The organism is Nitrosospira sp. TNL300 (genome assembly GCF_055385915.1).
Genome location: NZ_AP041005.1, coordinates 2,646,023 through 2,761,365, shown reverse-complemented (window position 1 = coordinate 2,761,365; position 115,343 = coordinate 2,646,023). Strand labels below are relative to the sequence as shown.

At 54.0% G+C, this 115,343-nt stretch carries 106 protein-coding genes and 3 tRNA genes (2 of these 109 running past the window's edge); 62 read left to right on the top strand and 47 right to left on the bottom strand.

Annotated elements, in window-relative coordinates; all coding sequences use genetic code 11:
* Window positions 1–555, top strand: the 3' portion of a protein-coding gene (locus ACZ5BW_RS12635) for a DedA family protein (RefSeq protein ID WP_464540475.1). 105 nt of this gene lie to the left of the window's left edge; 555 of the gene's 660 nt are visible here — the last part of the coding sequence; its start codon lies off the left edge, out of view; it ends in the stop codon at window positions 553–555.
* Between the two features lie 140 nt (window positions 556–695).
* On the opposite strand, the gene hemH is transcribed toward ACZ5BW_RS12635, so the two are convergent.
* Both hemH and hrcA read right to left on the bottom strand, forming a co-directional pair.
* Window positions 696–1,820 (bottom strand): ferrochelatase, encoded by a 1,125-nt coding sequence (gene hemH, locus ACZ5BW_RS12630; RefSeq protein WP_464540473.1) that lies wholly within the window; start codon window positions 1,818–1,820, stop codon window positions 696–698.
* Window positions 1,821–1,843: 23 nt separating this feature from the next.
* Window positions 1,844–2,863, bottom strand: coding sequence for a heat-inducible transcriptional repressor HrcA (gene hrcA / locus ACZ5BW_RS12625; RefSeq protein WP_074975923.1), 1,020 nt, complete (start codon window positions 2,861–2,863; stop codon window positions 1,844–1,846).
* A gap of 271 nt (window positions 2,864–3,134) precedes the next feature.
* Here hrcA and ACZ5BW_RS12620 point away from each other — a divergent pair, with 271 nt between their 5' ends.
* Together ACZ5BW_RS12620 and recN are read left to right on the top strand one after the other, a co-directional pair.
* A complete protein-coding gene (locus ACZ5BW_RS12620; protein WP_464540471.1) occupies window positions 3,135–4,019 on the top strand; it encodes an NAD kinase in 885 nt (294 codons plus the stop codon).
* Window positions 4,020–4,035: 16 nt separating this feature from the next.
* Complete coding sequence (gene recN / locus ACZ5BW_RS12615; protein ID WP_464540469.1) at window positions 4,036–5,754, top strand: DNA repair protein RecN; 1,719 nt, start codon at window positions 4,036–4,038, stop codon at window positions 5,752–5,754.
* 119 nt (window positions 5,755–5,873) lie between these two features.
* On the opposite strand, the gene ACZ5BW_RS12610 is transcribed toward recN, so the two are convergent.
* Together ACZ5BW_RS12610 and folE are read right to left on the bottom strand one after the other, a co-directional pair.
* Complete coding sequence (locus ACZ5BW_RS12610; RefSeq protein WP_464540467.1) at window positions 5,874–6,767, bottom strand: hypothetical protein; 894 nt, start codon at window positions 6,765–6,767, stop codon at window positions 5,874–5,876.
* A 196-nt stretch (window positions 6,768–6,963) separates the two neighbouring features.
* Window positions 6,964–7,539 (bottom strand): GTP cyclohydrolase I FolE, encoded by a 576-nt coding sequence (gene folE / locus ACZ5BW_RS12605; RefSeq protein ID WP_464540465.1) that lies wholly within the window; start codon window positions 7,537–7,539, stop codon window positions 6,964–6,966.
* A gap of 260 nt (window positions 7,540–7,799) precedes the next feature.
* Between folE and xth the strand changes: the two genes are divergently transcribed.
* The 3 genes from xth (at window position 7,800) to ACZ5BW_RS12590 (ending at window position 9,739) form a co-directional block, all read left to right on the top strand.
* A complete protein-coding gene (gene xth / locus ACZ5BW_RS12600) occupies window positions 7,800–8,633 on the top strand; it encodes an exodeoxyribonuclease III (RefSeq protein ID WP_464540463.1) in 834 nt (277 codons plus the stop codon).
* Window positions 8,634–8,799: 166 nt separating this feature from the next.
* On the top strand, window positions 8,800–9,192 hold the full coding sequence (locus tag ACZ5BW_RS12595) for a helix-turn-helix domain-containing protein (protein WP_464540461.1): 393 nt from the start codon (window positions 8,800–8,802) through the stop codon (window positions 9,190–9,192).
* Window positions 9,173–9,739 (top strand): IS630 family transposase, encoded by a 567-nt coding sequence (locus ACZ5BW_RS12590; RefSeq protein ID WP_464540459.1) that lies wholly within the window; start codon window positions 9,173–9,175, stop codon window positions 9,737–9,739. Before ACZ5BW_RS12595 ends, ACZ5BW_RS12590 begins: the two co-directional genes overlap by 20 nt.
* Before the next feature lie 12 nt (window positions 9,740–9,751).
* Here ACZ5BW_RS12590 and ACZ5BW_RS12585 read toward each other — a convergent pair whose 3' ends face one another.
* From ACZ5BW_RS12585 to pmbA, 4 genes are all read right to left on the bottom strand, one after another.
* Window positions 9,752–10,486, bottom strand: coding sequence for an autoinducer binding domain-containing protein (locus ACZ5BW_RS12585; protein ID WP_464540457.1), 735 nt, complete (start codon window positions 10,484–10,486; stop codon window positions 9,752–9,754).
* A gap of 455 nt (window positions 10,487–10,941) precedes the next feature.
* Complete coding sequence (locus tag ACZ5BW_RS12580) at window positions 10,942–11,988, bottom strand: phosphoglycerate mutase (protein WP_464540455.1); 1,047 nt, start codon at window positions 11,986–11,988, stop codon at window positions 10,942–10,944.
* 77 nt (window positions 11,989–12,065) lie between these two features.
* Entirely contained in the window at window positions 12,066–12,299 is a 234-nt protein-coding gene (locus ACZ5BW_RS12575) for a hypothetical protein (RefSeq protein WP_464574165.1), read from the bottom strand.
* 52 nt (window positions 12,300–12,351) lie between these two features.
* Window positions 12,352–13,695 (bottom strand): metalloprotease PmbA, encoded by a 1,344-nt coding sequence (gene pmbA, locus ACZ5BW_RS12570; protein WP_464540453.1) that lies wholly within the window; start codon window positions 13,693–13,695, stop codon window positions 12,352–12,354.
* A 177-nt stretch (window positions 13,696–13,872) separates the two neighbouring features.
* Here pmbA and yjgA point away from each other — a divergent pair, with 177 nt between their 5' ends.
* Window positions 13,873–14,418, top strand: a complete 546-nt coding sequence (gene yjgA / locus ACZ5BW_RS12565; protein ID WP_464540451.1) for a ribosome biogenesis factor YjgA — start codon at window positions 13,873–13,875, stop codon at window positions 14,416–14,418.
* Between the two features lie 46 nt (window positions 14,419–14,464).
* Here yjgA and ACZ5BW_RS12560 read toward each other — a convergent pair whose 3' ends face one another.
* Window positions 14,465–15,574, bottom strand: coding sequence for a transglutaminase-like domain-containing protein (locus ACZ5BW_RS12560; RefSeq protein ID WP_464540449.1), 1,110 nt, complete (start codon window positions 15,572–15,574; stop codon window positions 14,465–14,467).
* A 98-nt stretch (window positions 15,575–15,672) separates the two neighbouring features.
* Between ACZ5BW_RS12560 and ACZ5BW_RS12555 the strand changes: the two genes are divergently transcribed.
* The 3 genes from ACZ5BW_RS12555 to ACZ5BW_RS12545 all read left to right on the top strand — a co-directional run bounded on the left by ACZ5BW_RS12555 (window position 15,673) and on the right by ACZ5BW_RS12545 (window position 18,593).
* Complete coding sequence (locus ACZ5BW_RS12555) at window positions 15,673–16,359, top strand: alpha/beta hydrolase (protein ID WP_464540447.1); 687 nt, start codon at window positions 15,673–15,675, stop codon at window positions 16,357–16,359.
* Window positions 16,360–16,565: 206 nt separating this feature from the next.
* Window positions 16,566–17,030: a response regulator gene (locus ACZ5BW_RS12550; protein WP_464540445.1), complete on the top strand. Its 465-nt coding sequence runs from the start codon at window positions 16,566–16,568 to the stop codon at window positions 17,028–17,030.
* A 27-nt stretch (window positions 17,031–17,057) separates the two neighbouring features.
* Entirely contained in the window at window positions 17,058–18,593 is a 1,536-nt protein-coding gene (locus ACZ5BW_RS12545; protein WP_464540443.1) for a sensor histidine kinase, read from the top strand.
* 29 nt (window positions 18,594–18,622) lie between these two features.
* Here ACZ5BW_RS12545 and arfB read toward each other — a convergent pair whose 3' ends face one another.
* The 21 genes from arfB to ACZ5BW_RS12440 all read right to left on the bottom strand — a co-directional run bounded on the left by arfB (window position 18,623) and on the right by ACZ5BW_RS12440 (window position 37,442).
* Window positions 18,623–19,054: an alternative ribosome rescue aminoacyl-tRNA hydrolase ArfB gene (gene arfB / locus ACZ5BW_RS12540; protein ID WP_464540441.1), complete on the bottom strand. Its 432-nt coding sequence runs from the start codon at window positions 19,052–19,054 to the stop codon at window positions 18,623–18,625.
* Window positions 19,054–19,947, bottom strand: a complete 894-nt coding sequence (locus ACZ5BW_RS12535) for an NAD-dependent epimerase/dehydratase family protein (RefSeq protein WP_464540440.1) — start codon at window positions 19,945–19,947, stop codon at window positions 19,054–19,056. Before ACZ5BW_RS12535 ends, arfB begins: the two co-directional genes overlap by 1 nt.
* A gap of 88 nt (window positions 19,948–20,035) precedes the next feature.
* Entirely contained in the window at window positions 20,036–20,944 is a 909-nt protein-coding gene (locus tag ACZ5BW_RS12530; protein ID WP_464540438.1) for a glycosyltransferase, read from the bottom strand.
* Entirely contained in the window at window positions 20,905–21,066 is a 162-nt protein-coding gene (locus ACZ5BW_RS12525; RefSeq protein WP_464543711.1) for a hypothetical protein, read from the bottom strand. The genes ACZ5BW_RS12530 and ACZ5BW_RS12525 overlap by 40 nt, the downstream gene beginning before the upstream one ends.
* Window positions 21,067–21,289: 223 nt before the next feature.
* Window positions 21,290–21,634, bottom strand: a complete 345-nt coding sequence (locus tag ACZ5BW_RS12520; RefSeq protein WP_464540436.1) for a type II toxin-antitoxin system RelE/ParE family toxin — start codon at window positions 21,632–21,634, stop codon at window positions 21,290–21,292.
* On the bottom strand, window positions 21,631–21,876 hold the full coding sequence (locus ACZ5BW_RS12515; RefSeq protein ID WP_464540434.1) for a type II toxin-antitoxin system Phd/YefM family antitoxin: 246 nt from the start codon (window positions 21,874–21,876) through the stop codon (window positions 21,631–21,633). The genes ACZ5BW_RS12520 and ACZ5BW_RS12515 overlap by 4 nt, the downstream gene beginning before the upstream one ends.
* 144 nt (window positions 21,877–22,020) lie before the next feature.
* Window positions 22,021–22,428 carry a PIN domain-containing protein gene (locus ACZ5BW_RS12510; RefSeq protein WP_464540431.1) on the bottom strand — a complete coding sequence of 136 codons (408 nt, stop codon included), beginning with the start codon at window positions 22,426–22,428 and terminating at the stop codon, window positions 22,021–22,023.
* The gene (locus ACZ5BW_RS12505; protein WP_464540429.1) at window positions 22,425–22,700 is read right to left on the bottom strand and encodes a type II toxin-antitoxin system Phd/YefM family antitoxin; all 276 of its coding nucleotides are present in this window, start codon (window positions 22,698–22,700) and stop codon (window positions 22,425–22,427) included. The genes ACZ5BW_RS12510 and ACZ5BW_RS12505 overlap by 4 nt, the downstream gene beginning before the upstream one ends.
* Window positions 22,701–22,831: 131 nt before the next feature.
* The gene (locus ACZ5BW_RS12500) at window positions 22,832–24,037 is read right to left on the bottom strand and encodes a hypothetical protein (protein ID WP_464540426.1); all 1,206 of its coding nucleotides are present in this window, start codon (window positions 24,035–24,037) and stop codon (window positions 22,832–22,834) included.
* A 319-nt stretch (window positions 24,038–24,356) separates the two neighbouring features.
* Window positions 24,357–24,689, bottom strand: coding sequence for a hypothetical protein (locus tag ACZ5BW_RS12495; protein WP_464574164.1), 333 nt, complete (start codon window positions 24,687–24,689; stop codon window positions 24,357–24,359).
* Between the two features lie 26 nt (window positions 24,690–24,715).
* Entirely contained in the window at window positions 24,716–25,360 is a 645-nt protein-coding gene (locus ACZ5BW_RS12490; RefSeq protein ID WP_464574163.1) for a glycosyltransferase family 2 protein, read from the bottom strand.
* Window positions 25,353–26,090 (bottom strand): hypothetical protein, encoded by a 738-nt coding sequence (locus tag ACZ5BW_RS12485; RefSeq protein ID WP_464574162.1) that lies wholly within the window; start codon window positions 26,088–26,090, stop codon window positions 25,353–25,355. Before ACZ5BW_RS12485 ends, ACZ5BW_RS12490 begins: the two co-directional genes overlap by 8 nt.
* A complete protein-coding gene (locus ACZ5BW_RS12480) occupies window positions 26,087–26,740 on the bottom strand; it encodes a hypothetical protein (RefSeq protein WP_464574161.1) in 654 nt (217 codons plus the stop codon). Before ACZ5BW_RS12480 ends, ACZ5BW_RS12485 begins: the two co-directional genes overlap by 4 nt.
* Window positions 26,741–27,015: 275 nt before the next feature.
* A complete protein-coding gene (locus ACZ5BW_RS12475; RefSeq protein ID WP_464540420.1) occupies window positions 27,016–27,792 on the bottom strand; it encodes a class I SAM-dependent methyltransferase in 777 nt (258 codons plus the stop codon).
* 49 nt (window positions 27,793–27,841) lie between these two features.
* Entirely contained in the window at window positions 27,842–30,136 is a 2,295-nt protein-coding gene (locus tag ACZ5BW_RS12470; protein WP_464540418.1) for a glycosyltransferase, read from the bottom strand.
* Between the two features lie 548 nt (window positions 30,137–30,684).
* Window positions 30,685–32,712, bottom strand: coding sequence for a glycoside hydrolase family 99-like domain-containing protein (locus tag ACZ5BW_RS12465; RefSeq protein ID WP_464540416.1), 2,028 nt, complete (start codon window positions 32,710–32,712; stop codon window positions 30,685–30,687).
* Window positions 32,713–33,053: 341 nt separating this feature from the next.
* Entirely contained in the window at window positions 33,054–34,151 is a 1,098-nt protein-coding gene (locus ACZ5BW_RS12460; RefSeq protein WP_464540414.1) for a TylF/MycF/NovP-related O-methyltransferase, read from the bottom strand.
* Window positions 34,152–34,225: 74 nt separating this feature from the next.
* The gene (locus tag ACZ5BW_RS12455) at window positions 34,226–35,020 is read right to left on the bottom strand and encodes a sulfotransferase family 2 domain-containing protein (RefSeq protein ID WP_464540412.1); all 795 of its coding nucleotides are present in this window, start codon (window positions 35,018–35,020) and stop codon (window positions 34,226–34,228) included.
* Window positions 35,017–36,516 carry an ABC transporter ATP-binding protein gene (locus ACZ5BW_RS12450; protein ID WP_464540410.1) on the bottom strand — a complete coding sequence of 500 codons (1,500 nt, stop codon included), beginning with the start codon at window positions 36,514–36,516 and terminating at the stop codon, window positions 35,017–35,019. The genes ACZ5BW_RS12455 and ACZ5BW_RS12450 overlap by 4 nt, the downstream gene beginning before the upstream one ends.
* On the bottom strand, window positions 36,506–37,327 hold the full coding sequence (locus ACZ5BW_RS12445; protein ID WP_464540408.1) for an ABC transporter permease: 822 nt from the start codon (window positions 37,325–37,327) through the stop codon (window positions 36,506–36,508). Before ACZ5BW_RS12445 ends, ACZ5BW_RS12450 begins: the two co-directional genes overlap by 11 nt.
* Window positions 37,328–37,358: 31 nt before the next feature.
* The gene (locus tag ACZ5BW_RS12440) at window positions 37,359–37,442 is read right to left on the bottom strand and encodes a hypothetical protein (protein ID WP_464543710.1); all 84 of its coding nucleotides are present in this window, start codon (window positions 37,440–37,442) and stop codon (window positions 37,359–37,361) included.
* 201 nt (window positions 37,443–37,643) lie between these two features.
* Between ACZ5BW_RS12440 and hemP the strand changes: the two genes are divergently transcribed.
* From hemP to ACZ5BW_RS12385, 11 genes are all read left to right on the top strand, one after another.
* Window positions 37,644–37,829, top strand: a complete 186-nt coding sequence (gene hemP, locus ACZ5BW_RS12435; RefSeq protein WP_081363630.1) for a hemin uptake protein HemP — start codon at window positions 37,644–37,646, stop codon at window positions 37,827–37,829.
* A gap of 49 nt (window positions 37,830–37,878) precedes the next feature.
* Window positions 37,879–38,076 (top strand): (2Fe-2S)-binding protein, encoded by a 198-nt coding sequence (locus tag ACZ5BW_RS12430; protein WP_464540405.1) that lies wholly within the window; start codon window positions 37,879–37,881, stop codon window positions 38,074–38,076.
* Window positions 38,077–38,116: 40 nt separating this feature from the next.
* On the top strand, window positions 38,117–38,581 hold the full coding sequence (gene bfr / locus ACZ5BW_RS12425; RefSeq protein ID WP_464540403.1) for a bacterioferritin: 465 nt from the start codon (window positions 38,117–38,119) through the stop codon (window positions 38,579–38,581).
* 141 nt (window positions 38,582–38,722) lie between these two features.
* A complete protein-coding gene (locus ACZ5BW_RS12420; RefSeq protein WP_464540400.1) occupies window positions 38,723–39,634 on the top strand; it encodes a DUF2325 domain-containing protein in 912 nt (303 codons plus the stop codon).
* A 197-nt stretch (window positions 39,635–39,831) separates the two neighbouring features.
* Complete coding sequence (locus ACZ5BW_RS12415) at window positions 39,832–40,830, top strand: multicopper oxidase domain-containing protein (RefSeq protein WP_464540398.1); 999 nt, start codon at window positions 39,832–39,834, stop codon at window positions 40,828–40,830.
* 70 nt (window positions 40,831–40,900) lie between these two features.
* Window positions 40,901–41,563: a DUF4198 domain-containing protein gene (locus tag ACZ5BW_RS12410; protein ID WP_464540396.1), complete on the top strand. Its 663-nt coding sequence runs from the start codon at window positions 40,901–40,903 to the stop codon at window positions 41,561–41,563.
* A 65-nt stretch (window positions 41,564–41,628) separates the two neighbouring features.
* Window positions 41,629–42,348, top strand: a complete 720-nt coding sequence (locus tag ACZ5BW_RS12405) for a PepSY-associated TM helix domain-containing protein (RefSeq protein ID WP_464540394.1) — start codon at window positions 41,629–41,631, stop codon at window positions 42,346–42,348.
* A 286-nt stretch (window positions 42,349–42,634) separates the two neighbouring features.
* Entirely contained in the window at window positions 42,635–44,770 is a 2,136-nt protein-coding gene (locus ACZ5BW_RS12400) for a TonB-dependent receptor (RefSeq protein ID WP_464540391.1), read from the top strand.
* A 488-nt stretch (window positions 44,771–45,258) separates the two neighbouring features.
* The gene (locus ACZ5BW_RS12395; RefSeq protein WP_464540388.1) at window positions 45,259–45,900 is read left to right on the top strand and encodes an acyl-homoserine-lactone synthase; all 642 of its coding nucleotides are present in this window, start codon (window positions 45,259–45,261) and stop codon (window positions 45,898–45,900) included.
* On the top strand, window positions 45,897–46,346 hold the full coding sequence (locus ACZ5BW_RS12390; RefSeq protein ID WP_464540385.1) for a hypothetical protein: 450 nt from the start codon (window positions 45,897–45,899) through the stop codon (window positions 46,344–46,346). Before ACZ5BW_RS12395 ends, ACZ5BW_RS12390 begins: the two co-directional genes overlap by 4 nt.
* Before the next feature lie 223 nt (window positions 46,347–46,569).
* Entirely contained in the window at window positions 46,570–46,770 is a 201-nt protein-coding gene (locus tag ACZ5BW_RS12385; RefSeq protein WP_464540382.1) for a hypothetical protein, read from the top strand.
* A gap of 42 nt (window positions 46,771–46,812) precedes the next feature.
* Here ACZ5BW_RS12385 and ACZ5BW_RS12380 read toward each other — a convergent pair whose 3' ends face one another.
* From ACZ5BW_RS12380 to ACZ5BW_RS12365, 4 genes are all read right to left on the bottom strand, one after another.
* On the bottom strand, window positions 46,813–47,274 hold the full coding sequence (locus tag ACZ5BW_RS12380; RefSeq protein ID WP_464540380.1) for a ferritin-like domain-containing protein: 462 nt from the start codon (window positions 47,272–47,274) through the stop codon (window positions 46,813–46,815).
* A 55-nt stretch (window positions 47,275–47,329) separates the two neighbouring features.
* Complete coding sequence (locus ACZ5BW_RS12375; RefSeq protein ID WP_464540378.1) at window positions 47,330–47,932, bottom strand: peroxiredoxin; 603 nt, start codon at window positions 47,930–47,932, stop codon at window positions 47,330–47,332.
* A gap of 307 nt (window positions 47,933–48,239) precedes the next feature.
* Window positions 48,240–49,013 (bottom strand): Crp/Fnr family transcriptional regulator, encoded by a 774-nt coding sequence (locus ACZ5BW_RS12370; RefSeq protein ID WP_464540374.1) that lies wholly within the window; start codon window positions 49,011–49,013, stop codon window positions 48,240–48,242.
* Window positions 49,014–49,217: 204 nt separating this feature from the next.
* A complete protein-coding gene (locus tag ACZ5BW_RS12365; protein WP_464540372.1) occupies window positions 49,218–51,983 on the bottom strand; it encodes an EAL domain-containing protein in 2,766 nt (921 codons plus the stop codon).
* Window positions 51,984–52,483: 500 nt separating this feature from the next.
* Between ACZ5BW_RS12365 and ACZ5BW_RS12360 the strand changes: the two genes are divergently transcribed.
* Window positions 52,484–52,897: a response regulator gene (locus ACZ5BW_RS12360; protein ID WP_464540370.1), complete on the top strand. Its 414-nt coding sequence runs from the start codon at window positions 52,484–52,486 to the stop codon at window positions 52,895–52,897.
* Between the two features lie 163 nt (window positions 52,898–53,060).
* Here ACZ5BW_RS12360 and ACZ5BW_RS12355 read toward each other — a convergent pair whose 3' ends face one another.
* Window positions 53,061–54,629: an NAD(P)H-hydrate dehydratase gene (locus ACZ5BW_RS12355; protein ID WP_464540368.1), complete on the bottom strand. Its 1,569-nt coding sequence runs from the start codon at window positions 54,627–54,629 to the stop codon at window positions 53,061–53,063.
* Between the two features lie 91 nt (window positions 54,630–54,720).
* On the opposite strand from ACZ5BW_RS12355, the gene purL reads away from it, so the two are divergent.
* From purL to ACZ5BW_RS12340, 3 genes are all read left to right on the top strand, one after another.
* On the top strand, window positions 54,721–58,794 hold the full coding sequence (purL, locus tag ACZ5BW_RS12350; RefSeq protein WP_464540366.1) for a phosphoribosylformylglycinamidine synthase: 4,074 nt from the start codon (window positions 54,721–54,723) through the stop codon (window positions 58,792–58,794).
* Window positions 58,795–58,915: 121 nt separating this feature from the next.
* Window positions 58,916–60,214, top strand: a complete 1,299-nt coding sequence (locus ACZ5BW_RS12345) for a ChaN family lipoprotein (RefSeq protein WP_464540364.1) — start codon at window positions 58,916–58,918, stop codon at window positions 60,212–60,214.
* 47 nt (window positions 60,215–60,261) lie between these two features.
* On the top strand, window positions 60,262–62,376 hold the full coding sequence (locus ACZ5BW_RS12340; protein WP_464574159.1) for a M1 family metallopeptidase: 2,115 nt from the start codon (window positions 60,262–60,264) through the stop codon (window positions 62,374–62,376).
* Window positions 62,377–62,416: 40 nt separating this feature from the next.
* On the opposite strand, the gene ACZ5BW_RS12335 is transcribed toward ACZ5BW_RS12340, so the two are convergent.
* Together ACZ5BW_RS12335 and ACZ5BW_RS12330 are read right to left on the bottom strand one after the other, a co-directional pair.
* A complete protein-coding gene (locus ACZ5BW_RS12335) occupies window positions 62,417–62,743 on the bottom strand; it encodes a type II toxin-antitoxin system PemK/MazF family toxin (protein ID WP_464540360.1) in 327 nt (108 codons plus the stop codon).
* On the bottom strand, window positions 62,730–62,948 hold the full coding sequence (locus tag ACZ5BW_RS12330; protein ID WP_464540358.1) for a hypothetical protein: 219 nt from the start codon (window positions 62,946–62,948) through the stop codon (window positions 62,730–62,732). The genes ACZ5BW_RS12335 and ACZ5BW_RS12330 overlap by 14 nt, the downstream gene beginning before the upstream one ends.
* Before the next feature lie 204 nt (window positions 62,949–63,152).
* Here ACZ5BW_RS12330 and ndk point away from each other — a divergent pair, with 204 nt between their 5' ends.
* From ndk to der, 8 genes are all read left to right on the top strand, one after another.
* A complete protein-coding gene (gene ndk, locus ACZ5BW_RS12325; protein WP_464540356.1) occupies window positions 63,153–63,578 on the top strand; it encodes a nucleoside-diphosphate kinase in 426 nt (141 codons plus the stop codon).
* An 18-nt stretch (window positions 63,579–63,596) separates the two neighbouring features.
* Entirely contained in the window at window positions 63,597–64,694 is a 1,098-nt protein-coding gene (gene rlmN, locus ACZ5BW_RS12320) for a dual-specificity RNA methyltransferase RlmN (protein WP_464540354.1), read from the top strand.
* Window positions 64,695–64,802: 108 nt separating this feature from the next.
* The gene (locus tag ACZ5BW_RS12315) at window positions 64,803–65,960 is read left to right on the top strand and encodes a helix-turn-helix domain-containing protein (RefSeq protein ID WP_464540352.1); all 1,158 of its coding nucleotides are present in this window, start codon (window positions 64,803–64,805) and stop codon (window positions 65,958–65,960) included.
* Window positions 65,961–65,991: 31 nt separating this feature from the next.
* The gene (gene ispG, locus ACZ5BW_RS12310) at window positions 65,992–67,242 is read left to right on the top strand and encodes a flavodoxin-dependent (E)-4-hydroxy-3-methylbut-2-enyl-diphosphate synthase (RefSeq protein ID WP_464540350.1); all 1,251 of its coding nucleotides are present in this window, start codon (window positions 65,992–65,994) and stop codon (window positions 67,240–67,242) included.
* A complete protein-coding gene (hisS, locus tag ACZ5BW_RS12305) occupies window positions 67,232–68,491 on the top strand; it encodes a histidine--tRNA ligase (protein WP_464540348.1) in 1,260 nt (419 codons plus the stop codon). Before ispG ends, hisS begins: the two co-directional genes overlap by 11 nt.
* 33 nt (window positions 68,492–68,524) lie before the next feature.
* Window positions 68,525–69,163 (top strand): tetratricopeptide repeat protein, encoded by a 639-nt coding sequence (locus ACZ5BW_RS12300; RefSeq protein ID WP_464540346.1) that lies wholly within the window; start codon window positions 68,525–68,527, stop codon window positions 69,161–69,163.
* Between the two features lie 162 nt (window positions 69,164–69,325).
* Window positions 69,326–70,678 (top strand): outer membrane protein assembly factor BamB, encoded by a 1,353-nt coding sequence (gene bamB / locus ACZ5BW_RS12295; RefSeq protein WP_464540344.1) that lies wholly within the window; start codon window positions 69,326–69,328, stop codon window positions 70,676–70,678.
* Window positions 70,679–70,816: 138 nt separating this feature from the next.
* Window positions 70,817–72,217 carry a ribosome biogenesis GTPase Der gene (gene der / locus ACZ5BW_RS12290; protein ID WP_464540342.1) on the top strand — a complete coding sequence of 467 codons (1,401 nt, stop codon included), beginning with the start codon at window positions 70,817–70,819 and terminating at the stop codon, window positions 72,215–72,217.
* An 18-nt stretch (window positions 72,218–72,235) separates the two neighbouring features.
* Here der and apaG read toward each other — a convergent pair whose 3' ends face one another.
* Window positions 72,236–72,619: a Co2+/Mg2+ efflux protein ApaG gene (apaG, locus tag ACZ5BW_RS12285; RefSeq protein WP_074975439.1), complete on the bottom strand. Its 384-nt coding sequence runs from the start codon at window positions 72,617–72,619 to the stop codon at window positions 72,236–72,238.
* A 186-nt stretch (window positions 72,620–72,805) separates the two neighbouring features.
* Here apaG and rpe point away from each other — a divergent pair, with 186 nt between their 5' ends.
* The 4 genes from rpe (at window position 72,806) to ACZ5BW_RS12265 (ending at window position 76,321) form a co-directional block, all read left to right on the top strand.
* Window positions 72,806–73,489, top strand: coding sequence for a ribulose-phosphate 3-epimerase (gene rpe, locus ACZ5BW_RS12280; protein ID WP_464543709.1), 684 nt, complete (start codon window positions 72,806–72,808; stop codon window positions 73,487–73,489).
* A gap of 113 nt (window positions 73,490–73,602) precedes the next feature.
* Window positions 73,603–74,331: a phosphoglycolate phosphatase gene (locus ACZ5BW_RS12275; protein WP_464574157.1), complete on the top strand. Its 729-nt coding sequence runs from the start codon at window positions 73,603–73,605 to the stop codon at window positions 74,329–74,331.
* A gap of 141 nt (window positions 74,332–74,472) precedes the next feature.
* A complete protein-coding gene (gene trpE / locus ACZ5BW_RS12270; RefSeq protein ID WP_464540340.1) occupies window positions 74,473–75,954 on the top strand; it encodes an anthranilate synthase component I in 1,482 nt (493 codons plus the stop codon).
* 136 nt (window positions 75,955–76,090) lie between these two features.
* A complete protein-coding gene (locus ACZ5BW_RS12265) occupies window positions 76,091–76,321 on the top strand; it encodes a DUF433 domain-containing protein (RefSeq protein WP_464540338.1) in 231 nt (76 codons plus the stop codon).
* A gap of 23 nt (window positions 76,322–76,344) precedes the next feature.
* Here ACZ5BW_RS12265 and ACZ5BW_RS12260 read toward each other — a convergent pair whose 3' ends face one another.
* The 5 genes from ACZ5BW_RS12260 to ACZ5BW_RS12240 form a co-directional block, all read right to left on the bottom strand.
* Window positions 76,345–76,659: a helix-turn-helix domain-containing protein gene (locus tag ACZ5BW_RS12260; protein ID WP_464574155.1), complete on the bottom strand. Its 315-nt coding sequence runs from the start codon at window positions 76,657–76,659 to the stop codon at window positions 76,345–76,347.
* Window positions 76,660–76,782: 123 nt separating this feature from the next.
* Window positions 76,783–78,429: a D-alanyl-D-alanine carboxypeptidase/D-alanyl-D-alanine endopeptidase gene (gene dacB, locus ACZ5BW_RS12255; RefSeq protein ID WP_464540334.1), complete on the bottom strand. Its 1,647-nt coding sequence runs from the start codon at window positions 78,427–78,429 to the stop codon at window positions 76,783–76,785.
* Between the two features lie 48 nt (window positions 78,430–78,477).
* The gene (locus ACZ5BW_RS12250; protein WP_464540332.1) at window positions 78,478–78,735 is read right to left on the bottom strand and encodes a hypothetical protein; all 258 of its coding nucleotides are present in this window, start codon (window positions 78,733–78,735) and stop codon (window positions 78,478–78,480) included.
* 3 nt (window positions 78,736–78,738) lie between these two features.
* A complete protein-coding gene (gene bioA, locus ACZ5BW_RS12245; protein WP_464540330.1) occupies window positions 78,739–80,058 on the bottom strand; it encodes an adenosylmethionine--8-amino-7-oxononanoate transaminase in 1,320 nt (439 codons plus the stop codon).
* A gap of 487 nt (window positions 80,059–80,545) precedes the next feature.
* Complete coding sequence (locus ACZ5BW_RS12240) at window positions 80,546–80,953, bottom strand: hypothetical protein (protein WP_464540328.1); 408 nt, start codon at window positions 80,951–80,953, stop codon at window positions 80,546–80,548.
* Between the two features lie 308 nt (window positions 80,954–81,261).
* Here ACZ5BW_RS12240 and groES point away from each other — a divergent pair, with 308 nt between their 5' ends.
* The 13 genes from groES (at window position 81,262) to ACZ5BW_RS12175 (ending at window position 93,922) form a co-directional block, all read left to right on the top strand.
* Complete coding sequence (gene groES, locus ACZ5BW_RS12235; RefSeq protein WP_074746846.1) at window positions 81,262–81,552, top strand: co-chaperone GroES; 291 nt, start codon at window positions 81,262–81,264, stop codon at window positions 81,550–81,552.
* Window positions 81,553–81,604: 52 nt separating this feature from the next.
* Window positions 81,605–83,263 carry a chaperonin GroEL gene (gene groL, locus ACZ5BW_RS12230; protein ID WP_464540326.1) on the top strand — a complete coding sequence of 553 codons (1,659 nt, stop codon included), beginning with the start codon at window positions 81,605–81,607 and terminating at the stop codon, window positions 83,261–83,263.
* A gap of 274 nt (window positions 83,264–83,537) precedes the next feature.
* A complete protein-coding gene (hpnD, locus tag ACZ5BW_RS12225; RefSeq protein WP_464540324.1) occupies window positions 83,538–84,380 on the top strand; it encodes a presqualene diphosphate synthase HpnD in 843 nt (280 codons plus the stop codon).
* Window positions 84,381–84,512: 132 nt separating this feature from the next.
* Window positions 84,513–85,259, top strand: coding sequence for a YciK family oxidoreductase (locus ACZ5BW_RS12220; protein ID WP_464540322.1), 747 nt, complete (start codon window positions 84,513–84,515; stop codon window positions 85,257–85,259).
* 116 nt (window positions 85,260–85,375) lie between these two features.
* Window positions 85,376–85,460: transfer RNA gene (locus ACZ5BW_RS12215), tRNA-Leu, on the top strand.
* Window positions 85,461–85,556: 96 nt separating this feature from the next.
* Window positions 85,557–86,864: a trigger factor gene (gene tig / locus ACZ5BW_RS12210; RefSeq protein WP_464540320.1), complete on the top strand. Its 1,308-nt coding sequence runs from the start codon at window positions 85,557–85,559 to the stop codon at window positions 86,862–86,864.
* A gap of 2 nt (window positions 86,865–86,866) precedes the next feature.
* A complete protein-coding gene (gene clpP / locus ACZ5BW_RS12205) occupies window positions 86,867–87,508 on the top strand; it encodes an ATP-dependent Clp endopeptidase proteolytic subunit ClpP (protein WP_464540318.1) in 642 nt (213 codons plus the stop codon).
* 66 nt (window positions 87,509–87,574) lie between these two features.
* A complete protein-coding gene (clpX, locus tag ACZ5BW_RS12200) occupies window positions 87,575–88,852 on the top strand; it encodes an ATP-dependent Clp protease ATP-binding subunit ClpX (RefSeq protein ID WP_464540316.1) in 1,278 nt (425 codons plus the stop codon).
* A 92-nt stretch (window positions 88,853–88,944) separates the two neighbouring features.
* Window positions 88,945–91,356 carry an endopeptidase La gene (gene lon, locus ACZ5BW_RS12195; protein WP_464540314.1) on the top strand — a complete coding sequence of 804 codons (2,412 nt, stop codon included), beginning with the start codon at window positions 88,945–88,947 and terminating at the stop codon, window positions 91,354–91,356.
* Between the two features lie 169 nt (window positions 91,357–91,525).
* Complete coding sequence (locus ACZ5BW_RS12190) at window positions 91,526–91,798, top strand: HU family DNA-binding protein (RefSeq protein ID WP_464540312.1); 273 nt, start codon at window positions 91,526–91,528, stop codon at window positions 91,796–91,798.
* A 14-nt stretch (window positions 91,799–91,812) separates the two neighbouring features.
* A tRNA-Val gene (locus ACZ5BW_RS12185) sits at window positions 91,813–91,888 on the top strand.
* Window positions 91,889–91,902: 14 nt separating this feature from the next.
* Window positions 91,903–91,979, top strand: a tRNA-Asp gene (locus tag ACZ5BW_RS12180).
* Window positions 91,980–92,038: 59 nt separating this feature from the next.
* A complete protein-coding gene (locus ACZ5BW_RS12175; protein WP_464540310.1) occupies window positions 92,039–93,922 on the top strand; it encodes a SurA N-terminal domain-containing protein in 1,884 nt (627 codons plus the stop codon).
* A 13-nt stretch (window positions 93,923–93,935) separates the two neighbouring features.
* On the opposite strand, the gene ACZ5BW_RS12170 is transcribed toward ACZ5BW_RS12175, so the two are convergent.
* Window positions 93,936–94,718 (bottom strand): enoyl-ACP reductase FabI, encoded by a 783-nt coding sequence (locus ACZ5BW_RS12170; protein WP_464540308.1) that lies wholly within the window; start codon window positions 94,716–94,718, stop codon window positions 93,936–93,938.
* Window positions 94,719–95,001: 283 nt separating this feature from the next.
* Here ACZ5BW_RS12170 and ACZ5BW_RS12165 point away from each other — a divergent pair, with 283 nt between their 5' ends.
* The 5 genes from ACZ5BW_RS12165 to ACZ5BW_RS12145 are packed head-to-tail and all read left to right on the top strand — an operon-like array spanning window position 95,002 to window position 103,500.
* Window positions 95,002–97,269 carry an ABC transporter substrate-binding protein gene (locus tag ACZ5BW_RS12165; protein ID WP_464543706.1) on the top strand — a complete coding sequence of 756 codons (2,268 nt, stop codon included), beginning with the start codon at window positions 95,002–95,004 and terminating at the stop codon, window positions 97,267–97,269.
* 10 nt (window positions 97,270–97,279) lie between these two features.
* On the top strand, window positions 97,280–98,257 hold the full coding sequence (locus ACZ5BW_RS12160; protein ID WP_464543705.1) for an ABC transporter permease: 978 nt from the start codon (window positions 97,280–97,282) through the stop codon (window positions 98,255–98,257).
* A 21-nt stretch (window positions 98,258–98,278) separates the two neighbouring features.
* A complete protein-coding gene (locus tag ACZ5BW_RS12155; protein ID WP_464540305.1) occupies window positions 98,279–99,739 on the top strand; it encodes an ABC transporter permease in 1,461 nt (486 codons plus the stop codon).
* Window positions 99,740–99,775: 36 nt separating this feature from the next.
* Entirely contained in the window at window positions 99,776–101,875 is a 2,100-nt protein-coding gene (locus tag ACZ5BW_RS12150; RefSeq protein WP_464540303.1) for an ABC transporter ATP-binding protein, read from the top strand.
* A 17-nt stretch (window positions 101,876–101,892) separates the two neighbouring features.
* A complete protein-coding gene (locus ACZ5BW_RS12145) occupies window positions 101,893–103,500 on the top strand; it encodes a peptide chain release factor 3 (protein ID WP_464540301.1) in 1,608 nt (535 codons plus the stop codon).
* A 17-nt stretch (window positions 103,501–103,517) separates the two neighbouring features.
* Here the strand turns inward: ACZ5BW_RS12145 and ACZ5BW_RS12140 are convergent, their stop codons facing one another.
* The 3 genes from ACZ5BW_RS12140 to ACZ5BW_RS12130 form a co-directional block, all read right to left on the bottom strand.
* Window positions 103,518–104,405, bottom strand: coding sequence for a fructosamine kinase family protein (locus ACZ5BW_RS12140; protein WP_464540298.1), 888 nt, complete (start codon window positions 104,403–104,405; stop codon window positions 103,518–103,520).
* 9 nt (window positions 104,406–104,414) lie between these two features.
* Window positions 104,415–105,851, bottom strand: a complete 1,437-nt coding sequence (gene argH / locus ACZ5BW_RS12135; RefSeq protein ID WP_464540296.1) for an argininosuccinate lyase — start codon at window positions 105,849–105,851, stop codon at window positions 104,415–104,417.
* Window positions 105,852–106,010: 159 nt separating this feature from the next.
* Window positions 106,011–108,215 carry a primosomal protein N' gene (locus tag ACZ5BW_RS12130; RefSeq protein ID WP_464540294.1) on the bottom strand — a complete coding sequence of 735 codons (2,205 nt, stop codon included), beginning with the start codon at window positions 108,213–108,215 and terminating at the stop codon, window positions 106,011–106,013.
* A gap of 647 nt (window positions 108,216–108,862) precedes the next feature.
* Here ACZ5BW_RS12130 and ACZ5BW_RS12125 point away from each other — a divergent pair.
* From ACZ5BW_RS12125 to ACZ5BW_RS12095, 7 genes are all read left to right on the top strand, one after another.
* Window positions 108,863–109,693, top strand: coding sequence for a methane monooxygenase/ammonia monooxygenase subunit C (locus ACZ5BW_RS12125; RefSeq protein WP_464540292.1), 831 nt, complete (start codon window positions 108,863–108,865; stop codon window positions 109,691–109,693).
* Between the two features lie 299 nt (window positions 109,694–109,992).
* The gene (locus ACZ5BW_RS12120; RefSeq protein ID WP_464540290.1) at window positions 109,993–110,817 is read left to right on the top strand and encodes a methane monooxygenase/ammonia monooxygenase subunit A; all 825 of its coding nucleotides are present in this window, start codon (window positions 109,993–109,995) and stop codon (window positions 110,815–110,817) included.
* A complete protein-coding gene (locus ACZ5BW_RS12115) occupies window positions 110,817–112,067 on the top strand; it encodes a methane monooxygenase/ammonia monooxygenase subunit B (protein ID WP_464540288.1) in 1,251 nt (416 codons plus the stop codon). Before ACZ5BW_RS12120 ends, ACZ5BW_RS12115 begins: the two co-directional genes overlap by 1 nt.
* Window positions 112,068–112,251: 184 nt before the next feature.
* The gene (locus tag ACZ5BW_RS12110) at window positions 112,252–112,842 is read left to right on the top strand and encodes a hypothetical protein (protein WP_464543704.1); all 591 of its coding nucleotides are present in this window, start codon (window positions 112,252–112,254) and stop codon (window positions 112,840–112,842) included.
* Window positions 112,843–113,005: 163 nt separating this feature from the next.
* The gene (locus ACZ5BW_RS12105) at window positions 113,006–113,596 is read left to right on the top strand and encodes a hypothetical protein (protein ID WP_464540286.1); all 591 of its coding nucleotides are present in this window, start codon (window positions 113,006–113,008) and stop codon (window positions 113,594–113,596) included.
* 397 nt (window positions 113,597–113,993) lie between these two features.
* Window positions 113,994–114,440 carry a copper resistance CopC family protein gene (locus ACZ5BW_RS12100; protein WP_464540284.1) on the top strand — a complete coding sequence of 149 codons (447 nt, stop codon included), beginning with the start codon at window positions 113,994–113,996 and terminating at the stop codon, window positions 114,438–114,440.
* Window positions 114,437–115,343, top strand: partial view of a CopD family protein gene (locus ACZ5BW_RS12095; protein ID WP_464540282.1) — the start only. The gene runs 1,202 nt beyond the window's last position; 907 of the gene's 2,109 nt are visible here — the first part of the coding sequence; the start codon lies at window positions 114,437–114,439; the stop codon falls past the right edge of the window. Before ACZ5BW_RS12100 ends, ACZ5BW_RS12095 begins: the two co-directional genes overlap by 4 nt.

Below are 115,343 nucleotides of genomic sequence, written 5' to 3'. Positions count from 1 at the left end.
ATAATTTTTTGTGAAACAGGCCTGGTGGTGACTCCGTTCCTGCCAGGGGACTCGCTGCTGTTTGTCGCGGGCGCCATCGCAGCTACAGGCGCGATGGAGGTAACCGGGCTGGCGGCGCTGCTCATGCTGGCGGCATTCTGCGGAGATAATACGAATTATTGGATCGGGCGCTATTTCGGCCCGAGAATATTCAAGCGGACTGACTCGCGCTTGTTGAATCGCGCCCATCTGGAAAAAACCGAGGCCTTTTATGCCAGGCATGGTGGAAAGACCATAATCTTTGCACGTTTTCTGCCTATCATCCGTACCTTTGCGCCGTTTGTCGCAGGTATCGGACGAATGGTTTATCCTCGTTTCATGGCTTACAGCGCCTTCGGCAGCGTTTTCTGGATCAGTTTTTTCGTGTTCGGGGGTTTCTTCTTCGGCAATGTGCCGATAGTAAAGAATAATCTGACTTTCTTCATTTTCGGCATCATTATCATTTCGGTTCTTCCCGGGTTGATCCAGTTCATGAGAGGCTGGCTCGGAAATCGCGCCACAGCCCGCGCCCGCTAGAGCGACTATGAACCTCGTCATTCCGGGCCTGACTCGAATCCAGCAAACCGGAATACAGCCAAACCAATAATGGGCGTACTTTGAACGTCACTGGATACCGGCTTCCGCCGGTATGACGTTTGTACTGTTTGCCCACGGAATTAATAGCCGACGCTTTTGTCAGTCGCGGATGTCTCTCCTTGCGATAAAGCGATAGCCTCTTCATCCCTGCCGGAGTCTTTCTTATTCGCAAAGCCAGAGTCCGTCCATCCCTGTAGATTGGCAAGGGTAATGTCGCCCAGCGCGTGTATCCAGTCATCGCGTTCATTCAGGCAGGGAATGTAGTGGAACTGATGACCTCCGGCCTGGATAAAAATGGTCTTCCCCTCCATGGCGATTTCTTCGAGCGTTTCAAGACAGTCGGAGACGAAACCGGGGCAGACGACATCGATACGCCGTATCCCTTGCCTGCCTAGCTGCTCCAGGGTGTCAGCCGTGTAGGGCCTCAGCCATTCCGCCCTGCCAAAGCGGGACTGAAAGCAGATCTGATACTGGCTTGCATCCAGTTCCAGCGCTTCTGCCAGTAAGAGGCCCGTTTTCCGACATTCATCCTGGTAAGGGTCCCCTTTGTCTACGGACGAGCGGGGTATCCCATGAAAGCTCATTACGAGCTTATCCGGCCTGCCTGCTTTTGCCCAGTGGTCGCTCACGTTGTTTGCGAGCGCAGCGATATATCCTGGATGATCGTGGTAGTGTTTCACCATGCGCACAGCAGGGATATTACGCAGCTTTGCCAGTTGCGTGAATACCTCGTCGAATGCTGAAGCAGTGCTGCTGGCAGCGTATTGGGGATAGAGCGGCAGTACGAGCAGCTGGTCACAACCCTGTTTCCGGAAGCGTTCCAGCATTTCCACTACCGACGGGCTGCCTATGCTCATTGCATATTGCACGACAGGCGCGGCGGCAGGGTGGAGGCGCTTTGCCAGAAAGTCCTGGAGCAGCCGGGTCTGGCGGGCAGTGTGAACCTTGAGTGGCGACCCCTCCGGCATCCACACCTGCGCATACTTTTCCGCCGATTTTTTCGGTCTGGTATTGAGTATGATGCCGTTGAGGATGGGCCACCACAGCCACTGCGGCAATTCTATAACGCGCGGATTACTGAGGAACTGCTTGAGATAAGGGCGTAGCGCTTCTGGAGTGGGCGCCTCCGGCGTGCCGAGATTGATCAGCAGGACTCCGGTCTGGCTAGGCGCGCCCTGATGGGAAGCAGGCTCGGGGGAAATCAAGGCGGGATGATTCCGGAGATTCCCTAATGCAGGGACAATGCGCTCGACAGCAGTCTTGCCGTCATATCCACGACAGGAATGACACGTTCGTAAGCCATCCGGGTGGGGCCGATGACGGCAACCGTACCGACCATTTTTCCATCCACCCTGTAAGGCGCTGTAACAACGCTGAATTCATCCATGGTGACGACCCCGCACTCTTCTCCGATAAAGATTTGCACACCTTCCGCCTTGCGGCTGAATTCCAGCAATTGCAGCAACGCCGTCTTGCGTTCGAACAGATCGAACAGCTTTTTCAGGCTTGCCATATTGCTGGATAAATCCTGGACGTCCAGAAGCTTGCGTTCACCAGCCACTATTACGGCCTCGCTGTTTTCCCTGATTGCCGCGTCGCCTGCATCGATGGCGGCGGTCATCAGCGAGGTCATGTCCTGGCGCAATTGCTTCAGCTCACTTTGCAGACGGGTGCGGATCTCGTCGATGGCGCAACCGGCATAATTGCGGTTGATGAAATTCGCCGCCTCCGTCAGTTCAGACTGGCTGTAATTCCTGTCGGTGAAAAGCACGCGATTTTGAACGTCTCCTTCCGGAGTGACAATAATGAGCAAAACACGTTTTTCCGACAGCGACATAAATTCTATATAACGGAATATGGCGCTGTTACGCTTGGGGCTGACTACCACCCCGGCAAAGCGGGTGAGTTCGGCCAGCAATTGCGAGGCGGAGCTGATCAACCGCGAGGGATTGTCCGGATGGAGCTGATCCTCCAATTGATGAATCTGGATGACGTCCAGAGGTTTGACCACCAGCAGCGTATCCACAAAAAAACGGTAGCCCTGATGAGTAGGTATACGGCCGGCAGAGGCGTGCGGGCTGGCAACCAGGCCCATTTCCTCGAGATCCGCCATTACGTTTCGAATCGTGGCCGCGCTGAGATCCAGCCCGGAAAATTTTGAGAGCGAGCGCGATCCCACCGGCTGGCCTTCGCTTATATAGCGTTCCACCAAGGTCTTAAGCAAAATCTGTGCGCGTTTATTCAGCATTCGGATATTCTACACCAGGATTTCATTTTCGGCCTTTCTGTTCCTGCGAAAAGGAATCGTACCTCATCTTTTGATCTTCAATCGGGTGAAAAGATTCCATAAGGATTTTCGGCGTGAGCCGGGCAGAGTCAGACGGGAAGGGCAAGCCTCCCATGGGGAACCCTTTGTCACCTTCCTGCCGATATGGTTTAATCTCGACAGGAGAAGAGCCATTTCGCGGCTCGCAGGTAGCAGAAGTAGCTAAGGGTATTAAAGGTATTTATTCAATAGAATGAGTTCTTCCTTCCAGACAGTAGCGCTGATAGGCAAGCACAAGAATCCGGGCGTCGTAACACCGCTGTCGAGTTTGGCGCGCTATCTGCAAAGCCGGAACCTGACTGTGCTGCTCGATAACCTTACTGCCGCAAGCATGGGTGAGGACAGCTATCCGGCTGTCGCCATGGAAGAGATCGGCAGGCGTGCCGACCTCGCAATCGTCCTGGGCGGAGACGGTACCATGCTCAATATCGCGCGGAAGCTTGCGCCCTTCAATGTGCCGCTGGTCGGCATCAATCAGGGGCGCCTCGGCTTTCTTACGGATCTGTCCATTGATACCATGCAGCAGGTGCTTGGCGCCATACTCGAAGGTCAATATATTACGGAGCAGCGCATGCTGCTCTATGCGGAGGTGGCGCGCAGCAATGTCACCACCTTTGGCGGGCTGGCGCTGAACGACGTGGCTGTCAACCGGGGAATTGGCGGCAATATGATCGAATTTGAAGTGCGCATCAACGACGAATATGTTTGTTTGCTGCGTTCCGACGGCCTGATTGTTGCCACGCCAACCGGTTCGACGGCGTATGCATTGTCAGCGGGAGGCCCTATACTTCATCCGAGCCTCGATCTGGTTGCACTGGTGCCGGTCAGTCCGCATACTCTGAGCAATCGTCCGATCGTTGTCGGACCGGATGCGGTGGTGGAAATCCTGATGCAGCGTACAGCGGTTGCACGTGTTCATTTTGACAGTCATTCCCATTTCGACCTGGAGGAAAACGACAAGGTGATGGTTCGGCGCTCGCCCCATAGGGTAACGTTGCTGCATCCCTCCGACCACAGCTACTACCGCATGTTGCGGGAGAAACTGGGTTGGAGCGGCCTCCCCAGAAACCCGACCTGAACGCTGTGGAGTTTCTATGTTGAAGTTTCTTGCCATTCGCGATTTTGTCATCGTTGATCGGATAGACCTGGAATTTGCTCCCGGTTTTACCGTCCTTACCGGGGAAACCGGCGCTGGCAAATCCATTCTGATTGATGCACTCTCACTCGTGCTGGGGGAGCGGAGTGATGCGAGTGCGGTTCGTAACGGCTGCGAGCGGGCGGAAATCAGCGCGGAATTCGAGGTGGAGGACCTGCCCGACGTGATTGCCTGGCTGCATGAAAACGGATTCGAAAACCAGGAAGAAGAGGGTGTCTGCCTGTTGCGCAGATTGGTGGATGCAGGTGGCCGCTCGCGCAGTTTCATTAATGGAAATTCCGCTACTTTACAGCAATTGCGGGCGATTGGAGAAAGTCTGGTGGACATTCAGGGGCAGCACGTTCATCAGTCCATGTTGCGCAGTGAAGTGCAGCGCGAACTGCTCGATTCTTATGCCGGGAGCAAGCCGCTGGCCAGGCAAGTGGCGGAAGCTTACCGCCGGTGGCAGGCAGCGCGGCAGCAGCGCGAGGCATGGGAGCAGAATGCAGCAGCTTTCGCCCGTGAACGGGAAGAACTGGAGTGGCAGGTAAGCGAGCTTTCTACCTTGAATTTCTCGAATGATGAATGGGAAAGCCTGCAGGCCGAACACAGCCGCTTGTCCAATGCCGCCAGCCTGCTGGAGACGGCTCAGGCAGGGCTCGAAGCACTGTCGGAGGGTGAGTTCGCAGTCCTCTCGCAGATCAACTCGGTAATTTCACGGTTACATCAGATGGTGGACTACGATCAGAGCCTGAAAGCGGTTCTCGATTTACTTGAACCGGGTCAGATCCAGTTGCAGGAAGCCGTGTATGAGCTTGGCCGCTACCAGCAGCGGCTGGAACTGGATCCGCAGCGCTTGTCGCAAGTCGAGGAACGGTTGGCGGAGATTCATGCCGCAGCGAGGAAGTATCGAGTGGCGCCGGAAGAGCTGCCTGAACTGTTGAAAGGCTTTACCGAACGGCTGCAAGCATTGGGGAACAAGGGAGATGTGGAATCCCTGGCAAGGGAGGAAGCCGCTGCGGGCAGTGAATATAGTGAACTTGCAAAAAAATTGACTATTGAGAGGTCAACCGCCGCCAGTACCTTAAGTCAACAGGTTACCGCCGCAATGCAAACGCTGGCAATGGCTGGCGGTGAATTTTCGTTGGCGTTGCTGCCTCTTGAGCAGGGAACGGCACACGGCATGGAACAGATCGAGTTTCAGGTTGCGGCCCACAAGACTCTGCCATTGCGTCCGCTCGCAAAGGTCGCGTCGGGAGGCGAACTATCGCGCATCGGTCTGGCAATCAGCGTGATTACTGCCAAGCTCGGTACGGTTCCCACCTTGATCTTTGACGAGGTAGACGTGGGGATCGGCGGGCGGGTGGCAGAAATCGTGGGTACCCTGCTGAAAAGGCTGGGCAGGGAGCGGCAGGTGTTGTGCATTACTCATCTGGCGCAAGTCGCATCGGCCGGAGATCATCAATGGCGGGTGAGCAAATCAGCTGATTCTGCGAGTGGAGGAAAAGTGACAAGCCGTATCGTTGCGCTTGACAGGCAGGAGCGGGTCGAGGAAATTGCGCGCATGCTCGGCGGGACGAAAATTACAGATACGACTCGTAGTCATGCTGCGGAGATGCTGCTTTCCGCCGGGGAAGCAGACGGCACTGATCAATCACCGATGCATCCAACCATATAACAGAACGTCATTTTTTCAATTTGTCTCGTGCCTGAATAATGTGAGGGTTTGCGGTAGCGAGGTGTGCGAGGCGAATGGTGCTGGGGCAGGATACCGGCCTCAGCTTGCCACTACTGTTTTCAGGCTTTGCAGTATGAGGGAACCCAACTGCGCTGAATTATATGTGCAGGCAATTGATTAAAATCAAAGGTAATACCGTCCTTGATCATCCGGTTAACATTGAGCAACTGCCTGATTTCAGGAATATCATTAAAAAACAGCCTATAAAACGGCTCAAGCAATCCTTTCGATATTTTCATACCTATCGGCCCGATAAAATTTCTGCGCTGCCCTACATGGGCTACCTCATCAATGGTAATTTCATCCAACAGCTCTTTTAGCCGCTGACAGACTTCGGGTTCCTCAGCCAATACCTCGTCGAACAGTCGGTATAAATGGCAATAAAAAGTTACCCCCATCAATTCAGTCACAAAAGCGGGAGGGGCCATCAAAAGTTCCGGAAATTTTGGAAACTGCTCGTAAATCTTTTCCTTGATCGGATTCAAAGGTACCCATTCCACCTTATCGAGACCGCAGGTACGCAACATTTCGTCAAAAAGCCGTATGTGGCAGAACTCTTCCGCTAAATGCACCCGGCTGATCTTATTTTCCACCGTGTATGAAGATGCCATGGCGGGAACGGCATTCCAGGCCGCCTTTATTCCTACCCATTCGTGTCTTGCGAATTTGTAGATGCATGTCAACATTAGCGTCGTGCGATCCAGGGAAGAAGGATCATCCTGCATCTCGACATAATTACGATAAAAGGCTTCAGGATTGGGAAGCGGCCGGCGCAAGTGGACCGGATGATCCTGAAAATGCTTGAGTCTGGCGCGCTTTTTTTCCAGGTCTTTGTCATCCTCGAAAAATTGCCCGCCATGTTGCTGGGTAAATTCCCAATAGCTATCAAAGTTTTCCCGTCTTTGCTGCTTCGTTGCGGGAGAAAAAATGGAGAGGTATTTTGCTGATGCCATAGGCTTCGGGGCTCCGGTTAGTGGCGTGAGGATCATGCAGGCTTGCTTATAACAAAATAAAATGAATGGAATGTGACTGGCGCCGGAATGCCCGATAAGGCAATGGAGCGGGTGCTCCCTTGGAGTCCCAGTATGTCATGGGCATCTGGGAAGCGGAGTTTTTTTGCGGGAAAAATTGTTTCAGCGGTTCCTTAGATTACTCGTGCGACTCGGCCAATGCCATAAACTCGGCACGCTGCGCCGCATTCGTTTTCAGATCGCCCAGCATGGCCGACGTTACCGTTTCTTCCCCGGCAACGGCAATCCCCCTCGATTCCATGCACATGTGGCGGCAGCGGAGAATGACGCCGACCGCCTTCGGTTGCAGGTGCTCCAGCAGGGATTGTGCAACCTGCTGAGTCAGGCGTTCCTGGACCTGCAGGCGAGCGGCAAAACAATTGACCAGTCGGGTCAATTTGGACAATCCGACGATATGGCCGCTCGGTAGATACCCGATGGTTGCATGGCCAAAAAAGGGGGCTAGGTGGTGTTCGCAGTGCGAGTAAACGGGTATCTGTCTCACCACGATCAATTCGTCGTAGCTTTCACCGCCATCCGCGAACGTCTTGAGGATCGCCGCCGGATCCTGCTTGTACCCGCGCGTCCAGTGAGCCCACGCGCGTGCCACGCGCCCCGGCGTCTCGCGCAGACCCTGCCGGCTGGGGTCTTCGCCGAGGGAGCGCAACAGCCGCTGCCAATCGCCGATCCCGAATTCTGAATCACTTGAGTCCATGTTCACCCTGCCTTTATCTATCGAGAGGGGATATGTATAAGCCAGATATCGGTCCCATATCACTGTCAGCAAATCCAGTTGAGTGCCCTGCAAGTGCCGGAAGATCCAGTCACGGGGTCTGGATTCACGTCAGAAATCGATACCGAAACGTTGAACCCGCGTTGCAACACGTTTTCATGATAGCACAAGGCGAATTGATAACTGTTCAGTATTTTGAATAATGGATATACTTCAGCCCAAGCAGCGTCAGACCAAAGAACATGAAGATAGCCACCTGGAACGTAAATTCTCTTAAAGTTCGCCTTCCGCAGGTTCTGGAATGGCTGGCATTGAATCAGCCGGACGTGCTGTGCCTCCAGGAGACCAAGCTGCAGGATGAGCACTTCCCCGTAAACGAGATTGCGGCTGCGGGCTATCAGACGATCTATTCCGGCCAGAAAACATACAATGGCGTCGCGCTGCTCAGCAGGCAGCCTGTGAGCGAAGTCATTACCGGCATGCCCGGCTTTGAGGATCCGCAAAAGCGTCTTCTCGGTGGCGTTCACGACGACGTTTGCATCGTTTGCATTTATGTTCCCAATGGGGAGCACGTTACGTCCGAGAAGTATCAATACAAGTTGAGATGGCTTGCAGCGCTGCGGGAATGGCTGCGCGAGATGTTGAGCAGGCACCGGAAGCTGGTGGTACTGGGGGATTTCAATATCGCTCCGGAAGACTGCGATGTACACGACAGCAAGTTATGGGAAGGAAAAGTCCTGTTCAGCGAACTGGAGCGCGCGGCCTTCCGGGAAGTGCTGGATCTCGGCTTTATTGACAGCTTCCGCCTGTTCGATCAGCCTGAGAAATCATTTACCTGGTGGGATTATCGAATGATGGCTTTCCGCCGCAACATGGGTTTGCGGATAGATCACATTCTGCTGAGCCGCGAGCTTGTGAGCATGTGCACGGCTTGTGTCATAGATAAGGCTACGCGCAGGCTGGAGCGGCCCTCCGATCATGCGCCCGTGATAGTGGAGCTTGGCGGGATCGCGCAGGAAAAGGAAAGAAGGGCGGGATCAGAAGCTCTCATCCGCGTCTCGGCAAACGAGGCATGAGAAGCGCCAGCTACAGCTTTTCGCGGATCATCTTCGATGAGAAGGGGAAGGCTGACTGGTCAGGCGGCGTCAGGCAGCGTGAGGCAGCAACGCGCACTAGAGCATTTTTGATTTAAGTAGTTACATGTATTAAACTACCTCAGGTCAATCATGAGAGAGGTGGGATATGCGTGCGTATTCGCAGGATTTGAGGGATCGGGTGCTGCGCGCCCTGGAGCGGGCAGAGCGTCCGAGCGATATCTCCCGGCGTTTCGAAGTGAGTCGGATGTGGGTGTATGAGGTGCGACGGCGATGGGAAGAGCAGGGCTGTCGAAGCAGCCTGCCGATGGGTGGTCACCGCCGGTCGTGCATCGCCCATCTGGAAGGCACGATCCGTGGCTGGATCGAGAATGAGCCGGATTTGACGCTGGCCGAACTGTGTGAACGCCTGCAAGGCGAAGGGATCATGATCAAGTCGCCGGCGCTGTGGCACCAGTTGGACAGGTGGGGACTGAGCTTTAAAAAAAACTCTGCACGCCAGCGAGCAGCATCGCGAGGACGTGCAGCAGGCACGCCGTGACTGGCAGGACCAGCAGCCAAAGTGGGATATGGGAAGGCTGGTGTTTCTGGATGAGACGTGGATCACGACCAGTATGACCCGGTTGCGTGGTCGTGCCCCGCGCGGCACACGTTGTCTGGCTTATGCGCCTTGTGGCCATTGGAAGACGACCACTTTCATCGCTGGCCTGCGCCACGATGCGGTGAGCGCCCCGATGGTGGTCGATGGTCCGATCGATGGAGCGCTTTTCCTGGCATGGGTTCGTGACTTTCTTTGTCCCACCTTGCGTCCGGGCGACATCGTCATTGCCGACAACCTGTCCTGCCATAAGGTGTCCGGTGTCGAACAGGCTTTGACGGCTGTGGGAGCATCCCTGTGCTACCTGCCGCCTTATTCCCCTGACCTCAATCCGATCGAGAAACTCTTCGCCAAACTCAAAGCCATGCTGCGCAAAGCATCAAAGCGCACCGTCGATGCGCTCTGGAAGGAATTGGGCAAACTCCTCGATACCACCTCACCTCAGGAGTGTCAGAACTACTTCGAGGCCTGCGGATACGTCAACATGTAAAGCGAAAATGCTCTAGCGAATTGTACGGGGCTCGATCAGACCCATGGAAAGCGCACGCGATATGGCTTGCTGGCGATTGACAACGCCCAGTTTCTGGACGGCATTCTGCAGGTGAAAAGTTACTGTCCGTTCCGAAATCTTGACGATGTTGGCGATTTCCCATCCGGTTTTACCCTCGGCGGCCCATAGTAGACATTCCTGTTCCCTTTCCGTCAGGTTGGTCTTCTTCACGGGTAGCGGACCTTTACTGAGGACAATGCGCTGCACCGCCTCATGCAGATAGCAGGTTAACAGTTGTGCTTTACCCATTGTGGCGAGAATGTCATTCTGCGCCTCACGCGACTCCCTGGAGGTAGCCAGGCTCAACATGGCGGCTTCGCCGCGTCCGCCATGAACCGAAAAACTCGCTCCGCTGACCAGCCCGCAATCCTTGGCCTCGTTTCTTACACGCGTCTCTATGCGCCCCTTGAAAATCTCTTTCTTCCATACGATCGGAATAGACGTTCTGGCGCAATGCGAAACCGTAGGATCGAAATTGGCATAACCTTCTTTGTCATAATGTTTACGCCACTCCTCCGGATAACAACTGAGGATGAAGCGATAAGGACGGGTAAGAGAAGTGTTCACCTGAACACCATACAGAAAATGCTCGAATCCCATTGCGCGGGCAATGGTTGTGGTAGCGCTGTGCAATTCGTCCACCGAATCGCAATTCATCAATGATTCGAATAAGGTCAAGTTATCCATGATTTCCCTCTCATGATACTTCGCGTTACAGGCTGAGATATTGCATGTGAAGCCTTTACCAAACGTTCCCGCTCATCCTGCCCACGGCATTCCCGCTATCGGGTCTGCCAACGCTTCCATCCACGGTTATCTCTGCTCTTTCCCGTCTAATGGCAAATGGAATCGGGTCGGAGAAAATGCTTCCCTATAGCGTAAATCATCTTAACGTATCCTGATTTGACAATAATAATAGTATAGGGCGACTCTCGTTTCCGAATTATGACAATTATCTATGCTGAACGCTTGCCTTATTGACCTTCGCCGTCAGGGCGAGGACTCTTTCAGGAACTTTCAGGAATATTGTGGCAGAAAATCGGTATTTTATTTGCGGGCAGGTTAAGACATTATGCGCGATATCGGCTTTTTCGAAAGGAGGAAAAGAGGGCAAAAAGAGGCACATTTCGGCGTATTCCCTGTCACTTTCCATAAACCAGGAGGGGCCTGGGCCTGCGCCAGAATTTCCGCGAATCGCTGCGCGTCGCCGTGAAACTTTTGTCGCTGCTCTCACCAGGCGCCGTTAGCCTTATCTCATCGAATTGTCCGCGCTTGAACATCCTCCATAGCGGATCAAACCACCGTCGCTCCATTTCTTTGATGCTTTCGCGCCAGCCGTACGCGTCCCGATATTGAGCTCTTCCCTGCAATTCATCCAGCACCACCAGATGCCTGCCTGTCCTGACAGAGGTCTCCCACACCGTTGCGTCAACAGGAAGCGGGGCGTGATCGATATTACACGCTGAGGCCAGCGAAACTGCAAGAACCTCGTTGCTCCAGACATGCGTATACGGCGAAACTAGCGATTCAGGCAGCGTCCCCCCTCCCCAGAACCAGACGCTGTTGATCGCAAGCTCTCCACGCGCCTCGCGAGTCTGATTCAGAGGGTGCTCGTGCAGCAACATCTGAACTTCATTGATCAGGCTGCGCCAGAAGGTATTGTTCGCGCCGAAGGGCAGCTTGTTCCGGATATCCCGATTTACAGCTTCACTGAGTAAATGGGTATGCGGCAAGGTCGGTTCCAGCAGGCGAAGATACCAGCGGTCCGGTCTTAGCGGGAAGAGGTTTATCCCCTGATTTACGGCGAAATGGCGATTCAGCAGCCCAGTGAACTGCTTGGCTTCTTCCAGTGAAATGTGAAAAACATGGCTGTCGGCCAACAGGATATGGTCGCGCTCAAGGCGTAAATGCACCGGATCGGCACGGATCCAGTGATTTTTTTCCGTTTTTATCGCTTCTCCGTCCTCTCCGCTATCGGCTTGCAGGGTAATGGGTGCAACCGGCCAATCCTGCTGTTTTGCGACGCCGAAAGCGCGGCAAAGCCACGCCTCTATCCCCTCCGATTTATCTTCCGTGACGGAACATTTTGCCAGCAGGCTCTCCAGACCGGGCAGGGGTAGATCGCGGTAGATTTCAGGAAACGCTGGGTCCGGCCAGAAGAGCGCCGGTACCAGCAAATGCAGATTCATTATTCAGGCAATTCAGGGCAACTTAGGCGGATAATTTGACATCCTCGCCCACCTGAAGGAAGGCGATTCCTACGGCGCTAAACAAGAGTGAATTCCTGCATAGCCGCTTCGGTGGGTTCCTGGGCTGAGTGCCTTACTGCGCTGCTCATATCTCCACAGGCGTTACTTCCCGCCTGCCCGGCGGTAGGTCTTGCGACGCCCCCATTGTATGACGACTTCGCCGTCTGCGCTATCTTTCCCCGACAAAGTTCGACGGCTTCGCCTGAAGGTTGCTTCGCAACCGGATCACCTGGACGAGGTTTGCCGCGCATTCCGATCAAGAAGGAAAGGCCAAATCAGGAACCGCACGTTCAACCTGAACGCCTAGCCGCCAGCAATCATCATGCGATCTATGAGCAATGAACCGCATTGCTTGGAACCGCGCACGATTACATCGTTCCCTACTGCGGAGATGCCAGGCAGCATGTCTTTCAGATTTCCTGCAATCGTTATTTCCTCAACCGGATAGCGGATTTCTCCGTCTTCCACCCAGTATCCCGCTGCCCCTCTGGAGTAATCACCGGTAACGTTGTTTACACCGTGGCCGAGTAACTCGGTCACGAGCACGCCTTTACCCATTTTCCTGAGCAGTTCGGCAAAAGTCACTCCGGCACCATTGTCCAGGACCAGGTTATGATTGCCACCCGCATTTCCGGTTGTGACAAGCCCCAGTTTGCGGGCGGAGTAGCTGCCGAGAAAGTAGCCTTGTACCATCCCATTTTCCACTATGCTACGGTCACGGGTCGCTACCCCTTCATTATCGAAAGGTCCGCTGCCCAGACCTTTTTTCAGATGCGGCCGTTCGCGTATCTGGATGTCCGGCGCAAATACCTGCCTGCCGATACTGTCGAGGAGAAATGAGGACTTGCGGTAAAGACTGCCCCCGCTCACTGCTCCGACGAAATGCCCGATCAGGCTGGGTGCAATCGGAGCCTCGAACAGGACGGGAACTTCGCAGGTAGCGATTTTCTTCGCGCCCAGGCGCCCGACACTACGTGTTCCGGCTTTCTTCCCGACCGCATCGGCATGCTCCAGGTCGGAAGCATCACGCGCCACGCTGTACCAATAGTCGCGCTGCATGCTGTCATCGTGGCTCGCAATCATCGCACAGCTGATACTGTGGCGGGAAGAAGGATAGCCGCCCATGAATCCCAGGCTGTTTGCGTAGACAAACTGCGATTCGCCCAGCGAGATACTGGCTCCTTCGGAATTGGTAATGCGCTTATCGACTGCAAATGCGGCCGCTTCGCAGGTTTGCGCCAGTTCTATTGCCTGCTCGACCGGCAAGTCCCAGGGGAAATACAATTCGAGATTGGGAAATTCGCGCGCCAGCAAGTCGGGATCGGCCAGGCCCGCACAATCGTCGGCGGCTGTATGTCGGGCAATCGAGAGCGCCGCCGTGACCGTATCGCTTATCGCCTGCGGCGAAAAATCCGAGGTGCTGGCATGACCGCGCTTCTGCCCGACGTAAACTGTTACTGACAGTCCCTTGTCGCGGTTGTACTCTATCGTTTCCACCTGCCGCCGCCGCACTGTGACATTCTGACCAAAACCATCCGAAACATCGGTTTCGCAGGCGCTGGCGCCCCCTTTGCGCGCATGGTTCAGGACATCCTGCGCGATTTGCTGAAGCACTGAAAACGAATAGGAAAAACGTTGTGAAGGCATGGCGTTATCATTCATAGGCGGCGACTTCAGGGAATTCAGGGAGTTCAGGGGTTATAGGGATTATATTGAGTAGCTATCCTGTACTGCAACTTGTCCAGGAGCCGGGAGGGCAGCCCATGAGGAGTCGGATGATGTGTCAGTGGCGTATGATAGCAGTTTATTAATTTGGGAAGCGCCTTGGAAGAGAATCTGGCAGATAATTCAGAACGGGAAGCGCGGCCGAGCAAGACCAAACGCAAGAAGGAAATGCACGCGCTCCAGGATATAGGCGAATCGCTCGTTCAACTCGATTCAAGGCGTCTGATCGAACTCGGTCTGTCGGACACCTTGATGGAGGCTGTACTGGAGGCGAAGCGCATACGCAAGCATGGCGCCCTCCGCCGGCAGATGCAGCTTATCGGCAAACTGATGCGCGATGTCGATGCAGAATCCATTCGGAAGAAGCTCGATCTATGGGGAAATTTAAGCGCCGAAAGTACGGCACGCCTGCATCAGTTGGAACGCTGGCGCGAGCGCCTGATGGCGGACGAGCAGATGCAGGCCCTCAATGAACTGGGGCAGAGATACCCCACCGCGGATTTGCAGCAGTTGCGCGCACTCGCGCGCAACGCTGTGAAGGAGAAGCTCGCAAACAAAGCCCCTAAAAGCTTTCGCGCATTATTCCAGGAATTGCAGAAGATCATTCCTGCTACAAACGAAAGACGTAGTGAAGGAATCGACTGATCGCAGATGCAACTTTCCGGGGACGGCGTGACAGATATTTTCGGAACTAGAATTTGATCCCCGTACCCACCAGGCGGGATGAGCTTATCTTGTAAGCAAATTCCGCCGGTTCAAGGCTATCCCGCTCGTGCCCCGCTACTTCGGCCTGAGGGTACATGAAAAATGGCAGTTCACCCAGGACGCTGTCTCGCGCCAGCCTGATATCCCGGCTGTGGTTGAATGCCACCCAGTTCATTTCCCATGAGCCGAAGAGTTTTTCGCGTAATTCGACCACTCGCGGGTGTTCAATGGGGAGCCCTTCATCCAGCGCAAGTTGACGCACATCCGCGGGATCCACAGGCACCCAGCCAAGACCGGCCAGATAAAATTCAGGACGGCAGTGCTGGGCTGTGGTGATATCTTCTGCCTGGCCAAGCGTTTTGTGCGCCACCGATTCGTCGATGCGGATGCCATAGTTATCTCTTGCGGGGATGCCCACCGCGCGCGCCAGTCCTACAAACAACGCGTTCAGATCGGCGCACTTGCCGCCAAGATGACCGCTTTCCAGCATGGCTTTGATGTTACCCCGGCCGCAGCCGCGTGTGGCCGGGTCGCGATAGGAATTTTCGACTACCCAATCATATATCGCGCGCGCTTTCTGCAACTGCGATTGGGCTTTGGCCTCCTTGGTAATGGATAGCGCAGTTTTGCGGACGATGCCGTCCAGTGGAATAAATCTGGTGGACTGCAGATAACGCTTCACGTCCGCGGGAAACGCGCTCGATTTACCTTCCCTATAGCGCTCCAGGTTGACAGCGCGGTCCGATGTTTTGATCACGCTGCTCACCGTTACACTGCGGGGACCGCCACGGTTCCATTCAGCGTAAAACATGGGCGAGGTTGTTCCAGGAACGTTCTCGAATCTGGCCGTGCTTGCGGTCCCGCTCCAGACACTTCCCTGGGAAAATTGGTGGGGAGAATCCTCCGTATCCGGCAGCGGTAGCCACAGACGTGCTTTTTTTCCATCCTCCGGAAGATCAATTTTATAAGTTACACGATAAGTGTAGCGTCGCGGCGGAATAACCGGTTGACCAGCCTGCTGGCCGAATACTGATGGCGCGACGGGAAATAATGCGGCACTCACCCCCGCCAGTTTGATAAAATCCCTGCGTTTCATAATCCTCTCCCTGCCATGGCCTTGCATATCAGAATCGAAAAGTACGAATCTAATCCCGTGTCCCACCCAAGTCAACGGGTCGATCTTCATTTTCTCCCATGATTTCCGGTTCCGCTGATCTGCTTCCTTCCATCGAGCTGGAAACAGCTGCTCATCCTGTTCGTACGATCATCTGGATGCATGGCCTGGGGGCCGATGGCAGCGATTTTGCACCCATTGTGGATGAGCTTGCGCTGCCTTCCATCCCAGCTGTCCGTTTCGTGTTTCCCCATGCACCCATGAGACCCGTCAGCATCAACCGGGGAATGGTCATGCGCGCATGGTATGACTATGATATTGCCGATGGAAGCGCGGGGCTTCAGGAGAATATGGCAAGCCTGAGGGAGTCACAGGGGGCCGTCGAAGCCTTGGTGAGCCACGAAATGCAGCGGGGGATCAAGCCGGAGAATATCGTTCTGGCGGGTTTCTCTCAGGGAGGCGTCCTTGCGCTGTTCGCCGGTTTACGCTATCCGGAAAAACTGGCGGGAATCATGGCGCTTTCATGTTATCTGCCAGTATCGCAGATCCTTGCGGAAGAGGCGCACCATGCCAATTTCGCCGTGCCAATCTTCATGGCGCACGGTGTGGTCGACAATGTCATTCCGATAACCCTGGCTGCTGCATCGCGCGAGCAATTGCTTGGATCGGGTTATCCGGTGGAATGGCGCGAGTACGGAATGGCGCACACTGTCTGCAGGGAAGAGATACAGGATATCCGTAACTGGCTGCAACGCGTGCTGGCCTGAGCAGGATTACTTTCCGTAATCCATCCAGGTACAGCAAGTGCAATTGAATGCGGCGTCTCCCGCTTGATCCTCTTGATCTTCGACGGCCAGGTTACCCTCTTCACAAAATTTCAACACGTACCTGAAACATTCTTCACACAGGCTTACTCTATACTGAGTAGCGTAGGGTATCTGCAAGTATTTTAATTGTGACTGGAGGAAGTGCCATGCATGCGTCTATCCAACAACAGGACGCCGACAAACTCCCGGGCCAGGTACCGGGATCGGCATCAGATCAAGGAAGCACAGTGGCGCAACGGATCGCGCATATCGATGATGATCCGGATATTCGGGATACTGTCAGGCGTATTCTGGAAGCAAACGAATATGCAGTCGAAAGCTATCAGACCATGAATGATTTCATGGTGTCGCTATGGAATTCAACCAATCCCCCCGATCTGGCAATTCTCGACGTGATGGTTGAAACAATGGATATAGGTCTGGAAGCCTATGTGGAAATACACAAACGTTTCCCCGAGCTTCACCTGATATTCATGACTTCGCTCGGCGAGGAAATTCGCCCTTATTTCACTGGCCTCTCTGATGAATGGATTCTGATCATGGAAAAACCGGTCGAGCCGATCAGTTTTTTATCGATCATTCATAGCCGGCTGGAGAATAACGAATCCTGAAGCAGAATTTTCCCGGAGACTTTAACCATGGCGGTTGTCAAGTTTTCCTGGAATCCGTCCGACAAAAATCGCTTCGCGCTTCCCGGAGTGGGGACAAACGGCGCCAAGCTCAGCGATGAAGTATTAATCAATAATGCCCGATGGTTTATTATCTTCCGGTGGGGCGTTATCGGGGTTCTTCTGCTTTTTCAAGTGCTCGCGCTCATTGCCTCGGACGAGCTTACGAAAATCGGCATTACCCACCAGCAAGGGTGGCCGCTTGCGGTAACGTTGGTATTATTCATTGCAAACGTCATTTATATTCAAACTCTGGATTTTCAGCGGCACACAAAATATAACTCGCCCGCTATAAATATCTGGGCCCAGATCATTGTCGATCTTCTGTGCCTGTCGGTGGTCGTGCATTTTATCGGCAGCATCGCGACTCCGGCTCCCTTCTTTTACGTGCTGCATATAGCGCTGGCGTGCATCTTTTTCTCGACCCTGGAAAGCCTGGTGGTGACCGTTCTGGTATGCGTCATGTATGCCACCATTTTGCTGGATGAACATCCGCTTATTTTTATGGCGTCGCAAGCGCTGACAACCGATCCTGGCATATCCGTTCTGAGTCCGCTCAAGATCAATATTTTCCTGTGGATGTTTACGGTCGATGTGCTCTTTATCATTGTCTGGTATGTCGTCTCAAGGCTGGCGATTGTAGTGCGCATTCATGAGCACAATCTTGTCGATGCCTACGAAGAAATCAGGCGTGCGCAAGTGGAGAAAGACCGTTATGCGGTGCTGATGACACATCAGCTCAAGGCCCCGCTCGATGCTATCCGCAGCAAGATAAACCTTGTAAAGGGAGAATATTGCGGCGAGGTATCGCCCGAAATAAGAGAAGTGATATCGAAGATCGATCATCGCGCTTCCGGCATGGCCGCCCTCATTCTGGATGTTCTCAAGCTGGAACGGTTGAAAGCCGCCGCGCGTGACAACAATGCAAGAGAGCAGATCAGCATTGAAACAGTGATCCGTAAATGCATCGATAAATTAGGGCCGATCGCCAGTTCCCGCCATATCGACGTAAAGGTATCGCTCCAGGACTTCGCCGTTGAAGGTATTCCCAATCAGCTTGAAATACTGCTTGAGAATGTCATTTCAAACGCTATCGCTTATTCATATGACAACACAACGGTAGAAATTGTAGCTGCCGTTGAAGGCGCAGGTTCATACGGTATCGTAACCGTTACCGATCATGGGATAGGAATCGGCGAAAAAGACCTGCCGCATATTTTCGATGAATATTTTTACACTCCGCGCGCGGCACTGCATAACAGGACTTCGAGCGGAATAGGCTTATCGATCGTCAAGACTGTGGCTGAAAACAACAAACTACAGATCAGGATTTCCAGCGAACAGAATGCCGGGACAGCTTTTTCGGTTATTTTTCCCACGATAATATCGGTAGCTATTCCCGAAACGGAGGTGCATCCGGGAGTACCAGGTTCGCATCTTGTAAACTCACAAAGCCCTCCACTTGACTCCGGCAAAGGCGGAAACGAACTCGCCTCCACGCATTGAAACGTGCCGAGAAGAAGCTTCGGATACCATCACGACATCGGCTCCGACACCCATTTCTTTCTCATGATCTTGATCTGGCCTTTGTGTGTCTTGCTATCCAGCCGCTTTTTCTGGGAGCTCGGTGTCGGTCTGGTCGGCTTGCGTTTTCGCGGCAACTCGGCGATGCTGTCGACAAGTTCGTGCAGCCGTCTTAAGGCTTCCTCGCGGTTTTTCTCCTGGCTGCGATACTGCTGGGCCTTGATAATGATCACGCCTTCACGGGTGATGCGCTGGTCGCTCAGCTTCAGCAAGCGCTCCTTATGAATATCGGATAGCGATGAAGCGGTAATGTCGAAGCGCAGGTGAACGGCGCTCGATACCTTGTTTACATTCTGCCCGCCTGCGCCTTGCGCGCGAATTGCTTTTATTTCGATCTCGTGATCGGGAATATCTATTTTTCCTATTTTTCCGAGAGCTGCCATCACTTTTCCTGCCCGCTGCCCCATTCAGGCGAGAACGCTCTTGGCACGAAACCGAAATCGCCGGCCGCTTCCGTATGGTCAAAACAGAGGTCGACATTCATTCGTGTTGCCATTTCGGTTGTGATCTCTTGCTTGCCGGGGAGCAGCATGGCTGAACGTATCGCCACCCGATAGAGCCACAAGGGGGCGATCAGGAAATGTGCAGGCTTGCCGAGTGAACTGAAAATTTTCTCCACCATCTGGCGATAGCTTAAAGTCTCGCCACCGCTCAGGTTGTAGGCCTTATTGAAGGTCAGAGGGTGGAAGAGCGCGGTCACGCACGCCTGCGCGAGATCGGCGGCATGGATCGGTTGCCGCAGCCCGGTGGCTTGTCCGATCAATGGAAAAAAGCCGTAACGCCGGATAAAGCCTGCAATTCTCGTAATATTCTTGTCGCGAACACAATCATAAACCAGTGTTGGACGAAATATTGTCCAATCCATTCTGGACGCGCTGCAAAAGCGGCGCACAGCCTCTTCCGCTTCCGCCAGCCGGGTTGCCACCTTTCTTTCTGCCGGGTTGGCGGAGTGCGCTTTACTGAACACGCTGGTGGAACCGAAGCCGATCACGCGTTTCAGTTGAAGCGTGTTCAGTACCGGCAGCAGCGGTGGAAGGAGCCAGAGCGGGGCGAGATGAATGAGAATTTGCGCGTTTACATCAGGTATCTGTTCTATCTGGCTCATGTCTGCCTGATGCCAGATCAATTTTCCATTGGAAGGCACTGCTTCCGCCGATCGACGACTGATCGCATGAACCTCATAGCCGGCGCCCAGCAGACTCGGCAGCAGAAATTCTCCGATAATACTGGTAGCGCCTGTGACCATGATTTTATGGTTGGAGCCCGGATCAGCCATTTGATTTGTTAGCGCGGGAAGCAATGCACGGGATTCTGCAAGATCGGAACCGGAGATCAGAAAAGGTCCCGGAAACAGGCTGCTGGTTTCACCTCGATTGCGTCCGTCTCCCCATATGCTGCACGCAATGAACTGTGGCTATCGTCCCGAAACGCAACCATATTCCCGCTGCTACCAGCCACATCAGAGCGCCAGGGTATTCCTGCCGGAAGAACTTGCGATAGAAGCGCATCATTCCCCTGTGCTTGTGCCATTCCACGAATATCGGTCGGGATCTGCTGCATGTTCCCTTATGGTGCACTACCGGCGCATCAGGCACGAAAAGTATTTTCCAGCCTTTTTTCCGGAAACGCATGCACCAGTCAAGGTCCTCGCAGTGAAGAAAATAACCCTCATCCCATGGGCCAACATCCCGGATTGCCTCCTGCCGCACCAGCATGAGTGCGCCGGAAATAGCTTCCACTTCTAGCGGTCCCGCCGGTAAAGGCTGCTTATGCAGGTGAAAATCAAAAAACAGCCGGGGCCAGTAACGCTCGAAGCGATACAAACCAAAAGCGCGCACGAGGGAACGCCACGGTGTCGGCACTGCACGGCGTCCTCCTGCCTGCTCGGTCCCATCCTGATTGGTTAAAAGCCCACCCGCCATGCCGGCCTGGGGGGTCATTTCCAATACATAGAGCAGGCGTGGCAACGAATTTTTACTCAGGATGCAATCAGGATTGAGAAACAGAACATGAGGCTCGCAAGCAGCTTTGGCCGCGATGTTGCAAGCCGCGGCAAAACCGAGATTGGCTGCGTTGCGGATGATCCTGAGTTTAGGTTTGTTTAGAAAGCGTTCCGCGCAGAGCTCCAGACTTCGATCCGAGGAGGCGTTGTCCACTACCAGCACTTCAGTCACCTGTGGCAGTGCCGATTCAACACAGTCCACCAGGATTTGGCCGGCATTGTAGTTAACGATTACAACCGAGACGCAAAGGGGATTCGAATTATCATCCATCTCGCCTGGCAGCTCTTCCGCGTAAAATCCCTTTTCCTTTTAAGACCTTTAATAAGCCACCGCCCATCTTCAACAAAAACTCGTACCCGCTGGTCGATATGTAAATGTGCTTCACGCGCCACTGCCGCTGGCAGGCGCACGCCGAGGCTATTGCCCCACTGCTTAATATCGAGAATCGCTTCGGCCAATTGGTACTGCTAAGATAGATGGTACTGCTAAGATAGATGTATAAATATAAGCTTATACATCGGTAAAATTTTCGTCAAACTGTTCCACTGTCGATGCTCAGCGGCCTTGCTGCACGAGCATGATATTAATACCAGATTTGAATTAAGTGCTTCATTTTCAGTCATCTTCGAGTTCATAATCCGCAACATTTGGGGAAAGAAGATTTACACCACTTAAATTCAGTTCAATGTCCATGTTCTGGTGCGGAATACCAATAATCTCGATTGCGCTTCCAGCCACGCGATAAAATATTATGTGGCTGCCTTCATTGAAACTGCGGTAGCCTTCCTTTACTTCATCTCTTGCTCGTCCCAGCATTGGATTGTCTGCAAGCCATCGCATCCGTTCCCGAAGCTGCAATGTGTATTTGTCCGTCTGCGCTTTCCCCCATTGCCGGGTTGTGTATTTACGTATGTTAGCAATATCCATTTTTGCTTCTGGTGAGAGGATGTAACGTTTCATGCTTCATTTAACAGTTCAGCAAAAAATCCTTCGCCGTCCACTCCTTCTCCCCTGTCTAGTTGTCCCTCACCTATGACCAATTTCGCCCGTAACCTTTCGAGTTTCATCTGCTGGTATTCCTGCACTGACATAACCACGGCAACCGCCCGCCCGTGTTTTTCAATGGTAAGCGCTTCCCGTTGCACGGTATCTAGCATTTTCCCAAAGTTATTTTTTGCGTCTTTAGCAGCAATGGCTTTCATCGCAAAGTCCTTCTAAAAAAGCTATTATAGTCATAATAGCCATAATAGACACTATAACGCAAACTAAAAATACTGGCCCTACAAACAATAAAATTAAGTAAGGACTTGCTGCTGGCAGCGCACCTGTCCACCAGTGTCTTTGAATCAAGCTTCAAATGGGTTAATCACATCCACACCCGCCGGGACAAAATGTTGAACATTCCTGGTAGCAACCTTCAGACCATGAGTCAGCGCTGTCGCAGCAATCAACAAATCAGCACTATCATTTCCCAACCGGGCTGAAAGGTTCCCCCAGCGCCGGGCTATAGCCGATGTAACCGGTAATATGCGGTCGCCGTAGAGGCGCAATAAATCTTCAATCCACCGCATGAGTAATGCGGCGAATGTGGGATCGCTGATTCGTTTCCTTTCGATGCCGCGTTCGATTTCGCCAATACTTACGACACTTAGAAACAAGTCACTGTCCCGATAACCTGTGAGCCAGCGGATAACCTGAGGAGATGTGTCATGTTTGCGGAGTTCTGAAAGAACAACCGTATCCAGGAGAATCATGAGAAATCGACGTCACGCAGCGCCGGAGAAGCACGGTCGCTATCGGCTTCGTCTTCTTCCTTCTGCCGGGGTATCGCCAGCAGGTGAGCGACAAAGCCGGGCGCTGCCACATGCGCGCTGCGTTGCAAAGATTCGAACGCCTCCTCGGAGAGAACAACTACTGCCGGCTTGCCGCTACGGGTAATGTGCTGCGGCTCGCCTCGCAAAGCCGCATCCACTAACTGGCTAAATTGAGTTTTTGCATCCTGAAGCCGCCATTGGTTTGAACGCATTGATTCCTCGGATTGACCAGATTATCTGGTCAGATTGTGGCGGGCTAAAGGGCAATAGTCAAGGACAGTGCGGATTGATGACGGGTCGTATTCGCTCCAGGTCTGTTTTCGGCAATGCTGGATTTGCCCATCTACAACTCCTGGTCCCGGTGTTGATGCGTGGTATTGGCGTCATATGGAGAGGTTCTGGCACTCGTGCGTGAGTTTGAGACGCCGGCAATTTTCTTGTAGGTGAGAATCTTTTCCTTTAATAACTGATTACTGGCTTTGATGAGATCAGTGTAGTGGGTATTTTCAACGCCCCAGATGGTAGAGTGCTCGGACTCCTTGTGTCCGACCAGAAACGGGTCGACCGTCAGTATGTTGAGTGCCCCTTGCCTTTTAAGGTAGCGATCTATCGTGTTCGTTGTCACGTCGTGGTTATTTTCATCCCATTGAGCAATCGTATCGTAGACGCGTTCACTGTAAACATTGAAAACCATGCTCATCAATTTATTGATGACTGCGAACTGCTGATCCCGGAATTTGTATAAGCCGAGCACGTTAACATCCTTATCCAGATCGGCTATCAAGCCTGCGAATATATCCCAGGTAATGTCAGAATCATTCAGACATTCTTGGATGTTTCGCCACCGCATCTCGAAATCGGATGGAAACTCGACATCGTCTTCACAGATTGTTATCTGTCGCAGACCTTGCTGGCGCGCGAGCATGATGAGGTACTTGTAGCTCATCGCACAGCCGATCCAGCTTTGCGTATGGCGCAAACCCGGGAAAGCGGAAAAACCGAATCTGTTATCCCTGGTGAATCCCTCGGCCCGCTCGACATATTCGGGCAGGCTAAGACAGACGATGTCGCTTGGCAGTTCGGCTTTGTGGCCTGCCAGATGCCAAAATTCCTCGAATGAAATATCGTCCGTTGCCAACAGGAGCCGGTAGAAGAAGTAATCAGTGTTGTCCGGGCAGCTATCCAGGGGAAGATAGAAAATCCGGCGTGGATCGAGGCCCTTGCGCGTGAGCAAGGCAATGTTCGCGGTAGAGCAGTCGAGAACAGCAGACGCGTTTTGCAGGACTTGCAGATAGGCTTCAGTAAACAGGTCGGCGCTGCTTGAATCCTCCACCTGAACGGCAATATAAAAAGTGGGAAGATGCACAAACGCTGGAGCGTTGATGACAAAATGGGTGCGCTCCTCATACCTCTCTATGGATGGTCCTTGGGCGATCCTCGAAGCAATTCCAGCGCGGGATAATGCATTTGCGATGCGATTTGCTGCGCTGAGGTGGCAAGACGTAGCCAAAATGATGACGGGGTCATCGCAGTTGGATCGTAACCGCATTAGCGACTTGATTCCAACCTGTGGTGCAAGTATACGCCGAGCTCCACCTCGTCTGAGGCTCTTGTTAAAGCGCGATAAGGCGTTTAACAAGCCCCATTTTCGTACAAATGAGAAATATCCTTTGAGAACTTCGGGATGCTGTCGGAAGTATTCTGCCGTCGCAGCGATACGAGTGCAGCTATCCGCTAATTTTCGAATTTTCCTGCCTAGTACGCGCAAAATTTTGCTTACTCTGTGGATACAGTGGCACTAAAAGTATTTTCAGAAATTGTAAAGGAATGTCTCGTACGGCTTCCTGCGCGTCTCGATGCCTCCCGCGCTATTCATCACGCAAGCTTCTCTTTTTCACAATTCCTTTCAGCTTGCACACCTTGAAAGCTGCCCAATATGCGCGATAGGTGAGATAGCGGGTTTCATCATCGAAATCGAAGCCCGAAGCCAGTTTCAGGTTGGCAATCGAATCGAGATGACGGGCTGATTTGACGATAGCATCATAGTGCCCATTTATCATCCTCCAGTTTTTATCCAGATCGACAATTTCTGCCCATCGCTGAATTTCCGGTTCAGGATGAAGCCTGCTCATGACGTAATTGGAGGACCCCTGGCGTTCCAGCCGATGGCAGAAGGCGTCGAAGTCCATCTTCCTGACCATTATGGAGACAGCATTCCTGTTATAGATTACCGCAACCCATGCTTCGAGAGCCGATAGCCTAGTTCGATATCCTCTGCGCCAAAGCGGAAAACGGGATTGAATACGCCATGCTCCAGCAAGAAGGAGCGCTTGCAGGAGGAACGCCCACCCCAGAAATAAGAGTAATCGAGAATATCTCCATCCTTTAGGGAGGGGTAGGAGAATAAAAAACAACCTACTTCGGTGACGAAATACATGAGCGGATTCTGGCTGATCTCCGGGTCAAGAGCGGTGTAGCCCAGTACTGCGTAATGTTGAGCCGGAAATTTCAGGTGCGTTTTGACATGCTCTTCCAGGAGAGTCTCGGCGGCAATGTCGTCGTCATCCAGGAAAAACACTAGATCACCCTGGCTGGCAAAAAGGCCGTGATTCTTTGCACTGGCCAATCCGGCATTGCGCTGATAGAGGTAGCGCAGGGGGAGCTTTCCTGCAAAAGCTGCCGCAATAGCTTCGGTATTGTCCGCTGATCCATCGTTTATTATCACGACTTCGAATTTATCGGCTGGCAGAGTTTGTTCGCACAGGCTCTCCAGCACCTGAGTCAATAGCGGTGCGCGGTTGTAGGTACAGATTACTACGCTCAGTAACGGTACTGCCGCATTATGTTCTGTGGAAAGGGAGCGGTCAGGCATAGGATTCGAGTATGAAGAACGCATCTTTTTTGGGGAGATGCGGTCTCATTGAGAGATAATCGTTCATGGTCTTTGCAGCCGATGCATGATCGTAATACGCCACCGGTTTGCGCAAGCTGTGGGCAACCGGCACGGCATCGACGATTCCCATTTTAAGACCGTGTTTCTCAGCCAAAACCGGCCATACAAAATCATTCCCCCAGCCCATGGGACTTGCCTCATCAAAAGGCAGAATGTAGTCAAAGGCGCTGCGATGTAAGGAGAATAAAGGCCCGATCTCGACAAAACGAGTCCAACGGGCATCGATTCCATCGAGTTGCTCCACAAATGGATGATCGATATAGCTGTCATGAGTTCTTGCGGGTTGCGCAATCGCGAAATTATAGTGCGACACCCGCGCAAGATAGGAATCGAGGAAACCCGGCGGTAGAACGATGTCGTCATCACTGATAATGATGTATTCGAAATCGTACAGATTGACTGTCTTCAATAGCCGATTCAGCAACAGGAATTTGGGTGCAGGCATCTCGAGTCTTTGTACGGTGAGAGATGCCATATCCGGTTTTGGCAGGTTTTTTCCCAATGAGACCCATTGCTGCTCGACTGTCCAGTCCTTGCTGTCAGCAAATTCCCGGCTGATGTCAACAGCAAAATTTTCCTTGTCGGCAAGATATATTCCGGCTATGAGTACCCGTAACATCTGCGGGGGCATCTCTCCCGAACTGTTCATATTGCACTTCCAGAAGCGGTGGAATTGTGCTCTCCATCTCCCGGAAAAACTGGAAGTTTGGCTTCGTTGTTTCCAACACTCCAATCAAGGAGCGACGTGCCGGGTGCTGAAAAGATATTGGCCCATTGCTTCCTGGTTCTGTCATCAGAGTGAAGAGTTGGGAAACCTGGCACCAAGGCGATTTTTGTTTCAGGTTGCACCACAAAAAGATTATCTTTTTCCTTATTATCGGCTGCTACGAGTACGAGATCTGCGCAGGCGGTGTTGAAAAGTTCGAATCGATGAAGTTCGGTGCTGGCATCGGGAAAAACGGGATCGGGACGAATAGTGGGTTGCGGGTTGGCTATCCAATAGATGACCCTTGAATAGGGAGCGTATGCCCGCACGTAAGGTAAGTGCTGGAACGCTGTCACCGTCCCATATAACAGCACATGATGATATTTCCCCCCTTCAGCCCTCAGATGGAGAGGGACCGCATCGAGTCCGTGGAGAAGGTGAATACCTTGTTTTTCAAGTGCTTCCTCGCGAAGCAGCTCACTTGAATCCGGAATAAAGGTGATATGGAACCCCATCTCTCGCAGCAGATGAAGGATCGCCGGCATGGGATGAGCGTCGTTATCCTCATCGGTCGAAAGCACTGACGAACCCACTACCAATATCCAACGCTGCGCCGAATCATACTGGTACGTGCTCGCGACTACAGAAGGCAGGGCATCAGGATTACGGTCAAACTGGGAAACATTCTTGGTAGAGACCTTCCATGCACCGGGCCGGCCCAGATATATGTCCTTGAGCCGATGCTTGAAATACCAAGGTAGCGGTAGATTCCTGTATATTTGGCGCAACAGCCTGTTGAACCAGATGGAATAGATGAGCCTGACAGATTTCCAATCATTCATTAATAATCATTCTGAATAGAAGGAAATCATGCCTTAAATTTCTTGCTCTCGAAAACGAGTCCATTATTACCGAATATCCCGTAGCGGATGTCGTAGAGTTTATGCATTGTAGTGCGGAATCCGAACTGAGCTAATTTCAGCAGCATTTCCAAGGAAAAAATATTGTATACGAGTATGTCGTTAGGATTTAACGGATCCAGGTGATAAATGGGTTCCATATGATGAATAACTTCACCATCAATTATTTCTGCTCTTTTCTCATCCAAATAGTCGGTTTGATAAAAAGGGACGGTAAAAATGTGGACTCCTCCAGGCTTTAATATCCTGTAAATCTCTTTAAATGCCTTATAAGGATCTGGAATATGCTCGAAAACGTCACTTGTCATTACGACATCAAAAGTATTTTCCTCAAAGTGAGAATGCGTGAGGTCTACGTTTAGTACCCCATCGACAATATCTCCAGACTTATATTTCCTGCCAAAATACTCACATGAGACATAGTTGACATTGTGCTTAAGGCACTCATGCAATCCGCCCGACGCCTCGGTATTCAAAATCTGCTTGTCGGATGTTATTTTGCCGAAATCTCCGAAGTTAAGAACCTTTCGCAGTACAAAACCTAACTGCCTCTTTCTATTACTTGCTTTACATAATATGCAGTAACCCAATTCCCTATGATTGTTCCGAAATTTACCAAAATAGCTCGGGTGACCACAAACTGAACATATTCCAACGAAACCATATCTGGAAGTGAAGCTCTCTAAACGGTTAAAGTTTCTATCGGCAATTGGGTAAATTCTCATTCTCGTCTGTTTAATGCTTACGGTTTTTCACGTCTTCCCAATAACCAGATTAAGTACTGATTTCTAATAGCGGATCCCGTTTTTCAACTTCTGCCGTATTTCCTTCAGAGCCAGAAGTTCCATCGAACACCTCAAGGTAAACCTTTTCATAGTGTCTTAACATAATTGCCGGGTCGAACTTTCGTGCTGCTTCTGGAACACACTGGAGGTGACTAAGGTAGAAATCGGTTTTCTCCGCATAGGCGGCAATCGTTTCAGCAACGGCGGCAACCGGGATATTCTGATCTTCAAGATTAAATACTGACCCAGCGACTCCCTTCCCGGTGGCCAGCATGTTTTTAATTTCTCCAACATTACTCGCCAGCATGGGACGGTTGGAGTGGAGGCATTCGATCAGTACGAGGGGAAAACTTTCCCCGGTAAAGCGTGAGGGAAGAAAACCGAGATCAGATGTTGCAAAATAATCCCGCGTATTTGGACGAAACCCCAGGAAGTGAATGAAGCTGTCTTTGACAATTGGCCTTAGTCGATCATATTCCGGTCCTGCACCGATCAGGAGTAAATGAATGTCCTTTTCACTGATTTTCCTCGCTAATTTCACAGCTTCGATACCCTCTTGCCAACCCTTCTCCGGAATTGCTCTACTCACCACACAAATCAAAAAGGCCTCTTCCGGAACGCCAAGCTCTGATCGAGGTACAGGCATTATCGGGCTAATGTCCACGGCATTATCGATGCGGACAAAAGCGTCTGTATCAAAGCCATGGGAAATGAATGGCGCAAGGTTTTTATTCGAAAGGTAGACAAATTTACTGACCCTCTTTTTCAAGAGAGGTAAAACTTGTGCCAAATCGGCTGGAGGGACAGTCTCATACATGCCGTGCGTAGTGACAATCAGCTTGGCATTGGAATCAGGTTTCAGGAAATGGCAGATATTCGCATCTACCCAGCCGTGATGCGAGTGGATAATTTCGATACCCATATCCTCAAATACTGTTCCAAACTTCTCGAGACTGTCCACTTCCAAAAGGGGGATATCTTTGCGCAACATTCCGCGCATACCTGCTTCAGTCGGAGCCCTTCCGCAGTTAAGAAAGGTTACTCCATACCCTGTTGCTTTCAGCATATTGGCTAGCTTGATGGGGAAGGCCTCTCCACCTCCTGCTGTCAGTGCAAATGAGGCCATAAGCACATTTGGCTTCCGCGATGCAGCCACACGTTGGATGCGCTCAAAGCTATAGCAGTTTCCAAACGAGACTTCTGAATAATCCGTACGAAAGGTACGCCACTGGGACTGCAAAACCTGCTGTTGGCGTTCAAACACATCTTTATCCACGCGGTACAAACTTAGAAGCTCTTTTGCGACCAGCTCATGCTCATGATAATAGATGTTACTGCTATACGTATTTCGTGAGGTGTTGTTTTCATGGAGGCGGTAGTAATTTGTAGCTTTCGGTGTGTAGGCAACCAGACCCCCTCGTACAAGATGCAAATAAAATATCCAGTCCCCGCATATCCTCATCTGCTTCCAAATGTTGTCGTCCAGCAATTCAAGTTTTCCTGGATGGCGAAAAACGGCGCTGCTGGCGTTCGGCACAATATTCTTTATCGCCCACGCCTTGTTGACCAAATGGTGGGCTGACATTACAAAGGGCTTATGCCATAAGTTAGCGTCGACTTCTGTTAAATACTCCTCCAGGCTCCATACCTGTTTGGCAGATGTCCTTTCCACGAATACGCTTCGGCAATATGCAAGCATCACTGCCTGGTTCACAAAGCATTTGATGAGCTCTTCCAGAAAATTTTCAGAACAGTAATCGTCGCTCTCGGCTACCCATACAAGGTCGCCTGTCGCCATCTCAAATCCTCGCTGCCACTGCTTAAACGCACTACCAGAATTTTTCTCATTGAAGGTGTACTTTGTTATTTGCGGATAACGCGATCGATATTCTTCGAGAATCTCTGGGCTTTCATCGGTGGAAGCATCATCCAACAGAATGACTTCGATATTTGAATATTTTTGCTGATAAATGGAACTCAGCCGTTGCCGAAGGAAGTCAGCATGGTTATAGCTCGGTACAATGACAGATACTTTGGGTTGGAAATCTGCAGCCGGCTCATGATTGTTTTGATAAAGTTCCTTCGAATCGGAACTGAATAAATCGGAACTGAATAAAAGAGACTGTAAAAGTTTCCTTTTTAAAAATGGGGCCAGTTTAACGAAGATCAGTTCGTGCAGCTTCGGCGATATGGGATATACAATTTTGATTGATATGCCCCGAGCGAAAAGGTAGATATTACGGATTTGCTGGCGAATCGAATAATGGAATATATAGTTTTTCACTAATCTTTGTGCTGCATATCTATATTGAAGATGTCGCATATCTATATTGAAGAGGGGTAATGTCGTATATGTATAAAGCTCAACGTACCATTTAAGTTGGCATCAGTCAGGGAAAAGCTTGCTAAAGCCGAAGTGGATTTGATGAGTTCACACCGCGAAAATGGTTTGCTATCTGAATTATCAAAAAACTGAAGCGATGCTCCATGACAGCAAACGGAAAAAGAGTAGGCAGAATTGGATATTACTCTTCAGCAACTACTCAGTATCTATAGGAACTGTTCCAGTGGACTGATGATTATATTTTGGGGTATAAGGTCAAAAAAATAACCTGATAGCTTATCTGGTAGCCAACAAAGTCCAATTGAGCACTCCTTCCGTTTTTCAATGATGGAAGCCGCATCACATAGCAATGAATGAAAAGAGCTACCTCTTCGATTAGCCAGATCCCTAACTAACCATTTTTACCGAGGCTACACCTTGCGCTTTTCCGAGCCAAGATACCATCGTCAAATTAACAATGGTTGCATACCTCATGATGGAAGGAGAAATTATATTCGTACACCTAAAGTACGTGCGGTTCTGACGAAGGGGAGCAATAGAAAGCGAAGCCATCGCCTTTGATTCACAGCAATCTTCAAACCCCTTACTTTTAGCGGTATATAGTATTTGACTGTAGATGATATCGCTTCCCAGAAGGTTAAATGGGCGTCAATCGTAATGCTTGTTATCCTGCTGTGATGGGGGACACTGAAGTGGGGGAATGTGGAAAATCTGCGTACGCCTGTTTTTGCATTTAAAGTCGCTTGGAGAAATTGATGTCCGAACCAGCGATCCGGTTCCAGGTGGCATCCTTCAGCCCACTCATTCCAGGCGTTGATAAACACAAGCTCATCGGCGTTGCCCGTCTGCTTCACCTGGTCAATAGTGGACGCAAGCCAATGTTCGTAATTTTCTGGGGTACCATTCAACACTATTAGTGCGCGTTCCTTTATTCGTACCGTGTTATCCCATGATGGAAATACCGTCTTGAAAACACGAGCATTGTCATACACTCTATCAAGATGAGATTGAGCGATTGACGCAAACTGTATGAGGCTGCCTATAAACTTTCCATGAAATTCCACTTGATCATTAATATTAGCTATTTTGAGATTGTGTGGTGGGAACTCGACGCCACTATCAAACGCGAACTGAGCGTAGTCCTCGTTGCCGTGAGTTAACGCTGCACATATATGTATCTCACCTAAACCTATGGAACGGCAGTACTCTCGCCAGACCGCGGCTGTTTTGACCGGATCAGGTAACTGTTGAGGTCGATATACAATGAAGTATGGTTTTCCGTCCACGCGGATATAGCGTTTATCCTGAAAAAACGGTACTAGTGATTTGATGAAATTCAAGTCGTCATCGGGTAGGTACTGCTGGGCAATCAGAATTTCCTGATCAGCTCCATCCCAGCGGCGGGTCCAGTTTTCGTTTGCCCAGCACAGGCAAAATGGCATATCGCTTTCAGGATCAGCCAGCATATCATCCAACGGCAGGCTTAGAATCCTTTTACCCGAGAACCAGTAGTAGTGGTAGCAGAATCCATCTATACCATATTGTCTGGCAACCTTGATCTGTTCGCGTCGCGTTTGGCGGAGGCGCAGATCATAAAACCCAAAGTCTGTAGGCAAATGTGGCTGGAGATGACCTTCAAACAGAGGCTCAGCCTTTGTCACATTAGTCCATTCCGTGAAGCCTTTACCCCACCAGAGATCGTTTTCAGGTGTGGGATGAAATTGTGGAAGATAAAAGGCAATCAAGCGTGGGCTTATGTGATTTTCTGACGGCGGCGTTGTGGATTGGGTTTCAGGTGCCATGAGTGAAATCTCCCTAGCCGGATGATCTAACGGCACTGCTTTAACAACGACCTGATATACCCGGGAGTGGGGAGTATTCATAATCAAATCTCGCATCGGAGAGGAAATTCCAGACCAGCTTGAAGCGAGTTCGGTTTCATCTGGGAATTTGATGACGTAGCGAGCATCGATAATTTTCAGATCTGCCTGTGCAAACAATTTTTCAATGTTCTTAAAGCCAAAAAAACGAATATGAGTACGATCCAGCAAACCCCAGTCGCGATATTCGAAGTCACTATTAATCAGGCATGAAACCATGGCTGCATGCCCAGCATGGGGTAGTGAAACTACAAGATACCCATTTTGGTTGATAAAAGAAGCCATTCGTTTTAGGGTAACCCAGGGGTCATATAAGTGCTCCAACACGTCGGCAGCGACTACAACATCGAATGGTTCTACGCCATCAAGCAAGCACGGCCAATCAGCAGAGTTCAGATCGGCCTGAATAACCGATTCGCAGTAAGGCCTTACTTTTTTGATTGCTTCTGAATCAAGTTCAAGGCCTGTCACCCTGCATTGTGTCTGCTCGGTTAGAATTTTTGTAATAGAGCCAGGCCCGCAACCAATTTCCAGTACACGTTTTGATTGGCCAACAAGATGCATCACATGAACTGCTGCGGTTTGTTCCGTTAGATCTACCTCATACTCGTAAATATGCCTGTTTTCAGGGTTCATACTTGTGCTATAAAATTTGAACTGTTAGGATAAAAACTTGATATTTAACGAATGTGCATGACATGGATTGACAATAAGGGTGAATTCCTTCGGCTATCCTTGCAGATACACGCATCAGCGCGAAGTTCCTCTAATGTCTCGTACCAATGCAGACAAAGTTGTAGGCAGCTGAAAATTCTGTAGACCTTCGTCTATAAACAGAAATGGGGATAAATAGGTTTCTTGATTCTAGATTAACGTGCTTAATCTGACCGATGATCGACAACGTGTTGTTCGCTCACCTCGAGTAAATGCTAAATCCCACCCTCTCGAACGGGCTGAATTGCATCCCTATCAAACGATTATCGCCTTACAATGGGTTTGGTTGGGCCTAATGTATCGATAATATTCTTAGCCACCCGTATTGGTTTCGTTATCCGCCAACTAGTAGAGGACAGAAGTGTGGCTATCTCCTCATTGATTTCAGCAATATGCTCATCACGTTTTGCCACCGACTGGTTAAGCTGCTTAATCTGCTTCTCTCTTTCCGAGATGGTTTGCTCGTACCTTACCAAAACCCGCTCAAGCTGTTTAATTATGCTTTGGCTTAATTCTGCCACTGCCTTATTTAGGCGGGCAATTTGAAGATCAGTGGATAGTACCGGTTGATTTAACGGATTAAATTTTGGGTATTCATTGCTGATCATGGATGGTTTTCGCCAATAGACACCCACTCCGTCAATTTCTACAATCTCCGGACACAGTTCGTTGTCACTACAATAATCCTCTACTGCTTTCCTACACGCTGGCACAACATGATAGTCATCGACAATTACATATCCGTGAGGCGACAGCTTCGGATACAGATTGGTAAGCGCGTCCATCGTTGACTCGTACATATCGCCATCCAGCCGGATCAATGCCAGTTGCCCAATGGGTGCATAAGGCAAGGTATCTTTGAACCAGCCTTTGAGGAATTTTACCTGCTCGTCCAGTAAACCATAAGCTCGAAAATTCTCCTGGACTTGCTCGATGGGTACCACGAGTTCCTCGTATTTATGAAAGCTGGAACCGGTGTCCGCCGGGTACCGTGATTCGTTGGCAGGAGGAAGGCCTTCAAAGGAATCGGCAACCCAGACATATCGATCCGAGATGTTATGCGCCCAAAGAACCGCCCGCATCAGGATACATGCGCCGCCTCGCCATACACCTGTTTCTATGAGGTCGCCCGGAACGTTGTCGGTAATCACGGACTCCGTCAGTGCTCGCAAGTTGGCCAGCCGTTTTATACCAATCATCGTTTGTGCATGCGAGGGCCAGTCCAAACCATGCTCGCGCAACTGCGGGTTAAATGTGTTTGATCCGAATGGTGCTCGCGACTCGTCTCGATAAATATTGCCAGTCAACGAAGATTGCATCAATTCGAGATATATACGCCGTATGCGTTGCAACTCGTCCACGGCTTGCCTCGAGCTGTCTGATTGCTCGTACGGAAGCACGTCGTTTATTGGCTGAGGGATACCAGACCGGTTAGTCATGACCCTATCGCCTTGATTTCTGAATTTCGTTGGGACCACACACTCCGGTAAAGAATCTGATCAAGATAGGTCAGTTGCTCCAGTAATTTTAATGTTGATTGCGACAAGTCTTTCGATGTAGGACGTGTTGGCGTGGCATTTGAAATAATTTTTTCCTCAGGCAGAGCGATTCCCAGATCCGTAAGTATCCTGTCGCGATCTTGCTCAAAGGTTTCTGTCAAACCGATATAAGAAAAATTTTCAAGATGCTTGATTGCCAGATCAAGAAGCTCTGTGGACTCGAATGACGATAGGTCGCGATTTTCGAGATTGCCAAAACCGCAAGCAAGCTGCCAAACCTGGTTATTCCATATAAAAAATTTGATTTCTGGTTGCTCCAGGCCCATTTTTAGGAATTCATCCAGTGAAAATTGCTGACACAACCGGTATGTTTCAAATTCATTCGGATCCCGATTTTTGCAGAAATAATAAAAAGATAGAACTCTATCGATCGGGTCGCGCAAGAATGTGAACGTGTATCTTCCATGCATAAACAGTTTGGCAAAATCATAACCAAAATGACCGGATAGAAAGGGTATGCTGCGAAAATCACTGATAACCTGTTCATTGATCCAGAAGTCTTTTTTGAACGGAGAATGATAAACTCCTTTCAAATAGTCACCGTGGCTAATGATGTTTTCTTGTTGATAATGTAACTTGGCTATGTCAACCATTGAGGTACCCGCCGTTTTCTGGATATGAATGAAAATAGCGGGTTTTTTACCGGGCATTTCTAATTCCTGAATACTCATAAATCAATCTTTGCGTGTTTGTTACACAGTTCGATGGAATCAAAGATTAATCCAATTAATCCATTTACACTGCTGGAGGCGTGCGATTCCAGGCTGAAGGCGTCATGAAGCCATTGTAGCTGAACAACATCCGGCGGGATGCCGTCGGCAATTGCCACGTCTACCGTATACGATCCACGGGGCAATATCGGTATACGAAATGTGAATGCCGCCTCTACCGTTTCGTCGGGTTTGGCTTTAACCGGATTTAAACAGTGATCCAGATAAGTATTTTGTCCAAACAAAACTTGGCCGAGCTTATCCTTGACATTCATTCCAATAACAATATTGCGGCAATTTACCAGTACCTCTGCTTCAATTACAAAGCGAACCTGTTCTCCACCAACTATCCATGAAAGCTGCTGCCCCTCCAGGTCAGTCAATTTTGTGCTAGTAATTTTTGCGCCGCCATTGCCGAAACCTCGAGTATCGGGCGAGAAATCGAAGATCTGGATATCATTTCGTAAATTCGAATGATTAATGAATTGCATTCGCATATCACGTTTTGACTTAAGCTCCTCAATCAGAATTTCTTTATTTCCAGATTTCACTGAGCTTCGTTCATTCTTCTGCATTGTTGAAGTCCACGAGGTAGCTTCATAACGTTTGGCAAGATATTTTTCACAAACGATCTTTGCAGAGCCGATTGCTTGAACCTCGCCACGGTCTAACCAAACTGCATCATCACATAGATTTACAACAGCCCCTGAATCATGTGTCACAAAGATAAGGGTGCCGTTAACTCTAAAATCATGCAGAAATCGCATGCATTTTTGATTGAAAAAAACATCGCCCACCGCCAGAGCCTCATCAATTACAAGAACATTCGCATTTACATTGGCGATGATGGCGAATGCGAGACGCACATACATCCCAGATGAATATTGCTTAACCGGCTGGTCGATAAATTCACCAATGTCTGCAAACGCCAAGATGTCATCGTACTTTGCGTCAATCTCCGCTTGAGAAAGCCCGAGAATTGATGCATTCATATATACGTTTTCTCGCCCCGTAAATTCCGGGTTGAAACCGGAGCCCAGTTCCAGCAAGGCAGCTATGCGACCATTGGTTTCTATCAGTCCATTCGTGGGTGACAGTGTGCCGCAAATGATCTGAAGCAACGTAGATTTGCCGGAGCCGTTGCGGCCAATGATGCCTACCGCCTGGCCCTTTTTTATTTCAAAGGAAACATCCTTCAGTGCCCAGAATTCCCGAAAATAGTGTTTAGGTGTTTTGCCCAGCAGCCGTTGCAGGCGAGGAGCGATAAATTGCTTGAGTCGATCCCGAGGCGCGTCGTAAATCTGGTAGCACTTCGAAATGTTTTGAACACGAACAGCAAAGTTGCCGGAATCCGACATTGCACTTTCACTTTTATCACTTCCTGCCTGATTTCCACTTCCTGTTTCGGATAAGGGAAGGTTGGCAGCATTTGCGATATTTTCCGTGTCAGAGAACATCGGCAAATCCCTTGCGGGTTTTCTGAAACCAGGCGAATCCTGCCCACGCTATCAGCAAGGAAGCAACCATCATGACGCTCCAATGCCCGAAGTCTGGCAGTTGTCCGAAGACGAGCACCTTTCTTCCTTCCTCGATGATGAACGCAAGCGGGTTAAGCTGTAATAAACCCTGGTATTCTTCAGGCAGGATGCTTAAGGGATAAAACACGGGGGAAAGAAACAGTAATACCGTGGTAAACATTCCCGTAAGCTGCCCGATATCGCGCACAAACACACCGAAAGCTGCCAGAAACCAGGCAAAGCCCATGGAAATAAAAATGAGCGGAAGCAGGACCAAGGGGAAAAGGATCACGGTCCAGGGCAGTTGATGGCTGATGAGGAGCTGTGCAAGCAACAGCACGCCAACGCTGATGACCGTATGAAACAGCGCAGAGCCGAATGCTACCCAAGGGAGTATTTCCAGCGGGAAAATGACTTTTTTCACGTAATTGACATTCGACAGGATCAATGCGGGTGCGCGGTTGACGCACTCAGCGAACAGGCCATGCACAATCATGCCGACAAAAAGAATAATGGCGAAATCCGTTTTGCTTTCTTCTCCACCCACTCCCCAGCGCGCCTTGAATACCACTGAAAATACGAACGTATAAATCACGAGCATGAGCAGGGGATTGAAGAAGGACCATGCCATGCCCATGATAGAGCCGCGGTAGCGGCCGATGACTTCACGTTTGGTAAGCGCGGTAATCAAGTCTCTGTTGCGCCAGAGACTTGCGGCCATTTCATGTGGAAGAACGGAAAATTTTTGCATTTAGCGCACGGGATAGCTTTGCGCGGGTGTTCTACAGATGACGGGAAGCATCCATGCAAGCATGCAGGATGCGAATAATGGTGGTGTTGTAGGGTGTGATGCGAAAATAAATCATATGCCGACCGATATTATACCGGCGATAACCTGGCCGGATATGAGTATCTGACTTCTACACTTGGCGTTAATGCAAATCGCTTGCGATCCTTCTATCGATCTATTGAAAAATATCAAGAAAATTTTTTATTCACTTCTTGCATTTCACCCAAAGTTGCCTATAATACGAATCATTCTCATTAATAACTGCGGAAACGGCGCCATGGATAAGTTACTCACAGTTCCGGAAACCAACGCGGATAAACAGAAGTTCGCCATGCTGGATCGGACTCGACGCATCTACAGCGATGCGCTGTTTTCCCACGGTGATGAGGTGTTTATTCAGCATCAGGGCGAGCAATATCGCTTGCGGCGTACCCGTAACGGTAAGCTCATTTTAACCAAATAGCAGAAATACTGGACGAATAGCAGGGAATAGTAGACTTAGGGCGCTCATCATGTATATTTGTGTCTGCAAAGGTGTAACCGATACCGCAATCCGCGAAGCCGTCATTCATCGAGGTGCCGACCGGATGCGGGATTTAAAGACTTGCCTGGGTGTGAGCGAGCAGTGCGGGATTTGCGCATGCCACGCGAAGGAGGTCCTGGAAAAGGCACTGATGCAGAAAAACATGGTTCAACACCATCCCACATAAACCCACTCGTTAATTCGAGATTTCGCCTGAGGAGGCATACATGAAGAGCAACGCAGACATTATCCAGTGGCTTAACCGCCAATTGCAGCATGAATTGACGGCCATCAATCAGTATTTCCTTCATGCGCGCATGTACGAAAACTGGGGTTTCGACAAGCTTGGCAAGCTGGAATACGAAGAATCCATAGAAGAGATGAAGCACGCCGATGCGCTCATCAAGCGTATCCTGTTTCTGGAAGGGTTGCCCAACCTGCAGGAACTGGGCAAGCTTCTGATTGGTGAGAAGGCGGAGGAATGCGTTGACTGCGACCTCAGGCTTGAAATGATTTCACGCGAGACGCTGCTTGGTGGAATCGCCGTGTGTGAAGCCGCGAAGGATTACGTTTCGCGGGAGCTTCTGAAAGAAATCCTGGAAGATACTGAAGAGCATATCGACTGGCTGGAAACGCAGCTGGATGTGATGCAGAAGGTGGGCATCCAGAACTGGCTGCAGAGCCAGATGTAGATTTGTTCATGAATGCCGCTGGATTTCTTTTTCCAGCGGCGGCCTTTATTCGGGTTTGTTCAATCTTTTACCTTTTTTGATTTTTAGCCAGCCAGCCCATACAGGGCAAGCCAGCTTTCTGACCTGTGCGGAGTATGGGCTGTGCAACAGCTTAAGGCAACATCGCTGGCTAATCTCTGTGTTCCCGCTTCTGCCCTGATTGAACCAGAGCACTGCGATCCCGCAGCCTCCAGGCAGGATAATTCCTCTCCTTCTCCGAATTTATTCATCCGCCACAGGCAGACGCCGCAGATATTGCAGGCGCTGCTCGGAAAAAATCTGGTCGCGGTTATCAGGCAATTTTTCAGGGGGCAGGGCAGCAATCCTTTTTTTACCCCTGCAAGGCTGACCCGGATAGCACGACTGGGTCGATCATCGGCTTTGATTGAGAGATCGAAACCAGTACCTGTCGGCAAGCTGCCGCCAGATAGCAAGTTTGTTCATTCACTCTCACCCGATCGAGTGGACCCCGAAAATCGTGTCAGGCGGGAAGTCGCCGAAACGAATGGGTTTCCACTGATCAAGGAATCCGCCCCGCCTGCGTCGTTTTCCTTTGAGCATTCCTCTTCCGCCGCTTCTGGGGAAAAAGGAGACGGCAGGTGCGAGGGATCCGGTATTGGGGGGCGTTGCGTTCTGTGCGTAGGGGGGCGCGCCGCTCTATACCCGGAATATCACCGCGTAGTGGAGGCTTCAGGCGGTAAGCTGGTGATCTACAGGAACATGCCTCAGGGCCCGGGACATCACTTGCCCGTATTGTTGGACCATGCTGACATGGTTGTCTGCCCCATGGATTGCGTAAACCATACTGCTTTTTTCACCGTCAAGCGTTACTGCCGGCGTGCCGGCAAGCCCTGCGTCTTGTTGGATCGCTCAAGCCTTTCCACTTTTCGTAAAGGTATCGCAACTCTGGCGGCATTGAGTGCCTCATCCGCGTCCGGTAGATTCGATCAATCAAAGAGGCGCTGCCCAGATTCTCCCGAAGAGGGACCAGCGCTTAAGGATTTTAAGGATTAAGAACATTCAGCCTGATGGTGTGGAAATCAGTAAGGGCCAGTAGGGGTGGGGTCGTGATATTTATGATCGGAATGCGCGGCAACCCGCCGAAGCGACTATGCAGGAGTTCGCTCTTGTTTAGCGCCGCAGGAATCGCCTTCCTTCGGGCGGGTGAGGATGTCAAATCTTGCAGTGATTATTATTCGTATTATAAAAACATGAATATTTGCAATGCAGGCCGGGTTATGGCGCTGCTTGGTCTTCTTGCGCTTTTCGGTGTGGGGCACGCAGTGGCCGCGGAAAGGGAGTATTGGGTTGCGGCGGAAAAAGTCACCTGGAACTACGCACCGTCCGGAAAGAATCTGATCAAGCCGGATGACGGATTGGGAGTGTGGGGCAAAACGCTGACATATCCCAAATACCGCTATTTTGGCTATAAGGATGGGCGCTACAAGGAGCGGTTGGTGCAGCCGGAGTGGGCGGGAATTCTGGGCCCCCAGCTTCGTGCAGAGGTGGGAGACACCCTCAAGGTTCATTTTCTGAACAAGACCGACCGGCCGCTTTCCATGCACCCGCACGGCGTATTCTATGACAAGAAAAGCGAGGGGGCCGATGCCGCCAGCGCGGGAGCAGGTATCGGGGCTGCGGTGCCGCCGGGAAAATCCTTTACTTATACCTGGGTTGTGGATGAGGCTTCCGGTCCCGGGCCAACCGATCCTTCATCGATCGTCTGGCTGTATCACTCGCATGTAATGGAAGAGGAAGAGGCAAATCTCGGCCTGGTCGGTACCATCATTGTGACCCGGCAGGGCATGGCAAGATCGATGCGCGAACCAGCGCCGAATGATGTGGATCAAGAGTTCATCACCTTGTTCATGATCTTCAATGAGGAGAACGGGGAAGAAAGCGGAATGAAGCATACGATCAACGGCCGTATTTTTGGTAACCTCAAAGGTTACGATACAAGTATTGGAAAGCGTGTGCGCTGGCACGTCGTGGCACTCGGCAATGAGACGGATAACCATACCGTGCACTGGCATGCCCAGACAGTACTCGATCATGGACGTCGCACGGATGTGGTGGAAGTGTTGCCCGCGAGCATGACCTCCGTCGATATGATTCCGCGTTCGCCCGGTAACTGGTTACTGCACTGCCACGTCGACGATCACATGATGGCCGGGATGTCTACCCGGTGGAACGTGGCACCAGCAAAATGATGCAAGACAAATACTTATAACAACTCAATCATTTCCAATCCTTGATAAATAATAGAAAAGGAAAAGCTCCATGAAACTCGCGCAATTTATCCATGTCACAAGTATGGGTATTATCGGCTGTGTGTTCAGCCTGGATGTTGCAGCCCATGCGCTGTGGCTTGAGAAAGAAGCCGGAGCAATCCGGCTTTATTTCGGTGAATACGCGGAAAACCTGCGTGAGTCTTCGCCGGGCAGGCTCGATAGCATTATCGAACCGAAGGTGACGGTGGTAAACGCGAAAGGCATGGAAAAGCCTGTCGAAGTCAGGCGCGAGAGTAACTATTTTGCGGTACCGGCAGGCAAGGAGGCCCAGGACGGCGCCGTGCTGGTGCAGGCGCTCAAGCAATCCATACGCGAGCCGCAAGGGCAAATCCCGTCTCCTACCTACAGAAGATTTCTCTACACGCGCTTCGGGAACGGAGGCAGCCTGCCGCTCGATATACAGGAATCCGGCAACACGTTGCGCCTGACCTACTTGGGAAAGCCTGTCCCCAAGACCGAAATCGTGGTCATCGCACCCAATGGCTGGGAGAAACATCTGAAGACGGATGAGAAAGGGGAGGTGACCTACTCGTTGCTCGAGCCGGGCCTGTATGTGATCGAAGCGAAATACGAGATGCACAAACCCGGCGAGTTCGAGGGCAAGGCATACGCCGTCGAGAGCCACAAGGTCACACGCAGCCTGTATAAATGAGCACTGTTCAATCCGGCGCGCAAGCAGCCCCAAAATCTTCAGCAACTTCAGCAACTGCCCAGAGCATGGTGCAGTCCCAAGTTGCAGGCCAAGTTGCAGGCCAGGGGGCGCGTCCCATAGTGACGGAGCCCCGCGGTTACCTCTTTTTATCACAGGGAATGAAGCGCGGCCGCTTTCTGGTCTGGCTGCGGCGCACTCATGCGTGGATGGGACTCTGGGGCGCGGCGCTTGGCTTGCTATTCGGGGTATCCGGGATTCTGCTGAACCACCGCAGTGAAATGAAGATTCCCCTCGCGGCGCAGCATGAAATCCGCGAAATACTCACTCCGCCGACCAGCAGCGTTGAGTCACCGGAAGCGTTGGAATCATGGCTGCGCGAAAAATTCAAAATGCCTGATGCAAAATCGCGCACACAGAAAAAACCGGCGGGGCCGGTGCCATGGGGAGGGGGCCAGGTCATACAGCCGGAAAACTGGCGTATTACGCTCCTTGCGCCCAATCACAGCGTGACCGCCGAATACTGGAAAGGGGATGCCGAGACGCATATCGAGCGGAAAGAGGCCAATGCCTGGGCGACTCTGGCAAACTTCCACAAGGGAAGCGGAATGTCCAATGTCTGGATATTGCTCACTGACACGCTGGCAGGGGGCCTGCTGGTGCTGGCAATCACCGGGACCCTGTTGTGGAGTCGCCTGCATGGTCCCCGCTTGATGGCAGCCGGATTGATTGGTACGACCCTGACGACTGCTGCGATCCTCATGATGACGACGCTATCGCTGGCATGATCGCATGATCGTTATTTTTTCGAACGGGTCCCTGAACTGCGATAAAAGAATGTCCAATTGATTATAATTTCCCGCCCAGTTTCGCTGGGAAAAAGAATCCACAGCCAGCCAACGCCTTCGTGCTTGTAGCCAGCCAGCAGTAAAAAATTAAAAGAGGCTATAAGTGAAACAGTTATCCAGATTCAAGCCCGCATCCCGCTTTTTGGCCCCTATAACCCTGTTTTTGTCATGGTTGTTGATGCCGTTGCCCGTAACGGCTCAAGATGCAGCGACGGCCCAAAATGCAGTGACGTCTCCAGACGCAGCCACGGCTCAAGATGCAGCGGCGGCTCAAGATGCAGGGAAAGAAAAGGAAAAAAGTGCGACCCTGCCGGAGATCAAAGTGACTACCGGGCGGGTCCGTCCAGGAACGATCGAGGACGTCGCCCGCACCGGCAGCAAGACAGATACGCCTTTGCGCGATATTCCCGCGACAGTCAACGTCGTGCCGGCGTCCGTCCTTAAGGAGCAGGGCTACATCAACATGAACGATGCCATGCGTAACGTGAGCAGCGTGCAGCCCCTCATGGGAGGCGGCTACGGTTTCGCAAATAACTTCACCTCCCGTGGGTTGACGGTAAGCTTTTTTCGTGACGCAATGCCCGACGGGACGTCTCCGATGAACGGTTATTACCGAACGATGTACGATGTGGATCGCATCGAAGTCCTGAAAGGACCCGGGTCGGCCTTGTTCGGGGCAGCAGGCCCCGGCGGGAGCATCAACATGATCAGTAAACAGCCCAGGAGCGCTTTCTCAGCCTCCACGGGAACGATGTTCGGCAGTTTTGGCACGCTGAATGGCTATCTTGACGTGACGGGGCCGATGGGAAAGAGTTTCGCCGGGCGTTTCATCACTGATCTGGAGCATGCGGACGGGTTTCGCGGACTTAAGCGCGATATATTCGAGATTTCTCCCAGCATGATGTGGCGCCTGGCAGATGACAAAACACTGACGGTCGACTTCGACCATCGCGAACTGAAGATCAGGCCAGACAACTATGGAACCCTTTTCGATTTCAATTCGAAGCTGGTGACTCCCCGCGAAAGCCGTTATTACAGCCCATTCAATTATACGAGCAATACCATCAATCGCGTAACCGCCGTTCACAACTGGACAATCTCCGCAGACCTGAGCATGAGAACGGCATTTGCTTATGACGGACGCAGGCTCGATATGTTGAGAAATGGGGGAGGCAACCAGGCTAACGCTGCCGGAATCATTACGGGCCGCGATGCGCGCCATCAGACCGACCATCAGGGATTTGCAACCTTTCAAAACGAGGTGATCTGGAAAACAGCCACGGGTCCGGTCAAGCACACGCTCTTGGGGGGGTTCGAATACAAGAACGTCGACATCACGACGGTCCGGGGAGATTTTACGTTGTCCAACGCAGTGAACATATTCAATCCGTTTAACCTGGAAACCTCCCTGAACGGTATTGCCCGCAGACCCACTTTCGATCGCAAAATCAACAGCGACCAGACATCGTTCTATGCGCAGGATCAGATCGATCTGACCGAGCAATTGAAGCTCCGGCTGGGAATACGCAACGATCTCGTGCAATGGAGTGACAAGGGTTTTCAGTCTGTTTCAGGGAACTATAGCTACCGGGAAATCGTGCGCACGCGTTCCCTGACAACCTATTCCACGGGTGGGGTTTATCAGCCTACCCAAAACTTGGCCTTTTATGCCGGCTACAGCACCGGCGCGTTCATCAATCTGTCGACCGAGCCTACGTCGGTCGCGACCTCGCCGGAAACTTCCAATCAGATCGAAGTTGGCGCCAAAACGACCTTCCTGGACGGCAAGGCGGATTTGAACGTCGCGCTGTTTCAGAGTTCGCGGAATAACTATTTCATCAATGTCGATCCGACCGCCGCCAGTCTCCTCATTCAGGCCGGAAAAGACCGCTCCCGCGGCGTCGAGGTATCCCTCGCCTTTCGGCCCATCGCGGGGCTCAGCATCATCGGCAACGGGGTATGGATGGATCCGGAAACATTATCGAATGCACTTGCACGGAACAATGTCCTCCTTCCTGGACAACCCAGAAGCATTACTGGAAACCGCCCCGTGGGCGTCGCGACCAACATGGGCAGCCTGTGGACTACGTATCAGGTACAAAGCGGACTTGCACGGGGCGTGATGCTGGGATTCGGCGTGACCTACAAGGGCGACAGTTTTGCCGATGCTCTCAATCTGCTGAGAGTGCCGTCATATGTTGTCTATGATGCCATGGCTTCATACCGCGTAAAGAACCTGGAGGTCGCGGTGAACGTCAGAAACCTGACGGACAAGACCTACTATACGAACCCGACATTCGCGGGGGCTCTCCCCGGCGATCCGCTCAGCGCTTACGGCTCAGTACGGCTTTACTTCAACTGACATTCGAGGCGACCCGGTTTGAGCCGATAAGAAGCCTCTCATCGGGTCTCGAAGCTCACGCGGCAATTAGCTGAGGATGCGCGTTCACAGTCAACGCGTTCCCACAGTCAACGCGTCCAGAGGGCCTTGGCCTTGCTCAGAGGTTCGCTGGTTCCCCTCCATTCCTAAAGCCAGCACGTTACGCGCTAGCGTCTCTCTGGAGGGTCTGCTGAAGGAGGCAAGCCTCAGCCAAGAGTCTCCTTTTGCTTCCTCATCAGCTCTGTATCAGATCGGAAGGGCTTCGCCCGAAGGACCTTCCAATCCATTTTTTTATTCACGTTGCGGTCATAAAAGCATGTCCAACGCGTAGCCGCCGGAGCTCCTGAAACCCAATATAGATAAGGGTTTCAGCCGGTTTTGCGCCCTGCCTCCTGTAAGATTTTACAGCTATTCGAGGGTCCGGTTCCGTTGTTTCATAGCGTCGTTATCAACCAACGACGGGTGAAGAAATGGGACAGATTATGCTTGCACAACATGGCAATGGTTCTCTTGATAAACGGGCCGCAATGGGAATGTATCGGCTGAGACACGAAGTTTTTCACGACAGGCTCGGCTGGGAAGTAACCACGGATAACGGGATGGAGCATGACGAGTTCGATCTTGCAGATCCCATCTATGTTCTGGCGAAAGGAAGTGAGGGAAGTGAGGGAGGCGAGGGGGATGAAGACGAGGTGCTCGGCTGCTGGCGATTGCTTCCCACCCAGGGACCCTACATGTTGAAGGATACTTTCCCGCAACTCCTGCACGGACAGCCCGCGCCGCAGCAACCGGATGTCTGGGAATTGAGCCGCTTTGCCGTCATGGTCCCCAAATATGAGAGTGCCGGTTTCGGTTTTAGCGAAATTCCGGTAAAAATGATGCAGACCTTGTTTCTCTTCGCGCGCCACAACAAGATAAAGCGCTATGTAACCGTTACCACCGTCGCAGTGGAGAGACTGATACGCAAGCTTGGCGTGAACGTTTCGAGGTTGGGCGCCCCGATCAAAATCGGTCGGGTTTTGACAGTCGCATGTTATATCGAAATCGATGCAATCACCGAATTTGCCCTTTTTGGGACGCTCCCCGAAAACGCACAGAGGAAAGCCGCATGAATATTCTACTGGTTGGAGAGAGACAGGATACCCGGCAGCTCCTGCAGCTGTTGCTTGAAAAATCCAAGCACAGGCTGGAGCGGAAAACGCTCGACAGCTTCCCGGAGCCGGACCTGGAAGCCTATGACATGGTTCTGGTCGACGGTGCAGTAGACGATTGCACCCAGCAGGTGAACCTGATGCAATGGGTGCGGGAAGCGAGACGGCGCTATCCTCATTTGCCGGTGGCGGTCATGAATAATGTCGGACCAAATGAGGCTTCCGAGAATGAACCGGCTTGCAGCACGATGCATACCTGCGGTGTATTCGAGTCGGGTAATGGCGTTCTGAACATGCGGTGCAGGCTGCGTGAAATCGCACTGGGAGAAACTGCCGCATTGATGCGCGACGATTGCCAGCGGCCCCTGTTGGAACCAGTTACTTTTGAATATTCGGGGCGAGGGTGAGATGCAGGTAGGTTGCCAGTAGAACGGAGAAAGGAGGCAAAAGCTTTCGAGAAACTTAATAGTTCATAAAACTTTCATCGTACTGCCATCTGTCGCAGGTAGCCTGTACAAGCTGACAAAGGTTTCAAATGATATTGGCTGGATTGATCAAAAGGAGGCAAATCATGAAATCCCGGCTACCTGCATTAGTGATGTCAATCTCATTGCACGCCAGGAGGAGTGTATGAGTCTGGCTGATGTAATGTTGCAACCATCCCTTTCCCTGACATCCACCGATGTGGCGGAGCACGATCCGCTTTCTTCATTGGCCGAGTTCTACCAATTCGATCAAGGCGATCAGGACCTGGATGAGGACGAAAGCGAAATTGACCTGATGATTCAGCTAAGCGGAATGGTTTACAGCCCTAAGACAGGCGAAGAGTAAGGCAATCTGCATCGCTTTTAACGTAACCGGCATCTTGCATGCCTAACTCTTGGGCGTTTCGTATACGCCTGTCTTTCCCGTTTTCCGCAACATCTTGTTGACTTCGTCTGCATGCATTTCCTCTTCGACGACAAGGCCGCGCGCATAATCCTCCAGCAGCACTGACTTGCCCTGGGTCAACTCCAGCAACTCATAGTAGGCGATGAGCGACTGGTTCTCATGCTCCAGCGATTCCCGCAGAATATCGCCGATGTCATGCACGTGCGTTTCCAGGAGAGATCCGATCCCAAGCGAAGGATAGCCTCCCAGCAACGTGACGAGTTCGCCGGCTTTGTGGGCATGGAGCAGCCCCTCTTCAGCCTGTTTCTTGAGCCATTCCACCACTGGAATTCGGTTGTAGCCGAAGACCATCAATGAATAATGCGTGTATCGCACCACTCCGGCAAGCTCGAGCTCCATGATTCTGTTCAGCAGCGCGATCGCCTTGTCTTTATCGAAATCCATGTGTTTCACCTTTATGGTTACAGGAGTTCAAGGAGGTGGGCACAGGCTTGCTGCGTCAGAGCGCTTCGCCGTGGCTTTCCAGGTATTCCGCCACACCCTCGGGACTGGCTTTCATCCCCGGCTCCCCTGCTTTCCACCCAGCCGGACACACCTCTCCATGGCTTTCGTGAAATTGCAGGGCATCGACCATGCGCAGCATTTCGTCCACATCACGCCCCAGGGGCAGGTCATTAACGACTTCATGGCGCACGATGCCGTTTTTATCTATCAGGAAAGAGGCGCGCAGGGCAACGTGGTCCGGGTGAGCAATGCCGTAAGCGTGCATGATGTCTCCCCCTACGTCGGATACCAGGGTGAGGCCCACCGGACCGATGCCGCCCTTGTCAACCGGGGTGTTGCGCCAGGCATAGTGGGTGAACTGGGAATCCACCGAGACTCCAATCACTTCCACATTACGCTGGCGAAACTCCTCTGCGCGATGCGAGTGCGCCAGGATTTCGGAGGGGCAGACAAAGGTGAAATCTAGAGGATAAAAGAACAATACGGCATATTTGCCAGCAATTTGCGCATGAAAATTGAAGGTCTCATTGAAGGTGCCATCCGCCAGAACAGCAGGTTTGGTGAAGTCGGGCGCAGGGTGTGTAACAAGCACTGCCATCTTGAATCTCCTTATTCATTATGAATCCCCTTATCAATCGGGATCAACGCAACCTTTATAGCTCTGTTTCAATTTTCTTTCTGTGCGGCATCCCGCATACATGGCAAATTCTCCATGACTGTAAAGAAGAAAAAGTCGCACGTTCATCGGGGGTGAAACAAGCCACCCTGATATATCAACTTGATCGCCGACTGCGGCTGCGCGGGACTGGGAGTTGAGGGGATGTTGAGGAGACGAACAGGAGCCCGCCGCATGGGGCTATCTACGGAACGTACAGAGCGGGACCAGCGAAATATGGATGGTGATACTACAGAAGTGGCAGTATCTTTCTGGGTGACCGGTTGCCTTGATGTAATTCCGGCTTCCGCATGTCATCAAGCGCCTGGTCGAATTCCTTCTTTATTGTTTCATAGCATTCGCACGCCCCTGTTTCCAGCCCGGTCCGGTTAAGTACCGTAATATGGCCCCGATGGTAGCGAATGATTCCCTTTCGCTGTAATTTTCCCGCAACTCCCGCAACGCTTTCCCGGCTTACCCCAAGAGCATTGGCGATCAATTCCTGAGTCATGCTCAGTTCGCTGGAGTCAAGGCGATCCAGCGTTAACAGGAACCATCGGCATAGCTGCTGCTCGATTGTATGATAGCGGTTACATACCCCGATCTGGGCGATCTGTGTAATAAGCGCCTGACTGTAACGCAACAATATCCATTGTAGCAGTCCTCCCCTGTTGATCTCCTGTAGCAGAAATGGGGCCTTCAGGCGATAGGCAAAGCCTGGGATTTGAACCGTTGCCCGACTGCTGGTAGTTTCGCCTCCCATGAACAACGAGACTCCAAGCATGCCTTCCCTTCCTACGTTTGCGATTTCCGACGAGGCGCCATTTTCCAGAATGTAATGGAGGGAAATAATGGCAGAAGCAGGAAAGTAGGCATAAGGAAGCTGATCCCCTGCTTTGCAGAGAATATCTCCAGGCGGCACATGAATCAGCTCCAGATGCGGCATTAGATCGCCAAGCTCCGTTGCCGGCAAAGCGGCGAGGAGATGGTTCTGGCTGGGGTGGTGCAGGGGAGAACTGAGCATGGGGCATATTATTTCTTTTTCCCCACTTTTCTCCATTGGACTGAAGTACACTCCTAAGCCTCGACCCGGTGCACAAGGGCGAGGGTGATTGATGAGATTCATAGTATTTTCTGGCCGGATCAATAGATTCCAAATGGCCCGTTTATTGGGGGCTCATCACATGCCTTATGCTTCATGGGAGTCAGGATGGTTTTCTTCCAGACACTAATGTTTCAGAAAATCCTCAATGGGGAGAGGTTTTCCAAACAGATAACCCTGATAAGTGTAACATCCGTTTCGCGCGAGAATATCTCGCTGGTCTTCTGTTTCTACCCCCTCGGCAATGACTTTCATCCCAAGAGTGTTGCTCATCACGATAATGGTGCGAACAATTACTTCATCGCTCAGATCGTGGGAGATGTCGCGCACGAAACTCCGGTCGATCTTGATCTGCTCCACAGGTAAACGCTTAAGGTAAGCCAGGGAAGAATATCCCGTACCGAAGTCATCCAACGCAAAACATATACCAGTACCGCATAATACGTCCATTTTCTGGATGCTATCGTCAATGTCTTTCAGAACCAGGCTTTCCGTAAGTTCCAGCTTTAGCTTGTGCGGGTCAGCGCCTGATTTTTGCAAAACCTCAAGCACCTCGTCGACAAAATTCAACTGATGGAACTGGCGTGCGCTAATGTTGACGGCAAGCTGAAGATTGCGAGTATCCGGCTTCTGCTCCCATTGCTTAAGCTGTGCACAGGCTATTTGCAGTACCCATTTTCCAAGTGATGCAATGAGGCCGATCTCCTCCGCTATTGGAATGAATGTCATCGGCGAAATCATTCCCTGATGCGGATGCAGCCAACGTAAGAGTACTTCAGCTCCCACTATAGTGCCTTCCGAATTGACTTGCTTCTGATAGTGAAGCCTGAATTGCTGGCGGGCCATGGCTTGGCGCAGTTCGATCGCCATGGTGGTCCGCCTCTCCAGGGCAGTTTGCATGGACGGGTCAAAGAAGCACAGGGCATTACGACCTGCTGCCTTGGCTTGATACATCGCGGTATCTGCCTGCTTGAGCAGGTCATCTACAGGGGTTTCATTCGCATGAAACAGACGGATGCCAATACTGGAGGAGCCATGGTATTCGAATTCCTGAAGCTTGAAAGGTTGAGTAATCGATGCCAGAAGTTTTTCGCCAATATCTTTTGCCTGGGATGCTGCTGATACAGTATCTTCGCTTAGTCCTTCAATGATTACGACAAACTCGTCGCCGCCTAGCCGGGACACAGTATCGCTGTTGCGCACGTTACTCTGAAGGCGTTTGGCAATCTCGATCAAAAGCAAGTCACCGACATCATGGCCTCGGGTATCGTTAAGTGCTTTGAAATTGTCGAGATCGATGAACAGGACGGCGCAATTAGTCTTCTGACGCGCACTATGAGCCTGGGCCTGCTGTAGACGATCAAGGAACAGACGCCGGTTAGGCAGCCTGGTGAGTGAATCATAAAACGCAAGCTCATGTACTTGCTCTTCCGCTTGCTTGTGTCGAGTAATATCCTGTATCACCATGATGAGATGATCTGGTTTCGCGCCCCATATGCACATGGGTGAAACCGTTAGCTTGATCCAGATATCTCTGCCGTCTTTATGAAAGAGACGTTTCTCCATCTCGAATTCATGGATTTCCCCTGTTCTGAGACGCTCCATATTGACCAGGACGATTTTAAGATCGTCGGGGTGGGCAAGAGATGGAAAATCCAGTGCAAGTATTTCTGAAGTCGTATAGCCGATAATATCCGCGAACTTTTGATTGACGCGCACGAACCGACCAGCCGTGGGAGCGAGCTGCGCTACGCCTACCGCCATTTGCTCGAACAGAATCCGAAAGCGCGCCTCACTTTCTCTCAACTCACTTGTGCGTTCGACGACAATCTGCTCGAGATTCTGGTTCAATTCCTGCAGACGCCTTTGGCCCTCTTGCAATGCCTCTTCTACTTGCTTGTATGCGGTGATATCCTGCACCGTGCCGGTCATTCTGATCTCCCCCGAATCGTCGACAATTATTTCACCTCGGCTCTGGATATGATGTTCGCTTCCATTGGGCCAACGTACCCGATGCGTACAATTATAGATACCACCCCCTCGCAACGCCTGCTGTAGAGCTTCTTCCACATTGACTATATCCTCGGGATGTATCGCCTCCCGGAACAGCGTGTAACTGGGAGTCAAGGCGTGAGGCTCCAAGCCCCATAAGCGAAAATGCTCGTCGGACCACGTCAGTTCCCCGGAGGCTGGATTCCAGTCAAAACTGCCCAGAAGGGCAATCTGCTGTGCCTGATTCAGGCGTTCCTCACTGCGTTTCAACATCTGCTCGCGTCCTACCGCATCGATACGCAACTTTATATTTTCTTGTAGGGTGCGCCCCATTCGTAATGCGTTTTGCGAAATAGCAATCAGAAAGAACGCGCTCATTATCCCCATGGATAGGGAAATCTCGTTTCCTTCTATAAGGAAGCGTGCAATCAAGGGAATCAGAATAAGTGATAAAAAGCTCAATACTGATACTTTATCCGCTGACAGCGCTGTAATCCCTCCAGCCGTTAATCCTGCTACTACAAAGCTAAGGAGTACCTGGTGAAACATGCTGCCTGCAGGGAACAAAGCTATACTGCCGATACCCCAGGTTAATCCGGTAGCAAAAACTCCCACGCGAAAATAGCGCTTCCAAGCCAATATATTGTTCGCCTTGTTGTGATGCCAAAGGGACAACAAGGCCGCTCTGTAAAACATGACCAGAAATATTGATATAAGCCAGCCAAGCAGTATGGCCAGCTCTATTACCGAACGCTGTATATAGACAAGTATTGATGCGAGGAGCAGATTAATGACAATCGAGAGGGGTAAATGTCCATAAAGGAGCCGTATCTGCTCGATCTCCAATGCGCCAGATTGCAAACTGGCGTTTGAATTGGGCTGGATCGGGGGCTTTGACATGGAGTTACTCATGCTCACAGGTCACAGGTATTGATATAACAGAGTAGCAAGATCGCGCGCTCTTTTCTGCGAAGCTCGACTCTGACGCATGATACGACTTGACCCCGTGTACTCCCGTGTACTGTTTCTTCAGCGACAGAATGTCTTTTTAGACTCTCATCCGGATATCGGCACCCATTCCCAGTTCCGACTGCTTCTACCACTACTGACCCTGACTCATCCAAAAATCAGCAACGGTCTAGAACAGAAAATTCCGGCTCCATAGCCATGCCGTCATTCTCTTTCCCATCTCGGGTGAACAACCTGTTGAATGACACGTAAGCCTTCATCCTTTTTGACTTTGGCTTGCTTTAACCTGTCTATGTGAGAAAACGAACAGAATAGAACCGAGGAATGAGTAATAAATCATACTCAAGTGGCTCAGTTTTCATTTTGCTGAGAGAGGATCTCAAGGGTAAAACCAAGGGATAAAATTAAGGGATAAAACCAGGAAAACTGTCATGAAGGTAACCAACAAGCCAATTCTCCTGGTCGAAGATGACTTGGTGGACATGATGTCCGTTACCCGCGCTCTCAAGCAGATTCACGTTAGCAACAAGGTCGTGCACCGGGAAAACGGCGAAGATGGATTGAGCTACCTCGAGGACGAAACCAATGATAAACCCTGCATCATTCTGCTGGATTTGAACATGCCCATCATGAACGGCATCGAATTCCTGGAAGCGGTAAAGAGCGACGACAGGTTTAGGCGTATCCCGGTAGTGGTTCTGACGACATCAGATGAGCAGCAGGACAAGGTGAACAGTTTCAATTTCGGGGTGGCTGGATATATGTCGAAGCCGGTTGACTACTGGCAATTCGTCGAGGTCATCAGATCAATCGATGCATATTGGACCATCAGCGAAATGCCATAGCGCATTCGGGCCGGGTACTGCACCTGAGACCGCGGCGAGTAGCAATGACAACTGAAGAGTCGGCAGGCCGAGGCAATCGCGGTATTTCGTAATGCAGCCGGAAATGCACCTTGAATGGTGGCCTTTTAGGATTTTTTGGTGACCCTTTGGCGCCCTTAGTTGTTTAGCCTTCTTCCCGGTGAGGCGTCGGGGCAGAAGTAACGGCAATCCATTGGTTCAACAGGTTGCGGGCGGCATTGGGAATCTCGGACGCGGTCATTCCAACGCAGCCGCCGTGCTGCTTCTGCAATACGTCGGCAGCCGCACCATGCAGATATACGGCAGCGAGCAGTGCGTTTTCCGGATCTAACCGCTGTGCCAGAAAGGCACCAATCATCCCGGAGAGGATGTCACCCGTCCCGGCACTGCTCAAGCCGGGATTTCCACTTGTGTTGATGAAGCGTCTGCCGTCCGTCATCGCGCACACGCTGCCTGCGCCTTTCAACACGACCGAGCAGTTATAACGCTGCATCAGCTCCGCAGCGGCTGCCATACGATTCTGTTGCACGGAAGCCGTGCTGCTTTGCAAGAGGCGCGCGGCTTCACCCGGGTGCGGAGTGAGAATGGAAGGCGCATTGTGTTTGCGCAATCGTTCCCGCAGCAATTCCGCTATTTCCAAATGCGAGGCAACAAGATTCAAGGCATCTGCATCGAGAACTAGTGGCAGGGCCGATTCCAGCGCGCACTTGAGCCAGAAGCATGCAGCGGTTTCCGTTCCCAGACCCGGACCGACCACCAGACAGTTCAGCTGCTCCAGCTTGAACAGATCCTGGATGGGGTGCAGCATCAGCTCCAGCTGGACGGTATCGACCCCTGGCGCGTCCGGCGCCATCAATCCCAGGTAAACGCGTCCCGCGCCCAGTTTCAGCGCTGCGGTACCAGCCAGAAGCGAGGCTCCGACCATGCCGGTTGATCCTCCGATTACTCCGATACTGCCGAACATGCCCTTGTGACTGTTGGCACGCCGGGGAGGTGGGAGAAGCCCGCGGACGTGAACCTGGTCCATCAGCCATGAATCGGGTTTCTTCAGGGAAGAGACGTCTAGGCCGAGGTCGTGCAAAAAAACTTCCCCACAATAATCGGGGCCGTCATTCGTGAAGAGGCCGGGTTTGAGGCCGATGAACGTTACCGTCATGGTTGCGATGACAGCCGCGCCGCACACGGCGCCGGTATCGCTCCCCAGACCACTGGGAATGTCAATGGACAGTACCGGCAGCTTCATGGCATTGACGGTATTCACCATGGCCAGATATTCGCCATCCAGTTCCCGGCCCCCTTGCTGGTCCAGGCCGATGCCGAACAGCCCGTCGATCACGGCATCCCATGTCGCGTTTTCTGGAATTTCGGGGAGCATCTCGACGCCGGTGGCAACCCAGGCCTCCAGCGCTCGTCGTGCATCCTCCGATAACTTTGCCTGCTCGCCGGTAAACACCAGCGTCACTTTGAACTGCCACTCCTGCAGGTGGCGCGCCGCGACAAAGGCATCGCCCCCGTTGTTTCCGGGACCCGCCAGTACCAGCACGCGGACTTTATGGGTGGAGAGCAGCCGGTCACGGACAGTTTCAGCGGTGGCCAGGCCGGCTGCTTCCATCAATTGAGGCCGATCGGGCAGGGCAGCCACCAGATGCTCGATTTCCCTGATCTCAGCCGTGGAGTAAATGGCGGTGGATGGATTGTGCTTGAGCGTGCTCATGTGATCTGCCTATACCGTCTTGCCGGACTGGGGGCAGCCGGTCTTCTCGTGTAAAATCACGTTCTTTCCCATCATCATCTTTATCTTCCGGATGCTCAGACTTCGTGGCGGCAGTGCGCTTTCTTCTTTCCGGCAGAAAAAACTGGCCGCCGCTCTTAAGGTTTCAGTTCCCCAAGTTTCCCATATTTATGCCGAGTATTGGTATTTTTGCTCGGTCGCGCGCCCGTTGCAGGAAAACGAAGTCTCCATTCTGGCAAGGTTGCTCAAGGCGGCACCCGAGGATATTTCGCTAGGCAGCACAAGTATCGAGTCCAGCGCAAGTATCGGTTCGAGCCGGATACATCTGCCGTCATCGCAAGGCGAGTTGTTTCTGGTCGTGCCACGACCCGGCACCATCTCCCCATGGTCCACAAAGGCAACCGATATCGTACACAACTGTGGATTGGACGTCGTGGCACGGCTGGAGCGAGGGGTGGCTTATTACGTCGAAGCCAGCGAAAAGGTTTCCGGTGAATTTTCCGGCACTGCCAGGCAGTCATTGCTTGCGCTGATACACGACCGTATGACTGAGGCAGTATTCAATTCATTCGAGGACGCGGAGCGGTTGTTCAGGCATTTCGAACCCCTGCCATTCAATGTAGTGGATGTGCTGGAGGGGGGGCGGGACGCATTGCTGAAGGCGAACAGCGAAATGGGACTTGCACTGTCGCCGGAGGAAATCGACTATTTTGCGGACTATTTCCTGAGGATCGGGCGTAATCCGACGGATGTCGAACTGATGATGTTTGCACAGGCAAATTCGGAGCATTGCCGTCACAAGATTTTCAACGCGGACTGGATCATCGATGGTGTGCCGCAGGAGGCTTCCCTGTTTTCGATGATACGTAATACCCACCGCGAGCATCCGGGCGGAACCGTGGTCGCTTACGCGGATAATTCCGCTATCATCGAGGGCGCTGAAATTGCCCGCTTCTATCCCGGTAACGACAACCTGTACGATTACGCGCAGGAGCAGACCCATATCCTGATGAAAGTGGAGACCCATAATCATCCGACTGCGATCTCACCCTTTCCAGGCGCAGCGACCGGCGTGGGAGGCGAAATTCGGGATGAGGGGGCTACTGGGCGGGGCGCCAAACCGAGAGCAGGCCTTTGCGGTTTCTCCGTTTCCAATCTGAATATCCCGGATTTTATTCAACCCTGGGAGTTGCAAGGATCCGCGCCGGAGGAACAAATCTACGGTAAACCGGAGCGCATCGCATCCGCCCTGCAGATCATGCTGGAAGGACCGATCGGGGGTGCTGCATTCAATAACGAATTCGGGCGTCCCAACCTGGCCGGCTATTTCCGCACCTTTGAAGAACGTGTGGCAGGCGAAATGCGCGGCTACCACAAGCCCATCATGCTCGCGGGCGGGATAGGTCACATCAGCGGCAGGCATGCGTTCAAGCAGGAATTTGACTCGGGCGCCCTGCTGGTTCAGCTGGGCGGACCGGGAATGCTGATCGGGCTTGGGGGAGGTGCTGCCTCCAGCATGGATACGGGAATAAATGCGGAGGCGCTCGATTTCGATTCCGTCCAGCGCGGCAACCCCGAGATGGAGCGGCGCGCGCAGGAGGTCATTGATTGTTGCTGGCAGATGGAAAGGTGCGGCCAACCCAACCCGATCCTGTCGATTCACGACGTCGGCGCGGGTGGTCTATCGAACGCCCTGCCTGAACTGTTGCATGGTTCCGGCCGCGGTGGGCGTGTCGATCTGCGGGCGATTCCGTCCGAAGAGCCGGGCATGTCACCCATGCAGATCTGGAGCAATGAGGCGCAGGAGCGCTATGTTCTTGCAATCAGGCCGGATTCGCTGGAATTGTTCCGCGCCATTTGCGAGCGCGAGCGCTGTCCCTTCGCCGTAGTCGGCACGGCGACGGGAGAAGAACAACTTGTTGTCGCCGATCCGTTGTTCGGCAATCAGCCGGTCGGCATGGATCTTTCGGTATTGCTGGGCAAGCCGCCGAAGATGACGCGTGATGTTACGCACATCAGGAAAGCGCTGCCGCCATTCGATGCGGCGGAATTGAATCTTCGGGAAGCGGCATACCGCGTGCTACGGCTGCCCGCGGTGTCGGACAAGACTTTTCTGATCAGTATCGGGGACCGCACCGTGGGCGGCATGACGGCGCGTGACCAGATGGTGGGACCCTGGCAGGTGCCGGTAGCGGATGTGGCAGTTACCCTGATGGGATACAGCACCTGTCTGGGCGAAGCTTTCGCGGTAGGCGAGCGCACTCCCCTGGCACTGATCGACTCTGCCGCCTCGGCACGCATGGCGGTGGGTGAAGCCATTACCAACATTGCTGCCGCGCAGATCGAGCACCTCGGAGAAATCAAGCTTTCCGCCAACTGGATGGCGGCAGCAGGACATCCCGGCGAGGATGCCGCCCTGTATGACGCAGTGCAGGCCGTCGGAATGGAATTCTGCCCCCGGCTGGGAATCAGCATTCCCGTGGGGAAGGATTCAATGTCGATGAAGACTGTCTGGACTGTAGGGGAAGGCGAGACCGGTCTCGACCAATCGGTGCGCAAAGAAGTGATTGCACCGCTGTCCTTGATTGTCTCCGCGTTTGCGAGAGTAGCGGATGCGCGCAAGACGCTGACGCCTCAATTGCGCACAGACTGCGGCGAGACAGAGCTCATCCTGATCGATCTGGGGGAGGGACGCAATCGTCTGGGAGGTTCTGCCCTCGCCCAGGTTTACAAGCAGACAGGGGATGCCGCGCCCGATATAGCAGGCGTCGAGGGTTCGGAGCGGCTCAAAGGTTTCTTTGCTGCCATACAGCGTCTGAACCGTGAGGGCAGCATCATTGCCTACCACGATCGCTCTGACGGAGGCATGTTTGCCACCCTGTGCGAAATGGCCTTTGCCGGGCATGCCGGCATGACCGTCAATCTGGACCAGTTGTGCTTTGATTCGATCGCTACCGATATCGATGGCAGCGAGATGCAGCCTGAAGCGCTGGGTGGAAGATTCACGGCCAGCCTCATGTCGGTCCTGTTCAATGAAGAGCTGGGGGCTGTCATTCAGACAAGAATCGATCAGCGCCGGGAAGTGCTGAGTGTTTTGGCGGAGGCGGGCCTGGGTGAGGCGAGTTTTATCATCGGCAGTGTCAATGATGGGGATGAGATCCGGTTTCTGCGCAATAATAAGCCGGTATTCGCGGAGAAGCGCGTGGACCTGCATCGTGCCTGGTCGGAGACCACCTACCAGATGCAGAAGCTGCGCGACAATCCCGAATGCGCGCAGCAGGAGTATGACCGCATTCTCGATCTGCATGATCCCGGCCTGCATGCGGAACTGACCTTCGATGTGGATGAGGACATCTGCGCATCTTACATTCAGGCAGGGGCGCGACCAAAAATAGCGGTGCTGCGCGAACAGGGCGTGAACGGTCACGTGGAAATGGCAGCCGCTTTCGATCGCGCAGGATTTGCCGTCGTTGATGTGCATATGAGCGATATCATCGAGGGGCGTGTCACCCTCAGGGATTACAAAGGCTTCACCGCGTGCGGGGGGTTTTCTTATGGGGATGTGCTCGGCGCAGGGGAAGGCTGGGCCAATTCGATCCTGTTCAATGCGCGCGCCCGCGATGAGTTTGAGGATTTTTTTGCGCGTGCTGATACCTTTGCCCTTGGCGTATGCAACGGCTGCCAGATGATGAGCAATCTGTATCAGATTATTCCGGGCGCCGAGCATTGGCCCAGATTTGTCAGAAACAGATCGGAGCAATTCGAGGCACGGTTTGTCATGGTCGAAGCGCAGCACAGTCCATCGCTGTTTTTCGATGGAATGGCGGGCAGCCGCATGCCCATCGCTGTTGCACATGGGGAAGGCTATGCAGAATTTGCGGATGAGAATGCTGTCTCAGCAGTTTCATCCCTGGTTGCATTGCGTTACGTGGATCATCGAGGCAAACCGACCGAACTCTATCCCTTGAATCCCAATGGTTCTCCACAAGGTATTGCCGGCATGACAACCGCCGATGGAAGGTTCAGCGTTCTCATGCCGCATCCGGAGCGCGGGTTTCGGGCAGTGCAGCAGTCATGGCATCCCGACTGGCGCGAGGATGCGCCGTGGATGAGGATGTTCCGCAATGCGCGCAAATGGGTAGGTTAGCCGACAGGATTTCCGGTTTCCTGATCCGGGGTTCCTTTGCCCAGGATGGGCAGTGCCTGCAGCGCGGCCATGGCGGCAGCCGGCGTGCTGCGGGACCGGCATATCTGATAAGGAGTATCTGTTGAAAATTTTAAAGACTGCACCGGTTGCATTCACTTTCCTATTTCTCGTTTCCCCGCTATTCATGGGAGTTTTCCCGGATACTGCCTACGGACAGACCAGGCCCGCTGCGGAAAAGTACAAGGAGGATGGGGGGGCCAGCAAGGAGACGAACAGGGGAGCAAACAAGGAAACAAAGGGCGGTGAGTGCGCTCCTGTGGCAGTATGGTCTGTTCCCGGCTCAGGGAAAATATCCGTTACCGATGTTATCGGCCGAGCCGCGCGGCGAGAGGTGGTGTTGCTGGGAGAAGCGCACGATAACTCTGAGCACCACCGCTGGCAGTTGCAGACGCTGGCCGCATTGCATGCGGAGCGGCCGGATATGGTGATCGGCTTCGAGATGTTTCCGCGTCGGGTGCAAAAGGCGCTCGACCAGTGGGTTGCAGGCGAGTTGACCGAAGCCCAATTTCTCGCTGCTTCCGAATGGAATACGGTCTGGAGCACCGATGCAGTCATGTATATGCCCCTGTTCCACTTCGCGCGCATGAATCGCGTGCCGATGGTGGCATTGAACATCGATACGCGCTTGAGGCGATCGGTTGCGACGAAGGGATTCGCGGGAGTGCCGGAGAATGAACGAGAAGGTGTAACGGCGCCCGCTGAACCGAGTAATGCATACCTTGACTATCTGCTCCCGATCTACGGCGAGCATGATCGCGCGGGCAGGAAAAAGGCGGGCGCCAGTGCGAGTCGCGACGATCCTGATTTTCGCCGCTTCGTGGAAGGCCAGCAACTGTGGGATCGGGCGATGGCGCAAGGCATCCATTCCGCATTGGACCGGCCCCAGCGTCCCCTCGTTGTCGGTATCATGGGTTCCGGGCATATCAAATACGGCTACGGTGTTCCCCACCAGTTGAAGCATCTTGGAGTGACGGATGTGGGAATGCTGCTCCCCTGGAACAGCGGCACTTCGTGCGATCTGCTTACAGCGGACATAGCGGATGCCATATTCGGAACGGCACTGCCACCGCTGGCGGCGGATGAGCGTCCCTGGCAGCGGCTGGGAATCCGTTTCGAGATGGCGCAGGACGGCGGCGGCGCGCGCGTGCTGCAAGTGGAGAAGGGCAGCATCGCGGAGAAAGCGGATATACGTGAAAGTGATTTGATCATCGAGGCTGCGGGTATGCCTATCAAGCAGCTCAACGATATCGTGGAAATCGTCAAGCGGCAGGCGCCGGGAACATGGCTTCCACTGAAACTCAAGCGCGGCAGTGATACGATGGAGGCCGTCGCCAAGTTTTCTCCGCTGTCCAAACGATGAACATGATGCAAATAATAATATCTGCAACGAGGCCGATGATGAGAGGGATGCGAAACAGTCGTATTACAGATTCCGGAAAGGCTGTCAGGACTGTTTCGTATGTGTCGTTCCTGATTGTTTGCATAGCAGCAATTTTGTTTTTCCCTGCTGCACGGGCGGCGGAAGCGGCGGAATCAGGTTCCGGTCAGGAGGCTTCTCATGTTGATTCTCCGGTTGTCGATTCCCCGTTCCGCTATGACATCAGCGTGCACATCGATCCGGTGGAGCGCACTCTCAGGGGACGCAGCGTGATCACCGCGAATACCCGAGAGGAGCTGACACTCGTGATAGGCCGCCGTTTCGAAGTGCTGAAGGCGCGGGTGGATGACGAGCAGATCGGGTCGTCTGCGACCGTGGGAGCGATGCGGGCCTGGCGTATTCCAGGGGAAGAGAAGCTTCCCCGCCGCATAGAAATAGAGTGGCGGGGGGAGCTGTCTCCGCTGGATACCTCACTCGATCACCGCCAGACACTGGGACAGAACGAGCCTGTCAGTGGCGAATCGGGCACTTTCCTGCCCGATTCGAGCGGCTGGTATCCCTATCTTGCAGGCGAACTCGCCAGCTATGATTTGAGCATGGAGCTCCCGTCCGGTCAGCGGGGCCTGGTTGCGGGACGCCTCATGGAGGAATCGGAATCGCCGCAGGGATATCGCGCACGTTTTGAATTTCCCGCTCCGACCGGCGGGATCGATCTCATGGCCGGTCCCTACATTGTCGAAACCCGGACGATCCGCAGCGCGGGGGGCAAGCCCATCGTGCTGCGAACCTATTTCCATCGGGAGGTCGCGGACCTTGCAGGAGAGTACCTCGATTCGGTCAAGGGGTATATCGATCTTTATGAATCTTGGATCGGCGCCTATCCCTTCACGGAGTTCAGCATCGTCTCAAGCCCGACACCGACGGGTTTTGGCATGCCCACGCTCACCTATCTCGGTCTGGAGGTACTGCGGCTGCCTTTCATTCGCGCAACTTCCCTGGGCCATGAGGTATTGCACAACTGGTGGGGAAACGGCGTGTATCCCGATTACGCAAAAGGCAACTGGTCGGAAGGATTGACCACCTTTATGGCCGATTATGCATATAAAGAGCGGGAGAGCGATGCGGCGGCGCGGGAAATGCGGCAGGGCTGGCTGCGTGATTTTGCCGCGCTATCGCCCAGTCAGTATGCGCCGCTGACGAGCTTTACCTCCCGCACGCACGGGGCTTCGCAAATCGTCGGTTACAACAAGGCCGCCATGGTATTTTTGATGCTGCGCGACCTGCTCGGGCGGGAAACTTTCGATCGCGCACTCCAGACATTCTGGCGCGAGCAGCGCTTTCACGTTGCCTCGTGGGAAGATCTGCAGCGCGCCTTTGAGACTGCTTCCGGCCGGAACCTGCACGCATTCTTCGATCAATGGCTCACCCGCCCTGGTGCGCCAGCCGTGCGATTGACGGAAGCAGTGCGGGTGAAGGCAGAGGGGGGAAGCCATCATGTTTCCGTCACGCTCGAGCAACCGGAGCCCGCGTATCGGCTGCGCGTACCAATTGCCGTTCGTACCCAGCAAGGCGAGGAAATTCGCACCGTCGATCTCGAGAACACGCGGCAGGTGTTTTCCATCGAGACTGGCACCCTCCCGCTGGAAGTGATACTCGATCCCGATCTCCGCCTGTTCCGGCATTTGATGCCACAGGAGGCGACCCCGATCCTGCGCCAGGTGATGGTGAACAAGACAACGGTAACCGTTTTGCTGCCGGAAAGCGGGCCTGCCCGCGATGCTGCGGAGGTCCTTGCGACCAAGCTTCAACATCGCGCACCGAAACTGATCCCGGGCACGGACAATATGCCGGCCTTGCCGACGCTGGTGATAGGGCTCCAGGGCCAGGTGGATGCCTGGCTGGCGCGGCACGAGTTGCGCAGGCCGGAGGATATAAAGGGTAAGGGCTCCGCCCAGGCCTGGACCACGCGCCTTTCCGACGGTACCACGCTTGCAGTCGTTTCCGCACGCGACATCGAATCACTGACGGCGTTGATCCGACCACTGCCGCACTATGGCCGCCAGAGCTATGTCGTGTTCGAGGGTGCGAAAGCGGTCAGCCGGGGCACATGGCCTACCCGTCCACAGGCGGTGAAACTCGATTGAGAGAGTGGACGTTTTCCTCTTTGGCGGGCTTTTTTTCGTTTTACTTTGGCATCCCCAAATGAACCAGGATGGCATCCTCCACTGCCAGCATATCGGTCTTCGACAGGATGCCAAGCTGATTTTTCAGGCGTGCCTTATCGGAAGCCATGATCTGGTCTGCCATTACCTTCCCCGGTCTTCCATTAATCGTTACTAATGCCTCACCTGGATATTGGCGTTCCGTACTGCTGGTAAGAGGAACTACCACAACCCGTGCCAGATTACGGTTCGCCGCATCATTGCTGATAATGACGGCTGGACGGGTCTTACGAATCTCGCTTCCAACAGCCGGGTCAAATTCAACCCACCAGACTTCACCGCGCTTCATCAGAGATATCTTTAACAAGGGCATTACTCCATTCCCTTGCTTCCATCTCGCGTTCCTCGTCGGCAGCCATTGCTCGATACCCGTCGTCCAGGGAAGTACCGAGAACATGCGGTCTTACCAGGTCTTCGATGAACTGGCTGATGCGGCGCTTGCCCACCGTCCGATACAGCCCCTCATACACGGCTTCATCGAGAGTAATCGTCATTCGTTTATGCATGATCGTGCTTTTAAATGTCCTAATACGTTATGCGTATACGTGTTAATATTAGCACAGAATATACGTTATTCGTCCCTTTATTTCCAAGCGCGCATCGCTTTGCGAAAAACCCTGTCCGGATATCCAATTAGGGACTTTAAAGCCGGTTCTTGTTAGAATAATAAAGATTTACATAATTACCTGGAGTATTTGATGGCTGTCGAGCGAACCCTGTCTATCATCAAGCCGGATGCAGTGGCAAAAAATATAATAGGAGAAATTTACTCCCGCTTTGAACGGAACGGACTGAAAATAGTCGCATCACGGATGCTGCGCCTATCCCGGACTGATGCCGAGGGTTTTTACGCGGTCCATCGGGAGCGGCCGTTCTTCAATGATCTGGTCAGATTCATGATTTCCGGTCCCGTCGTGGTGCAGGTGCTGGAAGGTGAGGATGCCATCAGAAAAAACCGGGATCTGATGGGGGCGACCGATCCGAGGAAGGCCGAAAAAGGGACGATTCGGGCAGATTTTGCCGAGAGTATCGATGCGAACGCTGTGCATGGTTCGGATGCGCCCGAAACCGCGGGGGTTGAGATCGCCTATTTTTTTCCGGAACTCAACATTTATTCGCGATAAGGGGATCACGGCTCAGGTATGAGCATCAATCTTCTGGATTTCGATGCGAAAGGGCTTACCGGCTTCTGTGCGGAAATCGGTGAGAAGCCGTTCCGCGCCCGCCAACTGCTGCGCTGGATACATCGGGCCGGTGAAGCCGATTTCGATGCCATGAGCGACCTCGCGAAAGGATTGCGGGAAAAGCTGTCTGCTGCCGCGGTGATAGAACCTCCGAAAGTTATCAGCGATCATACCGCTCCCGATGGCACTCGCAAATGGCTGCTGTCGGTCGGCGCGGGCAATGGAATCGAGACAGTTTATATACCGGAAACGAGCCGGGGGACACTGTGTATTTCCAGTCAGGTAGGGTGTGCGCTCGCGTGCGCATTTTGTTCCACTGGGAGGCAGGGGTTCAACCGGAATCTGACGGTGGCGGAAATCATCGGCCAATTGTGGTGGGCGAATAAAGCGCTGACGGAAACGTTCACGAGTGAAGCCGGACGCGAGCGTCCCGTCACCAATATAGTCATGATGGGGATGGGGGAGCCGCTGACAAATTTCGAGAATGTAGTGACCGCGCTCGACCTGATGCTGGACGATAATGCCTATGGCTTATCACGGCGCCGGGTGACCGTGAGCACGTCGGGAATAATTCCGGCCATGGACCGTCTCCGCGAACGTTGCCCGGTAGCGCTGGCGGTATCCCTGCACGCTCCCAACGATGCCTTGCGCGATCAATTGGTGCCGATCAACCGAAAATACCCGATCAGGGAACTGCTGGCCGCATGCGAGCGCTATCTTCAATCCGCGCCACGAGATTTCATCACTTTTGAGTATGTCATGCTGGATGGCGTCAACGACAGCGTGGCGCAGGCGCATGAATTGGTGCAACTGGTAAGGGACACTCCCTGCAAGTTCAACCTGATTCCGTTCAATCCTTTTCCTGATTCAGGTTTCAGGCGTTCTTCCGCAAATGCCGTATCCCGCTTTCGTGATGTGTTGATGGAGGCAGGACTGGTGACTACAGTACGCAAGACGCGGGGGGATGATATTGCCGCGGCCTGCGGCCAGCTCGCGGGAAAAGTCCTCGACAAGACACGACGGGTTCACCGCAGCATTGCGGAAGCAGCTGGATGAGGCAGGTTCGGGCGTATTTTCCGGTCGGCAACTACAGCTGGAGACGTGAAGGCGTAAAAGCGATTTGCGGATATGAAGCGGCAGGTAACATGAGGATGGGGTGAGGGAATGGAAGCTCCTGAAAGTAGCGACATCGAGCAGCATGAGGAACCAAAACAGGCCGAAGAGCGGGTCGGTCAGGTGCTGCGTGCCGCTCGGCTGGAACGCGGCCTGGATATCGAGGACGTTGCCCGGCAGCTGCGCTTTGCGCCGCGGCAGGTGACGGCGCTCGAAGAGGATGAATACGATAAGCTTGCCGGCGGCCCTTTCCTGCGTGGATTCGTGCGCAATTACGCCAAATTGCTGCAACTGGATGAGGCGCCGTTATTGAAGTTGCTCGAACAGTCGGTTCCTCCTCCGACTGCGCATGTGGGACGGCCTCCAAGCGAGGAGATCCCTTTTCCCTCCGGGGTGGAGTATCTGAAACGCAACGTGCTTATCGGCGGAGGAGTTATCCTGGCGATCATCCTGCTGGGTTACGCGATCTATAGCGGTGACGAGGCTCCGGTTGTCAAGCAGCCCGGCATGGCAATGGAATCGGAGAAAGACACCGGGCAATCGACTGTTTCATTCCCGTTTGCACCGCAGGCGCCCACCGCAGAAGTGCCGGAATCCCAGGCTCCCGCACCTTTCGCGTTTGCTCCCGATATGGCTTCCCAGCCAGAGCCGGGTATTGCGGCTCTCCAGGAAACGGCACCCTCTGCGGATGCGGGCAGAGAGCAGGACGCCGCGACGTCCACTCATAAAGACGAGACTGCCGGGAGCGGTACCGAAGCTTCGGCAGGGGAGCCTCTCACGCTACCTCCTGTGCCGCCACTGCCGCCGCCAACTCCTCCCGCGGCATCGGCAGCTCCAGGTGGGGAGCCCGCCAAGGTCGTAGTCGCTCCGAAGCCGCCTCATGACGCAGCTGCTCCGAAGTCGCCTCAGGTTGCAATTGCTCCGAAGCCACCTCAGGTCGCAGCTGCTCCGAAGCCGAGTCCTGCAGAAGCTGGAATTCATCTGACGTTTGCCGGGGAGTCATGGGTGCAAGTCAAGGATGGCAACGGTAAATTGCTTCTCTCAAGAGTCAATCCTCCTGGCAGTGAGCAAGTGCTGCGTGGTAAGCCGCCCTATTCCCTCATGATCGGAAACCCGGGTCAGGTCAAGCTTGTCTACAATAACAGCCCGGTCGATCTCTCGACTTTCGCCAAACTCCCCGGTGGAATCGCACATCTCGTGCTCGAATAGATTTCAATCAACACGGCATCTCATATTCATCATGTCTATGGCTCAAAGTGCTTTTCCCCCACGCCGGAACAGCGTGGGCGTTCAGGTAGGTTCGATCCGGATCGGTGGAGGCGCGCCCGTCGTGGTGCAATCCATGACCAATACCGATACGGAAGATGAAATCACCACCACCGTGCAAGTGGCGCAGCTTGCGCGTGCCGGGTCTGAACTCGTGCGCATTACCGTCAATACGGCCGAAGCCGCCAAGGCAGTTCCGGGCATCAGGGCACGCCTCGACGATATGGGCTGCCACGTTCCCCTGATAGGCGATTTTCACTTCAACGGCCATAAACTGGTGACAGAGTATCCCGGCTGCGCACAGGCGCTGGCGAAATACCGTATCAATCCCGGTAATGTCGGGCATGGAAAGAAACGCGACGAACAGTTTTCCATTCTGATCGAAGCAGCCTGCAAGTATGAAAAACCGGTGCGCATCGGGGTCAACTGGGGAAGCCTCGATCCCGAGTTGCTGGCGCGCATGATGGACGAGAATGCCCGCTCGGGGGACCCGAAGGATGCCTCCGCGGTAATGTACGAAGCCTTGATTACCTCTGCGCTTCAAAGCGCTGAGCGCGCGGAGGAGATCGGGCTGGGTCGTGACAGAATCATATTGTCATGCAAGATGAGCGGGGTGAGAGACCTCATTACCGTTTATCGCGCCCTTGCATCCCGCTGCGACTATGCGCTGCACCTTGGGCTCACCGAGGCGGGCATGGGTTCGAAGGGGATTGTTGCTTCCACGGCGGCGCTGTCGGTACTGCTTCTCGAAGGTATCGGCGATACCATACGCATATCGTTGACGCCCGAACCAGGGGGGGACCGCTCGCGCGAAGTGATCGTGGCTCAGGAGATACTGCAAACCACCGGTTTGCGCGCTTTTGTGCCTCTGGTTGCCGCCTGTCCCGGCTGCGGCCGTACCACCAGCACCTATTTTCAGGAACTGGCGGAAAGCATCCAGGGCTACGTGCGCGACCAGATGCTGGTATGGCGCGAGGAATACGAAGGCGTGGAAAATATGACGCTCGCTGTGATGGGCTGCGTGGTCAATGGCCCCGGCGAAAGCAAGCATGCCAATATCGGCATCAGTCTGCCAGGCTCGGGAGAACGGCCGGTGGCGCCGGTGTTTGTGGACGGCCAGAAGTCTGTAACGCTGAAAGGCGACAATATCGCAGGGGAGTTTCGCCAGATAGTCGATGAATATGTGCAGATGAAATACCCGAAGAAAGCAGTCGATGCCCACTAGGGGGATTCAGGCCGTACGCGGGATGAACGATATCCTGCCTGATCAGATTTACCGGTGGGAGTTCTTCGAGCAGAGTGTCCGCGACTGGATGGCGGCTTATGGTTACCGCAATATCCGCATGCCGATAGTGGAGCAGACCGATCTGTTCGTGCGTTCCATCGGAGCGGTTACAGATATCGTCGAGAAAGAGATGTACACCTTCGTGGATCATCTCAACGGCGAGAGCCTGACCCTGCGGCCGGAAGGAACCGCGTCCTGCGTGCGGGCGGTTCTTGAGCATAATCTGCTCTACTCCGGCCCGCAACGGCTGTATTATTCGGGTGCGATGTTCCGCCACGAGCGTCCGCAAAAAGGACGTTATCGGCAATTTCACCAGGTCGGCGCCGAGGCCCTGGGATATGCCGGCCCCGATATCGATGCCGAGCTTATCATCATGTGCGCCGACTTGTGGAAGCGGCTCGGTGTTTCCGGGGTGCGGCTCGAAATCGGGACGCTTGGCAGCGCGGAGTCGCGCTCCGTGCATCGCACCCGCCTGATCGGCTACCTGCAGCGGCATCTAGGCAAGCTGGATGAGGATGCATCCAGGCGCCTGCACAGCAATCCCCTGCGCATACTCGACAGCAAGAATGCCGGGATGAGAGAGATTATCGAGAGCGCGCCGCGGTTACTGGATGACCTGGACGAGGATTCTCTCATTCATTTTGAAGGTTTGCAGCAAATCCTGCGCGAGCAGGGGGTCGATTTCGAGATCAACCCGCAGCTGGTACGGGGGCTGGATTATTATAATCGCACCGTATTCGAGTGGGTCACCGACAAGCTGGGAGCGCAGGGAACCGTCTGCGCAGGCGGACGTTATGACGGACTGGTAGAACAGGTGGGCGGCAAGGCTACTTCCGCATGCGGATTCGCCCTGGGAGTGGAACGGGTACTGGCACTGATGATGGACAGTGCCATCCCTCAGGTCCTTCCTGATATCTACGTGATTCACAAGGGCGACGCCGCAGTCGGGTTTGCCTGGAAAACGGCAAGATATCTGCGTGACCATGGGTTCCAGACAATTCTGCATTGCGGAGAGGGCAGTTTCAAGACGCAGATGAGAAAGGCCGATGCCAGCGGGGCGCGTTTTGCGGTCATCATCGGAGATGATGAAGCGCAAGCCGGCGAAATAAGCATCAAGCCGCTGCGGGAAGCAGCCGAGCAGGTCCGGGTGGAGCTTGCGGAAGCTGTCGGCCTGTTGAAAAGGGCCTGAATCAGAAGAATTCAATTCAACTCGGGAAGGTAAATGGCAGCATATAATCCGGAAGAGCAGGAAAATATAGACGAGCTGAAGTCCTGGTGGAACACGTATGGCACGCTGGTGATTGTGATTGTCGCAGTTTTCATCGCAGGTATCGGTGGCGCGCAGGCATGGAACTACTACAAGAAGCAGAAAACCGAGCAGGCCCTGGAATTATATGATTCCGTGCTACAGGTTCAGGGGAGTGGCGATGCAAAAAAAATCAGCGACGCTGCCGGTCTGGTGATGGAAAGCTTTCCGAGTAGCGGTTACGCGTCGCGTGCGGCATTGATATCGGCTCAGGCCAGTTTCAACGCCGGAGATTTGCAGAACACGAAAAACCGCCTGCAATGGGTGCTCGACAATTCCGGGGAAGAAGAGCTGAAAGACATGGCCCGATTACGTTTGACGGGCGTATTGCTGGATGAGAAAAAATACGACGAGGCGCTGCGCCTGCTTGAAACCAGCCATGGAGAATCCTTCGACGGACTCTATGCCGACCGCCGGGGCGACGTGCTGGCGGCCACCGGGAAAGTTGGGGAAGCCCGGACGGCTTATCAAACGGCGCTTGCCAGGATAAGCGCCGGCGGCACTTACCATGATATCGTGCAGATGAAGCTGGATGCGCTGCCAGGCGCCAAATAGTTACAGTTTCGATATAAACCGGATAAGCCGGCGCGAGTTCGCCAGCCCTCGCAGCTTGCTGCCGGCCCATTCTGGAAGCCGCCCCCTTAACCTGATATGTCCTGATATGCCTTGATCGGCTCGTTGATTTTTTCGCAACCACTCCTTCTCATAAACAGGAAAATGCGCGCAAGCAAAGCGTCAGCCGATGAGTTGCTGAATGTGTTTCCCATGCCTGCGGATAGGCCAGGAAGCGCTACGGCCGGCGCCAGTGGGGTCCACAGGGAAATATCACTCTCAGGAGAATCGCGCCTGTTTCACCTGGCGGATAGTGCATTCTGGCGCTATGTTCTATTGCTCGTATCGTCCTTCACGCTTTCCGGATGTGCAGGCATGGTAGACATGGTGCGCGACGTGAGCCGCAGCCTTGCTGATATCGATGTGTCCGGTGTTACGGATCTTTTCGGACCAGGTGAGGTTCAAATGAGCCCGGAGCAGATCGCACAACTGGAGGTGATACCCAGCACGCGCCCCGGCTGGGAGGCGAGCGTCGAGGAAAGTCCGGCGACTGTATTTCTGCCGGTTTTCGGCGATGGCGCTGTCTACGCGGGGGGGCCGGATGGCCGTCTTGTGCGTTTCGACGCAGCTTCAGGCAAGGCTTCAGGCGTCATCGACACCAAGCATTCTCTCGCGGGTGGAATCGGCGCGGGAGATGGTATGCTGCTGGTCGGTACTTTCAAGGGGGAAGTGCTGGCTTTCGACGAGAAAAGCGGTAAATCGAAGTGGACCGCGAATCTGTCAACCGAAGTGCTGAGCCCTCCGCATGCCGGAATGGGCGTGGTAGTCGTTCGCACGGGAGACGGCCGTATATATGGTTTGGATAGTGAGAGCGGCAAGCGCAAGTGGGTTTATCAGGGCGCTACTCCATCCCTGACAGTACGGAGTTTCGCTGGCGCGCTGATTACCGATGACAGGGTATACGCCGGTTTTGCCGGAGGCAGGCTCGTGGCGCTGAATCTTTCGAACGGCAGTCTGGTTTGGGAGGCAATGGTGTCACGGCCCAGAGGCGCCACCGAACTTGAGCGAATTTCGGATGTTACCAGTTTGCCTGTTCTGGATGAGCAGCAGGTGTGCGCTGTTGCCTACCAGGGGCGTATCGCCTGCTTCGAGCTTACAGCCGGTAACCAGATCTGGGCTCGGGACGTATCCAGCAATGCCGGTCTGGCAATGGATGACCATTACGTTTATGTGAGCGAGAACAGGGGCGGAATAGTGGCTTACGACAAAAGGGATGGCACCAGCGTATGGGCGCAGGATCTGCTCAACGGACTCAGGTTATCCGCCCCGCTGGCGCACGGTGCTCGCATCGTGGTAGGAGATTCTCAAGGTTATGTAAATTTCATCAGGAAGGAAAATGGCGCCATTATTGCGCGATCCGCAACCGACGAAGGCGCTATTACCGCCCGTCCCATATCCTTGCCCAGTGGTATCGCGGTACAAACACGGAAAGGCGGAGTTTTCGCCTTCGGTGCCTAGTGGTGCGCTTGGATGCGCGTGTTTGAAAATTCACCTTCTGAGGAACACGTCGGGTAATCCGTCTGAATTCGCTGCCTCAGGCTTCAATTCCGTGCCATATGCCGCAGCCGGGCCCTGTTTTAGACAAAAGCTGAAATCATGAAACCCACCCTCGTACTGGTAGGGCGATCCAACGTTGGCAAGTCCACGCTCTTTAACCGTCTGACACGCAGTCGCGACGCGCTGGTGGCCGACATGCCCGGGTTGACGCGCGACCGTCATTACGGACACGGCAAGCTGGGCGACAGGCCATATCTCGTGGTCGATACCGGAGGCTTCGAGCCTATGGCGACGGAAGGCATCCTGCATGAGATGGCAAAGCAGACGCTGCAGGCAATTGACGAGGCTGACATCGTGCTCTTCATCGTGGACGGTCGAAGCGGTTTGACGGCTCAGGACAAAATTATCGCCGAGCAGCTTCGCAGATCGGGTCGCCGAACCCTGCTGGTGGTAAACAAGACCGAAGGCATGGCTGCTTCTGTCGTTACCGCGGAGTTTCACGAACTGGGGCTGGGCGAGCCTTGTGCAATTTCCGCCGCACATGGCGACAATGTGAATGAGCTGGTAGCGCTGGCGCTTCAGGGTCTTCCCGAGGAACTGGAGCAGGAAAGAAAAGACGAGCATCCGAAAATCGCTATCGTGGGTCGTCCGAATGTGGGGAAATCAACGCTCGTGAACACCTTGCTGGGAGAGGAGCGTGTCATCGCGTTTGATCAGCCGGGGACCACGCGTGACAGCATCCATATCGATTTTGAGCGGAATGGGCGCACCTATACCCTGATCGATACAGCCGGTTTGCGCCGCCGCGGCAAGGTGCAGGAGGCCGTGGAAAAGTTTTCCGTGGTGAAAACCCTGCAGGCGATAGAAGACGCCAACGTGGTGATACTGGTGCTGGATGGGCGCAGCGAGATCTCGGATCAGGATGCGCACATTGCCGGATTCATCCTGGAAGCGGGGCGGGCACTGGTGCTGGCCGTGAACAAGTGGGACAGCCTGGATGAGTACCAGCGCGACATGATCAAGCGCGATATCAGCCGTAAATTGCCGTTTCTGCAGAATTTCGCCCGGTTTCACTACATCTCGGCACTACATGGCACTGGCACGAAAGGGCTGCTGCCCTCTGTCGATGTCGCCTATGGGGCGGCGATGGCTCATCTGCCCACCCCCAGGCTTACCCGCACGCTATTGGCCGCGGTGGAGAAGCAGCCACCCCCGCGCGCCGGTGTATCGCGTCCCAAGCTGCGCTACGCCCATCAGGGTGGCTCCAATCCGCCATTGATTGTCATCCATGGCAATGCGCTCCATGCTGTGCCGCAGACCTATCAGCGTTATCTGGAAAATACATTTCGCAACGCCTTCGAGTTGGAGGGAACGCCGCTGCGGATAGAGTTCAGGACAGGCCGTAATCCCTACGCGGAAAAGAGTCCCGCTCCGCTCACCGAAGCCGAGGCAAAACGAGCCCATCGCCGCCGACGCTACGGGCGGAAGAAGTATGGGTAATGGATGGCGGAAGATTTCTCAATGCAATATCCGCGGCACGCTCAGAATGAACTCCGGAATGGGCGCATCGAAGCGCAGGCCATCCTCGGCCACCATCTGGTAGCTGCCTTTCATTGAGCCTACCGGTGTCGAGATGGCCGTGCCGCTCGTGTATTCATAGCTGTCTCCCGGTTTCAGCAGGGGTTGCTCTCCTACAACTCCCAGACCTCTTACCTCTTGTACGCCGCCGGTGCCATCGGCGATGACCCAGTGCCGGCTGATGAGCTGAGCAGTGACTGTGCCGGTGTTGGAAAGAACGATCGTATAGGCGAATACATAACGGTCCAGCGCCTCGTCCGATTGTTCCGGAAGATAGGTGGTATGAACCTTTACCGCGATCTCGTATCTTTTTCCTTCAGCCATACTGGCATTGCACACTATTTTCCGGTTCAGGGCAAGGGCAGCACGCCGTAAAATCATTGGAACGATTTTTCAGGACTGCAAGAGATCGCAACCAGGAACAGCAGCTTTAAAGGCAGACGCCACTAACGCCGCAAGGCAATTTACGGTTAAAATCGAGTTTTTTTGATCATCACAAGGACGCCCTTCATGGCCAATTACCGCATTGCTCCAAGCATTTTATCTGCAAACTTTGCCAAGCTGGGCGAGGAAGTTTCCGCAGTTATCGATTCCGGCGCGGATTTTATCCATTTCGATGTGATGGATAATCATTATGTACCCAATCTGACTATCGGACCTCTTGTGTGTGAGGCCATTCGGCCGGTAACCGATGCGATTATCGACGTGCACCTGATGGTCGAACCGGTTGACCGTATCGTTCCGGATTTCGCGAAAGCGGGAGCCAATATCATTTCCTTTCATCCGGAGGCAACGCGTCATATCGATCGCACCATCGGGCTCATCAAGGAGCAGGGATGTATGGCGGGACTCGTTTTCAATCCCGCCACACCATTGAATTATCTTGATCACGTTCTCGACAAGCTGGACCTGATACTGATCATGTCTGTCAATCCTGGCTTCGGGGGACAGAAATTCATTCCGGAAGCGTTGCCGAAGCTGCGGGAAGTGCGAAAACGTATCGACGAGAGCGGCAGGAATATACTGCTGGAAATCGACGGTGGCGTGAAAGTGGATAACATCGCGGAAATTGCGCGCGCTGGAGCAGATACTTTCGTTGCCGGTTCAGCAATTTACAGCGCAGGGAAGGACAGCGATCCTCACCGTTATGACACGATCCTCTCAGCTCTGCGAGCAGAACTGAAGAAGGTTTGAGCATGCTCGTGAGTAAGCTCCCGAAGTTTGGAGCGTCATTTGGAAAGCTCCCCGTCGCTTTCGCTTATACGAACGAGCCGGTATTATTTTTCAATGAATATGGATAACACGACGTGAACAAAAGCTTTTCTCCGCTTGCACGTGCTTCTTCCCCTGATACGCATTTTCCCCTGCCGATCAAAGCAGTCATGATCGATCTCGACGGCACCTTGCTCGATACGGCACCTGATCTTGCCACCGCTGCCAATATGATGCTGAAGGAGCTGGGGAAAGCCGAGCTTCCGCTGGAAACCATCCAATCCTATATTGGCAAAGGGATAGAAAAGCTGGTGAAACGCTCGCTCACCGGCGACCTCGATGGCGAGCCCGATGCAGACCTTTTGCAGCGCGCAATGCCGCTGTATGAGCAGAGCTACGAAAAAACGCTGTATGTGGATACGCGTGCATATCCCGGCGTGCGCGAGGGATTGAACGCCTTGCGCGCAGGCGGCTTCCGGCTTGCTTGCGTGACTAACAAGGCAGAGGCTTTTACCTTGCCGCTGCTTCGTGCGGCGGAATTGCTGGACTACTTCGATATCGTGGTTTCGGGCGATAGCTTGCCGAAAAAGAAACCGGACCCGATGCCTTTGCTGCACGCTTGTGAACGCTTCGAAATCGGGCCCCATGAGATGCTGCTGGTCGGGGATTCGCTGAACGATGCCCAGGCTGCTCGGGCGGCAGGTTGTCACGTCTTTTGTGTTCCCTATGGATACAACGAAGGACGCGACCTGCACGAACTTGATTGCGATGCGATCGTCTCCACATTGTACGAAGCGACAAAGCTGATCCAGAAATCGTCATGAGCAACGGAAAAACGGAAAAGGAAAGATATGCAACCCAGGGATGGTGCTACTGGCACTGCTGGGGTTGGCGTTGGCGGTTCGATAAACATTGATCCGGTCTGCGGTATTTTTTCATTTTCTGTTTTTTTTGGAGTCTGAATCATGACGGAAGCAGAATTTCATGCCCTGGCGGCAAAGGGCTATACGCACATTCCTGTCGTCCTCGAAACTTTTGCCGACCTTGACACTCCGCTTTCAGTTTATCTGAAGCTGGCGAATGAGGCTTATTCCTATCTGCTGGAATCCGTCCAGGGTGGCGAGCGTTTTGGACGTTATTCAGTTATCGGCTTACCTGCCCGCAGTCGAATCGAGGTGCGCGGCAGCGATGTCAGCGTAATCGATGCCAGCAGCAGACAGGTATTCCAGTCGGAAGATCCCCTTGCTTTCGTTCAATCCTATCTGGCGCGCTTCAGGGCGGTGCCTTATCCCGGCTTACCGCGCTTTTGCGGCGGTCTCGCGGGCTACTTCGCGTACGATACGGTGCGTTATATCGAGCGCAGGCTCGCTGGCGAGCGCGCGCGCAGGCTGCCCGATACGCTCGATACGCCGGACATCCTGCTGCTGGTTTCGGAGGAGCTGGCAGTGGTGGATAACCTTTCCGGCAAGCTCTACCTCATCGTATACGGGGACGCTGCTCTGGAGGGTGCTTATTCCAGCGCCCGGAAACGATTGAAAGAACTGCTGGAAGCTCTCCGAGAACCGTTACGGATTCCGTTGGAAGCGCCGTGTGAATCGGGTGCGCCGGTGTCGCAGTTCGCAGAGGCGGATTTCATCTCGGCAGTGGAGCGGGCCAAGCGCTACATTTTTGATGGCGATATCATGCAGGTGGTACTGTCGCAGCGCATCAGCAAACCGTACGCTGCCTCGCCGCTCGCGCTGTACCGCGCGTTGCGCAGCCTCAATCCTTCTCCCTACATGTTTTATTACCACCTCGGTAGCTTTTACGTGGTGGGAGCCTCGCCCGAAATCCTGGTGCGGCTCGAGGGTGAAACGGTTACGGTACGCCCGATCGCAGGAACCCGTCCGCGGGGCAAGACCTTGGGGGAAGACGCAGCGCTGGCGGCTGATCTGCTCGCTGACCCGAAAGAGCGGGCGGAGCATGTAATGCTGATGGACCTGGGGCGCAACGATGCAGGACGCGTGGCGCGGATCGGAACGGTAAAGGTGACAGAGAACATGCGTATCGAGCACTACTCGCACGTCATGCACATTGTTTCCAATGTCGAAGGCCGGCTCAAGCCCGGCCTCAATGCGATGGATGTGCTGCGCGCTACCTTTCCGGCGGGGACCGTGAGCGGCGCACCGAAGGTGCGGGCAATGGAAATCATCGATGAACTGGAAGTCTCGAAGCGCGGAATCTATGCAGGTGCTGTCGGATATCTCGGATTCAACGGGGACATGGATTTGGCCATCGCCATCCGCACCGGTGTGATCAAGGACGGCAAACTGCATGTCCAGGCGGGTGCCGGCATCGTTGCTGATTCAGTTCCTCAAAGCGAATGGGTGGAAACGCAAAACAAGGCCAAGGCCCTGTTGCGTGCGGCGGAGATTGCGGAGAGCGGATTGGATAGCAGGATCAAATGAAAACAAGTGTTAACAGGCCCTGGTTCCAGCCATGGATACTCCCGTGTCGATAATCCCCTGCTCGCGGCAAATAAGTTCTTGAGATACCGTTATTTAACCATTACCGTTAAATAGAGTTATTACGGTAGGAGTCGATATGGAACGGCTGAACCGCATCACTCAGCAGCCAGGAATGATGGGTGGTAAAGCTTGTATTCGCGGTATGCGCGTGGCAGTAGGCATGATCGTGGGGCAGATTGCAGCTGGCCATACTGTGGAATCTATCCTGGTTGATTACCCTTATCTTGAGCGTGAGGACATTACGCAAGCACTTCGCTATGCCGCGTGGCGTGCCGAAGAGCGCGAGGTAATGCTTGCCGGTTTTTAGTTAGACTAGCTCTCTGACCAACTTCAAGTGATGGTTTCCAGTCCTTTCCTTTGTACAAGGTGCAGCAGCTTGAGAGCTGTGCCCGTAGGCTTTTTCTGCCCGATTTCCCATTTCTGCACCGTGGAGACACTTGTATTCAGCAGAGCAGCAAAGACAGCCTGGTTGACCCGTGAAGTTTCCCTGATTTGCTTGATTTGCTCTGGCTCCAGGGGTTCGACAGGCGGCAGACACAGCCGGTCGAATTCCTGGAGCGTGACTTGATCCATGGCCCCTATCCGATGGAGTCCCTTTGCTGTGTCATGGACAGCTTCAAGTATTGCTGATTTCTTTTTACGCATCGCAATTTATCTTCATTAATTCATCTTCACGCTTTGCCCTGTCGATTGCCTGGCCTATCAGGGAAAGCAGGTAGTGTACTGTTTGCTACTCCGGCTTCCTGGCACAACTTCCTTGGTGAGTTGTTATCGTCCCTCATAGACCCAATCGAGCAGCGCATCCATGGCAACCTGTCCACTCTCCGCGCGCGGGTGGTTGATGAAAAAAACCACGACCGAGCGCCTGCCCGACCTGTCGCGCACATAACCCGCCATGGTTTTTACCCCTTCCAGCAGGCCAGTCTTGATATGGGCCTGACCGGCGGCGGCACTGCGGCTCAGTCTTTTCTTCATGGTGCCGTCCACTGCGGCGATGGGCAGGGAGGAGACAAATTCGGGCATGACAGGGCTCTGGAATGCGGCGAGCAGCAGTTTGCCCATGTTGCCGGCGCTGATGCGTTCATTCCGCGACAAGCCAGACCCGTTTTCCAGGATCAGCTCGGGAAAGACCAGTTGGCGGGAAGCGAGCCATTGCCGCATGGCTTTTTCCGATCTGGCGAGGGTTGCGCGTGACTGGTCGGGATTTTCCCCAGTTCCATCCAGAGAAGGTATTGTTCCATTTTCGGCGACTCGGCCATTCCCGTACCCGATGCTGAAGGAAGCCGGCATTACTTGCGGTTCCCTGAATGGTTCGCTGCCCAGCCCCAGGGTGAGATAGAGCTGCCGTGCGGCGGTATTGTTGCTGAACTTGTTGATATCGCGCACGATATCCGCCAAGGGAGGAGACTGGTGGGTTTCCAGCGGAACAGTTCCTCCCGGAGCGGCACTCCTGCGCACGGTCCCGCGCAGAACACCCCCTTGCTGCTCCCACAATTGCCTGAACAGGTCGAAGGTATAGCGGGCAGTGTCGTGAACGCTGAGGAACAGGGTTTTTTCGCCGCACCCAAAGGCATAGCTGCCCTTGAGCGTCACGGACACGCGGCTGTCGAGGCCGGGGCCGGACTGAATATCCGTGCCAAGGGCGTCCTTCCAGTCATTGCATGCATCGTTGGTGAGCGTCAGGCTGTTTTTAAGGTCGAGAGAGGGCAGCAGGGGGTCCACCACAATGCGCACGCTCCTGCTTTCCGGCTGCGGCAGCAGCCGCAGCGCGAGCGTCCGGTAATTCACCATCAGCGCCTCGGGGAGGACGTTGTATGCGCGATAGGGCTTGCCGTCGAATGCGGCGGGATCGCTGCCGGGGAGATCGAAATGGCTGCTGTCCAGCACCAGGTCGCCGGTGATCTCGCGCAATCCGGTCTGGCGCAGCCGACGGGTGAGCAGCCAGAAGTTTTCCAGATTCAGCCTCGGATCACCGTAGCCCTTGATGACCAGATTACCGTGAAGCGCATCATTCCGCACAATGCCATCCGCGTACAGTTCCGTCTTCCAGGCGTACGCCGGTCCCAGTAGTTCCAGTCCGGCGAATGTGGTCAGAAGCTTCATCACCGAGGCCGGGTTCATGCCGGTGCCGGCATTGATAGCCAGCAGCGGCTGTCCTGCGTCGGTCTCATGCACGTAAATGCCGACAGCGGACCGGGGGATGCCCGCCTGTGCGAGTGCGTGTTTTACTGCGGGAGGTAGGTCGAGCGCCAAACCCGGCAGCGGCAGGAAGACAAGCAGGCTGCATAATGCCCACTTTACTGCCTGTGATAGCGATGGGCGATGCGAATTTTTCAGTGGATTTCCGGATGAGTTTCCGGTCAGGTTTTTCTGCGGGTTTTCCAGCGAGTTTTCCAGAAGTGTGAACAGGAACATGCTAGATCTCAAAGGATGCGGATTGGACAGGAATACTTGCATTCCAGTTCAGTTTCTGCCGGATGACGCCGGCCAGAATGGCGCAAGTCGAAGGTTCCCCGGAACGAGGAAAGTCTGACCGGAAAGCCAGGCCAGAAAGTCTGACCGGAAAGTCTGATCGGGAGGAGCGCGGAAGTGGTCCGCCTGATCCTGCCGCGCCGGGAAAGGTCCCTGATGCGTCAATTCTGACGGGACGCAAAAAGGCCTGATCCTGCCGCGCCGGGAAAGGTCAGTCGCATTGAGTTTGCTCAGCGCGGTTTTCACCATGAGTCACCAATCGTCCAGTACCGCCAGCGTGCCCGCCACCAGCAGGTCCATTTCCTGCTCGTTGATGACATACGGCGGCATGAAGTAGACGGTGTTTCCCAGCGGCCGCAAGGACAGTTCCTGCCCGAGCGCAGCCTGGAAAAATTTTCCGGAAAACGCCGGGTCGGAAGTTTCGACTTCGAACGCCCAGATCATTCCGCAATTGCGGAAGTTCCGCACCAGCGGATGCCTTGCAATGGGCGCGGACACCTGGTTGAGGTAGCGCGCCTTGGCACGGTTCGCCTCGATGATCCCGTCCTGCTCGAAAATATCCAGCGTCGCCAGCGCTGCGCGGCAGGCCAGCGCATTGCCGGAATGGGTATGGGAATGCAGAAAGGCGCGCGCCGTGCTGTCACCGTAGAAGGCAGCGTAGATGTCCTCCGTAGTCATCACGACCGAGAGAGGAAGATAGCCCGCCGTCAAACCTTTACCGATGCAGAGGAAATCCGGCAGGATGTCGGCCTGCTCACAGGCAAATAGCGTTCCTGTCCTGCCGAACCCGACCGCGATTTCATCCGCGATGAGATGCACCTGATACCGGTCGCAGATCTCTCGCGCGCACCTGAGATAATCCGGGTGGTACATGCCCATGCCGGCAGCGCCCTGGACGAGCGGCTCCAGAATGAGCGCGGCGATTTCCGCATGATGCGCCGCAAGGTGCGCCTCGAGCGCCGTGGCTGCGCGCAGAGCATGCCCCTGGGGCGATTCCCCCTTGGAGGCATAGCGCCAGTCCGGGGTGGGAACATGATTGCCTGGCCTCAGGAGCGGCGCATAGGTTTCCTTGAAGAGCGCCACATCCGTGACCGAAAGTGCTCCCAGCGTTTCGCCGTGATAGTCATTCCGCAGGCTGACGAAACGATTCTTCTCGGGGCGACCGAGGTTGTGCCAGTAGTGAAAGCTCATTTTCAGCGCAATCTCTATGGCGGATGCACCATCGCTAGCGTAGAAGCAATGACCGAGCCTGTTCGACACCAGCTTGCTCAGGCGCTCGGACAATTCCACCACCGGCTCATGCGTGAATCCGGCCAGCATGACATGCTCCAGCTGCTCAAGCTGCTCGCGAATGGCTGCGTTGATGCGCGGATTGGCGTGACCGAACAGATTGACCCACCAGGAACCGATGGCATCGAGATACCGTTTGCCGTCGCGGTCGTAAAGCCATACGCCTTTTCCGTGTGAAATCGTGACGAGCGGCAGTGATTCATGCTGCTTCATCTGAGTGCAGGGATGCCAGACCGACTTCAGGCTGCGTTCCAGCAAATCGTTATTACTCTGCTTCAGCATTTATTACTTGAAAGCTGGAACTTATAGAGCTTTCCACGAGAGCTTGAATTATTGACATGGAATGTGAGATTACGCCAGGTTAAAGCCGAGCTTTAGAATTTTCCCTAACGGTAGTAAATGAAAAAGGCTCGATAACCGTATAAAGTGAATTCTCTTGTACAAGGGCTAATCATAACAGCGTAAAAGATACCTTGCTCAACTTGAGCTCTTTCGCTGCAGATGACGAAAAACTCGCCCGCATTCTACTCCGATTACTCCGTGACTATCTGCTAGGGAGCGGAATCGATCAGGCGTCAACATGAGAATACTGCGAGCGGAGTATTCCTGATAACGAGCCAGCGCCGCCTCGACCTGGAAACCAGGATCACAAGAAACTGCTTCCGCATGAAAGATGCTTCAATTTTCCCAGCAACAGGTTTCCCTCTGCCTGGTCCCACTATATGACGATATGGACGTTGTCATATAGTGGGATTGAACACGTAGAAAATTAGAAGAATACCCGTTCTGCCGACCCGCGGAGGCGGGTTACGGTGTAGAAATCGCGCTGGCCGCTTATCGGCAGGACAGAGAATCGATGGAGAGTGGTGATGCCGATGGTTCGTACAGGAACCGTCTGCTCTCCGGGTATCTGTATGCGAGGCAGCAAAAGGCTGAAAGTGGTTCCTCCGGTATCCACCGTCATCCGGATTGTAACGCTGACGAGCGTGCCGATTTCAGTTTCCACACTTCGAATTTGATCACCGGTAAAGTCGAGCGTTTGTTGCAAATCCTGATAGCTGAAATGCGGCTTGCCGTCTATGCCACTGGTCGAATAGGTGATATTGAGATTGTTGCCGCTCAGCTGATACAGGTTTGGTGTCTGGGCGGGTTGGTTCGTAGGCTGTGTAGCTTGCATGTCTGCCTCCTTTTACTGATGGACTGAGAGAATCAGTGTTTTGCTCTGGGAAAGGAATTCAAGGGACAGGCTGTGGCCATTCCCATTCAATCATAGGCGAAGTTATCAGAGAGTGCGGAGAATCGAAAAAAGTTGTGGGCGAAGTCAGTCATCCACTTGAAATTCAGCGTCGCAAACCCTATTATTAGCACTCGTTAGCGTTGAGTGCTAATAGTTTCGGTAATGAGGTAATGGCTCGGGGGGCCGCCTTCAGGCAACCCCGGAGGATTTCATTCGTTTTAATTTTTTAAAACACAGGAGAAGAAAACATGCAGATTCGTCCCTTACACGACCGCGTCATCGTCAAGCGGCTGGAAGAAGAACGCAAGACCGCATCCGGTATTGTCATTCCTGACAGTGCCGCGGAGAAACCGGATCAGGGCGAAATTGTCGCCGTGGGCAAAGGCAAGGTCGGCGACGACGGCAACGTCCGCCCGCTGGAAGTGAAAGTCGGGGATAAGGTGTTGTTCGGCAAATATTCCGGACAGACCGTGAAGATATCGGGAGAAGAACTTCTGGTGATGCGCGAAGAAGACATTATGGGCGTTGTTGAAGGTTAATTTTCGCAAGACGTCTTGCACAATATTTTCTGGAAATTAGGAGAAAAAGATTATGGCAGCGAAAGAGGTTAAATTCAGCGATTCAGCTCGCCACAAGATGGTGACCGGAGTCAACATCCTGGCCGATGCGGTAAAAGTCACTCTCGGACCCAAAGGACGCAATGTCGTGCTGGAGCGTTCCTACGGCTCACCCACCATCACGAAGGATGGTGTTTCAGTAGCGAAGGAAATCGAACTGAAAGACAAGTTCGAGAACATGGGCGCGCAGATGGTAAAGGAAGTCGCCAGCAAGACTTCCGATGTTGCCGGCGACGGAACGACCACGGCTACCGTTCTGGCGCAATCCATTGTCAAGGAAGGCATGAAGTATGTCGCCGCAGGAATGAACCCGATGGATCTCAAGCGGGGGATCGACAAGGCGGTGGTCGCTACGGTTGAAGAACTGAAGAAACTTTCCAAGCCCTGCACCACCAGCAAGGAAATCGCGCAGGTTGGCAGCATTTCCGCCAATTCCGACCCCGAGATCGGCAAGATCATTGCCGATGCAATGGAAAAAGTTGGCAAGGAAGGTGTCATCACGGTGGAGGATGGTTCCGGGCTGCAAAACGAACTGGATGTGGTCGAAGGCATGCAGTTCGATCGCGGCTACCTGTCACCCTACTTCATCAACAACGCGGACAGGCAGATCGCACTGCTGGAAAGCCCGTTCATCCTGTTGCATGACAAGAAAATCTCCAATATCCGGGACTTGCTGCCAGTGCTGGAACAGGTGGCGAAGGCTGGCAAGCCGTTATTGATCATCTCCGAAGATGTCGATGGCGAGGCGCTCGCCACGCTGGTGGTCAACAATATTCGCGGCATTCTCAAGACCTGCGCAGTGAAAGCGCCAGGCTTCGGTGATCGTCGCAAAGCAATGCTCGAGGATATCGCTATTCTCACCGGCGGCACGGTGATTGCCGAAGAAGTGGGTCTTTCGCTGGAAAAGGCAACTCTCGCGGAACTGGGGCAAGCCAAGCGGGTGGAAGTCGGCAAGGAAGAAACCACCATTATCGACGGCGCCGGGGATACCCAGAACATCGAAGGCCGTGTGAAGCAGATTCGTGCTCAGATCGAAGAAGCGACCAGCGACTACGATAAGGAGAAACTGCAGGAGCGCGTGGCGAAGCTGGCTGGCGGGGTGGCGTTGATCAAGGTCGGTGCGGCTACCGAGGTCGAGATGAAGGAGAAAAAAGCGCGCGTGGAAGATGCGCTGCATGCTACCCGGGCTGCGGTGGAAGAAGGTATCGTTCCTGGCGGCGGTGTCGCGCTCCTGCGCACCCGTAGCGCAGTGTCGAACCTGAAAGGCGACAACCACGACCAGGATGCCGGCATCAAGATCGTTCTGCGTGCCCTGGAAGAGCCACTGCGCCAGATCGTCGCAAACTGCGGTGATGAGCCTTCTGTGGTCATCAACAAGGTCCTGGAAGGGACGGAGAACTTCGGTTATAACGCATCCAGCAGCGAATATGGCGACATGGTTCAGATGGGCGTGCTCGATCCTACCAAAGTGACGCGTTATGCCTTACAGCATGCCGCTTCCATCGCGGGCCTGATGCTCACCACCGATGCGCTGGTAGCGGAAATTCCCAAGGAAGAAGGCGCCGGCGGCGGTATGGGCGGCGGCATGGGCGGTATGGGTGGAATGGGCGGCATGGGCGGCATGGACATGTAAGGTTTGCCCGTACCGGCTGCACCGATTGTGCAATAAGCTGTGCAATAAAAAACCCCGCGACTGCGGGGTTTTTTATTAGTGGAAGCCGTGCGGAAGGCAGCATTCATCCATGGATATTCCTGCTGCAGAAATCCATCCAGGCAATCTATATCGGCTGGTTGAGCGGGTTTTGTCCGGAGGAACGCAGCGACAAGTGTGATTGATGAGATAATGCGCTTTTTTTGCTTCAACGATGGTTCAGCGATGACAAATTATCGCCTTTTTATAACTTATCATGACTCCAGATCAGTATTGCCAGGAAAAAGCTGTTCAAAGCGGTTCGAGCTTCTACTACAGCTTTCTCTATCTGCCTCCTGAGAGGCGTCGTGCCATTACTGCGCTCTACGCTTTTTGTCGGGAGGTGGATGATGTCGTGGATGAGTGTACGGATGCGTCAGTAGCGCGAGCAAAGCTTGCATGGTGGCGGCAGGAAGTCGCTGCGATCTTCGATGCAGACGGGAACAAGCCCAGCCATCCTGTGGCTCTGGCATTGGCTAGCGTGGCGAGCACGTTCAATCTGACCGCAGGCCGCCTGAACGAGATCATAGACGGCATGGAAATGGATCTTGACTATAACCGCTACTCGGATTTCGATACGCTTCGGCACTACTGTTACCATGTGGCAAGCGTGGTGGGATTATGCTCCGCCGAGATATTCGGCTATCGCAACCCGAAAACGCTCGAATATGCCCAGGATCTCGGGCTTGCGTTCCAGCTCACCAATATCATACGCGACGTCGGCGAGGATGCCCGGCGCGACCGTATTTATCTGCCCCAGGACGAACTCGCGCGCTTCGGGGTGAGCAATGAGGATATACTCCAGTCGCGCGAAACGGACAATTTCAGGCGTTTGATCGAATTTCAGATCGAGCGGGCGGAAAGTTATTATGCGAGCGCTTTTGCGGTACTGCCAGGAGAGGATCGCAAAAGCCAGCGTTCCGGGATCATCATGGCTGCGATCTATCAGGCCCTGCTGAAGGAGATCAAGGCTGATGGATGTCATGTGATGCGGCAGCGTATAAGCCTGACGCCGCTGCGCAAGCTCTGGATAGCGTGGAAAACCTGGATGAAAGGGTGAAGCGCATTGCTCATCGCGCTGCCCAAGGGCCGCTACCAGCTGCTACCCAAAGGCACTTCCCCGGAGCCTGCGTCGCTGTAAACCGGCAGCAATCATCTTAACGGAAATTCGTTTCCAGCCGTAAGTACTTTTATGAACGATTTGAAAAATTACATTGCACCGAACGACCTGCTCAAGGGTCGTGTGATTCTGGTTACCGGGGCCGGCCAGGGTATCGGTCGAACTGCTGCGCTGACATATGCTGCCCATGGCGCCACGGTTATCCTGCATGGGCGAAACGTGAAGAAACTGGAAAGCGTCTACGACGAAATCGAGGCGGGAGGCGGGGCTCAGCCGTCAATTTTTCCGCTGGATCTGGAAAAAGCGGGGGACAAGGATTTTGCCGCTATTGCCCATGCCATTAAATTGCAATTGGGCAGACTGGATGGCATTCTGCATAATGCGGCGCTATTATTCAACCTGACACCGCTGGAGGCCCAGACGCTGGAAGAATGGGTCGCCCTGCTGCGCGTCAATCTCATTGCGCCGTTTGCCCTGACCCGTGCCTGCCTTCCGTTGCTGAAGGCTTCTTCTGATGCAAGTGTCATTATGACATCCGATGCGCACGGGCATGTTCCCGCCGCATACTGGGGTGGTTTTGCGGTAGCCAAGGCCGGAGTGGAGGCGCTGGTCAAGATCCAGGCGCAGGAGTGGGAAATTCTTCCCTCTCTGCGTATCAATGCCTTGATTCCGGGGCCTGTACACACACCGCAGCGAACCAGAACGCATCCGGGTGAAGTCAAGCAGCGTTTGCGCCAGCCGCAGGATCTGATGTCCTGCTATTTGTATCTCATGGGCCCCGACAGCAAAGAGGTCAGTGGCAAAACGATACTCTGCTAGTTCACACTGCACATCGCGGCGCTGTCCTTCACGGCGGTCGAACTTGCCGAAGGCGCATGGCTGCTGTCGCTGGGAGAAACGAGTATAATCGTGGTCAAGCCCCGAATGAAAAGCCTGCGAAAGTGGCGGAATTGGTAGACGCACCAGATTTAGGTTCTGGCGCCGAAAGGTGTGGGGGTTCGAGTCCCCCCTTTCGCACCAGGGATGGTGAACAGGTCTGAGCGATGCGTGTTGATCGCTATCGAGTTTCCCTGGCCCCTTCATGGTAAATAATGTTGTCAACCCTCAGGAAATTTAATGCAGACAAATGTTGAAAACCTCGGTGCACTCGAGCGCCGCCTTAACGTTTCAGTTCCCCAGGAGAAAATCGAAACGGAAGTCGAAAACCGCTTGAAGCGACTGGCGCGAACAGCGAAATTTCACGGGTTTCGACCGGGCAAGGTGCCCTTGAAAATTGTCGCACAGCAATATGGTCCGCAGGTTCGGCAGGAGGTCATGGAAGATGTGCTGAAAAAGAATTTCAGCGAGGCCGTGCGCGAGAATAACCTGCGGGTGGCGGGCTATCCCCGCTTCGAATCCAGGCTGGCAGAAAGCGATGCCGCTCAGGTTGAATTCAGTGCGACATTTGAGGTCTATCCAGATATCGCGCTTGGCGATCTTGGCAGCGCGCATATTGAACGTCCGGTAGTCGAGGTTACTCCTGCCGACGTGGATAAGACACTGGAGGTATTACGCAAGCAGCGGGTTGAGTTTGAACCTGCGGACCGGCCCGCCCAGGTGGGCGATCGAATCAATATCGACTATTGTGGATTGATCGACGGCGCCGAATTTGCGGGCGGCAAGGCTGAAGATTTCAGTCTGGTGCTGGGCGAAGGAAGGCTTCTCAAGGACTTCGAAGAGCCTCTGCCCGGCATGAGCCCCGGTCAGAGCAAAACATTTGAAGTTGCCTTTCCATCAGACTATCATGGAAAGGAGGTCGCAGGGAAAACGGCCATATTCGAAGTGAAGCTCAATGGAGTGGAATCTTCGAAACTGCCGGAAGTGAATGCCGATTTCGCCACTTCGCTCGGGATTGCCGGGGGCGATATTGAAAAGATGCGCAGTGAAATCCGGGCGAATCTTGAGCGTGAGGCAGCCAAACGCGTAAACGCGAGACTCAAGGAGCAGGTAATGCAGGTCCTTCTCGATACGACCAGTAACGTTGAACCTCCCAAAGCGCTGGTGGAAATGGAACTGGACCGCCTGATGGAGGATACCCGCAATGATTTTGCTTCACGCGGCATGGATACAAAGAACTTCTCCCTGCCGCACGATATGCTCCAGGAGCGGGCGCAACATCGGGTAAAGCTGGGGCTGATTCTGGGAGAACTGGTAAAAACGCATAGTCTGCACCCCAAACCGGAGCAGGTGCGTGCGGTGGTGGAAGATCTCGCGCAAGCCTACGAAAATCCGGCCGAAGTAGTCAGCTGGCACTATGCCGCGCCGGAACGGCTGAGGGAGGCTGAATCGGTGGCGCTGGAGGATAACGTGGTGACATGGGTACTGGAGAAGGCGGTCGTGACCGGCAAGCCGATGCCGCTGGATGAATTGATGGGAAGATCATAAACATGCAACGATTCGAGTGGAAGCAGCGTAATCCCGAACCCCAGGGTTTGGGCTTGATCCCGATGGTGATCGAAACCAGCGGCCGGGGAGAGCGCGCATACGATATTTATTCCCGGCTGCTGCGGGAGCGAGTCATATTTCTTGTGGGACCCGTTACCGAAGCATCCGCCAACCTGATTGTCGCGCAACTCCTGTTTCTCGAATCGGAAAATGCCGACAAGGATATTCATTTTTACATAAATTCGCCCGGTGGTCTGGTTTCCGCCGGAATGGCGGTTTACGATACCATGCAGTTTATCAAGCCCGACGTCAGCACGCTTTGCATAGGACAGGCGGCCAGCATGGGATCGCTGCTTCTGGCAGCCGGAGCGAAAGGGAAGCGGTTTTGCCTGCCCAACTCGCGCGTGATGATTCATCAGCCGCTGGGAGGGTTCCAGGGGCAGGCATCCGATATCGAGATTCATGCCCGGGAAATCCTGTATCTGAAGAACCGATTGAATGAGCTACTGTCAAAACACACCGGTCAGAGTATGGAAGCCATTGAAAGAGATACCGACCGGGATAACTTTCTGGGTGCGGAGGACTCGGTGAAATATGGCCTGGTGGACGCTGTGCTGACTTCGAGGGGAGAGGGTGCCGGTTGAAGTTTGACTCGGGAGAGCTTGTAATCAGTCACGAGCTATTCAGCTCGGATAATGCGGGATAAAACTATGTCAGAGAAAACTGGCGGAGAAAAACTGCTTTATTGTTCCTTTTGTGGCAAGAGTCAGCATGAGGTAAAGAAGCTGATCGCCGGTCCTTCGGTGTTCATATGCGACGAATGTATCGAGTTGTGCAACGATATCATTCGCGAGGAAATACAGGGCGTGGAGGCGGCCAAGCTCGCAAAGTCGGACCTGCCTGTTCCCCATGAAATTCGCCAGATCCTGGATCAATACGTGATCGGCCAGGAGCAGGCGAAGAAAATTCTGTCGGTAGCGGTTTATAATCACTACAAGCGTCTGAGAACCCTCGCGAAATCCGCCGACCCGGATGAGATCGAGCTGGCGAAGAGCAACATCCTGCTGATCGGCCCCACAGGCTCCGGCAAGACGCTGCTCGCCCAGACGCTGGCGCGTTTGCTGGATGTGCCTTTTGTCATGGCGGACGCGACAACGCTGACCGAGGCGGGTTATGTCGGCGAGGATGTTGAAAACATCATCCAGAAACTGCTTCAGAAATGTAACTACGACGCAGAAAAGGCGCAGCAAGGCATTGTCTACATAGACGAAATCGACAAGATTTCGCGCAAATCGGATAATCCGTCCATCACGCGCGATGTCTCGGGTGAGGGTGTGCAGCAGGCACTGCTCAAGCTGATCGAGGGCACGGTCGCGTCCGTGCCGCCGCAGGGAGGGAGAAAGCATCCCAACCAGGAGTTCGTGCAGGTAGATACCACCAATATTCTTTTCATTTGCGGGGGTGCTTTTGATGGCCTGGAGAAGATCATACGCGCTCGCTCGGAGAAGGGCGGGATAGGTTTCAGCGCCAGCGTAAGAAGCCAGGATAACCGCAAGGATTTTGGTGCCGTGCTTCGCGGTGTCGAGCCCGAGGATCTGGTCAAATATGGCCTGATTCCGGAATTCGTCGGCCGATTGCCTGTCGTTGCAACCCTCGAGGAACTCGATGAGGCCGCGTTGATTCAAATCCTGACCGAACCCAAGAATGCGCTCATCAAGCAGTATCAGAAAATGTTTCACATGGAAGGGGGCATCGATCTCGAGTTCCGGGACCAGGCTCTCAAAGCGATTGCCCGCAAGGCGCTGGTGCGAAAGACCGGTGCGCGAGGTTTACGCTCCATTCTTGAGGCTGCGCTGCTGGATACGATGTTTGATCTGCCGTCACTGGAGAATGTTGCCAAAGTGGTGATTGACCACAGTTCCGTCAATGGGGATATCAAACCCATTCTGATCTATTCGGACAAACCGAAAGTGGCGAAGAGCTGCTAGTCCGGGTTTCGTGTTTCGACATTGCCGTTGTTGCCTTGAATTTCTTTACGGCGTCCCCATAACTATCGTTTGTTTCTTATAGGTGAGCCGATATGTCCTCTCCCATGAACGATCAAAATCAGATTTCATTACCTTTGTTGCCATTGCGCGATGTGGTGGTTTTTCCGCACATGGTGATTCCCCTGTTTGTCGGCCGCCCCAAGTCCATCAAGGCGCTGGAAATCGCGATGGAATCCGGCAAGAGCATTTTGCTTGTGGCGCAGAAATTTGCAGCCAAGGACGAGCCCGCGCCCGAAGATCTGTACGGGGTGTGCAGCGTCGCAAACCTGCTGCAAATGCTCAAGCTGCCGGATGGCACCGTGAAAGTACTGGTGGAAGGCGGTCGCCGCGCGCGCATCATGAAAGTGGTTGACGATGGTACGTACTTTGCCGGTGAGGCAGCATTGCTGCCGCCCGATGCCGTGGATAACCATGAGGTCGAGGCGATGCGCCGCGCCATGCTGGCCCAGTTCGATCAGTACGTGAAGCTGAACAAGAAAATTCCTCCGGAGATCCTGACTTCGCTCAGTGGCATAGACGAAGCAGGCCGTCTGGCTGATACCATCGCCGCGCACCTTCCTTTGAAGCTTGAGCAGAAGCAGGAAGTGCTGGAAATTTTCGATGTGCCGAAGCGCCTGGAGCACCTGCTTGGTCTGCTGGAAACCGAGCTTGACATACTTCAGGTGGAAAAGCGTATTCGGGGTCGTGTAAAGCGGCAGATGGAAAAAAGCCAGCGGGACTACTATCTCAATGAGCAGGTGAAGGCCATCCAGAAGGAGCTGGGTGAAGGCGAGGAAGGCGCTGATCTGGAAGAGATGGACAAGAAGATCAAAAGTGCCCAGATGTCCAAGGAAGCGCGCGCCAAGGCGGAATCGGAGTTGAAAAAACTGCGGTTGATGTCGCCCATGTCGGCTGAAGCCACCGTGGTGCGTAATTATATTGATGCGCTGGTGGCCCTGCCATGGAAGAAAAAAAGCAAGATAAGCAAAGACCTCAGCGTCGCGGAAGCCGTGCTCGAGCAGGATCACTACGGCCTGGAAAAGGTCAAGGAACGGATCGTCGAGTATCTGGCGGTACAGCAGCGCGTGGATAAGTTGAAAGCACCCATCCTCTGCCTGGTAGGGCCGCCCGGGGTAGGGAAGACTTCATTGGGGCAATCGATCGCCCGGGCCACCAACCGGAAGTTCGTCCGCATGTCGCTCGGCGGCGTTCGCGACGAGGCGGAGGTACGGGGCCATCGCCGCACCTATATTGGTTCCATGCCGGGCAAGATCCTGCAGAACATGGCGAAGGTGGGCGTGAAGAATCCCTTGTTCCTGCTCGACGAGGTGGACAAGATGGGCATGGATTTTCGGGGTGACCCCTCATCCGCACTCCTGGAAGTGCTGGATCCCGAGCAGAATAACTCGTTCGTCGATCACTATGTCGAGGTTGAGTATGATCTGTCGGACGTGATGTTCGTCGCGACCGCGAATACGTTGAACATCCCGGCGCCGCTGCTGGATCGCATGGAAGTAATCCGGCTGTCAGGCTACACCGAGGATGAAAAACTCAACATCGCGACACGCTATCTGTTGCCAAAACAGATGAAAAATCACGGCTTGAAGGAAAACGAGCTGACCGTCTCGGAGTCGGCCCTGCGGGATATCACCCGCTATTACACCCGCGAAGCGGGCGTGCGGGCGATGGAGCGGGAAATTTCCAAAATATGCCGTAAAGTGGTGAAGGCGCTTCTGCTGAAGGGCGGCCAGAAACGGATTACCGTCACCGGAAGGAACCTCGACAAATACCTTGGCGTAAGGCGTTACACCTATGGCGTCGCGGAGGAAAAGAACCAGATCGGGCAGGTGACGGGCCTCGCCTGGACCGAGGTCGGGGGAGAATTGCTGACGATAGAGGCCGTCGTATTGCCAGGCAAGGGTAAATCCATCACGACCGGAAAACTGGGCGAGGTCATGCAGGAATCGGTTCAGGCCGCCCTGTCGGTGGTTCGCAGCCGGTCAAGGGCTTTGGGTATTGCGGATGATTTTTATCAGAAGAACGACATCCATATCCATCTGCCGGAAGGTGCAACACCGAAAGACGGCCCCAGTGCCGGTATAGGTATCTGCGTGGCGATGGTATCCGCGTTGACCAACATTTCGGCACGCGCAACTGTCGCGATGACTGGTGAGATCACACTTCGCGGCGAGGTGCTGGCAATTGGCGGACTCAAGGAAAAACTGCTGGCAGCGCACCGCGGCGGCATAAAAACTGTGCTGATTCCCGAGGATAACGTTAAAGATCTGAACGAAATCCCGGAGAACATCAAAAACAGGCTGGATATCCATCCGGTCAAATGGATAGATCAGGTGCTGGATCTGGCCCTGGAATCCAAACCCGAACCGCTTCCGGCTGCTCCTTCATCCGTTCCTGCTCCTGTTGCGGTGGAAGGCGAGGTGACGCCGGCGGTCATCAAGCACTAGGTTTGTTAAAGAGTCTGTATCACAGGAGTGATAGGGGGCTAATGACCTGCAAAGGTCTTATAAAGGCGAAGCGGAAATATTTTTACAATGGCTTGACCAGGCACAAGCCGCTTGATATAAAACGTTTGCAGGGTTTTTACTCTCTTAACAATAATGAAAGGGGAATCACGTGAATAAAGCTGAACTCATCGATGCCATCGCGAAATCATCGGACATTTCCAAAGCTTCGGCGGGAAATGCGCTGGACGGTGCGCTGGAAGCGATCAAAGCCGCTCTTAAGAAAGGCCAGACTGTAACACTGGTAGGATTTGGGACATTCAAAGTAGGCACGCGTGGTGAGCGCACCGGCCGCAACCCCCGTACAGGCGCTGCTATCAAGATCGAAGCCACCAAGGTTCCTAAATTCATTGCTGGCAAGGCGCTCAAGGATGCAGTAAACTAGCGGCTTATCGGCGGGGGTGCTTAGCTCAGTTGGTAGAGCGTCGCCCTTACAAGGCGAATGTCGGCGGTTCGACCCCGTCAGCACCCACCAGAGTCAGATTTACTGGAGTGGTAGTTCAGTTGGTTAGAATACCGGCCTGTCACGCCGGGGGTCGCGGGTTCGAGTCCCGTCCACTCCGCCATATCTGTTTACATCAGGGCGAACGCGAGTTCGCCTTTTTTATTCGTTTTCCGTCATTCAATGTTTGATTTCGTCAACAAGAAAAGACGCATCGTTCAGATCATCCTGGGACTTGCCACATTACCGTTCGTTTTCTGGGGCGTGGAATCCTATCGCAATGACGGTGCGGGTGACCACGTTGCGCTCGCCGCAGGAGAAAAAATCTCACGCCAGGAATTTGAGCAGGCGCTGCGCAATCAGCAGGAGAATATGCGCGCCACGATGGGGGAGAATTTCAACCCCACGCTGCTGGAGAGACCGGAAGTGAGAGCGGCCATCCTGGAAGGATTGATCCAGCAGCGCTTGCTGCGGCAGGAGGCATTTCGCGTTGGCCTGGGGGTATCCGACATGCAACTGGTCGAGATGATCCAGAACATCGATTTATTTCAGGAAGACGGAAATTTTTCGAAGCAGCGCTATGAAGAATGGCTGCGGAGCCAGGGAATGAGCGCGCGCGCTTTTGAAGCACGCCTGCGTCATGATTTGATGCGGCAGCAACTGGTTGACCCTTTCTCCAAAAATGCGTTTATTTCCCATTCGGTGGCGGAAAGAATCCTGCGCCTGGGTGACGAAAAGCGTGAGGTGAGTGTCGTTCAAATCCAGCCGGAGCAGTTTCTGGCGAACGTCAAACCGGGTGATGACGCCATCAGAGCCTACTATGAGGCGCACAAGGCCGAATTCCGGTTGCCGGAGCAGGCGCAGGTCGAATATGTGGTGTTATCGATGGATGCGCTGGCCGAGAAGGCGCAGGTAACCGCCGATGAAGCGCTGGCATATTACGAGGAGCACAAGCACGAATTCGGGCAACCCGAAGAACGCCGCGCGAGTCATATCCTCATAAGCGCACCTGCCTCGGCTTCCGCTTCTGATCGGGCGGCAGCGCGCGCCAAAGCTGAGGAGCTGCTGGCGGAAGTCAGAAAATCCCCGCAGCGTTTTGCGGAATTTGCGAAACAGCATTCCCAGGATCCAGGGTCAGCGCAGACGGGTGGAGATCTCGGTTTTTTCGCACGCAACATGATGACGAAGTCATTCGAGGACGTGGTTTTCCGGATGAAGCCGGGTGAAATCAGCGATATCGTCGAAACTGAGCATGGATTTCATATCATCCTGCTGGCGGAGACAAGAGGCGGAAAGCAGGCAAGTTTCGAGGAAGTGAAGAAGCAGGTTGAACAGGATGTCAAGAAACAGAAAGCTGCAAAGATGTTTGGTGAAATGGCAGACAGCTTCAGTAACATGGTGTATGAGCAGAGCGATAGCCTGAAACCGGCTGCGGAAAGTCTTGGCCTGACCATACAGCAGAGCGGCTGGATTCGGATGAATTCGGATGTGCCGCCTTATTTCAACAATGAAAGGCTGCTTCAGGCAATATTTTCGGAAGACGCGATCAAGGATAAACGCAACACGGAGGCGATCGAAGTTTCTCCCAACACGCTTGTTTCAGCCAGAGTGCTGGACTACAGACCGGCTACTACCCCTTCTGTAGATGAATTGAGGGATAAAATCACGGTGTTGATCGCCCGGCAAGAGGCTTCCAAAGCAGCGGTAAATGAAGGGAAGGAGCAGCTTGCGCAGCTGCAGCAGGGAAAGACTGCCGCAATCAAATGGACTCCCAGCCAGCAGGTTTCCAGAAGGGAGCGCCAGGGTTTTGATAATGAGACGGTACAGGCAATTTTCAGGGCTGAAACAAATCACCTCCCGGCCTATTCAGGCCTGCCGAATGCTCGGGGTGGTTTTACCCTGATTCGCATTGACCATGTCATCGAGCCACGGGCGCCCAGCGCAGAGGAGCGAAAAAGTTTTGCAGGCCAACTGAGCCAGTTGTTCGCCCAGGAAGAATTTTCATCCTATCTGAATGGAATCAAGAGAAGGTATGATGTATCGGTCAGTGAGAACTTCGAGAAATAGTCATGCTCCGGGATTAGAGAGTGTCGAAGGCAATCGTGTTGAATCCGGCATCGACATGGGTAATTTCACCCGTTATGCCGCCTGCCAGATCACTGCATAGAAAGGCGGCGACATTGCCCACATCCATGATTGATACATTACGCCGCAGCGGCGCGACCTTCTCCGTGTAGCTCAGCAGCTTTCCGAAATTGCCGATTCCTGCCGCAGCCAGCGTTTTGATCGGCCCTGCCGAAATCGCATTGACGCGTATTCCCTTGGGACCCAGGCTGGACGCCATGAAGCGGACATTGGCTTCGAGACTTGCCTTGGCCAGTCCCATAACGTTGTAATTCGGCATCACCCTTGTTGCACCCAGATAGGAGAGCGTCAGAAGCGCGCCATTTCGTCCCTGCAGCAGCGGAAGAGCGGCTTTCGCCAGCGCAGCGAAACTATAGGAGCTGACATCGTGGGCAATACGAAAAGCCTCACGGTTTACGGTTTCAAGATAATCTCCGCTGAGCGCCTCGCGTGGAGCAAAGGCAATGGAGTGAACAATGCCATCGAGGCTATCCCAGCGCTTTGCGAGATCATCGAAACATCGGTCGATTTCCTCATCCTTTGAAACATCGCAGGGAAAAAGCAAATCGCTGTCAAATTCCTTAATGACTTTTTCGACCCGTTCACGCACACCTTCTCCTTGATAAGTAAAGGCAAGCTGGGCGCCCTCGCGATGCATCGCCTTTGCGATGCCATATGCAATCGAACGGTTGGTCAGAAGGCCCGTGATGAGAATGCGCTTGCTGGCGAGAAATGTCATGTCATATCCTTGCGGCGTTGGAGTAATGATGTGAAATATGGAAATACGGTGTCCCGGTTCGTCCGGATATCCCGAAGTCGCGCGGACGGCTTGAACTCCTGAAGAAACTGCGGGTCAAGGTACACGGGCAAATAACGTGACGTATAGCGTCGAACTGAAATATACGCTGAACCTGGCCAACTCCCGGCATTATAGCTTCAACTGTTGCATGCTTGTAGAATCACACGGTTTGCCGAAAATCTGCTCATGGGGAATCAAGAATTGCCGCTGTACCATCAAGCCTGTGTTTACCCGATTTCTGAATAAGACTGCAACCTTGCCAGCGACGCATTTCCTTCCCGCATTCCTTGCTGTTCTGGTGTGCGCCTGCAGCGGCAACCCGTGGAACAGTCCATATCCTGCCGCGGATGCGGAAAAAAATATACTTTATGCTGCTTTTGCCGAGCGTCCCAAGCACCTGGACCCGGTGCAGTCCTACAGCTCCAATGAGATTCTTTTTACGGCGCAGATATATGAACCGCCGCTGCAATACCATTACCTGAAACGTCCCTACGAATTGACTCCCGCTACCGCGACGAAAATGCCGGAGGTGCATTATTTTGACGAAAAAGGCGCGCGCCTGGGCGACAATGTGGACCCCGGTCAGATCGCCTTTACCGTTTATGAAATTTCAATCAAGTCCGGTATACGTTATCAACCTCATCCGGCCTTTGCCAGGGACTCACAGGGAGAGTTCCTTTATCACAGGCTTGGCGAGGAGGATGTACGTGGCATATACAAGTTGAGCGATTTTCCGCAAACCGGCTCCCGGGAACTCACTGCTGCGGATTACGTTTTCCAGATCAAGCGGCTGGCTCATCCCCGGTTGCACTCCCCCATTTTCGGCCTGATGTCCGATTACATCGTGGGCCTCAAGGAGTATGCAGCAACGCTCGAGACGGCGGCCAAAGAACACTCCAGCGAGCAGGGGGAACAGAGCGGTCGCGAGCAGGACGGTGAGGATTACCTGGATCTTGCGCGTTATCCCCTGGAGGGAGCAGAGGTGGTGGACCGGTATACCTATCGCATCAAGATCAAGGGCAAATATCCGCAGTTCAGGTACTGGCTGGCAATGCCTTTTTTTGCACCCATTCCTTGGGAGGCGGAGCGCTTCTACAGCCAGAAAGGCCTGTCGGAAAAAAATATCAACCTCGACTGGTATCCCGTCGGGACCGGCCCTTACATGCTTTCGGAAAACAACCCGAACCGAATAATGGTGCTGGAAAAGAATCCCAATTTTCATGGCGAAACTTACCCTTCCGAAGGAATGCCGGGGGATGCGGAAGGGGGGCTGCTGAAAGATGCTGGCAAACCGCTGCCTTTCATAGAAAAGGTCATATACAGCCGGGAGAAGGAAAGCATTCCACGCTGGAACAAGTTTCTGCAGGGTTACTATGATGCATCCAATATCGGTTCCGACAGCTTCGACCAGGCCGTGCAATTGACAGGACAGGGAGAGGCTACCGTAACCGAGGCAATGAAGGAACAGGGTATTCGGCTGGAAACGGCTGTTGCGACTTCCACGAATTATGTCGGCTTCAATATGTTCGATCCGGTAGTCGGCGGTGTAGGGAAACGTGGCCGCGAATCGGCCAGGAAGTTGCGCCAGGCGATTTCCATTGCAGTGGATTATGAGGAGTATGTCTCCATATTTGCCAACGGACGCGGTATTCCGGCGCAAGGCCCGATTGCTCCAGGCATCGCCGGTCATCGCGAGGGCAAAGAAGGCATCAACCCGGTGGTCTATGAGTGGGTAGACGGGCGGCCCCGCCGCAAGCCGATCGAGGTGGCCAAGGCATTACTGGCAGAAGCAGGCTATCCCAACGGCATTAGCGCCAAAACTGGTGAGCCGCTCGTACTTTATTTCGACGTAACGGCTCGCGGCGCGGAGGATAAATCCAGTCTCGACTGGATGCGCAAGCAATTTCAGAAACTCAATATCCAGCTGGTGGTCCGCAGCACCGACTACAACCGCTTTCAGGACAAGATTCGCAAGGGCAATGCCCAGATTTTCGAGTGGGGCTGGAACGCTGATTATCCCGATCCGGAGAACTTCCTGTTCCTGCTACATGGTCCGCAGCAAAAGGTAGGCAATGACGGCGAGAACGCTTCCAATTACTCCAATCCTGAATATAACCGGTTGTTCGAACAAATGAAGAATATGGAGAACGGTCCTGTGCGCCAGAAGATCATCGATAGAATGGTCAATATCCTTCGCCATGATGCACCCTGGCTGTGGGGCTATCATCCCAAGGATTATGGCCTGTATCACTCATGGTATGGCAACGTCAAACCGAACAGACTGTCAAACAACAATGTCAAATATCTGCGCATAGACGGAGTCTTGCGCGAGCAGAAGCGGCGTGAATGGAATGAACCGATTGTCTGGCCCGCTATCGCAGGATTGATTGCGCTGGCCGGGAGTCTGCTTCCCGCCGTGCTTGTTTACCGGCGTAGGGAACGAGGAACAGGAATATCGGATGCCGCGTTGAAAATGGAAGCTCAGGGGTGAAGGGTGGGTGATGCTTAATTACATCATCCGACGCATCCTGTATGCGATCCCCATTCTGGTGGGGGTTAACCTGATTACTTTCACCCTGTTTTTCGTCGTGAACACGCCCGACGACATGGCGCGCATGCAGCTTGGCATCAAGCGTGTTACACCGGAGGCCATCGCCAAGTGGAAACAGGAGCGCGGCTATGATCAGCCGCTGATGTTCAACAATGCCGGGGAGGGCCTCGAGAAAGTTACCCGTACCATATTTTTCGAGAAATCCGTCGCCATGTTCGCGTTCCGCTTCGGTCGCGCCGATGACGGGCGCGACATCGCCTACGAAATCAGGACGCGCATGCTGCCCAGTCTCGCCATTGCACTTCCGGTATTCGTGCTGGGACTCATCGTCTATATCACCTTCGCATTGACAATGGTGTTTTTTCGGGCTACCTACGTGGATTTTTGGGGTGTGGTACTATGCGTCGCGCTAATGTCCATCTCAAGTCTGTTCTATATTATCGGGGGGCAATTTCTGATCAGCAAATTGTGGCATCTCGTGCCCATATCAGGTTACGGCCAGGGGCTGGATTCGGCCAAGTTCCTGGTGCTGCCGGTGATCATCGGCGTCATCAGCGCGGCCGGTGCAAACACGCGCTGGTATCGAACACTTTTTCTGGAGGAAATGGGCAAGGACTATGTGCGTACTGCCCGGGCCAAGGGCCTGCCGGAAAGTGCCGTGCTGTTTCGGCATGTGCTGCAGAATGCCCTGATTCCGATTCTTACCGGGGCCGTTGTGGTAATTCCCCTGCTGTTTCTAGGAAGCCTGATCGTGGAATCATTTTTCGGCATTCCGGGATTGGGCAGCTATACCATCGATGCGATCAACTCTCAGGATTTTGCCGTGGTGCGCGTGATGGTGTTCCTGGGATCGCTGCTCTATATCGTCGGCCTGATACTGACTGACATTTCCTATACGCTGGTGGATCCGAGGATAAGGCTGGAATGACAATATTCCGGCAAGGTTGACATGTCTTTCAAGCCTGTAATCCTGTGGACTGATGCGCTCGTCTACGTTCTGGTTGCCGTAATCGTTATCTTTGCCTGGCAGGTGCGGCGCCATGAACATCTTCTCGCGCCCTGGCGGCGCGTAGGACGTAGTGCAAGCGGCATGGCGGCACTCACCATACTGATGTTTTTTATCGTTATCGGGTTGCTCGATACGATACATTTGCGTCCCGCCATCGAAAACGGCAATGGCGGCAGCGAAACTGCTTACGGGGTCGAAGTGTTGAGCCTGCTCGACCTGCTTGCAACGCCTCTGCGCACACAGGTGGAAACGACCTACTCGGCGCCTTTCGCCACGCATCTCTATGCTCGGGAAACCGTGGAGTTGCCGGGCGGAGGGCAGGTACGCGAATTTCCCCGCCTGAAATTCGGCGGAGCGCACCTGCAGGACCCGGAAACTCAGCTTTTCGGCGATATTGCCACCAGAGCTGGAACAGGCGCGGGCCTTGCCCTGCTGCTCTGGTTCTTGATCGCGACATCGGTGACAGCGATCGTGGCGCACTGCAGGGGTGAAAGGTTTGTTTCCACGCTTTCCACAATCTGGCAAGGTATTACTCCGGTGCCATGGAGAGCGGTATTTGTGACGCTCGCCCTGATACTGCTGCTGGGCGGTGCCGCTCTTGCATTGTGCAGCGATTACCACATTCTTGGCACGGACAAGGTGGGGCAGGACGTATTTTACCAGTCCCTCAAGAGTATCCGCACCGGACTGCTCATAGGAACGCTCACGACACTGATGATGCTTCCTTTTGCATTGCTTCTCGGAGTTGCCGCAGGTTATTTCCGGGGTTGGGTAGATGACTTGATTCAATACCTGTACACCACGCTCAGTTCGATTCCGGGTGTTCTGCTGATCGCTGCCACCGTGCTGATGATGCAGGTTTATATGGAGACTCATCCCGAGCTGTTCGATACAATCGCTGCGCGCGCTGATCTCCGATTGCTGTTTCTCTGTGTCATATTGGGGGTTACAAGCTGGACTGGCCTGTGCCGGCTCCTGCGGGGCGAAACCCTGAAGCTGCGCGAAATGGAATATATCCAGGCAGCCAATGCGTTCGGCGTTTCCCACTGGCGCATCATCAGCCGCCATCTTATCCCCAATGTGATGCATATTGTGCTGATCACCACCGTGATGGATTTCAGCGGGCTGGTGCTGGCAGAGGCTGTACTGTCCTACGTGGGAGTGGGCGTTGATCCTTCAACCATCAGCTTTGGCACCATGATCAACGCCGCGCGCCTGGAAATGGCGCGGGAACCGATGGTGTGGTGGGCGTTATTTGCCGCCTTCACCTTCATGTTTGCGCTGGTCCTGAGCGCGAATCTCTTTGCCGATGCGGTACAGAGTGCGTTCGATCCAAGGATGAAGACTCTGTCTGCGCTGGCGAGAACATGGCGCCGGAAAAGCATAGGGAAGAATGCGTAACCAGTTCTCTTCTTCCGCAGAGGATTCTCTCCCGTCATGAGCCCTGTTCTGGAAATCAAAAATCTGGAGACCGTTCTGCACACGGAGCCGCGGCCGGTTTGGGCGGTCGATGGGCTTACGCTGCAGATCATGAAGGGCGAAACATTTGCACTTCTGGGAGAATCCGGATGTGGCAAATCCATTACTGCGCTTTCGATAATGCGGCTGTTGCCGGAAGCCGGCGAAATCGTGGGCGGTTCTGTCCGTCTGGGCGACGAAGACCTGCTGCTGCTTCCCGAGGCAGCCATGCGCAATGTGCGCGGAAAACGCATTGGCATGATTTTTCAGGAGCCGATGCTGAGCCTCAATCCGGTGATGACCGTAGCGCAGCAAATTGGCGAGGTATTGCAGCGCCATTTCGATTTGCGGGGGCAAGCGGCGGAAAAACGCATCGTGCAAATTCTGGATCAGGTGGGAATACCGGATGCAGCAAGTCGTATGAATGAATATCCTTTCCAGTTTTCCGGCGGAATGAAGCAACGGATGATGATCGCCATGGCCCTGGCCGGAGAGCCTGAACTCCTGATTGCGGATGAGCCCACTACCGCGCTGGACGTGACTATCCAGGCGCAGGTGCTGGAGCTCATGCGTGGCTTGCAGCAGCAGGGTGGCATGGCAATCTTGCTGATTACACACGATCTCGGCGTGGCTTCAGAGATGGCGCATCGAGTGGGAATAATGTATGCAGGGGAAATCGTGGAAACGGCGAGCCGTGAGGCGTTCTTTCGCGGTCCGGCACATCCCTATTCCCGCAAGCTCCTTGCTGCCTTGCCCGGCAGGGACAGGCGCAAGCAGGGTCATCGGCTGGATGCGATCAGGGGCAACGTTCCCTCCCTGTCACGGGAATTCGTTGGCTGCCGTTTTGCAGACCGGTGCGACCATGCCTGGGAATTGTGTCATCAGGTCGCGCCGGGATGGACCGCGCTAACCGGAGAGCAGCAGGTAAGGTGTCACCTTTTTAATCAGAATTTTGGATCAAAGATTGTCAAGCCGGCCGTTTCGGGACAAGCAGCCGCGCCGGCAACGCTGGATGCGGAAAGCAGGGAATTCGAATCTTCCCCCGCTCCTGGAGCGGAGCAATCAACGCCTGATGGTTCCCTGTTATCCGTTACTGATCTGAAAGTTTATTTTCCCATTCATAAGGGCTTGATGAGGCGTGTGGCGGGATACGTCAAGGCAGTCGACGGAATCTCGCTCAGGATTGACCGGGGCAAAACACTGGCACTGGTGGGGGAATCAGGCTGCGGAAAGACGACGGCGGGAAAAGCAATGCTGCAACTCATTCCGCCTACGACAGGCAACGTGCGCTATAACGGGGTGGAACTGGTAGGTCTGGAGCGCCACCGGTTAAGGAGCCTGCGCAGCGAATTCCAGCTTATATTCCAGGATCCGTATTCATCACTCAATCCCAGAATGCGCATTGTCGACATTATCGAAGAGGGGATGAACGCCCTCGGCGTCGAAGATGACGGGAAAGAGCACGAGGAAAAAAGAGTGGACAGGTTACTCGAAAGTGTCGGCCTGCCAGCAGAGACCAAATGGCGTTACCCGCATGAGTTCTCCGGCGGGCAGCGTCAGCGGATAGCCATTGCTCGCGCGTTGGCCGTCAACCCGAAGTTGATCGTATGTGATGAGCCCACCAGCGCGCTGGATGTGTCGGTGCAGGCCCAGATTTTAAATCTGTTGAGGGAATTGCAGCGCAATCTGGGCCTGGCCTATCTGTTCATTACCCATAATATTTCAGTAGTCGAATACATTGCGGATGAGATCGCGGTCATGTATCTCGGAAGGATAGTGGAACGCGGGACGGTGGACGAAGTTCTGGACAGCCCCCGCCATCCCTATACCCAGGCACTGTTATCCGCTGTTCCCGTTATCGAACAGGAGTCGAAGCGGAAGGTTATTCGCCTGCACGGCGACCTTCCGTCGCCCGCCAACCCGCCACAAGGCTGCCATTTTCATCCCCGTTGCTCCCACGTCATGCCGGTCTGTCGTAAAAACTACCCGGCAGCAAGCATATTCAGTTCAACGCATACGGCACACTGCTATCTTTATCCTCAAGACGAGGAGCAGTCAGACCGTAAAACACAGGCATAAGATAAGGAATATCCCGAATGGTTGGTCAGGAAGTGGCGCGCAGGCGCACGTTTGCCATAATTTCTCACCCGGATGCCGGTAAAACGACACTCACGGAAAAATTGTTGTTATTCGCGGGCGCCATCCATATCGCCGGCAGCGTCAAGGCGCGAAAGGCGAGCCGCCATGCGACCTCCGACTGGATGGAGATCGAGAAGCAGCGGGGCATTTCGGTTGCCAGTTCGGTCATGCAGATGGAGTATGGAGATTGCGTCATCAATCTGCTCGATACGCCGGGACACCAGGATTTCTCGGAGGACACTTACCGGGTGCTGACCGCAGTGGATGCCGCCCTCATGGTGATCGATGCCGGCAACGGCGTGGAAGCCCAGACATTACGCTTGCTGGAGGTATGCCGTGCACGTAACACCCCCATTATCACTTTTGTAAACAAGATGGACCGGGAAGTGCGCGAGTCGCTCGATCTCATCGATGAGATCGAACGAACACTGCGCATGGCAGCGGTGCCGTTCACATGGCCGATGGGGATGGGACGCAATTTTCAAGGCGTCTTCGACCTGCGGCACAATCACATGCGTGTTTTTCATCCCGGTTCTGACAGGCTGGACGATGAAGATGAAATCATCAAAGGCCTGGATAATCCGCTGCTGGCGGAACGTTTTGCACACCAGGCTGTGAATTTGCAGCAGGAAATCGAGCTGATACGTGGCGCTTCGCCGGAATTCGACCAGGAAGCGTTTCTCGCAGGCCGCCAGACTCCGATTTTTTTTGGTTCGGCCATTAATAACTTCGGCGTGCGTGAAGTGCTGGATGCCCTGGTAAGTCTTGCCCCGCCGCCTGGTTCACGCAGCGCATTGCAGCGTCACGTGCAGCCGCACGAACCGCGGTTTACGGGAGTAGTGTTCAAGATTCAGGCCAACATGAATCCGGCTCACCGCGATCGTATTGCCTTCGTGCGCATCTGTTCCGGCCGGTTCGAACGCGGCATGAACCTGAGGATCGCACGTAACGACAAGGATATTCGTACCAACGGGGTCGTATCTTTTCTCTCCCAGCGGCGCGATTTGCTAGACGTTGCCTATCCCGGGGATATCATCGGCATTCCCAACCATGGGACACTGCAACTCGGGGATACGCTGACAGAAGGAGAGCGCTTGCAATTTACCGGCCTGCCATTTTTCGCGCCGGAAATCTTTCAGACGGTGGAAATTGCCGATCCCATGCGCAGCAAGCAGCTCAAACTGGGGCTGGCGCAATTGGGCGAAGAGGGCGCGATCCAGGTTTTCAGGCCTCACCTGGGCAGTGCACTGCTGTTAGGCGCGGTCGGAGCTTTGCAGTTCGACGTCGTCGCGCATCGCCTCAAGCATGAATACAGCGTGGAAGCCCGGCTTGCTCCTGCGAAATACCAGCTGGCGCGATGGGTTACCGCTGAGGATGCGCGTGAACTCAAACGCTTCATCGACACCAACGCCCACCGTGTCGCCTATGATGCCGTAGGGGCACCGACATTCCTGGCTTCCTTCGGCGCGGAACTAAGCGTGGCCCAAGAAAACTGGAAACACATTCGTTTCCACAAAATGCGCGAGCACGCCGGACTTGTGTTTCAGGAGTCTGCCGATGTCTGACAGCCTCGAAGCGAACCTCAGCGGATTTCCGCGAGCAGCTTGCCCATCATCTGTTCCGCCTGGCTGAGATATCCTCGGCCGAACAGGTTGAGATGGTTCAATATGTGATACAGGTTGTAGAGGGTTTTGCGGGTTGCATAATCCGCATCCAGTGGGTAGGCGGATCGGTAAGCCGCATAAAAACTGCCGGGAAAGCCGCCAAACAGTTCAGTCATCGCGATATCCGTTTCGCGGTCACCGTAATATACGGCAGGATCAAATATGACGGGTTGTCCCGTTTCATCGAAATCGTAGTTGCCGCTCCAGAGGTCGCCGTGCAGGAGCGATATCGCGGGCTGTCCGTCGGGAAAGAAGCAATCCAGCTCCCCCATCAATCGCTCCCCCTGCGTCTGTAACCGTCCCGAGTAGCCATTGGCCTTCGCCAGTTGCAATTGATATCCTAAACGGTGCTTGCGCCAGAAATCGATCCAGTTGGACGAACGCGTATTGATTTGCCCGGTCGCCCCAATGGTGTTATTGCATGTCCACCCGAATTCCCCGAAAGAGACATGATGCATTGCAGCCAGTCCTTCTCCCAGCGCCCTGGCGCCGCTACCGGAGCCGCCGCGCATCTCCACATATTCCAGCACCAGCCACGCCACAGAAGTATTTCCGCTCCAGCATATTGGCGCAGGCGCGCGCAGGGTGCAGGAATTGCGAATTTCCTGAAGACCCGCAGCCTCCGCCTCAAACATCGAAAGACATTCCGGGCTGTTCAGTTTGACGAAGAACCGTCGGCCGTTCCCTTCGATTCGATATGCCTGATTGATGCAACCGCCACCCAGGGGGGAAGTGGTTTGTACGGTAAAAGGAGCACCGGTGGAATGGGAGATTTGCGCCGCAATTTCTGTCCAGGACTGTTGCATAAGGTTGCTTCAGGCAATTGCGCGGCTGTCAGTTGCGGATAGCCATTCCCTTGCCCGCCGTATGGCGGCGGCAACCTGTACCGGGGCAGTACCGCCAATGTGATTGCGGCTATTTAACGAGCCTTCCAGCGTCAGCACAGTGAAGATATCGTCCTCCACCAGCGGGGAGAATTGCTGCAGCTCCGGTAGCGTGAGCGCGCTCAAGTCGCGATTGCTGTCCTCGGCAAAGCGCACTGCCTGCGCCACTGCTTCATGCGCTTCACGGAAAGGCAATCCCTTCTTTGTCAGATAATCAGCGAGGTCGGTGGCAGTGGCATACCCGCGCGTCGTTGCTTCCCGCATGGCAGCATGCTTGACGCGTATACCAGCCAGCATGTCGGCATAGATGCGCAGCGTATCCGTCACGGTATCTACTGTGTCGAAGAGAGGCTCCTTGTCCTCCTGGTTATCCTTGTTGTACGCAAGCGGCTGGGCCTTCATCAGGGTCAGCAATGCGACCAGATGGCCGTTCACGCGCCCGGTTTTGCCGCGCACCAGTTCGGGCACGTCCGGGTTTTTCTTTTGCGGCATGATGGATGAGCCGGTACAGAAGCGGTCAGCCAAGTCGATAAATCCGAAAGATGGGCTCATCCACAAGATGAGTTCCTCGGACAAGCGCGACAGATGTGTCATGATCAGCGCTGCTGCCGCACAGAATTCAATGGCAAAATCACGGTCGGAAACGGCATCCAGAGAATTTTCGCAGACACCCTCAAAACCCAGTTCCCGCGCTACCATCGCGCGATCGACGGGATAGCTTGTTCCTGCCAGCGCGGCGGCTCCCAGCGGGAGTTTGTTCACGCGCTTTCTGCAATCGGACAAACGCTCCACATCGCGTTTCAGCATTTCGAAATAGGCCATGAGGTGGTGTCCGAAGACGATGGGTTGCGCCACCTGCAAGTGAGTGAAGCCGGGCATCACCGTATCGAGATGCTGCTCGGCCAGATGCAGCAACGCGTTCTGCATGACATGGATCAGGTCGATGATCCGGTCGATCGAGGCGCGCAAATAGAGCCGTATGTCCGTCGCTACCTGATCGTTGCGGGAACGTGCCGTGTGCAGCCGTTTCCCGGCGTCACCGATCAGCGCAGTCAGGCGCTTCTCGATATTGAGATGAACGTCCTCCAAGGCCAACTGCCAGACAAATTCGCCACTCTGGATTTCCTGCCGGATCTGGCTCAGGCCCCGTTCGATGGCGGCGAGGTCATGATGACCGATAATGCCACCCGCAGCGAGCATGCGCGCATGTGCGAAGGATCCCTGGATATCGTACTCTGCCAGTCGCTTGTCGAAACCTACTGACGCGGTATAACGCTGAACCAGTTCCGAAACTGGCTCATCAAAGCGTCCTGACCATGTGTTTGTGTTATCGCCGGGCAGCGCTTCCGTGCTTTTTGAGGCCGTCATAATGTTTCCGGTGGAATGGCTTACAAAGGTTGGAGTCCTTTGAAACCACTTTCTATCGTTGTTTCAGAAAAGAAAAGACGAGTATAAATCAAATCATCTGTCACAATGCCGCAGCCCTGCGTCAGGAATGTTCCAGAGGAATTTATGCGCCAGATATTCTTAGAATTCCAGCGGGTCGATGTCCAGCGTCCAGCGCACTTTATGGCTGGGAAGGCTGTCGAGCTTCGTGCGCCAGCTCCCGAGGAATTCCTGCAGCTTCTTCCTGGACCTCGACTGCACCAGCAGATAAGCGCGCTCCATTCCCTTCAGTCGCGCCATTTGTGCCGGAACCGGATCAAATACCTCAATTTGGTGTGGCGCTTTTGCCATGGTTGCCGCATTGGCAAGAAAGGCAAGTGCGGTAGCAATTGCCGGGGCGTTGGCCCGTAATAGAGCCTGATAGACGAATGGCGGGAAGCGCGCGGTTTTCCTTTCTTCCAGCAGCATCCGGGCAAGCGTGTCGTAATCGTGCTGGCGCAGTGCGCGGTAGAGCGGGTGATCGGGGAACTCGGTTTGAATCAAAACTTCGCCGAGGGTACCTGAACGCCCGGCGCGCCCGGCTACCTGCATCAGTTGGGCAAACAATCGCTCCGATGCACGGAAATCGGTGCTGAATAGGGAGGCATCCGGGTTCAGGATACTGACCAGCGACAGATTTGGAAAATCGTGTCCTTTCGCGAGAATCTGCGTGCCCACGAGCATGTCCACGCGCTGCTCGCGAATATCTTTCAATATCCGTTGCCAGGAATCTTTCCGCCTCGTGCTGTCGCGGTCTATCCGGGCGATACGGGCATGGGGGAAAAGCCGGGTCAACGCAGCTTCGATTCGTTGTGTGCCGTGACCAAAAGGAGCAATATCCTGATTCCCGCATTCCGGGCAGAGGCTGGGAAATCCCGCTTGATGGCCGCAATGGTGACAGCGCAGTTTTTTTTCGCGCAAGTGGACGACCAGACGGCTGGCGCAGCGGTGACAGACAGCTGTCCACCCGCATGCTCTGCATAGCAGAATTGGCGCGTAGCCACGGCGGTTTATAAAAACCAGGCTTTGCTGGTTTGATGCCAGGCATTTTTCCAGTGCGGTGATGACTGGAGGCGAAAAACCCTCCTGAGTTTTTATTTTACCGATATCGATACAATGCACGGTTGGCAGGGAGGCATTGTCGGCGGCACGCGAGGGCAGGCGCAAGAGGAGATAGCGTCCCGTAATGGCGTTGTAATAGGTTTCAAGCGACGGAGTGGCCGAACCCAATACTATGGGTATCCCGGCGCGCTTTGCACGAAAGACAGCGACATCCCGCGCCGAGTAGCGCAAGCCCTCCTGCTGTTTGAATGAGAGATCGTGCTCCTCATCCACGATGATCATTCCCAGCCTTGGCAGTGGAGTAAATACAGCGAGCCGGGTGCCCAGTATTATTTCGGCTTCTCCAAGTTGTGCCTGGACCCACCCCTCGGCGCGTTCGGTGGGATTTAACCCGCTATGGAGGCTGGCCAGCCGTACCCCGGGAAAGCGCGCGCGGAAGGTGGCCTCCAGTTGAGGCGTCAGGTTGATCTCCGGGACGAGGACGAGCGTCTGTCGCGCCTGGCGCAGCAGCAGTGAAATCAACCGCAGGTATATCTCCGTTTTTCCGCTGCCGGTTACCCCATGCAGCAGCCATGTATTGAATTCCCCCATTTTCGGGACTATCGCATCGATCGCACTTTTCTGCGCAGCGGTCAGGACGGGGAGCGCCTGTGTTTCTTGAGCCGGAGAAGCCGAAACGACGGGAGGTGCAACAGGTATTTCTTCCACCCATTGCAAAGCGACAAAGTCCTTCATGACTTCAGAAGTCCGCCTGGAAAATTGTTTTGCCTCCCCATCTTCGATCATCCCGGATTCCTTCAGCTTTACCAAAAGTCTGCGTCTGGCGATGCTGCGGCCGGGAATGGCCGATATATCGACAGCGCGACCCCTCGTCGTAAGGCGGTATTGAAAAATGGCGGGCGCCTTGCGAATGAAAAAAGGTTGGCTGCTGCGCAATCTGGTCGGAAGGCCATTCATTACCACTTCTCCCAGCGGGTGGTGGTAATACTCGCTGCAAAAACGGAATAAATCGAGCAACTCCGGTGGCAGGGGTGGAACATCGCGAAATACTTGGCCGGCTTGCTTGATCCTGTCCGGGGAAATGTCGGAGTGAGAGGCCACTTCCATGATAACCCCCGCCATCCGGCCTTTTCCAAAGGGAACGAATACGCGGCAACCGATATCCTGTTTCGTTACTCCTGCCGGGGCGAGATAATCGAAGAGTGTATTCAAAGGCTTATCAAGCGCAACGCGAATGATGGACATGCCAGGACGAGCGGTGATCGGGGGTGGAAAGGGGGTATGATAAACGCGGCGAGGATGAAATACGAATCCTGTCGGCCAGGCAAGAATGACTCGCTTCCCGAGTTGATGTCTCCCCTATCCGGGTTCTCCGGGCCCAGGAGATGTCGAGTTTTCTTACACCTGTGTAATAAAAATATAACGCAAATAATACAACTACTTGAATTTAATGAAAATATCATTTCTGGCACGAGATATGCTGCGGTCCTTGCAATGCCTGGTATGACTAAGGATCAATAGATTATCGCGCATTTTGCCCTATTTGCTCTCTGACAAACTGCTTGACTTAAGTGCGGGACGGGGAGTAGTCTTTACGGGCTTATGGGTATGTAAAGTACTGGTAGTGGCAATATAGGTGGTACCAGGGAGGGATTTGGGGTATGGTCTGGTTGCCGCTATTTAGCGCTACCGGTATTGGGAAGTAAGCGACAGTTTGTTGTTTGTTCTTGCAAGCCATTTTTTGGGTAGTGGAAGCGGCAGCAAGCGGATATCGGAAGTTGGAAGTATCAGGCAGCATGAAGGGCAAGCGCTTCTGCCGGGGTTGGAGAGGGAGGAAGCGGCTGCTGGAAGCAAGGCAGTACTTGATTAACAAGATAGCAGGAGGAAGCAAAATGGCAACAACGATGGGAACGTCGAGCCAGGCCAAGACGAGTGGCCGGGACTACGACATGTCGCTGTGGTATGACTCGAAGTGGTACAAGTTTGGTCTGATCACGATGCTGGCGGTAGCGATATTCTGGATCTGGTACCAGCGCACGTTTGCCTACTCGCACGGGATGGACTCGATGGAACCCGAGTTCGAGAAAGTGTGGATGGGCTTGTGGCGTGTGCACATGATCGTGATGCCGCTGTTTGCGCTCATCACCTGGGGGTGGATCTGGAAGACGCGCGACACCAAGGAGCAGTTGGACAATCTTGATCCGAAGCTTGAAGTCAAGCGCTACTTCTACTGGATGATGTGGCTGGGCGTATACCTGTTTGGCGTGTACTGGGGCGGCAGCTTCTTTACCGAACAGGACGCCTCCTGGCACCAGGTCATCATCCGTGACACGAGCTTCACGCCAAGTCACGTAGTAGTGTTCTACGGCTCCTTCCCGATGTACATCGTCTGCGGGATAGCGAGCTACCTGTATGCGATGACACGCCTGCCGCTGTATTCGCGCGGCACCTCGTTCCCGCTGGTCATGGCCATTGCAGGGCCGCTCATGATCCTGCCGAACGTAGGGTTGAACGAATGGGGCCACGCCTTCTGGTTCATGGAAGAACTCTTCAGCGCACCGCTGCACTGGGGCTTCGTGATACTGGGCTGGTCGGGATTGTTTGCAGGCGGGATTGCGGCCCAGATCATCACCCGCTACTCCAACCTGACGGACGTCGTCTGGAACGGCCAGAGCAAAGTCATCCTCAACAACCGCATCGTACCGTACGACAAGAAGTTTTAGGATTGACTCGCTGCCATACGCAGTGAGATACGCAGTGAGCAGCACCTGGCCGCATCGCTCCCGCACGGAAGAGCGATGCGGCCAGCGGTAACACAACCAGGCAAGCTCAAGCAATGCGAGGCGGCGGCACCTGGAGCAAAAGGGGAAAGGAGCCGCTGAACCTGGGAGCAGCAAGGAAGCAGCAAGGGATTCATGCAGGATTTATCCAGTCATGTAGACCCTTGCTGAATCACGAGGTTCCCTGGAACTCGCAGCAACAATTGACAGTTTTAGTCGCGTAACATTTGAGGGAGGGTGCGATGAGCAGAACAGATGAAATACTGAAGGCGGCGAAGATGCCGCCTGAAGCGGTAAAGATGTCCAGGATGATAGACGTGATTTACTTCCCGATTCTATGCATTCTTCTGGTTGGAACCTACCACATGCACTTCATGCTGCTGGCGGGTGACTGGGACTTCTGGCTTGACTGGAAGGACCGGCAATGGTGGCCGGTGGTAACCCCGATCGTAGGGATCACCTACTGCGCTGCCATCATGTACTACCTGTGGGTGAACTACCGCCTGCCGTTCGGGGCCACCCTGTGCGTGGTGTGCCTGCTGACGGGCGAATGGCTGACCCGCTTCTGGGGCTTCTACTGGTGGTCGCACTACCCCATGAACTTTGTATTCCCCTCCACCATGATTCCTGGCGCGCTGGTGATGGACACCGTCATGCTCCTGACGCGCAACTGGATGATCACGGCTCTGGTTGGCGGTGGCGCCTACGGCCTGTTGTTCTACCCTGGCAACTGGACCATCTTCGGCCCGACCCACCTGCCGCTGGTGGCAGAAGGCGTGCTGCTCTCGGTAGCCGACTACACGGGCTTTCTGTATGTCCGTACCGGCACCCCTGAGTACGTGCGCCTGATCGAACAAGGGTCGCTCAGGACCTTTGGCGGTCACACCACGGTTATTGCCTCCTTCTTCTCCGCGTTCGTCTCCATGCTCATGTTCACCGTCTGGTGGTACTTTGGCAAGGTCTACTGCACCGCCTTCTACTATGTCAAGGGTGCGCGCGGCCGTGTCAGCATGCAGAACGACGTGACGGCATTTGGCGAAGAAGGCTTTGCCGAGGGGATCAAATAATGAACGCAAAGAACCTGTTCAAGAAGAGCATTGCAGGATTCTGCAGTATTGCCGCCCTGGGACTGGCGCTGACGCTTGACATCCAGCCGGCGGCAGCGCATGGAGAGCGTTCGCAGGAACCGTTCCTGCGCATGCGCACCATCCAGTGGTATGACATGAAATGGGGCCCCGAGACCACCAAGGTCAACGACATCGCCACCATGACCGGCAAATTCCACCTGGCCGAAGACTGGCCGCGCGCGGTGGGCAAGCCTGGTCGCGCCTTCTTCAACGTAGGCAGCCCCAGCCCCGTGTTCGTGCGCCTGTCCACCAAGCTCAATGGCGAGCCCACCTACATCTCCGGACCGATGGAGATCGGGCGCGACTACGCCTTTGAAGTCAGGCTCAAGGCCCGCATTCCCGGACGCCACCACATGCACGCCATGGTCAACATCAAGGACGCAGGCCCGATTGCAGGTCCTGCCGCCTGGATGAACATCTCTGGCAGCTGGGACGACTTCACCAACCCGGTGAAGCTCTTGACGGGCGAGACCATCGACACCGAGACCTTCAACTTCAGCAACGGCATCTTCTGGCACATCCTGTGGTTGTCCCTTGGCGTCTTCTGGATCGGCTACTACGTAGCGCGGCCCATGTTCCTGCCAAGGAGCCGGGTGCTGCTGGCCTATGGAGACGAGCTCCTGCTCGACCCCATGGACAGGAAGGTAGCGTGGGTGGTGCTGATCCTCACCTTTGGCATTGTCTGGGGCGGCTATCGCTACACCGAGAACAAGCACCCCTACACGGTGCCGATCCAGGCGGGCGAATCGAAGGTCGAACCGCTGCCGGTGAAACCCAACCCGATCGCAATCAAGGTCACGCACGCCAACTACGACGTGCCGGGACGCGCCTTGCGGGTGACGATGAGTGTGACCAACAGCGGCGACAAGGCCTATCGCATCGGGGAATTCACCACTGCGGGCGTGCGCTTCATCAACAAGGTGGGCTTGAAGCACCTGGACCGCGGCTATCCGAAGGAACTGGTGGCCACCGGCCTGTCGTTTGACAGCGATACGCCGATCCAGCCTGGCGAGACGCGCGAAGTCAAGATGGAAGCGAAAGACGCGCTGTGGGAAGTGCAACGGCTGATGGCGCTCCTGGGTGACCCGGAAAGCCGCTTTGGCGGACTTCTCATGACCTGGAGCGATGACGGCGATCGCAACATCAACAGCATCGCAGGTGCGGTCATCCCGGTCTTCACCAAGCTCTAAGGTCAAACCCCGGGGTCAGCCCCTATAGGGTCAAACCCTGGAATCAACCTTAAGCAGCCTGGCTCCTGCCCTGATCAGGGTGGGAGCCGGGGAAAAAGACTGGAACATGGCAACACGCAAACACCGGTCCGCCACCGTTACAGACGGCAAGGTGGATCGGTGTTTTTTTAACGAATCTAGAGAAATGCAAGCGAAAGGCACTTCGAGCAGACAAGGCAGCCGGGCAGGTGCCCTGGCGCTGCTGCTGATTACCACCCTCTACAGCGGGTTTGTCAGCGCGCACGGCAGGGAAACGCTGGAAGAAGACAGCTGCGTGCGCCGCATCGGCGAGAACATGGTGCATTTGAGCGCCTACCAGCCGCAATTTGAACCCACTGCACAATACTGCACCGAGATTCCCAAGGGAGGCGATACCTTCCTCGTGATAGACCTGGTCGACCCTGCCATGCGCGACATGCCCATTGGCATGAAAGTGGTGCGTGGCACGAGTGAAGAGGACGAAACGGTCGCGCAACTGAGTCCTGCCCACCATCCGGATGGCGTCATCCAAGGGCAGACCAGCCTCGATCAGGGACTCTACACCGTATTCATCACCGCAGAGGGCGTGCCGCCCCTGCGCTACCAGTATCCCCTGCGGGTACAGATGATCAACTATGCCGAAATATTCCGCGCCGCAGTAGGCCCCCTGATCGGCCTGCTGCTGCTTGCCGTGCTGGGATACAAGCTCATGAAATCCCCGCGCGTGCAACGCTGGCGCTCCTCGCGCAACCCGTGATGCAGGAAAGATCACCGGATAGAAAGATCACCGGATAACCGGCTCCTGCCGCAGCCGGGGAGACACTGGGCCCACCTGGCAAAACAGCGGCGGATAAACGCAACCGCGATCCTTCAGGATCATTGATTCACTGGCCCATCATACTTATAGAGGCGAATTGATAATGTTCTCATCCTCACTCAAACCTGCCTTGGTCGGACTGGTATTTGCCCTGTCCCTGCCCTTCTCCTCCCAGGTGGCGGCGCACGGCGGCCTGTCGCTTGCCGATGACATATGCAAGCTCACCATCGGCCCCTTCACCATGCACTTTACCGGCTACCAGCCGGATGCCACGCAGGAAAAGGAATTCTGCGAAGACATTCCTAATACCGGCCGCACCGTAGTCGCCCTGGACTACATTGAAGAAGCGCTGCGTCCCCTGCCCACCGAAGTGCGCATCATCCGCGACACCGGCTCAGGCGGACAGCCGGCCCCCGACGAACAGCAGAAGCTCGATGAAATCACCATCCTGCACATACCGCCCAAGGTCTATCCCAATGGCTCCATCAATTTTGAATACAACTTCACCCAGCCTGGCAAGTTCGTGGGGCTCGTGACCGTCACCGACAAGGAACCGATGGTCTCGCGCTTTCCCTTCTCCGTGGGTGAACCCAGAGGCATGTCGCCCTACCTCATCATAGTCATTGTGGCAGTGATCATAGGGGCGGCTGTCTTCTTCTTGCGCGGGCGTAAATCAGCCGGTGCGAGCGCCTAGGAGAGAAAAAAGAGAAGCAAGCGCTCACTGTCGTTCTCTGGGCAGGCCCGGCGCAACAAACAGATGACTGCGGGACTGCCGATGCAGCGCTGCACCGTGCAACGATACGAGGTGCTACCCCTTCGGCACATGCTCCGGTCGCAGCGCCTGCTTTCCGGTCACGCGCCGACTCTGCTCTGAACCATGCGCGCGGAGAAGAGTCCAAGGTTCAATAAGGCAAAAAGGGAAATGGGCAGGAAGGCAGGAACAGAAAAGACAGTAATAAAGCCGGGTGCAGACAATGAAACCGGGCGTGGATCAAACAGGAACAACCGGGGACAAATAAAAAAGACAAGGATCACAGTGGCTGCCCGAAGCCGATCTTCGGGTGCAGAGCCCATATATAAGAGGAGCAAAAATGCAACCATCGATGATATCTGCTGACAGGAGAACAAGGAGAGCAAGAACAGGAAATCGGCTTCACCTGCTGGCACCCAGTCTTTTGTCGTTCCTGCTGCTCGCGGCGGGGCTGCATAGCACACCGGTGCTCGCACACGCCATGCTGGTCAAGTCAGAACCTGCGCGCCGCGCGCAACTGACACAGGTCCCCGCCCAGGTACGGCTGTTCTTCAACGAAGAAGTCGAAAAGGACTATGCAGCGCTTTCCGTGCTCGACTCCTCCAAGGCGCCTGTCACCGAAACCAAGCCGCACGTCGATGCCGGCGACCCCAAAGCCATCGTTCTGCCCCTGCCGGAGTTGAATCCGGGCAAGTACACGGTCAAGTTCCGGGTGCTGTCGGTGGACGGACATGTGGTTGACTCGTCCTACGACTTCACGATAAAGAACAAAGCTGCCGCGAAATGATCGAGGTCATCGCGACGCTCCTGCGCTGGTCGCAGCTTGCGTCCAACATGATCCTGGTAGGCGGCTGCGTGTTTCTGGCCATTGCCGGCTCCGTCCACTCGCCCTGGGTCATGCGGGTGGAGCGCGCGCTGCCGTGGCTCGCCCTCATCCTGCTCGCCGGCCTGCTTGGCATCCTGGCGACCACCACGGCACAAGCCACCGGGATTGACGAGAACGCCTGGCATCCGGCCGCCTGGCTCTCCCTCATGGAAAATACGCGCATGGGGCATATCTGGCTCGCACGCGCCGCCTGCGCTCTCGTCGTCTTTGCCATTGCCCTCTACATCCGCTTCTCCCCGCCTGCGCGCTGGCAATACATCCTGTGCGCAAGCATGGCGGCCCTGACCTTAGGGGTCGGCTCGCTTGCCAGCCACGCCGCAGCCGAAGACCTCTCGGTCGTCTCGCTTCTGCCCTACGCCCTGCACATCATCCTGGGCAGCGTCTGGTTTGGCGCCTTGCCGGCTTTCCTCGTGGTCTGCTTTGCCTGCAAGCCCGAGAGCGAACTGAAACAGGCCTCCACCAGAAATACCGGCATACAGCCTGGCCTGCAGACGCAGGCGCTCCAGCGCATCCACGCCGTATTCCAGTCGCGCGAGGAAGCCTTCCGGCAGGATGCCCAGGCCCTGCGGCGCTTCTCCACCCTGGCGCTGCCCGTCATGCTGGCGGTGATTGCAACCGGCATCCTCATCACCTACCGCATGGTCGATGCCAACTACAGCGGACTGGTTGCCACCCAATACGGCTGGCTGCTCAATGGCAAGATCGCCCTGCTGGTGGTGGTGCTCATCATCGCCTCGCGCGCGCGCTCGAGCTGGCTGCCGCTGTTCTACAAGGACGCAGGAACAAAAGGAGCAGATAACGGCG

What these genes read in the sequence shown, in the direction of transcription:
- ACZ5BW_RS12495 (WP_464574164.1), bottom strand. Translation starts at nt 24,689, where the DNA reads ATGGTCAGGAAGATGGACTTCGACGCCTTCTGCCATCGGCTGGAACGC.
- ACZ5BW_RS12380 (WP_464540380.1), bottom strand. Translation starts at nt 47,274, where the DNA reads ATGGATTTCGATAAAGACAAGGCGATCGCGCTGCTGAACAGAATCATG.
- ACZ5BW_RS12160 (WP_464543705.1), top strand. Translation starts at nt 97,280, where the DNA reads ATGCTTAATTACATCATCCGACGCATCCTGTATGCGATCCCCATTCTG.
- ACZ5BW_RS12430 (WP_464540405.1), top strand. Translation starts at nt 37,879, where the DNA reads ATGTATATTTGTGTCTGCAAAGGTGTAACCGATACCGCAATCCGCGAA.
- ACZ5BW_RS12130 (WP_464540294.1), bottom strand. Translation starts at nt 108,215, where the DNA reads ATGTCCATCATTCGCGTTGCGCTTGATAAGCCTTTGAATACACTCTTC.
- groL (WP_464540326.1), top strand. Translation starts at nt 81,605, where the DNA reads ATGGCAGCGAAAGAGGTTAAATTCAGCGATTCAGCTCGCCACAAGATG.
- ACZ5BW_RS12140 (WP_464540298.1), bottom strand. Translation starts at nt 104,405, where the DNA reads ATGCAACAGTCCTGGACAGAAATTGCGGCGCAAATCTCCCATTCCACC.
- ACZ5BW_RS12500 (WP_464540426.1), bottom strand. Translation starts at nt 24,037, where the DNA reads ATGCGGTTACGATCCAACTGCGATGACCCCGTCATCATTTTGGCTACG.
- ACZ5BW_RS12355 (WP_464540368.1), bottom strand. Translation starts at nt 54,629, where the DNA reads ATGAGCACGCTCAAGCACAATCCATCCACCGCCATTTACTCCACGGCT.
- ACZ5BW_RS12150 (WP_464540303.1), top strand. Translation starts at nt 99,776, where the DNA reads ATGAGCCCTGTTCTGGAAATCAAAAATCTGGAGACCGTTCTGCACACG.
- der (WP_464540342.1), top strand. Translation starts at nt 70,817, where the DNA reads ATGAAACCCACCCTCGTACTGGTAGGGCGATCCAACGTTGGCAAGTCC.
- ACZ5BW_RS12145 (WP_464540301.1), top strand. Translation starts at nt 101,893, where the DNA reads ATGGTTGGTCAGGAAGTGGCGCGCAGGCGCACGTTTGCCATAATTTCT.
- hisS (WP_464540348.1), top strand. Translation starts at nt 67,232, where the DNA reads ATGCCCACTAGGGGGATTCAGGCCGTACGCGGGATGAACGATATCCTG.
- ACZ5BW_RS12485 (WP_464574162.1), bottom strand. Translation starts at nt 26,090, where the DNA reads ATGAACAGTTCGGGAGAGATGCCCCCGCAGATGTTACGGGTACTCATA.
- ACZ5BW_RS12415 (WP_464540398.1), top strand. Translation starts at nt 39,832, where the DNA reads ATGAATATTTGCAATGCAGGCCGGGTTATGGCGCTGCTTGGTCTTCTT.
- ACZ5BW_RS12330 (WP_464540358.1), bottom strand. Translation starts at nt 62,948, where the DNA reads ATGACGATTACTCTCGATGAAGCCGTGTATGAGGGGCTGTATCGGACG.
- ACZ5BW_RS12315 (WP_464540352.1), top strand. Translation starts at nt 64,803, where the DNA reads ATGGAAGCTCCTGAAAGTAGCGACATCGAGCAGCATGAGGAACCAAAA.
- ACZ5BW_RS12390 (WP_464540385.1), top strand. Translation starts at nt 45,897, where the DNA reads ATGAATATTCTACTGGTTGGAGAGAGACAGGATACCCGGCAGCTCCTG.
- ACZ5BW_RS12115 (WP_464540288.1), top strand. Translation starts at nt 110,817, where the DNA reads ATGAACGCAAAGAACCTGTTCAAGAAGAGCATTGCAGGATTCTGCAGT.
- ACZ5BW_RS12300 (WP_464540346.1), top strand. Translation starts at nt 68,525, where the DNA reads ATGGCAGCATATAATCCGGAAGAGCAGGAAAATATAGACGAGCTGAAG.
- ACZ5BW_RS12110 (WP_464543704.1), top strand. Translation starts at nt 112,252, where the DNA reads ATGCAAGCGAAAGGCACTTCGAGCAGACAAGGCAGCCGGGCAGGTGCC.
- dacB (WP_464540334.1), bottom strand. Translation starts at nt 78,429, where the DNA reads ATGTTCCTGTTCACACTTCTGGAAAACTCGCTGGAAAACCCGCAGAAA.
- ACZ5BW_RS12220 (WP_464540322.1), top strand. Translation starts at nt 84,513, where the DNA reads ATGAACGATTTGAAAAATTACATTGCACCGAACGACCTGCTCAAGGGT.
- ACZ5BW_RS12340 (WP_464574159.1), top strand. Translation starts at nt 60,262, where the DNA reads ATGCGAAACAGTCGTATTACAGATTCCGGAAAGGCTGTCAGGACTGTT.
- ACZ5BW_RS12490 (WP_464574163.1), bottom strand. Translation starts at nt 25,360, where the DNA reads ATGCCTGACCGCTCCCTTTCCACAGAACATAATGCGGCAGTACCGTTA.
- apaG (WP_074975439.1), bottom strand. Translation starts at nt 72,619, where the DNA reads ATGGCTGAAGGAAAAAGATACGAGATCGCGGTAAAGGTTCATACCACC.
- ACZ5BW_RS12505 (WP_464540429.1), bottom strand. Translation starts at nt 22,700, where the DNA reads ATGCGTTCAAACCAATGGCGGCTTCAGGATGCAAAAACTCAATTTAGC.
- bamB (WP_464540344.1), top strand. Translation starts at nt 69,326, where the DNA reads ATGCGCGCAAGCAAAGCGTCAGCCGATGAGTTGCTGAATGTGTTTCCC.
- ACZ5BW_RS12440 (WP_464543710.1), bottom strand. Translation starts at nt 37,442, where the DNA reads ATGATTTATTTTCGCATCACACCCTACAACACCACCATTATTCGCATC.
- ACZ5BW_RS12265 (WP_464540338.1), top strand. Translation starts at nt 76,091, where the DNA reads ATGGAACGGCTGAACCGCATCACTCAGCAGCCAGGAATGATGGGTGGT.
- ACZ5BW_RS12450 (WP_464540410.1), bottom strand. Translation starts at nt 36,516, where the DNA reads ATGTTCTCTGACACGGAAAATATCGCAAATGCTGCCAACCTTCCCTTA.
- ACZ5BW_RS12585 (WP_464540457.1), bottom strand. Translation starts at nt 10,486, where the DNA reads ATGGATAACTTGACCTTATTCGAATCATTGATGAATTGCGATTCGGTG.
- ACZ5BW_RS12395 (WP_464540388.1), top strand. Translation starts at nt 45,259, where the DNA reads ATGGGACAGATTATGCTTGCACAACATGGCAATGGTTCTCTTGATAAA.
- ACZ5BW_RS12545 (WP_464540443.1), top strand. Translation starts at nt 17,058, where the DNA reads ATGGCGGTTGTCAAGTTTTCCTGGAATCCGTCCGACAAAAATCGCTTC.
- ndk (WP_464540356.1), top strand. Translation starts at nt 63,153, where the DNA reads ATGGCTGTCGAGCGAACCCTGTCTATCATCAAGCCGGATGCAGTGGCA.
- ACZ5BW_RS12620 (WP_464540471.1), top strand. Translation starts at nt 3,135, where the DNA reads ATGAGTTCTTCCTTCCAGACAGTAGCGCTGATAGGCAAGCACAAGAAT.
- ACZ5BW_RS12240 (WP_464540328.1), bottom strand. Translation starts at nt 80,953, where the DNA reads ATGCAAGCTACACAGCCTACGAACCAACCCGCCCAGACACCAAACCTG.
- argH (WP_464540296.1), bottom strand. Translation starts at nt 105,851, where the DNA reads ATGACGGCCTCAAAAAGCACGGAAGCGCTGCCCGGCGATAACACAAAC.
- rlmN (WP_464540354.1), top strand. Translation starts at nt 63,597, where the DNA reads ATGAGCATCAATCTTCTGGATTTCGATGCGAAAGGGCTTACCGGCTTC.
- ACZ5BW_RS12250 (WP_464540332.1), bottom strand. Translation starts at nt 78,735, where the DNA reads ATGGTGAAAACCGCGCTGAGCAAACTCAATGCGACTGACCTTTCCCGG.
- ACZ5BW_RS12410 (WP_464540396.1), top strand. Translation starts at nt 40,901, where the DNA reads ATGAAACTCGCGCAATTTATCCATGTCACAAGTATGGGTATTATCGGC.
- pmbA (WP_464540453.1), bottom strand. Translation starts at nt 13,695, where the DNA reads ATGCCTTCACAACGTTTTTCCTATTCGTTTTCAGTGCTTCAGCAAATC.
- ACZ5BW_RS12170 (WP_464540308.1), bottom strand. Translation starts at nt 94,718, where the DNA reads ATGACATTTCTCGCCAGCAAGCGCATTCTCATCACGGGCCTTCTGACC.
- ACZ5BW_RS12120 (WP_464540290.1), top strand. Translation starts at nt 109,993, where the DNA reads ATGAGCAGAACAGATGAAATACTGAAGGCGGCGAAGATGCCGCCTGAA.
- groES (WP_074746846.1), top strand. Translation starts at nt 81,262, where the DNA reads ATGCAGATTCGTCCCTTACACGACCGCGTCATCGTCAAGCGGCTGGAA.
- ACZ5BW_RS12520 (WP_464540436.1), bottom strand. Translation starts at nt 21,634, where the DNA reads ATGAAACGTTACATCCTCTCACCAGAAGCAAAAATGGATATTGCTAAC.
- tig (WP_464540320.1), top strand. Translation starts at nt 85,557, where the DNA reads ATGCAGACAAATGTTGAAAACCTCGGTGCACTCGAGCGCCGCCTTAAC.
- ACZ5BW_RS12455 (WP_464540412.1), bottom strand. Translation starts at nt 35,020, where the DNA reads ATGAGTATTCAGGAATTAGAAATGCCCGGTAAAAAACCCGCTATTTTC.
- ACZ5BW_RS12575 (WP_464574165.1), bottom strand. Translation starts at nt 12,299, where the DNA reads ATGCGCGGCAAACCTCGTCCAGGTGATCCGGTTGCGAAGCAACCTTCA.
- trpE (WP_464540340.1), top strand. Translation starts at nt 74,473, where the DNA reads ATGACGGAAGCAGAATTTCATGCCCTGGCGGCAAAGGGCTATACGCAC.
- ACZ5BW_RS12465 (WP_464540416.1), bottom strand. Translation starts at nt 32,712, where the DNA reads ATGAACCCTGAAAACAGGCATATTTACGAGTATGAGGTAGATCTAACG.
- ACZ5BW_RS12125 (WP_464540292.1), top strand. Translation starts at nt 108,863, where the DNA reads ATGGCAACAACGATGGGAACGTCGAGCCAGGCCAAGACGAGTGGCCGG.
- ACZ5BW_RS12375 (WP_464540378.1), bottom strand. Translation starts at nt 47,932, where the DNA reads ATGGCAGTGCTTGTTACACACCCTGCGCCCGACTTCACCAAACCTGCT.
- ACZ5BW_RS12595 (WP_464540461.1), top strand. Translation starts at nt 8,800, where the DNA reads ATGCGTGCGTATTCGCAGGATTTGAGGGATCGGGTGCTGCGCGCCCTG.
- ACZ5BW_RS12580 (WP_464540455.1), bottom strand. Translation starts at nt 11,988, where the DNA reads ATGAATCTGCATTTGCTGGTACCGGCGCTCTTCTGGCCGGACCCAGCG.
- ACZ5BW_RS12175 (WP_464540310.1), top strand. Translation starts at nt 92,039, where the DNA reads ATGTTTGATTTCGTCAACAAGAAAAGACGCATCGTTCAGATCATCCTG.
- ACZ5BW_RS12100 (WP_464540284.1), top strand. Translation starts at nt 113,994, where the DNA reads ATGCAACCATCGATGATATCTGCTGACAGGAGAACAAGGAGAGCAAGA.
- ACZ5BW_RS12515 (WP_464540434.1), bottom strand. Translation starts at nt 21,876, where the DNA reads ATGAAAGCCATTGCTGCTAAAGACGCAAAAAATAACTTTGGGAAAATG.
- bfr (WP_464540403.1), top strand. Translation starts at nt 38,117, where the DNA reads ATGAAGAGCAACGCAGACATTATCCAGTGGCTTAACCGCCAATTGCAG.
- bioA (WP_464540330.1), bottom strand. Translation starts at nt 80,058, where the DNA reads ATGCTGAAGCAGAGTAATAACGATTTGCTGGAACGCAGCCTGAAGTCG.
- ACZ5BW_RS12475 (WP_464540420.1), bottom strand. Translation starts at nt 27,792, where the DNA reads ATGAGAATTTACCCAATTGCCGATAGAAACTTTAACCGTTTAGAGAGC.
- ispG (WP_464540350.1), top strand. Translation starts at nt 65,992, where the DNA reads ATGTCTATGGCTCAAAGTGCTTTTCCCCCACGCCGGAACAGCGTGGGC.
- ACZ5BW_RS12105 (WP_464540286.1), top strand. Translation starts at nt 113,006, where the DNA reads ATGTTCTCATCCTCACTCAAACCTGCCTTGGTCGGACTGGTATTTGCC.
- ACZ5BW_RS12535 (WP_464540440.1), bottom strand. Translation starts at nt 19,947, where the DNA reads ATGGCTGATCCGGGCTCCAACCATAAAATCATGGTCACAGGCGCTACC.
- hrcA (WP_074975923.1), bottom strand. Translation starts at nt 2,863, where the DNA reads ATGCTGAATAAACGCGCACAGATTTTGCTTAAGACCTTGGTGGAACGC.
- hpnD (WP_464540324.1), top strand. Translation starts at nt 83,538, where the DNA reads ATGACTCCAGATCAGTATTGCCAGGAAAAAGCTGTTCAAAGCGGTTCG.
- ACZ5BW_RS12260 (WP_464574155.1), bottom strand. Translation starts at nt 76,659, where the DNA reads ATGCGTAAAAAGAAATCAGCAATACTTGAAGCTGTCCATGACACAGCA.
- purL (WP_464540366.1), top strand. Translation starts at nt 54,721, where the DNA reads ATGCTCAGACTTCGTGGCGGCAGTGCGCTTTCTTCTTTCCGGCAGAAA.
- rpe (WP_464543709.1), top strand. Translation starts at nt 72,806, where the DNA reads ATGGCCAATTACCGCATTGCTCCAAGCATTTTATCTGCAAACTTTGCC.
- xth (WP_464540463.1), top strand. Translation starts at nt 7,800, where the DNA reads ATGAAGATAGCCACCTGGAACGTAAATTCTCTTAAAGTTCGCCTTCCG.
- ACZ5BW_RS12370 (WP_464540374.1), bottom strand. Translation starts at nt 49,013, where the DNA reads ATGCTCAGTTCTCCCCTGCACCACCCCAGCCAGAACCATCTCCTCGCC.
- lon (WP_464540314.1), top strand. Translation starts at nt 88,945, where the DNA reads ATGTCCTCTCCCATGAACGATCAAAATCAGATTTCATTACCTTTGTTG.
- ACZ5BW_RS12360 (WP_464540370.1), top strand. Translation starts at nt 52,484, where the DNA reads ATGAAGGTAACCAACAAGCCAATTCTCCTGGTCGAAGATGACTTGGTG.
- arfB (WP_464540441.1), bottom strand. Translation starts at nt 19,054, where the DNA reads ATGGCAGCTCTCGGAAAAATAGGAAAAATAGATATTCCCGATCACGAG.
- folE (WP_464540465.1), bottom strand. Translation starts at nt 7,539, where the DNA reads ATGGACTCAAGTGATTCAGAATTCGGGATCGGCGATTGGCAGCGGCTG.
- ACZ5BW_RS12510 (WP_464540431.1), bottom strand. Translation starts at nt 22,428, where the DNA reads ATGATTCTCCTGGATACGGTTGTTCTTTCAGAACTCCGCAAACATGAC.
- ACZ5BW_RS12335 (WP_464540360.1), bottom strand. Translation starts at nt 62,743, where the DNA reads ATGAAGCGCGGTGAAGTCTGGTGGGTTGAATTTGACCCGGCTGTTGGA.
- ACZ5BW_RS12560 (WP_464540449.1), bottom strand. Translation starts at nt 15,574, where the DNA reads ATGAAACGCAGGGATTTTATCAAACTGGCGGGGGTGAGTGCCGCATTA.
- ACZ5BW_RS12365 (WP_464540372.1), bottom strand. Translation starts at nt 51,983, where the DNA reads ATGTCAAAGCCCCCGATCCAGCCCAATTCAAACGCCAGTTTGCAATCT.
- ACZ5BW_RS12385 (WP_464540382.1), top strand. Translation starts at nt 46,570, where the DNA reads ATGAGTCTGGCTGATGTAATGTTGCAACCATCCCTTTCCCTGACATCC.
- hemP (WP_081363630.1), top strand. Translation starts at nt 37,644, where the DNA reads ATGGATAAGTTACTCACAGTTCCGGAAACCAACGCGGATAAACAGAAG.
- ACZ5BW_RS12550 (WP_464540445.1), top strand. Translation starts at nt 16,566, where the DNA reads ATGCATGCGTCTATCCAACAACAGGACGCCGACAAACTCCCGGGCCAG.
- recN (WP_464540469.1), top strand. Translation starts at nt 4,036, where the DNA reads ATGTTGAAGTTTCTTGCCATTCGCGATTTTGTCATCGTTGATCGGATA.
- ACZ5BW_RS12530 (WP_464540438.1), bottom strand. Translation starts at nt 20,944, where the DNA reads ATGGATGATAATTCGAATCCCCTTTGCGTCTCGGTTGTAATCGTTAAC.
- ACZ5BW_RS12445 (WP_464540408.1), bottom strand. Translation starts at nt 37,327, where the DNA reads ATGCAAAAATTTTCCGTTCTTCCACATGAAATGGCCGCAAGTCTCTGG.
- ACZ5BW_RS12155 (WP_464540305.1), top strand. Translation starts at nt 98,279, where the DNA reads ATGTCTTTCAAGCCTGTAATCCTGTGGACTGATGCGCTCGTCTACGTT.
- ACZ5BW_RS12555 (WP_464540447.1), top strand. Translation starts at nt 15,673, where the DNA reads ATGATTTCCGGTTCCGCTGATCTGCTTCCTTCCATCGAGCTGGAAACA.
- clpP (WP_464540318.1), top strand. Translation starts at nt 86,867, where the DNA reads ATGCAACGATTCGAGTGGAAGCAGCGTAATCCCGAACCCCAGGGTTTG.
- ACZ5BW_RS12610 (WP_464540467.1), bottom strand. Translation starts at nt 6,767, where the DNA reads ATGGCATCAGCAAAATACCTCTCCATTTTTTCTCCCGCAACGAAGCAG.
- clpX (WP_464540316.1), top strand. Translation starts at nt 87,575, where the DNA reads ATGTCAGAGAAAACTGGCGGAGAAAAACTGCTTTATTGTTCCTTTTGT.
- ACZ5BW_RS12405 (WP_464540394.1), top strand. Translation starts at nt 41,629, where the DNA reads ATGGTGCAGTCCCAAGTTGCAGGCCAAGTTGCAGGCCAGGGGGCGCGT.